The sequence below is a fragment of the Terrabacter sp. 01T434 genome, from assembly GCF_056398545.1.
The window spans coordinates 56260-169544 of record NZ_JBFTPP010000010.1 but is presented as its reverse complement, the minus strand read 5'-3'; the positions used below and the strand labels follow the sequence as shown (position 1 = coordinate 169544).

Here is a 113285-nt window from a genome sequence, read left to right as displayed (position 1 = left end):
ACGGCTGCCCTAGATCGGTCATGCAAGTTCGGCGGGGTCGAGTTCCGGTCTGGCACCGTGCAGCCGCGGCGTGGCGGAGCACTCCTGGCGGCTGAGGCGTCGGCGGACCTCGGCGCCGGGGCCGCCGCGCAGCTGCATCCGCATCGGGGCGAGCGGGCCGAACGCGTCGGCGACCTGCTGGGTGTCTGCTGGATGTTGCGGACATTGTGGTCGAGCACCAGCGAGAGGAGCGGCAGTGGGGTCGACGGAACCGGGCGAAGATGCGCTGGTTCTCGTCCGAGTCGACATAAAGGGCGCCCCTCGTCCTAGCCACGGGGTCGAGGGCCCTGGCATCGAGCCAACGTTGCGTCAGCCGTGCTGACCGCCCGCAGGTCATGGCTGCCCGCTGCGTGAGCCCACCGATGCGCCGGGACACGGCTCCCTCCGCAGGGTCACCCGAGCATGCTGTGGGGGCTGGTCGCTGGGGCGGCGCCGACCAAGCTAGGTCGCCGGGAAGACCGAGGTGGCTATGCCGGTGGTGACCCCAGCCCCGCGGCGGGGTGATGTCCCGTGGCGGGTGACACCGCGGCCCAGGCCGGCTTCACAGCGCACTCGTATGTCCACGACAGCGGCGACGTAGGCACCTCGCCGAGGGTCAAGACATACCAAGCACGACGTTTGGTGCCAGATGACCCAAGGAGCACGAGATGCAGCTGAACACACGACTGGCGAAGGTCGGCTACGCCGCGGCCGGTCTGATCGCCGGCGCCGTACTGGCCACCACGGTCGGCGCCCAGGCCGCCACCATCTTGCCGGGCGGGTCCACCACCGCCTCGAGCTCCGCGACGGCTGACCCGCACCCCGGGGACAACGGCGCCGACGGCGTTCCGGAGGCCAACGAGGTACACGGCGGACACGGCGATCACGGCGGCGCCCTCGACCTGAGCGGCACCGTCACCGCCGTGACCAGCTCAAGCGTCACGATCAAGACCTCGACCGGCACGACCACGTACGCGGTCACAAGCACCAGCGACATCGACAAGAACGGAGAGGCCACCCTGTCCGCCCTCGCGGTCGGGGACCAGGTCACCTTCAGCGTCGACAGCACCAACGCCAAGCAGATCGACAAGCTGCACGCGGGCGATGAGTCCAAGAACATGCCCACCGGACTGACCACCTCAGGACCCTCGCCGGTCACCGGCTGACCGCGGGCCGACCCCGAGGAGGGGCCACGCCCACGGTGCGAGGCCTCTCCTCAAGGGACCCCGATCTGCGGCAAATCCGTGCGTCCAGGAACCGTGGCCGTCTTGAGGCGCGGGGTTGAGGGGTGCTACCTGCGGTTGCGCGGTCGAGCCACACGCTAGCGCGAGGGCTCCTGGGTTTCGGCTGGGGTCGTTGGGGAGAGGCGGGCGGTGGCTTCAGGGTGGGAGGCGGTGTCCACGGCGACCGTGACCCGGGTGAGCAGGACCACGGCGGAGGACATGACGACGAGGCAGACCACGGATAGCAGCATCGGGACAACGCCGTGGCGCAACTGCTCGTCGAAGATCGCGACGCCGAGAGCGACGCTGACGAGCGGGTCGGTCGTCGCCGTCGCTGGCAGGCTGGACGTCAGCGGACCCGCTTGGAAGGCCATCTGGGCAAGGAAAACCCCCAAGGCCCCGGAGGCGAGGAGCGCGTAGAGTGGCCAGCTGCCCACCAGTGCGCCGGGCCCATGTGAGAAGACCTCGGCGCACGTCTTCATCAGCGCGGCCGTCCCGGCGTAGATCGTGCCGACGGCGACGCCGAGCAGGCCTGCGGCCCGCTTGGAGGCGAGCGTGCGTCGCATCGCCCGCCGCGCGGTCAGGACGCAACCGGCGACCACAGCGACCGATGCCGCCGCTGCCATCACCGCCGGCAGCCGGTCGGTCGGGCCGGCGGCAGCAGTCACCGCGCCGGAGGCGAGGAGGAAGCCCGCGACGGAGACCACCAGCACACCGCCGAGGAGGAGCTCGCGCCGACTGATCCTCGTGCCGGCGATGCGGTGCCCGAGGATGAGCGCGAAGAGCACGGCGATGACCAGGACCGGCTGGACGACGCTGAGGGCGCCCAGGTGCAAGGCAGCCACCTGCAGCGCGAGTCCCCCCACGTCGGCGAGGATCCCGAGCAGCCACAAGGGATGCCGGACGGTCTCGACGGCGAAGTCGCGCAGGTCCGCCGCCCGGAAGTGCTGCACGTGGGGCACCTGTCCCGCGCTGCGGTGCTTGAGCGCCGTCGCCAGCGAGAAGAATGCGGCCGACCCGAAGGATAAGGCGAGGATGCCGGGAAGACTCACCGCCCGACCCCCTGGGAGGCGGCCGCGGCCGGCCGCTCGAGCGCCCTGCGGCCGGGGGCCGCCCCCGCCGTCTGCTGAAGGGTGATGGCGGACTCGTAGGCCGTGTCGGTGGCATGTAGGACGCGGCGCCAGGTCACGAGGCAGTCGCTGGTGCGGTTGTGCTCGGCGATGCGCTGCCGAAGTCCGGGTTCCCGGGCGAGGCGGACGATGGCGGCGACCATCTCGTCGTCCGACCCGCAGAGCAGGCCCTCCTGACCGTGCCGGACGAACTCGCGCACCCCGCCGCTCGACTTCGCGACGACGGGCACTCCTGTGCATCGGGCCTCGAGGGCGGCGATGCCGAAGGACTCGAGGTCGGCCGGCGCGAGGAAGACATGGGCCTTGGCGAGGAGGCGGTGCACCTCGTCGCGTTCGAGGCGCCCCAGCAGCGTGACGGTGTCGGTCGTGGCGGTGCGCCGGAGGTGGCTCTCCATCGCCGTCAGCCTGGGACCGTCTCCGGCGACGAGCAGCCGTAGCCGGGTCGGGTCGCCCAGGCGGTCGAGCGCCTGCTGCGCCCCGTGCACGATGCGTAGCAGGGCGAGGGGACGCTTGCGGCGGGCCAGGCGCATGACGGACGCGAGCACGAGCTCGCCGGACGGCTCGGGCGGTGCCGGTGATCGCCACCGGTCCTGGTCGATCCCGTTGGAGAGGATGCGGATCGGACGGTCCGGCGGGAGGTGGCGGCGCACGGTGTCTGCGGCAGCGCCGCTCACCGCGCTCCAGACGATGGGCAGCGAGGACCAGCCGCCGAGTGCATCCATCGCCGTCATGATGGGCGCCACGCCGGCCCACATCGAGTGCACGGTCACGGTCGTCGCGGTCCCGCGCCGGGCCGCGTCCCGGGCGAGGAAGAAGGCCAGCGGCGAGGCGACCCCCAAGTGGGCGTGCACGACGTCGACGTCGAGCTCACGCAGGGTGAGCAGGCCCTCACGCACCGCCAGCGGGTGCAGCGCACGAGGCCGCGGCAGCGCGTCGGTGACCCGATGCACGCGGCGGTTCCCCGCGCTTGCCCGGCCCGGCGTGCTCGTGACGACGTGCACCTCGTGCCCACGGGACCGCTGCAGCTCCGCCAGTTCAGCGACATGCGTCTCTATCCCGCCGAGCCGCGGGAGGTAGAAGTCGCTGACGTGGGCGATTCTCATCGCGGATCGGGTTTGCGAGAGCCGGCGCGGAGCACGGGGAGGGGGCGCGAGGACATAGTGGGACAGCGTAAGCCGTGGGAGACGGCCGACCGCACGGTCACCGTCCAGGGCGTGGTGTCCGCGACGTCACTCAAGGCGAGCAGCACGAGCTACCGCTACGGCGGCCGGCCGACGCTGACCGCCACGATCTCGCCGTCCGACGTCACCGGCACCGTCACCTTCCGTGACGGCACCCGCGTCCTTGGCACGTCCACCGTCTCGAGGGGCAAGGCGACGCTTAACGCGCCCGTCCTCCTTCGCGGGACGCACTCGGTGACAGCGACGTACAACGGGTCGATGCGCTACAACCCGTCGGCCTCTTCGAGGGTGACGCTCCGGGTGAGCTGAGCGATCGCCCGCACCACCCCGACGACGTATGCCGTCCGGCCGCCTTCCGGCCGGACGGCATACGTCTGCCAGTTGCACGGCGAAATCCGACCACTCGAGGCATCACGTTCACCTCGCCGGGGGCATGCCGGTTCTGACGATCCTCCTCGACACGCCACCCGGAGGGGGACCCGGGACTTGGCACCGTCATGGACGTCGACGAGGCCGAGCGGATCCATCACACTCCGCTGATGACACGCTCCGCCCGGGGCCCGTTCAGCACCAATGGATGAGGCAGCGGGCTCGCCCTCGCTCGATCCATTCGCGAGGCTCACGAAGGTCGGCTGACGCTCACCAGCGCTCAACCGGCAAGGTTCACTCTCGGGTTCCCGACCGTGGGTCCGCGGCGAGGGTCTGCTGACAGGGCGAGGGTCTGCTGACGCGCAGTGAGGATGCAGACGAAATCTCCTGAGCGGACGATCCGCAGGGTGCCGAAATCGCACTTCGGGCCGAAACGCCGCATTTTTCTCAGCGTGGGCTCAGCCCCGATCCGTCATCGTCGTGTCGCCGGAAGGCTCCTTCCGGCGGCTCTGATGCACATCCTCGAACGCCGGACGGTGAGCCTCCCCGGAGGATCCGACGAGCTGGAGAGGAAGTGCTTGATGCCCCAACGCCACGACGTGCGGCGTCGGTCGCAGACTCAGGGGCGCCGTGAGCGACACAGCCATCGACTGACCTCTCCCAAAGGAAATCTGCATGCCTGATGCCCAAACATCGACCTCGACCGGGACCCCGCCCGGTGTGGCACGTCATCCTGCCGCCACCCGGCTGCTCAACAAGGTGCCTGCCATCACGGCGACCTTCTGGCTCATCAAGGTCCTCTCCACGACCATCGGCGAGACGTTCGCCGATTACCTTTCCGTTCAGGTCGGGCTAGGGCCGCTCGTCACAGACGGCGCCATGGTGACCTTGCTGGTGATCGCTCTGGTCGCCCAGCTACGCACCCGACGGCTCGTGCCCTGGCTGTACTGGCTGACCGTTGTCCTGGTCAGCATCGTCGGCACCCAGATCACCGACTTCTTCACCGATGTCCTCGGCGTTAGCCTCTACGTCAGCACCGCGGTTTTCGCCGCGGTCCTCGCTGTGGTCTTCACCGTGTGGTGGCGTCAGGAGCGGACCCTCGCGATCACCGCGATCGACACGCCTCGGCGCGAGCGCTTCTACTGGGGCGCGGTCCTCACGACCTTCGCCCTCGGCACCGCTGGTGGCGACCTCGCCACCGAGGCGCTCTCGCTCGGATTCCGCAACGGTGCCCTGATCTTCGGTGGCCTCATCCTCGCGGTCTGGGCCGCCCGTCGCTTCGGGCTCAACGCGGTCCTGGCGTTCTGGATCGCCTACGTCCTGACCCGGCCGCTCGGCGCCTCGCTCGGCGACCTGCTGACCCAGAGTCATGACTTCGGGGGCTTCGGTCTGGGCGCGAGCCTGACGAGCCTCATCTTCCTCGCCGTCATCGTGATCCTCGTGATCCGCGAGCAGGTCAACGTGAACCGTCACGGCATCCGCGCCAAGGGACAGGCTCCTGCGGTCAGCCCGAAGCACGACTACGCCTGGGCGGCCGCGGGTGCCGTCGCCGTCGTCGCTGCTGCGGCGGTCCTGGCGCCGTCACCCACCCCGGCGGCGGCCTCGCCCGTCACGGCGTCGGGAGGTGCCCACGGGAACCCGTTGGAGTCGGATGCCACCTCCCCGATCGGCGACCTGCGACCGATGGCGGTCATCGTCGACGACGTCGCTGCCAAGACGAAGGCAGGTGACCTGCCGGCTGCGACCGCTCGCGTCAAGGACCTCGAGGTGGCCTGGGACGACGGGGAAGCCGCGATGAAACCGGCGTCCCCGGATGACTGGCACACCATGGACTCGGCGATCGACGGCGTACTGACCGCGCTGAGGGCCACACCGCCGTCGAAGTCGGCGAGTGAAGCGGCGTTGACGACGCTTCAGACCACGATCGGCACGCTGGAGAAGAAGAAGTAATGACCCGATCGGGCAGAATCTGAGGCCGCAGCCCACGTTTGTAGCCATCATCGGAAGGAGCCGCATGAAGGCCCGCTTCCGACTGCCCACCGGCGTTCGAGGGCAGGCGACGGCCGCCGCTGCAGCGGTGGTGGCCGTCGCACTGCTCGTCGGCGGAGCCGTCCTGGTCCTCGTGCTTCAGGGTGCGCTGACGCAGACACTGCAGGACAGCGTGACCTCCGTCGTGGACGAGGACGCGAGCGTCCTGTCCGTCCAGGGGACGGTCGGACTGGCCAGGAGCGAACGTAACGAGGGACCCGACAACGTCCTGGTTCAGGTGATCAGCCACGAGGACGGAACGGCGCACGTCGTCTTCTCCTCAAAGGCGTCCCGAACCCAGCCCGTGACGGACGTTCAGCCGGTCATCGGGCAGACGAAGGTCAGCGGTCGGTCGTGGTTCCCCCTTCCGATGGACCTACAGGACCCCCTCGTGGTGGCCCGCGCCGTTGACCACGCCGGGATCACCTACGTGCTGGCCGCGCAGGCATCGCAGGAGGCGCGCGAGCAAGCGGTGCGCACGACCGCGATCCTCCTCGCGGTGGCACTGCCCTTCCTCGTGGCCCTCACGGCGATGATCACGTGGTGGCGCGTCGGCCGAGCACTGGGTTCTGTCGAGGCCGTCCGCAGTCACGTCGAACGCACGAGCGCTGCACGGCTGCAGGACCGGGTACCTGTCCCGGCCACCCATGACGAAATCGCCCACTTGGCGGTCACGATGAACTCCATGCTCGCCCGGCTTGAGGCGTCCCAGCGCGCCCAGCGTCGGTTCATCTCCGACGCCAGCCATGAGCTGAGGTCCCCTCTCGCGACGATCCGGGCCTCGCTCGAGGTGATCAGCCCGGGCGACCCGGAGACCTCGTGGGAGCAGCTCGACCCGATCCTGCGGGCCGAGACCGAACGGATGAGCCAGCTCGTCGACAACCTCCTGCTGCTCTCACAGGCGGACGATCACGCCCTGACGGTCAGTCGCCGCGACGTCGACCTCGACGACCTGGTCGACCGAGAGGCCCGCCGTCTGCGCCGGCTGACGTCGTTGACGGTGCACGTGCGCACCGCTCCTGTCCGGGTCGAGGGTGACGAGCACCAGCTCCAGCGGGTGCTGCGCAACCTGCTCGACAACGCCGCACGGCATGCCGCCGACGCCGTGGTGATCACGCTTGCGCAGTCTGCTGGCCGCGCCGTCGTCCTGGTCGAGGATGACGGAACCGGCATACCGCCGGGGGATCGGGAGCGCGTGTTCGAGCGGTTCGTCCGGCTCGACGCGAGCCGGTCACGCCACGCCGGGGGAGCAGGACTCGGTCTCGCGATCGCCCGCGAGCTGGCCGTGGCGAACGGGGGGCAGCTCGTGGTCCGGGAGTCGAGGTCGGGGGGCGCGTGCTTCGCGCTGAGCCTGCCGTTGCCCGGTCCGGCGGACTAGCGGCTGTTCTGCGGCCACGGTCAGGCCGTCTCGGACTCCAGCATTCGGTAACCCACGCCACGTACCGTCTCGATGCTGACAACGGCGAACGGCGTGTCGATCTTGCGGCGCAGATAGCCCACGTAGACCTCGACGATGTTGACGTCGCCGTCGTAGGCCGGATCCCAAACGGCATCGAGGATGGTGGCCTTCGTGACCACCTCACCCACGTGCATCATCAGGAAGGTCAGCAGTGCGAACTCCTTTGGTGTCAGGGAGATCTCGGACCCGTGGCGCAGCACCCGGCGGCGTACGGGGTCGAGCGACAAGGAGCCGTTCGTCATGACCACGGGACGCTCGGGTGCTCCGCGTCGGATCAGTGCCCGCAACCGGGCGACGAGCACGAGGAAGCTGAACGGCTTCGTGAGGTAGTCGTCGGCGCCGAGGTTGAAGGCTTCAGCCTGGTCATGCTCGCCGTCGACGGCGGTCAGCATCAGCACGGGCGTCCAGACGCCGGCCTCGCGCAGCCGAGCAATCACCTGGTAGCCGTCGAGGTTGGGCAGCATGATGTCGAGGACGATGACGTCGTATGCCGTCTCGCTGGCGGCCCAAAGGCCGTCCGGCCCATCGTGCATCACGTCGACGACGAAGCCCTCGCGGTTCAGCCCGCGACGGACGACCTCGGCGAGGGACACCTCGTCTTCGACCACCAACACGCGCACGTCAGCCCGCTCGTCCTGGCCGAGGGCAGAGCATCGGGGTCTCGGGCGTGGGAGCCATGCTTCGAAGGCTACGGCTCAATGCCTGAGTCTGGGCTGAGCGCGAAACTCAGCGTCCTCTCAGGGAGCAGGCACCACGATGAGGGCCACAGGACGCCGGGAGGAAACACGCATGGGTGGGATTGCTGGCCACTTCGGCCTGAAGATGGACCGTGGGTCGCTTGACCGGGTGTCGGCTGACCGGCCACACCGTCAACCGTGTCGCCAAAGGTCTGCGCATTCGAGCTGGTGCCGCCAGTCCGTGCTGTTTGAAGGAGACCACTCCAAGCATCAGCCGCAGCCTGAACTCCCCGAGGGGCCGCCCGCCGCCGCGTCCGCGCGGGTAGCCGGCACGGTCGAGGGACGCGCATGACGGGCGTACCCACCCGTGAGGCAGGCCGAGACGAGGCCCTTTCGCGCCGGATCGGTAGCGCCTTGGTCGGAATTGCCGTACTGGCCGTCGCTCTCGCCCTCGGTCTCACAGTCACGAAGGTCGGGGCCACGCGGACCGGGGAGCTCGCGCTCGATGAATCCATCGCGCAGCACCGCGACGCCGTCCTGACTGCCGTCGCGCTGGTCATCAATGTGGGATTCGGCACACTCGTCGCACCGCTTCTTCTCCTCGTGACCTGCGGGACACTCTGGTTCCGAAACAGGTTCGCGGCACTGGCCATCGGCGGCCTGACCATCATCGGATGGTTCTCTGTCGAGGTGGGCAAAGTCCTGGTCCACCGGCCCCGGCCCCCAGCCGCGGCGGTCCACGCTCTCGTCAGGGAGACCGCCCCTGACAGCTATCCCAGCGGGCACACGGCGTTCGCGGCCTCTGCGTTGTTCGCCGTCGTCGCGGTTCTCGTGCTCACCCGACGTCCCACGAGAATCGCATGGATCGTCGGTGCGCCCCTCGTGGGAGCCGTGGCTGTCTCGCGGCTCTACCTCGGGGTGCACTACCTCACCGACGTCATGGCGTCTGTCGTCTTCGCCGCGGCATCCGTGCTGCTCGCGACAACCCTCACTCTGCCCTGGCTGACACGCCTCAGGGACAGCGATTTGCGCAGGCCACAGCGCTCCCCAGCCTCAGGGGACATAGGGCTTCGGCGATCGTGATCCCGCACCGTCCGATACGTCTGCTCACCGCGGATGCCAGGCGGCGCCTCATGACGGAGCCGATACTGCGCTCGAAGAAGGCAAGGGACACATCCCAGCGGCGCGTGCCTCTACCCGCTTGATGCCCGACGGCTGTATCCCGTTCCGGGGCTGATGGCCGCGGCAACGGGCCGAATGCCGACCATAACCACACTGCGCGGGAACGGCTACCGCTTGGACGCGCCGCCCGGCATCGAGCGCGAAGCCCACGAAAGACGTGACCCGAAACTGCGGTGAGGCGCCCGACGCCCAAGGGTGGTGCCCGGCACATGACCTGAGCCCTGTGCACGTGTCTTCGCCACACCTGGCTGGTCGGGCAAGGTGCTTCTGCTTCAGCGCTGTCAGATCCGGACCGGCCACGAAGCGCGTGGTGCGGACTCCGGCCAGTCGACGCTGCAGGGCGGCGGCCCGGCCCAGACGGCATTCTCTTAGACGTCACCGTCACGACCTGCCCGATGCAGGGTGTTCGTTCCTCGTCTGTGCTTGGCGCAGGGCCCATGTTGCCGGTCGTGGAGACCTTTGTCGATGCGGACGCAGTCCGTGGTGGACTGCAATCAGGATGATGCGATGAGGCGCAACGACGGCGACATGCGCCGTTGGACGAGAGCTGACGACCCCTAGTCCGCAAATAGTCCGCACGAGGTTCGAAAACGGCCCACCCCTATCGTCCTGACCAACGAGCCAAACGTCGCGTAACCGCAGTTCAGTGGCCTGGGGCAATATCGGCAGCACCACTCGACCGGGTCGTGGCAATACCCGGCCTAGAGTGGAGCGTATGACCCGCCTTCCCGACCCGAGCGTGCGACCGGCTGGGCTGGCCGACCAGTTCGGTCGGGTAGCCCGTGACCTGCGCGTGTCGGTCACCGATCGCTGCAACCTGCGCTGCACCTACTGCATGCCGGCCGAGGGGCTGCCGTGGATGCCCAAGGCCGAGATGCTGACGGACGAGGAGCTGCTGCGGATCATCGGCCTCTTCGTGCGCGACGGCGTCACGCAGGTGCGCCTCACCGGCGGCGAGCCCCTGCTGCGCCGCTCCCTCGTCGACCTCGTCGCCGGCATCGCGGCGCTCGAGCCGCGACCGAAGATCGCGATGACGACGAACGGCGTCGGCCTCGAGCGGGTCGCGATCGGGCTCAAGACGGCCGGACTCGACCGGGTCAACGTCAGCCTCGACACGATCGACTCCGAGACCTTCACGCAGCTGACGCGCCGCGACCGGCTCGGCGACGTCGAGGCGGGGCTCAAGGCCGCGTCCGACGCGGGCCTCACGCCGGTCAAGGTCAACGCCGTCGCGATGCGCGGCATCAACGACGAGTCGGTCGCCGACGTCCTCGCCTGGTGCCTCGAGCGGGGCTACGAGCTCCGGTTCATCGAACAGATGCCGCTCGACGCGCAACACGCCTGGGACCGTGATCAGATGATCTCTGCCGACGAGATCCGCGAGCGGCTGTCGCAGCGCTGGGAGCTGACGCCGCTGCCGGCGGCCGAGCGCGGCAGCGCCCCGGCCGAGCGGTTCCTCATCGACGGCGGCCCCGAGACCGTCGGCATCATCGCCAGTGTCAGCGCCCCGTTCTGCTCCGCCTGCGACCGCACAAGGCTGACCGCCGACGGGCAGGTGCGCAACTGCCTCTTCTCGACCACCGAGACCGACCTGCGCGGGCCTCTGCGCGAGGGCGCGACCGACGACGAGCTGCTCGGTCTCATGCGCGGGGAGATGTGGCGCAAGCGCCGAGGGCACGGCATCGGCGACCCGGACTTCGTCCAGCCCGACCGCCCCATGTCCGCCATCGGCGGCTGACCGCACCCGTCGGCTCCCCTTCCGCCGAAGGTGTCATGACGCACTCGCGGGGTGCCCGGCTGGTTGGATGAGGCAATGGATCCCGTGGTGCGCGTCTCTGGTGGCTTCGTCCGTGGCTCGAGCCGGAACGGGGTGAGCGCCTTCCTCGGCATCCCGTATGCCGCGCCGGCGGTGGGCGCCGACCGTTACCGCGCCCCGCAGCCGGTCGTCCCGTGGGACGGCGAGCGGACGGCGACCGAGCACAGCCCGACCGCGGCGCAGTCGGCCTACCCCGCGCCGATGGACTCCGTGCTCCCGAGCTCGGTCGACCCCGGTGACGACTACCTCAACGTCAGCGTGTGGACTCCGGAAGGCGCGGACTCGCTCCCGGTCATGGTCTGGATCCACGGCGGCGCGTTCGTGCGTGGGGCCAACTCCGTCGTCACCTACGACGGGTCCGCGTTCGCGCGCGACGGCGTCGTGGTCGTGGGCATCAACTACCGGCTCGGTGTGCCGGGTTTCGCGGCGCTCGAGGGAGCCCCCACCAACCTGGGCCTGCGTGACCAGATCGCGGCGCTGGAGTGGGTGCGCGACAACGTGGCCGTCTTCGGTGGCAACCCCGACGACGTGACGGTGTTCGGTGAGTCGGCGGGCGGGATGAGCGTGGCCACGCTCATGGCCTCGCCCGCCGCGCGTGGCCTCTTCCACCGGGCCGTCATCCAGAGCGGCAACGGCGCGGCGGTCTGCTCGCTCGACGACGCTCGCCGGGTGAGCGCGGAGATCGCCGCGCACCTCGGCGTGCCCGCGACCGCCGAGGCCTTCGGAGCCCTCGACCCGGAGGACGTCGTGGCCGCCCAGACCGCCGTGGCGCTGGCGATCCAGGCCGACCCGGACCCGCAGCGGTGGGGCGCGTCCGTGCTGCGCGGCGGCCTCGGCATCATGAGCCTCTTCCCGGTGATCGACGGGGAGATCGTGCCGGGGGTCCCGGAGGAGCTCATCGCCGACGGGGCCGCGGCCGGCATCCCGCTGCTCATCGGCACGACGCGCGATGAGTTCCGCCTCTTCCTCGTGCCCACGGGCATCGCCGGCGCGGTGACCACACCGGCCCTACCGGTGCTGGCGACCCGCTACGGCTGGCCTCACGGCGTCCTCGAGACGTACGCCGTGAACCGGCCGGCCGCTTCGCCGGGCGACGTCGTGTGCGCCATCCTCACCGACGCCGCCTTCCGGGCCCCGACGGCGCGCCTGGCCGCTGCGCACCACGCGTCCGGCGGCGTCGTCCAGGTGTACGAGTTCGACTGGGAGACGCCGGTCGCGGGGCTGGGCGCCTGCCACGCGCTCGAGCTGGCCTTCGTCTTCGACACGCTGGCGACCGGCGCACTCATGGCAGGCGAGGGCGCACCGCAGTCTCTCGCAGAGCAGATGCACCGCGCCTGGGTGGCCTTCGGGCGGGAGGGTGACGCGGGCTGGTCGAGGTGGACACCCGAGCACCCCGCCGTCATGACCTTCGGCGCCGAGTCGGGCGTCGTCGAGGGTCCGCGTGCGGACGAGCTTGCGCTCTGGACGTGACACCCTGCCCCGACGAGACGGGGGTCAGCCGTCGGTGTCGACCAGCTGCTCGACGGGGACGACCTCGATGAGGAAGCCGCGGAGCGCGACGAAGTCCGCCAGTGACTTCTCGTGGTCGTCGCAGGCCAGCCACACCTTGCGACGGTCGCGCGTGTGCAGCTTGGGGTTGTTCCAGATGACGGCGTGAACGGCCTGCGCGCGGCAGCCCTTGGCGCTGCAGACGTGGTCCGTGTGCGTTCCGCCGGTCGGTGTCGGGGAAAGCGGTCCGCTCACTGCTCGAGTCGCTGCGTGTCGTCCTGGGGCACGACCGACTGGATGCTGCCCGGCTCACGGGGGCTCACGGCATTCGCGATGACGACGGCCACGTAGGGGATGAAGACGGCGGCGATGACGGCCGTCCAGCGGAGCCAGCCCGAGGTGACGAAGACGAGCCCGAAGCAGGCGATGCGGATGCCCATCATCGTGAGGTAGCGCTTGATGCGCTTGTCCTGGTCGTCCGTGCTGGACGACGAGGCCGAGGTGACGGAGTACACCACGGGTTCGTTCTTGGCTCTTGACACCCTTCCACCATAAGCCCGTGCCGCCCGCGTGCCGCGGTGCTGTCTACCCTTCGGTAGTCCGTTAGGTTTCGTGGCAGGGCAGCGACCCGCAGCGACCCGGCAGCGACCCCGGCAGCGACCGGACGGATGGAGGAACGCACTGTGTCAACGACCGAGGCGCGCAACGTGCTCGTGACCGGAGGCAACCGCGGCATCGGCCTGGCGATCGCCAGAGCCTTCGCCGACGCGGGCGACAACGTCGTCATCACCCACCGCTCCGGGGAACCGCCGGAGGGGCTGCAGGGCGTCCTGTGCGAGGTCACCGACTCGGCATCGGTCGACGCGGCCTTCACCGCCGCAGAGGAGATCTTCGGTGGCCCCGTCGAGGTGCTCGTCGCCAACGCCGGCATCACCCGCGACACCCTCCTCATGCGGATGAGCGACGAGGAGTTCGACTCCGTCATCGACACGAACCTCGCCGGCGCGTTCCGCTGCGCCCGCCGCGCCGCCACCGGCATGATCCGCAAGCGTCGTGGGCGGATCGTCCTCATCAGCAGCGTCGTCGGCCTCTACGGCTCGCCCGGCCAGACCAACTACGCCGCCTCGAAGGCCGGTCTTGTCGGTCTCGCCCGCTCCATCTCGCGCGAGCTCGGCGGTCGCGGCATCACGGCCAACGTCGTCGCGCCCGGCTTCATCGACACGGAGATGACCGCCGTGCTCCCGGACGACCAGAAGAAGGCCTACCTCGCCAACATCCCCGCGGGCCGCTTCGCGACGCCCGAAGAGGTCGCGTCCGTCGTCCGCTTCGTCGCGAGCGACGAAGCCGCCTACATCACCGGTGCGGTGATCCCCGTCGACGGCGGGCTCGGCATGGGGCACTGAGCCCACACACGGCATACGTGCGTATGCCGTGAAACCCCTTGTGCAGCAAGCGTCCCCACCCACTCGAGAAAGTCGCAGGCATGGGAATCCTCGAAGGCAAGAAGCTCCTCATCACCGGTGTCCTCATGGACAGCTCGATCGCGTTCCACGTCGCGAAGATCGCCCAGCAGGAGGGCGCGACCGTCATCCTCACCTCCTTCGGCCGGACGATGAAGATCACCCAGACCATTGCGAAGCGCCTGCCCGAGACGCCGGTCGTGATCGAGCTCGACGTCGCCGACCAGGAGCACCTCGACACCCTCGCCGACCGCCTTCGCGAGCACGTCGACGGCCTCGACGGCGTGCTGCACTCGATCGGCTTCGCCCCGCAGGGAGCGTTCAACTTCCTCGAGGGCACCTGGGAGGACGTGTCGACGGCACTGCAGATCTCGGCGTACAGCCTCAAGTCGCTCGCCGTCGCGGCCCTGCCCCTGATGTCCGAGGGGGGCAGCGTCGTCGGGCTCACCTTCGACGCGAAGTTCGCGTGGCCGGTCTACGACTGGATGGGTGTGGCCAAGGCGGCCTTCGAGTCGACCAACCGCTACCTCGCCCGTGACCTCGGCCCCAAGAACGTGCGCTGCAACCTCGTCGCGGCCGGCCCGATCCGCACGACGGCGGCGAAGTCGATCCCGGGCTTCGAGCAGTTCGAGAAGGTCTGGGACGACCGCGCGCCGCTCGGCTGGGACGTCAACGACCCGGAGCCCGCGGCCAAGGCCTGCGCGGCGCTGCTGTCGGACTGGTTCCCTGCCACGACCGGCGAGATCGTCCACGTCGACGGTGGCGTGCACGCGATGGGGCAGTGACCGCGCACGCCCCGGGCGGCTCTCGCTAGAGTCCTGCCATGCCTCACGCCGGGACCGAGTCCAGCCCCTTGCCGACGACCGAAGCCGACGGGGCGCCGCAGGTCCGGGTCGACGAGGTGCGGGTGCTCGACGGGCCCAACCTCTACTTCGCGCGGCCCGCGATCAAGGTCATCCTGCACGTGCCCGGCTACCTCTCGCTCAAGCGCACTGACGCCGAGGCGCTGGCCCGGCGGCTCGGCATGCGCTCGGCCCGTCCCGGCAAGCGTGGCACCGCGTTGCGCCAGCGGTTCGTCATGCGCGTGATCCGCACCGTGACCCGCCGGGTCGGTGCAGAGATCGGCGCGGGACGGCTGGGCGTACGCGTGCGCGCGGGTCAGACGGTCGAGGACGTCGTGCTCGCCTTCCCGTGGGTGCACCGCACGCGTGGACGCGTCGCTGGGGAACAGGTCGGCGCCGTCATGGCCGGGCTGCTCGACCCGTCGCGCCGCGCCGACGCGGTCATCGAGGAGGCGGCCGCGGTCATCATGGCCGCCCCCGACGGTCCCGGCCCCAGCGTCATCACTCCTCGCGTCCCCGTCGCATCCGTCACCGGCACCAACGGCAAGACGACGACGACCCGGCTCATGGCCCACATGTGCATGGCCGCCGGCCTCACGACGGCCTGGAGCTCGACCGATGGTGTCGTCGTCATGGGCGAGACGAAGGAGGAGGGCGACTTCTCCGGACCTGCCGGCGCACGCGGCGTCCTCGAGACGCCGGGCCTCGACATCGGCATCCTCGAGACCGCCCGGGGCGGCATGCTCCTCAAGGGCATGGGCGTCACGGCCAACGACGTCAGCGTCGTCACCAACGTCAGTGCCGACCACCTCGGCCTGCAGGGCATCGACACCCTCGACCAGCTCGCCGAGGTCAAGGCGATCGTCACGACGGTCACCAAGCCGCAGGGCTGGGTCGTGCTCAACGGTGACGACCCGCGCGTCTGGGCCATGCGCTTCCGCATCAAGGCCAAGCCGTGGGCGTTCAGCCTCGACCCCGCGTCACCGGCCCTGTGGGAGTCCATCAACTCCGGAGGTCGCGGCATCACCGTCCTCGACGGAGAGATCGTCGTCCTCTCGCCGAACGGCGACCCGGACCGGCTGGTCAAGATCGTCGACGTCCCGATGACGCTGAGCGGCTTGTCGCGCAACAACATCGCCAACGCGCTGGCCGGGGCGGCCGCCGCCCTGGGCCTCGGGGTCCCGCGCTCGGCCGTCGTCGAGGGCCTGCGGACCTTCGCCCCCGACCCGGAGCACAACTGGGGCCGCCTCAACACGTACTCGGTGCCGCTCCCGAGCGGTGGCAAGGCCACGGTCATCATGGACATGGCGCACAACGAGGCCGGCCTCGAGGCCCTGCTCGACGTCGCCCGCGGACTGGCCGCACCCGGAGGCGCCGTGCGTCTCGGACTCGGCTGCGCAGGGGACCGTGCCGATGAGGCCATCATCGCGATGGGGGAGATCGCCGGAAAGGGCGCCGAGGAGGTCGCCCTCAAGGTGGCCCGGCACTACCTGCGGGGTCGCGAGGAGGAGGACCTCCTGGCCCTCTTCCGCGAGGGACTCGCCAAGGTCGGCGTCCTCGATGTGCCTGGTTACGAGACCGAGCTCGAGGCCCTGCAAGCCATCGTCCCGCACGCTCTCGACGGCGACGTCGTCGCGCTCATGTGCCACGCGGAGCGCGCCGAGGTGGACGGCTGGATCCGCGAGCACGGGGGCAAGGTCGACGACGCACGGTCGATCCGGCGCAAGGTCGTCGCCGCGCGGGGCGAGCACGAGCTCGAGAGCGAGATCGCGGCCCTCTGGGAGACCGACGACGAGCAGGCGCGGCTCGTCGCGGCCCAGCAGCTCGTCGACGGTCACCCCGGGGACCCGCGCCTGGTCTTCGAGCTGGCTGGCGCGAAGGACGCGATGGGCGACGAGCACGGCGCCATCGGTCTGTACGAGGAGGCTCTGGCCGGCGGCCTGCGCGAACCGCACCGGCACCGCGCGCAGCTCCAGCTCGCGTCGAGCCTGCGTGTCGTGGGACGCGCGGCCGAGGCGCAGGGCCTCGTCGCCGAGGTGCTCGAGGCCCGTCCGCACAACACGGCGGCCCTCATGCTCCGCGCGCTGGTCCAGGCGGACCTCGGTCAGGAGCGCCAGGCCGTGGCCGACCTCATCCGGGCGACGCTCGAGGCGACGACCGATGTGGACACGCAGGCCTACCGCCGCGCGCTGCGCGCCTACGCCGACGAGCTGGCCCCGGTCGCCCACTGATCCAGTCCACCGCGCTCCCTGCGGCGGTGGCGGGCCTCCACAACTCCGCCCGGGCGGAGTTGTGGAGCCGTGCTCGGGTCTTCGGACCGCACGAAGTCCGCCGGGGCGGAGTTGTGGAGGGGAGGCGGGTGCTTCGACTGCCATAAGTCCGCCCGGGCGGAGTTGTGGAGCCGTGCTCGGGTCTTCGGACCGCGCTAAGTCCGCCGGGGCGGAGTTGTGGCGTGGTGCCGGGGTGTTCCGACTGCCATAAGTCCGCCCGGGCGGAGATGTTGGGCGAGCAGACGCGGGACCAGCCGCCATAAGTCCGCCCGGGCGGAGCTTTGGGATGTTGCGGCGTCGGTCGGGAGGCGTCGACCCCGGCGTCAGATGGCGGTGTCGTCTGCAGGCGTGGGCTGCGCCTCCGTCGGCACGGCTCCGAGCGCCTCGCCCTCGGCCTCCTCGCCCTCGGCCTCGGCCGTCTCGGTCAGGGTGCTGGGGTCGAGGTCGGGGTCGCTCGTGGCCGCCGCCGGCGTGCCGATGCGGGCTCCGGCCTGGGCGTGCTTGGTGCGCTCCTCGAGCTCGGCGACGACGAGCGCATGCTGGTCGACGCACATGACGACGAGGTCGCCGGGGTTGGTGCGCGCGAGGACGTGCCTGGTGGCCTCGAGCTCGTCGAGGACGACCTCGACCTGCCGGCACCGGGCGCCCTCCTTCATCGCGGTCTTCGCGCCCTCCGCCACGAGCGTCGCCGTCGCCCCCGGCTTGCGCCCGCGAAGGCGCTCGTCCTCGCGGACGACGATGACGTCGAAGTGGTGGGCGGCCACGGCTCCGAGCTCGCGAATGTCGTCGTCGCGCCGGTCGCCCGCTGCGCCGATCATGCCGATGCGCGACGTGCGGCCCAGGTCGGACTGCCCCTCCTTCTGCGCGGCGTAGCGGTCGACGAACGCGCCGAGCTCCTTCATGCCGGCGGCGTTGTGGCAGTAGTCCACGAAGACGTCGGCGTTGCCCACCTGGACGAGGTTGAGGCGACCGGGGGAGAGGTAGTACGTCGTGGCGAAGGTGCGCAGGCCCTGGCGGATGTCGTGCAGCGGTGCCCCGGCGGCGAAGGCCGCGCCTGCAGCCGCGAGCGCGTTGGCGACGTTGAAGCGGGCCGCCCCACCGAATGTCGACGGCAGCAGGTGCGTCCAGGCGAGCTGCATGCTCCGCCGGCCGTGCTTGATGACGATCATCTCGCCGCGGTCGCTCGGCTCGAGCACGACGGCACGACCACCGCGACGGCAGTAGTCGTCGACGAACTCGCGCACCTCGCTGCCGGGCTCGGACATCGTGAACCAGACGATGCCGCCCGAGCAGCGGCGTCGCATGTTGCGCACGTGCGGGTCGTCGGCGTTGAGCACGGCGAAACCGTCGCGCGGCACGGCCTCGACGATGACGGCCTTGACGTCGGCCAGCTGGCGGAGGGTGTCGATCCCCTTCATTCCCAAGTGATCCGGCGCGATGTTGGTGACGACGGCGATGTCGTTGCGGTCGTAGCCGAGGCCTTCGCGGAGGATGCCGCCCCGGGCGACCTCCATGACGGCGAAGTCGACGCGCGGGTTCTGCAGCACCATGCGGGCCGAGCGCGGGCCGGACGCGTCGGCCTTGATGACGAGCCGCTCGTCGATGACGACACCGTCGGTCGACGTCATGCCGACCTTGCGGCCGAGGCCCTTGAAGATGTGGGCGATCATGCGCGACGTCGTCGTCTTGCCGTTGGTGCCTGTGACGGCGACGATCGGCACGCGCGACTGGGCTCCCGGCGGGAAGAGCAGGTCGACGACGGGCTTGGCGATGAACTGCGGCTCGCCGATCGTCGGGTGCGTGTGCATCCGGAAGCCCGGGGCGGCGTTGACCTCGCAGATCGCACCGCCCGTCTCGCGGACGGGGTAGGTGATGTCGGGGCAGATGAAGTCGATGCCGGCGACGTCGAGGCCGACGATGCGTGCGGCCTCCTCGGCGATCTCGACGTTGTCGGGGTGCGCGTCGAAGGTGCGGTCGATGGAGATGCCGCCCGTCGACATGTTGCCGGTCAGGGCGAGCTTGACCATCTCGCCCTCGGGCGGCACCGACTCGAGGGTGTGTCCCTGGCCGGCGAGGATGTCGAGCGCGTTGGCGTCGACCTTGATCTTGGTCAGCACCTTCTCGTGACCGACGCCGCGGCGGGGGTCCGCGTTCGTGATGTCGACGAGCTCGCCGACCGTGTGGGTGCCGTCGCCGACGACGTGCGCCGGCACGCGCTCGGCGATCGCCTGCATGCGGCCGCCCACGATGAGGCAGCGGTAGTCCCGGCCGGTCACGAACGACTCGACGATGATCGTGCCGCGCCGCGACTCGGCCTTGGCGATGTCGTATGCCTTCTCGACCTCCGCGTCGCTCTGCAGGTTGAGGCACACACCGCGACCGTGGTTGCCGTCGAGCGGCTTGACGACGACGGGGAACCCGATGCGCCGGGCCGCCTCGACCGTGCCGCGCATCGTGCGCGCGGCCTCCTGCTTGGGCACCGGCAGGCCGGCCGACCCGAGCAGCTTCGTCGTCAGGTCCTTGTCGCTGGCGATGTCGACCGCGAGGGCGCCGGTCTTCGACGTCATCGTGGCGCGGATCCGCTGGGCGTGCACTCCCTGTCCGAGCTGGACCAGGGAGGCCGAGTTGAGGCGGATGTAGGGGATGTCGCGCGAGGCGGCCTCCTCGAGGATGGCCGCGGTCGAGGGGCCGAAGGCCACTCGCTCGGCCTGACGGAGGAAGGCGTTGAACTCCGTCTCGAAGTCGAAGCCGTCCTCCGCGTCGACGAGATGGTTGATGAGGCGCACCGCGAGCTTGCCCGCCGCGACGCCGACGGTCTCGTCGGTGTAGCTGTAGACGACGTTGTAGTGGCCGGGCCGGCCCTTGACGGCGCGGGTCTTGCCGCGGCGGGAGTCGTGGCCGGCCAGGGTCTGCAGCTGGAGCGCCACGTGCTCGGCGACGTGGCCGAGCCAGGTGCCCTCGTGGAGGCGCTCGATGAAGCCGCCACGGCGCCCGAGCGAGCAGGTGTGACGCTCGAGCCCGGGGACGAGCTCGACGAGCTGGTCCGTGAAGCCGGGGAGCGAGACGGTGGGGTAGTCCTCGAGGCTTCCGAGGTCGACGACGAGGTGGACGGCCGGCTGGTAGGACCAGACGTTCGGTCCGCGGTAGATCCGGGTCTCGAGGATCTTCAGGTCCGGACGAGCCGGTCCTGCGGGGGTGGGTACCTCGACGGCCATGGAAATCCTCCTACAGGGGTCGTGCGGGACGTGCGATGCGGCATACGCGCTCGGCCGTTGGTGCGGCGCGGGGTGTGCCGGACGGGCGGACGGAACTCAGTGAGCGGCGCTGCTCGTCGCCGAGCGCGCCGCGCGGACCTTGGCCGGGACGACCGCACCCTCGATGTCGGGGTGACGCTCGACGAAGGCGGTCAGCTCGACGTGGTCCAGGTCGAACGTACTGCCCGTGGGCAGCGAGTGCACGACTGCGCCCGAAACGAGCAGCGGGGCCCCCCGGCGCGCGTCGGCGGCGTCGGTGATGGCGTTGCGGGCGTTGATGACGAAGATCGACCCGGCGCCGATGACCGACATGACCTTGCCGTCCCGGATCTCGGCGGCGGTGTTCTCGTCGATGCCCATGCCGAGGAGGTTCGGGGAGGCGGCGACCATCGACATGAGCCGGCCGTAGCGGCCCCGCTGGTCGAAGTGCTGGTCGATGATGACGTCTTCGACGAGACCGAGCCCGGCGGAGATCTGGCTGGCGCGCTGCTTCGGGGTGAGCCCCTCCTCCCCGAGCGCGATCATGAAGCGGCTCATGATCGAGGCACCGGCCGACGTGCCCGCGACGACGGCGCCGCGCTCGTAGGCACGGATGACGGCGGCCCCCACGGGGGTGCCGACGATGTTCTGGGCCAGCTTGACCTGGCTGCCGCCGGTGATGAAGACGCCGGTCGCCGTGTCGAGCGCCTCGACCATCGTCGGGTCGTTGGAGTCACGGCGGGTCTCGGGGTGGACGACCGAGACGTCACCCCCGCGCAGCCGGGTGAAGACGTCGCGGTAGGCCTCGGACACCTCCCCGGCGTAGGACGACGCCGTGGGGATGACGACGATGTGTGACCGCCGCCCGCCCGCGAGCTTGATGAAGCGCTTGAGCACGACCGACCGCCCGATCCGGTCCTCTGCACCACCGATGATGAGCAACGTGCGGCGAACGCCGCTGGGGTTCAGGGGTTCGGACGATGGAGCGACGGACTGCATCGCGCCAGCCTAGTGACCGGCGTGCGGGACGGGCGGAGCCTGGGTCGGCGTGCCGTCGTCGAGATCGGCCTCCTCGATCTCCTCGCGCGAGATCCCGAGCAGGTAGAGGACCGAGTCGAGGTAGGGCACGTTGACCGCGGTCTGTGCCTGCTCCTGCACCACCGGCTTGGCGTTGAAGGCGACCCCGAGGCCCGCGACGTCGAGCATGTCGAGGTCGTTCGCACCGTCGCCGATGGCGACGGTGCGGCTGAGCGGGAGCCCCTCCTGCTCGGCGAACTCGCGCAGCGCGCGGGCCTTCCCGGCCCGGTCGACGACCTCGCCGACGACGCGTCCGGTGAGGCGGCCGTCCTCGATCTCGAGCCGGTTCGCGCGGGCGTGGTCGATGCCGAGGTCGGCGGCGAGGGCGCCGACGATCTCGATGAAGCCGCCGCTGACGAGCCCGACGGTGAAGCCGAGCCGCTTGAGGGTGCGCACCAGGGTCCGCGCGCCGGGCGTCAGCTCCACGGCCTCCCGGACTTCGTCCAGAACGGAGGCCGGCAGGCCCGCCAGGGTCGCCACGCGGGCGCGCAGCGACTCCTCGAAGTCGAGCTCGCCGGCCATCGCCCGGGCCGTCACCTCCGCGACCTCGGCCTCGCGGCCGCAGTGCGCCGCGAGCAGCTCGATGACCTCCTGCTGGATGAGGGTCGAGTCCACGTCGAGGACGACGAGGCGTCGGCCACGGCGGGCCAGGCCCCCCGGTGCGACCGCGATGTCGATCCCCTCCGACGTGGCGACGAGCGCGAGCTCGGTGCGCAGGGACGGCACGTCGGCGCCGGAGATGTCGAACTCCACGGTCGTCACGGGGTAGCGCGACAGTCGACGGATGCGGTCGATGTTGGCGCCGTGGTCGGCGATCCGGGTCGTGACGAGGGAAACGGCGTCCGCGCTGAGCGGCGCGCCGAGGATGACGACGGCGGCGCGCCCGTGCCGCGAGCGCGCGTTGACGCCGGTGCCCTCGACGACGCTGAGCGTCAGGCCGAGGCGGTGGGCGGCGACCGCGGCTCTGTCACGCAGCTCGTCGACGTGCGCCCCCGGGCGCAGCAGGACGGTGAGCGTCAGGTGGCCGTTGACGACGACCTGCTGGATGTCGAGGACCTCCGCGTCGACCCCGGACAGGGCTCCCAGCAGCGTGCCGGTCACACCGGGCCGGTCGTCTCCCGTCACGGTGACGCTGAGGGTCTGGATGTCCGTTCCGTCCGTGCTGTTCGCTTCGGTCACCGGGTCAGGGTAGTGACGACGGCCGCGCGCCCGCGTCACCTTCCGGCATACGGCCGGTGAGAGTCCGCGGCAGCGGCGCTGGCGAGGGCAGCGGCAGTGGCACTCGGCAGATCACGCCGTGTGGCTCGGCCGGCTCACGCGTGCGGCGTTGACCTCGTCGCGCCACTGCAGCAGGTCACGCACGCGCGCGAGGTCGGGGTCCGCCGCGGCGACGCTGGCCGTGAAGAGACGCGTCCCGATGTCGTGGAGCTGCTGGGCGTTGCTGGCGTAGTCACCCGACTGGTCTGGGTTGCGGCCCGGCACGAACGCGACGCCCGCCGACCGCTCTATCTCCAGCGGGTTCCGTCCGCGGCGCGCGCACCACTCGTCGAGGACCCGGTGCTTGTGCTCGATCTCCGCGCGGTCGCCGAACCCGTGCCAGATGTCCGCGTGCTCGGCGACGATCCGCAGGGTCTTCTTCTCGCCGCCCCCGCCGATGAGGATCGGGATGTCGCGGGTCGGGGCAGGGTTGAGCCGCGTCCACCGGTCGCGGATCACCGGGAGGTCGCGTGCGAGGGCGTCGAGACGTCCGCCGGCCGTGCCGAAGTCGTAGCCGTACTCGTCGTAGTCCAGCTGCTTCCAGCCCGAGCCGAGCCCGAGGATCAGACGGCCCCCGCTCATGTGGTCCACGGTGCGTGCCATGTCGGCGAGCAGGCTGGGGTTGCGGTAGCTGTTGCACGTCACGAGCGCGCCGATCTCGACGGCCTCGGTCGACTCGGCCCACGCCCCCAGCATCGTCCAGCACTCGAAGTGCAGCCCGCCCCGGTCACCGCTCAATGGGAAGAAATGGTCCCAGTTGAGCAGGACGTCGACCCCCATCTCCTCGAGCGTCGCCGCCGTCCGCCGGATCTGGGCCCACGTCGCGTGCTGCGGAGGGATCTGGATGCCGACGCGGGCGGGGCGCGGATCGCCCACGCTCGCAGGGGGATCGAGGTCTGTCGTGGTCCGGACGTGGTCGGACGGGCTCACTTGGTGACGACCTGGCCCTTGCCCACCACGACGATTCCCGTCTCGGTGACGTGGAAGCCACGGGCTCTGTCGTGCTCGTGGTCGATGCCGATCTGGCAGCCCTCCGGGACGATGACGTTCTTGTCGATGATCGCCCGACGGATCTGCGCGTGCCGGTTGACCTCGACGCCGTCGAGCAGCACCGAGCCCTGGATGCTGGCGTACGAGTGGACGTGCACGAGGGGCGAGAGCACGGAGGCGTAGATGTGGGCGCCCGACACGACGACGCCGGGGGAGACCGCCGAGTTGAGGGCCTCGCCGATGCGGTCGCCGCTGCCGTGCACGAACTTCGCGGGCGGGTAGGGGCTGTGCTGGGTGTAGATGGGCCACTCGTAGTTGTAGAGGTTGAAGACCGGGTGGATCGAGATGAGGTCCATGTGCGCGTCGTAGTACGACTCGATGGTGCCGACGTCGCGCCAGTAGCCGCGGTCGCGGTCGGTCGCCCCCGGCACCTCGTTGTCCTTGAAGTCGTAGACGCCCGCCTCGCCGCGCCCGACGAAGTAGGGCACGATGTCGCCGCCCATGTCGTGGTTCGAGTCGGTCTCGCGGTCGGTCGTCACGGCCTCCTCGAGGGCAGCCGCGGTGAAGACGTAGTTGCCCATCGAGGCGAGCACCTCGTCGGGGTTGTCGGGCAGCCCCTTGGGGTCGCTCGGCTTCTCGAGGAAGGCGGCGATCTTCGACGGGTCGGCGTCGTCCACCTCGATGACGCCGAACTGGTTGGCGAGCGAGATCGGCTGGCGGATGGCGGCAACGGTGCAGGCCGCGCCGGACTCGATGTGCTGCTCGACCATCTGGCTGAAGTCCATGCGGTAGACGTGGTCCGCGCCCACCACGACGACGATGTCGGGTCGCTCGTCGTGCATGAGGTTGAGGCTCTGGAAGATCGCGTCGGCGCTGCCGAGGTACCAGTTCTTGTCGACACGCTGCTGGGCCGGCACGGTCGTGACGTAGTTGCCGAGGAGCGTCGACATGCGCCACGTCTTGGTCACGTGCGCGTCGAGGCTGTGCGACTTGTACTGCGTCAGGACGACGACCTTGAGGTAGCCGGAGTTGACGACGTTGGACAGGGCCAGGTCGATGAGCCGGTAGATGCCGGCGAACGGTACGGCGGGTTTGGCCCGGTCGGCGGTGAGCGGCATCAAGCGCTTGCCCTCACCGCCAGCGAGCACGATCGCGAGGACTTTCGGACCAGCTGCTGGGCTTCGTCGGGCCATGCACGCCACCCTAGGGCAGCGATCCGTCGCTCGGCAGGTTCAGCACGCAAGATGGACAGAGCTTTCCGCTCCTCGGGATCGCACCGGCACTAGGGTCGGAACGTGCGCGTCGACATCCTCAGCAAGGAGTACCCGCCGGCCATCTACGGAGGCGCGGGTGTTCACGTGGCAGAGCTCGTCCGGGCGTTGCGCTCGCGTGGCGACATCGACGTGCAGGTGCGCTGCTTCGGCGCCCCCCGCGACGAGGAGGGCACGACGGCGTATGCCGACCTGACCGAGCTCGCAGACGGCAACGCGGCGATGCAGACTCTCGGCGTCGACGTCAGCATGGCTGGCGACTGCGTCGGCGCCGACCTCGTGCACTCGCACACGTGGTACGCCAACATGGCCGGACACCTCGCCTCGCTCCTCGGCGGGATGCCGCACGTCGTGACCGCGCACTCCCTCGAGCCGATGCGGCCGTGGAAGGCGGAGCAGCTCGGCGGCGGCTACCGCGTGTCGTCGTGGGCCGAGCGCACGGCGTACGAGTCCGCTGCTGCCGTCGTCGCGGTCAGTGCCGGTATGCGCGCGGACATCCTCAAGAGCTATCCCTCCCTCGATCCGGCGCGGGTTCACGTGGTGCACAACGGAATCGACTCCCAGCTGTGGTCTGCCGACCGCTCGGCCGAGGCCACCGAGATCGTCCGCCGCCACGGCGTCGACCCCGACAAGCGCTCGGTCGTCTTCGTCGGTCGCATCACCCGCCAGAAGGGGCTGCCGTACCTGCTGCGCGCGTGCGCGCAGCTGCCACCCGACGTCCAGCTCGTGCTCTGCGCCGGCGCCCCCGACACCCCGGAGATCCTCGCCGAGGTCGAGGGACTCATGAACGAGCTGCGCGCCCAGCGCGAGGGCGTCGTCTGGATCCCGGACATGCTGCCCCGCAACGAGGTCGTCGCGCTGCTGAGCCATGGCACGGTCTTCGCGTGCCCGTCGGTCTACGAGCCGCTCGGCATCGTCAACCTCGAGGCCATGGCGTGCGAGCTCGCCGTCGTCGCGACCGCAACGGGTGGCATCCCGGAGGTCGTCGTCGACGGTGAGACCGGGTGGCTCGTGCCGATCGAGCAGGTCCAGGACGGCACGGGGACGCCCGTCGACCCCGACCGTTTCGTGGCCGACCTCGCCGCCGCGCTGACCGAGGCGGTGTCCGACGTCGACCGCGCCCACGCCTTCGGTCGCGCCGGTCGCTCGCGGGCCGTCGACTCGTTCTCGTGGGCCTCCATCGGCGACCGCACGCTCGAGGTCTACCGGGCGGTCCTCGGCCGCTGAGGTCCCGGCTCGGGCGCACCCCAAGGAGATCCGGTCAGCCGAGGAGGCGTCCGGTGAGCGAGTAGGGCACGCCGACGACGTCGGCGGGCCCGCCGAGGATCCTGCCGAGCAGGTCGGTGGGCTCCGGGTAGTCGGGCCCGAGCGCCGCGAGGTACGCCTGGTGGGCCGACAGCGACGCGACGGCGGCGTCGACGTGGTCCGAGACGTCGACGTAGTGCGTCGGCTCGGGATCCATGACGACGAGCACCTGCGCCACCTTCCACGGTTCGTGGCCCTCGTCGACGAGGTCGGGGAAGATCCACCGGTTGCCGGCGTCGGACCTGGCGTCGACGACGGCGAGGCCCACCGCGCGGTGGTCGGCCTGGTTGACGGAACCGCCCGGGAAGCGGTCGGCATACGTCATCGTGACGACCAGGTCAGGTCTGCGGATCCGGATCTCGCGCGCGATGGCGCGACGCAGCGCAACGCCGAACTCGACGACGCCGTCGGCAAATCCGTCGAGGAACTCCACGACGTCGACCCCGACCCGGGCGGCCCCGGCCCGCTCCTCCTGCTCGCGCAGCGGTCCGGCCTCCGCCGGCGGCATGGTGTCGATGCCGGCCTCCCCGCGCGTCACGAGCAGGTACGTCACGGTCTTGCCCGACCGCACCCACTTCTCGACTGCGGCGGCCGTGCCGTACTCGAGGTCGTCTGGGTGCGCAACGACGCAGAGGACGGTCTCGAAGGTGCTCTCGTCCAGTGCTTCCAGCCCGGGGCGCTCGGTCATGGACCAAATCTAGGGTTTCTTGGCGATCTCTCGGGGGGATGTGACCATGGAGGACATGCTGACCATCGAGCTCGCCCGCCGGCTCTCCGACGCGGGACTGCGCTGGGAGCCCGTCTCCGGGGACCGTTTCGTCGTGCCCGTGAGCGGCATGGAGAACGACGTCTTCGTCATCAGTGAGATCACCGTCGACGTGCACCACTTCACGACCGGCGACGTCATCGGCTTCAACGGCACGACCGAGTGGGCCCTCGACAGCGTCGAGCAGGACAAGGTCGTGTGGCTGCCGCGCGAGGACCAGCTGCGCGACCTGCTCGGCGAGTCGTTCGTGTCGCTCGAACAGCTCGAGGGTGGGTATGCCGTGTCGGCCCGAAGGCGTGACGGCGCGGTTGAGCGCCACGCCGACATCGACGCCGAACGCGCCTACGCGCGTGCGCTGCTCGCACGTCTCGAGACGTCCGCCCCCGAGGGCGAGCAGACCGCCTGAGTCACGCCGGACGCCAGCCCGCGATCGACATGACCGCGACGTTCGTCGCGTCGGCGAGGGCCACGTCCGCGTCGGCTGCGAGGTCGCGCAGGAGCCGTGTGCGGGTGGCCGTGGTCCCGGCGTCGAGCCCTCCCGACCCGAGGGAGGTACGGGTGGCGTTGCGGTGGGCGACGCGGGAGAGGTTGGCCGCCAGCGACATCAGGCGCAACGCGCGGCCGGACGTGGCCGGTGGGATGCCCCACAGGCCGGTGTCGAGGTCGGCCTGCGCCTCGGCGCGTGCCTCGTGGCCCCACGGGTGCCCGCCGACCGCGTCGAAGCGCTCGGTGTGCTCGCGCAGGCGCGTCATGAGCTCGCGCTCGATCTCGCGCAGGTCGAGCATCTCCATCCGGTGCCGCGGCATCGGATCCGCCTCGTAGGCGGCCCAGTCCGCGCGCACGCCGACGTCGCCCTCGGGTCCGAACTCCGTGAGCGTCGGGACGAGGATCCCCCCGATGCCGGCCACGAAGACGCACTCACCGGCGTCGGCGGCCGCAGCGGTGGCAGCGGCCGAGCCACGCGGCATACGACTGAGGTCTCCCGGACGGGGGAGGGCCACGAAGAGCGCTCGCTCCCCGAGGTCACGCCAGACGTCCAGTCGGGCGAGGTCGCCGGCCACGTGGTCGAGGTCGGGAAAGGCGCGTCCCAGGGCATCGGCCGTCCCGAGGTCGCCGCGCCACGATGCGGTGATCCACAGCGCCAGGCGCACGGACGCGGGCAGCTCGGACACCACGCCATCCTAGGGTGCGCCGCGTCGGCGCCCCGGTGGTGCTTGCCATAGGGTCGAGCCATGAGCGACGTCCTCGCCTTCGCCGGAGTCACCGTTCGACGCGGTGCCTCGACGCTGCTCGACGACGTCACGTGGGAGGTCGAGGAGGGGGAGCGCTGGGTCGTGCTGGGCGCCAACGGTGCCGGCAAGACGACGCTGCTGCAGATTGCCGCCGCGCGCATGCACCCGTCCTCCGGGGTCGCGGGAGTCCTCGGGGAGGTCCTGGGAGCCGTCGACGTCTTCGAGCTGCGTCCCCGCATCGGCCTGGCGAGCTCGTCGATGGCCGAGCGGATCCCCGCCGGCGAGCTCGTCGGCAACGTCGTCGTCACCGCCTCGTACGGCATCATCGGCCGGTGGCGTGAGACCTACGACCACGTCGACTACGTCCGCGCCATGGAGCTGCTCAAGACGCTCGGCGCCGACCATCTGGCCGACCGTCCCTACGGGACCCTGAGCGAGGGCGAGCGCAAGCGCGTCCAGATCGCGCGTGCCCTGATGACCGACCCCGAGCTCATGCTCCTCGACGAGCCCGCCGCCGGGCTCGACCTCGGTGGCCGGGAGGATCTCGTGCGCCGGCTCGGCGAGCTCGCCGCCGACACGGAGGCTCCGGCCATGGTGCTCGTCACGCACCACGTCGAGGAGATCCCCCCGTCGTTCACCGACGTCCTCATGATCCGCAACGGGCGGGTCGTGGCCGCCGGCCCCATCCCCGTCACGTTGACGGCCGAGAACCTCAGCGCGACGTTCGGGCTGCCGCTCGTGCTCGAGCAGCACGGCGAGCGCTGGTCGGCACGAGCCGAGTCCTGATCGCAACCTGTCCCAGTTGCCCGATCCGTAGGTCGTTGGAGGGAACTGAGGCAGAATCGAGAACGTCACTGGAGTGACGCACGGGACGTCGGCGTCCGTCGCCGGCTCGGATGAAGGCAGGGTGGCTACGTGGTCGAGGGACACGCGTGGATGGTCTGGGTGGCGGTGGCCCTCGTGCTGGTGGCCATCGAGACGGTCACCGCCGACTTCACGTTCCTCATGCTCGCCGGCGGCGCCGTCGGCGCCTCCATCGCGGCGGCCTTCGGGGCCCCTCCCGTCGTCCAGGCGATCGTCGCGGGCCTCGTCGCCGTCGCCCTCCTCGCGATCGTGCGTCCGTGGCTCAAGAAGCGCATCCAGGCCAGCAGCCCACCCCAGCTCATGGGAGCTGCCGCCCACGTCGGCCGTTCGGCCGTCGCCATCGACCGGGTCAACCCGGCCGGGGGCCAGGTCAAGCTCGCGGGCCAGACGTGGTCTGCGCGCACGCTCGGGGACGACATCGAGCCCGGCGAGGAGGTCGTCGTCGACTCCATCGACGGCGCCACCGCCATCGTGAGCCGCGCACGCGTCGTGGGGAGCTGAGCCCCTCACCGGCGTCACTGCTCAACCGACACCACCGAACGAACGAGCGGGTCGATCGGCCCGCCCGCACCAACCGTGCCTCCTCGGGGGAGCACGGACCACACAGGGAGAAGGTCGAGAAGGTCGTGGACCCGGTTTACATCATTCCGATACTCATCGTCGTCGTTGCGTTCGTCATCGTGCTGCGCACCGTGCGCATCGTGCCGCAGCAGACGGCACAGATCGTCGAGCGTCTCGGCGGCTACAACAAGACGTTGACCGCGGGGATCCACTTCCTCATCCCGTTCGTCGACAAGGTGCGCGCCAACATCGACCTCCGCGAGCAGGTCGTCACCTTCCCGCCGCAGCCCGTCATCACGAGCGACAACCTCGTCGTCAACATCGACACGGTCATCTACTACTCGGTCACCGACGCCAAGGCCGCGGTCTACGAGATCGCCAACTTCATCCAGGGCATCGAGCAGCTGACCGTCACCACCTTGCGCAACGTCATCGGCTCGCTCGACCTCGAGCAGGCCCTGACGAGCCGCGACCAGATCAACGGCCAGCTGCGCGGCGTGCTGGACGAGGCCACCGGCAACTGGGGCATCCGCGTCAACCGTGTCGAGCTCAAGGCCATCGACCCCCCGCACTCCGTCCAGGAGACGATGGAGAAGCAGATGCGTGCCGAGCGGGACCGTCGTGCCGCCATCCTCACCGCCGAGGGCTTCAAGCAGTCCGCCATCCTCACGGCCGAGGGTGAGAAGCAGAGCCAGATCCTGCGGGCCGAGGGCTCGGCGCAGGCGCGCATCCTTGAGGCCCAGGGCCAGGCCCGAGCCATCCAGCAGGTGTTCGCGGCCATCCACCGCGGGAAGCCGACCCAGAAGCTGCTCGCCTACCAGTACCTTCAGGTGCTGCCGCAGCTCGCCCGCGGCGACTCCAACAAGATGTGGATCATCCCGTCCGAGCTGACCGACGCCCTCAAGGGCATCGGCAACGCGCTCGGTGGCAGCGAGCAGGGCCCGATGGTCGACGACGACGAGCAGTGGATCGACACCGGAGACGCCGACGACAACGCGTTTGCCGAGACGGTGCTCGAGGACCCGGCCAAGGCCCTCGCCGAGGCCCGGGGCGAGGCGGCTGCACTCAGTGCAGAGTCGACGGAGCACTCCAACCCCGCGGGTCGGGCGCAGCCGCCCATCCCCGCGCCTGGCGCCGAGATGGCTCCGCCCCCGATGACGGCGCCCGCCGTGCCTCCCGTCGATCCTCCGGCCGACCTCGGTGGGGGCGTGCCCGGAGCTATGCCTGATGCACCGCCGGAGCCTCCGTCACAGCACTGACGCAGGACTCCCTCCGGCGACACCCGGTCACCCTCTGTAGGGTGACCGGGTGTCGTTCTGGTCCGCCGTCGCCATCGCGCTGGCCGGGACCGGGGCCGGCGTCATCAACACCATCGTCGGCTCGGGCACGCTGATCACCTTCCCGACGCTGCTCTTCTTCGGCATCAACCCGCTCGTCGCGAACGTGTCGAACAACATCGGTCTCGTCGCCGGTGGCGTGACCGGTGCCTGGGGCTACCGGCACGAGCTCGGCGGCCAGGGGCGCACCCTGCGCCGTCTCATGCCGATGTCGTTTCTCGGCTCGGTGGTCGGGGCGAGTCTGCTGCTCGTCCTGCCGGCTGCGGCCTTCCGGGCCATCGTGCCGGTCCTCATCCTCATCGCGTTGGTCCTCGTCGTCGCCGGTCCGCGCATCCAGGCGCACGTGCACTCCGGCGGTGCCGGGGAGCGCACGCCTCGCTGGCACACTCCGGCCATGGCCGCCGGGGTCTTCCTGGCCGGGGTCTACGGCGGCTACTTCGGCGCTGCCCAGGGCGTGCTGCTCATGGGCCTGCTCAGTGCCCTGAGCCTCGAGCCGCTCCAGCGCCTCAACGGCTACAAGAATGTCCTGTCGCTCGTCGTGAACTTCGTGGCCGCAACGGTGTTCGTCCTCTTCGCGCGTGAGCACATCGACTGGCTCGTCGTCGTCCTCATCGGGGTCGGTGCCTTCGTCGGCGGGATGATCGGTGCGCGGGTCGGGCGCCGCATTCCCCCGAACGCGCTGCGCGCCCTCATCATCGTCATCGGGCTCGTCGCAATCGTGAAGCTCGTCTGGTTCCCCTGACCGTCAGCCCCAGCGCGGCCCCACGATGTCGGGGGAGCGCAGCACGAGCATTAGCCTGACGGCGTGCCGATCGAGATCTCCGACCCCACCGACCCCCGCTTGGCCGACTACGTGTCGCTCACCGACGTCGTGCTGCGCCGACGGACCGAGCCCGAGCGCGGGCTCTACATCGCCGAGAGCCAGAAGGTCATCCGTCGGGCGCTCCGGGCCGGGCACCGGCCCCGGTCCTACCTCATGGCGCGGCGGTGGCTCGAGGACCTCGCCGACATCGTTGCCGACGCCGAGGCGGACGGCATCCCGGTCTACTTCGGGGACCACGACGTCATCGAGAAGCTGACCGGCTTCCACCTGCACCGGGGCGCGCTCGCCGCGATGCAGCGACCGCCGCTTCCGAGCGTGGAGTCACTTCTCGCCGACGCGCGGCGGGTCATCGTGCTCGAGGACGTCGTCGACCACACGAACGTCGGCGCGATCTTCCGCTCGGCCGCCGCGCTCGGCGTCGACGCGGTCCTCATCACCCCGCGCTGCGCGGACCCGCTCTACCGCAGGTCGATCCGCGTCTCCATGGGCACGGTCTTCCAGGTCCCTTGGACCCGGATCGACCCGTGGCCGCAGGGGATGGGCCTGCTGCACGACGCCGGGCTGACCGTCGCCGCCATGGCGCTCTCCGACGACTCGGTGTCGCTCGACGACCTCGAGACGGAGCCGCCGGAGCGGCTTGCCCTCGTCGTCGGCACCGAGGGCGACGGCCTGTCGCACCGGACGGTGGCCGAGGCCGACCTCACGCTGCGGATCCCGATGGCGGGCGGTGTCGACTCGCTCAACGTCGCCGCGGCCAGCGCCGTCGCGATGTGGGCCCTGCGCCCTCGGGGCTGACGGGGTCGAGTCCGACGGGATCGAGTCGGACGTCGGCAGGTCAGGCGTGCGCGGGCCGGACGAGCCGGTCGAGGAGGCGTTCGAGCTCCACTGCGGGGTCGTCGCAGAGGCCCCCGTGGACCGGTCCCGGCTGCACCACGGTCGAGCGTGGCGCGATGATCCACCCGAATCGCTGACCGGCCTTGTCGAGGGTCGGCAGCCCGCGTCCCGTCTCGCCGCGGCACACCGCGCGCACGCGTTCGAGCATCGCCCGCACCCCGTCGAGGTCGCACGTCGGTGACAGGGCGGCCGCGCGACGCTCGTCGAGCTCCCATGCGGCGTCGAGGAACCCGGCGTCCTGTGAGTAGAGCACGACGCCGACGTTGATGAACTCCTCGCGGTCGACCCGGGGGACGAGCCGGAGCAGGACGTACTGGTACGCGTTCACGCCGCGACTCCCGTGGGCACCCACGTCAGTGGTCCCTCGAGACGGGCGCGGAGCATGAGGGCGTATGCCGCCCGCACCGCTGGAGCGTCAGCCAGGTCGGCCGTGGGCTCGATCCACTCGTCGGGCACGTCGGCGATGACCGCCTCCAGGGCCTCCGGGGTGAGCCGGGCAGCGAGCTCGTCGTGGCGCCGACCGACCTCGCCGGCGACGTCGCGCAGGACGTGGCGGCTCGCGTCGAAGGGCTGTGCGGCGAAGCGCTCGGGGGAGGGCGCCCTGCTCGGCCACGAGTGGTGGAAGTAGAGCGCGGCGCCGTGGTCGATCGCCCAGGTGCGGCCGTGCCAGACGAGCAGGTTGGGGTTGGACCACGTGCGGTCGACGTTGGCGGTCAGCGCGTCGAGCCAGATGATCCGCTCCGCGAGGTCGACGTCCGGTGGGCGTGACCCGTCGTAGCCGAGCGAGCCGGGCAGGAAGTCGACGCCGAGGTTGGTCCCCACGGACGCCGTGAGGAGGTCCTGGACCTCCTCGTCGGCCTCGTACTTCGCGATGCGCGGGTCCAGGCGGACGACGGCGAGATCGGGCACGGGCACGTCGAGCAGCCGGGCGATCCCGGCCACGAGCACCTCGGCCACGAGGACCTTGAGCCCCTGTCCGGCGCCGCGGAACTTCAGGACGTACGTCCCGTCGTCGTCGGCCTCGACGAGGCCGGGCAGCGACCCACCCTCCTTGAGCGGCGTCACGTAGCGGGTGGCGGTCAGCTCCGGAAGCACGCCGTCAGCCTAGTGGCCGGGCGTGGTCGAGCTGGGTGGCCCGCGACCAGGCCCGTCCGAGCAGCAGTGCCATGGCGCCGTAGAGGCAGCCGAACGCGACGAGGGGCCACCAGGCGAGCCCGCTCTCGGGCAGCACGAAGGCGCCGAGCGCAGCGGCCGCAACCATCCCCGCGTTGTAGACCACGTCGTACGCCGAGAAGGCCCGGCCGAGCAGGTGGTCGTCGACGTGGGCCTGCATGAGCGAGTCGACGGTGATCTTGACGCACTGCGACGTGAACGAGACGGCGAACGAGACGGCGATGATGCTCCACGGCATGAGGAAGGGGCCCAGCACCGCGCAGACGGCGCCGCCGATCGCGAGCATCCGGGCGGCATACGGCACGGCGGTCAGGCGCGGCGCGAGCCACGGCGTGACGAAGGCGGCAGAGGCGAAACCGACGGCGGAGGCGCCTGCGGCGATGCTGAAGCCGAGGGCGCCGTGACCAGCCTCGAAGGGCCCGCGGAAGAGCAGGAGGGTCTGCAGCAGCAGGAATCCGAAGGGGATCCGGGTGAGGAAGACGAGGACGAGCAGCAGCCAGGCGCGACGTGGCAGGGTCTGGACCGCCTCGACGAGTCCGGTCACGACCGAGCGGGCGATCTGCCCGACCGAGGGGGCCCCGCTCGCGTCGTCGGGGCCGATGAACGGCAGACGTGTGGCGACCCACGCGGCAGCGAGCACGCCCACGGCACCCAGGAGCACGTCCAGCACGTCGCTACCGCCGAGGGCCACCACTCCGGTGCCGACCGCGCCACCGAGCAGATAGGCCAGCGAGCCGCACGTCGGGGCCACGGAGTTGGCGCTGACGAGCAGGTCGCGGGTGACGACGTGGGGCATGGCCGAGGAGAGACCGGCGAGGATGAAGCGGTTGACGGAGAAGACGAGCAGGACGAGGCCGAAGAACGCCGGGCCGGAGTCCGACGTGGTGACGAGCGCCGCGACGCCGAGCATGGCCCCCGCCCGGATGAGCTGGCTCACGACGATGACCCGACGACGCGGCCAGCGGTCGAGCAGGACGCCGACGAAGGGGCCGAGGGCGCTGTAGGGGAGCAGGACGACGGCGAAGGCGATCGCGATGCCCCGGGCGTCGGCGGCCTTCTCGGGATTGAAGAGGATGTGGCTCGCGAGCGCGACCTGGAAGACGCCGTCGCTGAAGGATGAGGTGACCCGGCTGAGGAAGAGACGCCGGAATCCGCGGACGCGCAACAGGGTCCACAGGGCGCGCAGGAAGGTCACGCGGCACAGCGTACGGTCCGGCACGTCGGAGCCGGGGCAGGGCGGCGCGTCCGCGCGTCAGCACGCACCCACGTCGGCGCCGACCGGTCAGCGGGCCAGGCGGCCGATGAGGGCCGCGGCGCAGACGATGCCGGCGACGGCGCTGCCCACAAGGACGCCGAAGTCGACCCAGTAGCTCGTTGGGGTGCCGAGGAGGAGGCCGCGCAGGGCCGACACCTCGTAGGTCAGTGGGTTGACGTGGCTGATGACCTGGAGCCAGCCGGGCATCATCTCGATCGGGTAGAGCGCGTTGGAGGCGAAGAAGAGAGGCATGGTGATGGCCTGCCCGATGCCCATGAGGCGGTCGCGCTTGAGGGCGACCCCGGCGATGCTGAGGGACAGGCACGAGAAGAACGCGGCTCCGAGCATGACGACGACCACCACCCCGAGCAACCGGACCGGGTTCCACGTCATCGCCACGCCCATGACTGCGGCCACGACGACGACGATGACGGCCTGCGCCACGGACCGGACCCCGGCCGCGAAGGCCTTGCCGGCAACGAGCGCCGCACGCGGGGTCGGGGTCACGAGCAGCTTGGTCAGCACGCCCGCGTCGCGCTCCCAGATGATCTGGATGCCGTAGAAGATGGCGATGAAGAGGGCCGACTGCGCGATGACCCCCGGGGCGAGGAAGTCGAGGTAGGGGATGCCGCCCGTGGGGATCGCCCGGATCTGGCTGAAGGTCGTGCCGAAGATGACGAGCCAGAGGATCGGCTGGATCGCACGCGTCACGAGCTCGCTGCGGTCGTGGCGCAGCTTCTGCAGCTCCACGAGACAGAACGTGCTGATGCGCGAGGTGAGCAGCCCCACCCCCGTCAGGCTCTGCCGGTCAGCCCAGACGGCGGGCGGTTCGACGAGTCGCTCGGACACCGCGCAACCCTCCCTTCTCACCCTCCACGTCGTCGAGGGCCTCTCCGGTGTGGTGACGGAACACGTCCTCGAGGCTCGCGCCGGCTCCGGCGGCTGCCTTGAGGTCCTCAGGAGATCCGAGGGCGCGCAGAGCGCCCCGGTGCAGGAGCGCCACCCGGTCGCACAGCGCGTCGGCCTCCTCCATGTAGTGCGTCGTGAGCAGCACGGTCATGCCGTGGTCACGTTGCATCTGCGCGACTCGCTGCCACACGCTGTCGCGCGCCACGGGGTCGAGCCCGACCGTCGGCTCGTCGAGGACGAGCAGCGCCGGCCGGTTGACGAGGGCCTGCGCCAGTTCCAGCCGGCGCACCATGCCACCCGAGTAGGTGGACGCCAGGCGTCGCTCGTCCTCCCGGAGGTCGACCATGTCGAGGACCTCGTCGACGCGCGCCGCGCGTTCGCGTCGTGGCACGTCGAAGAGACGGGCGAACCACTCGACGTTCTCGCGGCCGGTGAGGGCGCCCTCGATCGAGAGCTGCTGCGGCACGTAGCCCAGGAGACGACGCACGAGCATCGCGTCGGTGCGCACCGACCGGCCGAAGATCCTCACGTCGCCTAACTGCAGGGGCAGCAGCGTGTTGAGGAGGCGGATCGTCGTCGTCTTGCCGGCCCCGTTGGGCCCCAGCAGGCCGAAGCACTCACCCGGCTCGACCGCCAACGTCAGGTCGTCGACCGCGACGTGGGTGCCGAAGCTGTAGCTGAGGTCCCGGATGTCGATGGCGGCGGTCACGGACGGCCACCGGACGGAACGGGCGACGCGGGGGCCGCAGAGCTCTCCGGCAGGTCGGCGGCGATCCGGGCGATCGTGGCCAGGGCCTCGGACAGACGGGCACGCTCACCGGCAGGCAGTCGCGCCAGCACCGTCGCCGTCGCCTGGGTCCGCCGGTCGCGCCACTGCTCGAGGCCCTCGCGAGCGGAGGGAGTGAGGTCGAGGCGGGCCACCCTGCGGTCGGTTGCATCGCGCTCGCGGACGAGCACGCCGTGGGGGAGCAGCTGGCTCACGAGGGTCGAGACGGTGTTGGCAGCGAGCCCGAGCAGCTGGGCCGCCTCGGTCACCGTGATGCCCGGGTTGCGCCGCACGACGCGCAGCAGCTCGTGCTGGGCGCCCGAGAGCGCGAGCTCCGGCAGGGGAGCGCCCACGAGTCGTCGTGACCGGCGCCGCAGCAGCCCGATCGCGTCGTAGAGCTCGTCGGCCAGGCCGGCCACGTTCTCGTCGCTCACCATCGAAGATTACGTCTGTCGCAGAGGAGCGGCCAAGGGCCGGGGCAGCACCCGCCGACACGGTCCGTATGACGGCCGGGAGACGAGAAGACCCCCGGGTCCTGAACTGCAGGAACCCGGGGGTCTCATGGTGTCGAGGGGGGGACTTGAACCCCCACGCCCGTTAAGGGCACTAGCACCTCAAGCTAGCGCGTCTGCCATTCCGCCACCCCGACGAGGTGATGCAAGGGGCTCGTGGGATTCCCTTGCGGCGAGGCGAAACGTTACACGGGGCCCGACCAAAAGACCAAACGGGTGGGCGCGAGCGCCAGAAGGACGCGGCATACGCTGATCGGCATGAGCCACGACGACGCCGCGCGCACCGGGACACCCACACCGACAGCCGAGGCGGAGGTGGCGCGGATCTGTGCCGAGCTCATCCGGATCGACTCGTCGAACTACGGTGACGGGTCGGGCCCGGGGGAGCGCAAGGCCGCCGAGTACGTCATGGGTGAGCTCGCCGAGGTCGGCCTCGACGGCACCCTGCTCGAGAGCGAGCCCGGCCGCGCCACCGTCGTGGTCCGCCTCGAGGGCGAGGACTCCTCGCGGCCCGGCCTCGCGGTGCACGGCCACCTCGACGTCGTGCCGGCCAACGCCGCCGACTGGCAGGTCGACCCCTTCGCCGCCGAGGAGCGCGACGGCTGCATCTGGGGCCGCGGGGCGGTCGACATGAAGGACATGGACGCCATGATCCTCGCGAACATCCGGCACTTCGCTCGCACCGGGACCAAACCTGCACGCGACACGACCTTCGTCTTCTTCGCCGACGAGGAGGCCGGCGGCACCCACGGCAGCCACTGGCTCGTCGACCACCACCCCCAGTGGTTCGACGGCGTCACCGAGGCGATCAGCGAGGTCGGCGGCTACAGCGTCACCATGCCGACCCCGCAGGGCGAGAAGCGCGCCTACCTGCTCCAGACGGCCGAGAAGGGCCTCGCCTGGTTGCGCCTGCGGGCGCACGGCCGCGCCGGCCACGGCTCCGTGCCCAACGACGACAACGCCATCGTCCGGCTCGCCGCCGCGATCGGCCGCATCGCCGCCCACGAGTGGCCGCGCGAGTACATCGCCTCGGTCCGCGAGCTGCTCGACACGCTGAGCACGATGACCGGCCTGTCGTCGGCCGACGGCGACCTCGAGCCCCTGCTCGCGACCCTCGGCGGCGCCCAGGGCTTCGTGCGCGGCACCCTGCGCGACACGGCCAACGTCACGATGCTCGAGTCGGGCTACAAGCACAACGTCATCCCGCAGACCGCGTCGGCAGCGGTCGACTGCCGCTTCCTGCCCGGCCACGAGGACGCCTTGATGGCCACGATCCGCGAGCTCGCCGGGGAGCACGTCGAGGTGGAGGTCGTGCACCGGGACGTCGCCATCGAAGCCCCCTTCTCCGGCGACCTCGTCGAGTCCATGAAGCAGGCGCTGCTCCGCGAGGACCCCGAGGCGGCCGTGCTGCCCTACTGCCTCTCCGGCGGCACGGACAACAAGGCGTTGAGCCGGCTTGGCATCAGCGGCTACGGCTTCGCGCCACTGCGGCTGCCCGCCGACCTGGACTTCGCGCCGATGTTCCACGGCATCGACGAGCGCGTGCCCGTCGACTCGCTGCGTTTCGGGGCGCGCGTCCTCGGCGACTTCCTGCGCACCTGCTGAGGTCGGGACGACAGCGTCAGGCTGTGCGCTGCACGCGCATGATCTTGCGTCGCAGCCACATCCGCCGCACGCCGCCCTCGTAGATCACCGTGCGCGAGAGCTCCCAACGGCCGTACTCCGCATGCTCACGGACCGCCTGCCGCGCTTGGGCCTTCGACGTGTGGCGGTCGAACGTGAGGACCCGGTACTCGTAATCCGTCATCGCCATCCATTCTGACACCAACCGTGACCCCACCGAGACCGTATGCGTGGCGTGGCGGACAGGTGCCCGCGATACCGTCGCTGGGTCATTCGACCGCAGACCCGGGACCGAGCGCGACCCCGTGCGGCGCGGCGCAACAGCGGAACCGCCCGGAACCGTCCGGCGTCAACGGCCCAGGAGGTCAACACACATGAAGTGGAACACCCGCCGCATCGCGGCAGCAGTCATCGTTCTCCCTGCCGTTCTCGGCGTCGCTGCCTGCGGCAAGAGCGAGAGCCCGGCCCCCGCGGCGGGGCAGACGCAGGCCAGCTCGGCTGCCGCGACGAGCGACGCTCCGGCCGCCGGTCAGCCGTACAAGGACAAGGCGTCCTTCGTCGCCGCCATGAAGGAGGCCGGCAAGAACGCCACGACCGCGCACGTGAACATGACGATGGATGCCGCCGGCCAGAAGATCGCCATCTCCGGCGACACGAAGGTCGACCCGGGCAACCCGGCCATGAAGATGTCGATGGACATGGGGTCGTCGATGAAGGTCGACATGATCCTCGTCGACAAGAAGGTCTACATGAATGGCTTCCCCGGCCTGCCCGCGGGCAAGTGGGCAGTCATCGACAGCAGCTCGACCATCGGCAAGCAGCTGTCGCAGTCGCTCGACCAGGCCGACCCGACGAAGATGTACGACCAGTTCGGGGCGGCCGTGACCGACGTGAAGTACGTCGGCGAGGACACCGTCGACGGTGACAAGACGTGGAAGTACGACCTGACGCTCGACACCAAGGCCATGCAGGCCCAGCTGCCCACCGACGCCAAGACGCAGCTGCCCAGCACCATCGCGTACACCGCATGGCTCGACGAGAAGAACCAGCTGCGGAAGGTCACCTTCGACCTGTCGGGCGTCAAGGCCGACATGACGATGAGCAAGTACGGTGAGCCGGTCGACGTCACCGCCCCGCCGGCGGCCGACACGGTCAAGGCGCCCATGTGACGCCGCGCGCCGCCGTCGGGTGAACGGCCCGGCAACCGCGCGTGAACGGTCCCGCAGCGAGCACGGCTCGCTGCGGGACCGCCGTGTTTCCAGCCGATCCGGGCACGGATTCGGTTCTCTCGCCTGCGGGGGTCCACTACGGTCGAAGCATGACTGTCGACCCCCGCGCCGCCCTCGAGCAGCTGATCGCCGCCCTCGAACGCCACCTCGAGGCCGCGAACGCGAGCCGAGACCCCGACCACCCCAGGGTGATGGCCGCGGCGCAGGACCTGGCCGAGGCCTTCGACGACTACGACGAGGCCCTCTACGAGGCGACCGAGGTCGCCACGCCCCTCGCCATCTACGGCGACGACTTCGACGGTCACGAGGACGAGGACGGCACCGAGAACCGCGTCTACGCCGGCCTCGACTCGGACGACTACGACGAGGAGGAGGACGACGACGAGGACGACGACGATGACGACGACGAGGACGACGACGACGATGACGACGACGACGACTACGCGGACGACGAGGAAGACGACCTCGACGAGGAAGACGACCTCGACGACGTCGATGACATCGACGACGTCGGTGCGGTTGGCGTGACGGGCAGGACCGAGGGCAAGAGCTCCCGCGCCTGACGCGGGGCCGCGCCGGCTAGGCCGAGACGTCGTCCAGCGCAGCCACGATCTCCGAGGGCAGCGTGAGCTCGAGGCTCGCGAGCGCGGACCGCAGCTGTGCCGGCGTCCGCGCGCCGACGATGGGCGCGGCGACCCCAGGACGGTCACGCACCCAGGCCAGCGCCACCTCGGCCGGCTTGGCCGCCAGGCCTCGCGCAGCCATCGCGACCGCATCGGCCACGCGGGCCGTCTGCTCGTCGAGGAACCGCTCGGCGAAGCCCGGGAAGTCGGTGGACGCGGCCCGGGACCCCGACGGGATGCCGTGGCGGTACTTGCCCGTGAGGACGCCCCGTCCCAGCGGAGACCAGGGCAGCAGGCCGAAGCCGAGCGACGTCGCAGCGGGCGTGACCTCGTGCTCGGGCGTGCGGCATACCAAGGAGTACTCGATCTCGTTGGCCACCATGGGGATTCGCGCTGACTCGAGCACGCTGAAGGCGCGCGCGGACTGCCACCCGGTGTAGTTGGAGACGCCGACATAGCGTGCGCGACCCGAGGCCGCAGCCCACTCGAGGGCCGACAGGGTCTCCGACAGCGGCACGTCGTCGGACCAGGTGTGCACGAGCCAGAGGTCCACGTGGTCGGTGCCGAGACGGCGCAGCGACGTCTCGAGCTGCGACATGAGCCCTCGGCGCGACACGTCGACGCGGCGCTGGCCACCGGAGCGGGAGATGCCCGCCTTGGTGCAGATGACGACGTCGTCGCGGGGCACCGTGCCGTCGAGAAGCCCGCCGAGGATGGTCTCGGCGTCGCCGCCGCCGTAGCCGTATGCCGTGTCGACGAGGTTCCCGCCGGCCTCGACGAACGCACGCAGGTGGTCACCTGCCTCGTGACGGTCGACGGCGTTGCCCCACAGCATGGTGCCGAGGGCCAGGGGGGTGACCGAGAGACCGGACGAGCCGAGACGCCTGCGCATGTCCCGAACGGTAGTGGGCGACACCGCACCCCGAGCGAGCGGCACGATGTGGGCGACGCCGATAGCCTGCCCAGCATGAGGATCGGTGTGAATCTCGGGTACTGGGGGCGCGGCACGACGGGCCACGACCAGGTCGCGATCGCGCAGGCGGCCGACCGGCTCGGCTACGACAGCGTCTGGGTGGCAGAGGCGTACGGCTCGGACAGCCCGTCGATGCTCGCCTGGATCGGGGCCCTGACGGAGCACGTCGCTCTCGGGTCCGCGGTCATGCAGATCCCGGGGCGCACCCCGGCGATGACGGCGATGACCGCGGCGACGATCGACACGATGTCAGGGGGTCGGTTCCGGCTCGGTCTCGGCGTCTCGGGTCCGCAGGTGAGCGAGGGGTGGCACGGCGTGCCGTTCCGCAGCCCGCTCGGCCGCACGCGGGACTACGTCGAGATCGTGCGGGCGGCCTTGCGCCGCGACACGGTCACCCATGCCGGGCCGCACTACCCGTTGCCGCTGCCCGGCGGTCCGGGCAAGCCGCTGAAGCTCTCGGCGCGGCCCGTGCGACCGGACCTGCCCGTCTACCTCGCCGCCGTCGGGCCGAAGAACCTCGAGCTGACCGGGGAGATCGCCGACGGCTGGCTCGCGATCTTCTTCAGCCCCGAGCACGCCGGCGACCAGCTCGCCACGCTCGAGACGGGTCGGCGCCGGGGTGGCCGGGGCCCGGTCGACGCGCCGATGACGGGTTTCGACGTCGTGGCGACCACGCCCGTCGTGCTCGTCGACGACGTCGAGGAGGCGGCCGCCCACGTGCGTGACTACTGCGCCCTCTACATCGGAGGCATGGGCTCGCGCGAGCAGAACTTCTACAACCAGCTCGCGTGCCGGATGGGCTTCGAGGAGGATGCCGCGCGGATCCAGGACCTCTACCTCGCGGGCCTCCACCGGGAGGCCGCGGCGGCCGTGCCCCTGGAGTTCATCGACGAGACGGCCCTGCTCGGCTCGCCGGAGCGGGTGGCCCGACGACTCGGCCGCTACGAGGAGGCCGGCGTCACCACGCTCGCCGTCGCCGTCGGCGGGGGCATGACGCGCCAGCAGGCCGTGGCCAGCCTTGAGGTCGTGGCCGGGATCGCGGGACTCGAGACCCCCAGCCGCCGTTCAGGTGACGTCGCCCCGGACGTTCACTAGGACGTCGCCCACGCGCCTCTTTGACGGTCGCGGCTCCCAGCCCACGTTGCAGGTAGGGTGCGACATTGTGCCCCGCGGCCGATGACCCCGAGCGGGTCAGCGGCCCCCGTCCCGTCCCTCCTGCGCAGAAGGCCCACCTGACCCATGGCTGACCTCAGCTACCTCGACGCCGTCATCCTCGGCGTCGTCGAAGGCCTCACCGAGTACCTCCCGGTCTCCTCGACCGGACACCTGACCATCACCGAGAAGCTGCTCGGCCTCGAGGTGAACGACCCGGCCGTGACGGCCTACACCGCCGTCATCCAGCTCGGCGCCATCGCTGCGACGCTCCTCTACTTCTTCCGCGACATCATCCGCTTCGCCGTCGCGTGGTTCCGGGGCCTGGGCTCGGTCGCCGCTCGCAAGGACCCCGACTACGGCCTCGCGTGGGCCGTCGTCATCGGTTCGATCCCGGTCGGCATCGTCGGCTTCCTCGCTCGTGACCTCATCTCGGGCCCGCTGCGCAGCCTCTGGGTCGTGGCCGTCGCCCTGCTCCTCTGGAGCGTCGCCATGGTGGTGGCGGAGCGCATCTACGCCGGCTACGAGGCCCGCGGGACCCTGCGTGATGAGCACTCGGTGCGGCCGGTCGACGGTTTCGTCATCGGTCTCGTGCAGTGCCTGTCCCTCATCCCCGGCGTCTCCCGCTCGGGTGCGACGATCTCCGCCGGCATCGCCCGCGGCATCGACCGGGTCACGGCGACACGCCTCAGCTTCTTCCTCGCGATCCCCGCCCTCACCGCCGCGGGCCTGTTCCAGGCCGTCCAGGAGAGGCACGGGCTGTCCGCCCTCGGCGTGGGGCCCGTCCTCGTCGGCGTCGTGGTGGCCTTTGTCGTGGCCTACGCCACGATCGCCTGGCTGCTGCGCTTCGTCGCGAACCACACCCTGCTGCCGTTCGTCTGGTACCGCGTCGCCCTGGGCCTCGTGCTGGCCGGTGTCCTCGCGGGCGGGGTCATCAGCGCGACCTGACGACGCCTCTCTGCCGCGAACGGCCGGTCCCACCTCGGTGGGAGCCGGCCGTTCGTCGCCTCGCTACAGCCAGCCCGAGCGCTTGAAGGCCCGGTAGAGGCCCAGACAGGCGCCGGCCATGACGGCGAGGGCGACGAAGTAGCCGTAGTAGAACTCCCCGCCGCCGACGTGGAAGCTCACCTCGAGCTCGGGGATGTGCTGGAAGTTCATCCCGTAGATGCCGGCGATCATCGTGGGCACGGCCGCGATCGCGACCCACGCGGAGATGAGGCGCATGTCCTCGTTCTGCTTGACGGACACGCTGGCGAGGTGCGCGGACAGGACGTCGGTCAGGAGCCGGTCGTAGGACTCGACGTGGTCGTTGACGAGGCGCAGGTGGTCGGCGACGTCGCGGAAGAACGGAAGCAGCACGTCGGACACTCCGTGTCGGCGGGCGGGGTCCATGAAGTGGGTCAGGGTGTCGGCGAGCGGCTGGCTGGCCCGCCGGAACTCGAGGACCTCGCGCTTGAGCCGGTAGATCGTGTTGGCGTCGCCGCCGGTGGCCGAGGCGAAGACCTGCTCCTCGATCTGCTCGAGGTCCTGACGCACCTCCCGGTCGACGACGGTGTAGTTGTCGACGACGGAGTCCATCACGGCGTGCAGCACCGTCATCGACCCATGGCGGAGGCGTTCCGGTGCGGCCTCGAGCCGCTGGCGCACCCCGGCCAGCGGGTTGCCCTCGCCGTGCCGCACCGTGACGACGAAGCGGTCACCGATGAAGAGCATGACCTCACCGGTCTCGATGTCGCTCGTCGCCTCGACGTAGCGCAGGGTCTTGAGCACGACGAACACCGACGACTCGTACTTCTCGATCTTGGCTCGTTGGTGGCCGAGGACGGCGTCCTCGACGGCCAGGGGGTGCAGATGCAGCTCCTCGTTGACGAGTTCGAACTCCTCGTCGGTCGGGTCCTTGAGGCCGATCCAGAGGAAGCCGTCCTGGGTGAGGCGCAGCACGTCCAGCTCGTCGCTGAGGTCGCCGCACCCCTCTCGCCGTCCGTTGCGGTAGATGGCCTTGTCCACGATCACGTCCCCTACTTCACCACGTCCGCAGGTCGGTGGCGCGCACGTGAGGGCGTATGCCGGTGGTGGCGTCCGGCTCGCGGGCTAGGGTGACGACCGTGCCCACCGTCCTCTTCGTGCGCCACGGCCGATCCACCTCCAACACCGCCGGCACGCTGGCCGGCTGGATGCCCGGCGTCTTCCTCGACGAGACCGGCGAGGCGCAGGCCGCTGCCGTCGGACAGCGGCTGGCCGCAGCCGTCCTGCCCGTCGTCGAGATCGTCAGCTCACCTCTGGACCGCTGCGTGCAGACGGCGGACCTGCTGGCCGCGCCGCTGCCGAACCATGTCGCCCGCAGCGTCCACGCAGGGCTGGGCGAGTGCCGCTACGGCGCCTGGACCGGGCGCCCCATCTCGGAGCTCGCCAGGGAGGAGCTCTGGAAGGTCGTGCAGGACCGACCGAGCGAGGCGCGCTTCCCGGACTCCGCGGCATACCCCGGCGAGTCCATGGTGGAGATGCAGGACCGGGCGCTGCGCGCCGTCCGCGAGACCGACGCGCGCATCCTCGAGACGCACGGCAACGACGCGGTGTGGGTCGCGGTGTCGCACGGCGACGTCATCAAGTCCATCCTGTCGCACGCCACGGGCGCGCACCTCGACGACTTCCAGCGGATCAACGTCGACCCGGCGTCGGTGAGCGTCGTGCGCTACACGAGCCGCAAGCCGTTCGTGCTGCGGCTCAACGACGTCGGGGGAGACCTCACGGGCCTGCGGCCACCCCAGAAGCAGGCGGCCGAGGACGGTGACGCCGTGGTGGGCGGCGGCGCCGGCGCGGCCGGTGGCGTCGGATAGGGTCGAACGCATGACGGTCCAGGACTTCGATCCCGCTGACCGGTTCGTCGCCGGGACGGTCGGCCCCGCCGGCCAGCGAGCCTTCTACCTCCAGGCGAGCACCGGACCGCTGGTCGTGACCATCGGTGTCGAGAAGCAGCAGGTCTCGATCCTCGCCGACCGCATCAACGATGTGCTCGACCAGCTCGCACCCGCCACGGCGGCCGAGCCCGGCGAGCCCGGCGGCGTGCCCGAGGACACCGACCCGTTGCAGACGCCGTTCGACGAGGACTGGCGCGTGCAGACGCTGTCCCTGGCGTGGGACGAGGACGCGCAGAAGGTCGTCATCGAGTGTCACGACCACGACCCCGACGAGGTCGACGAGGTCGCCGACGACGCCGTCGACGAGGTGGGACCTCTGGGGCGCAACTCGCTCCGCGTCACCCTGACGCCCGCGCAGGCCCGAGCCTTCGCGCGGCGCAGCAACGCGCTGGTCGCCGCAGGGCGGCCGCCGTGCCCGTTCTGCGGCAACCCGCTCGACCCCACGGGCCACATCTGCCCGCGGGCCAATGGCTACAAGCGCTGACCTGACGCCTTCGCCGGTCGACCTGACCGGCGAGATCGAGGTCCTGGGACGGATCGCCGACTCCTCCAACCTCGCGGTCCTGGCACGCGTGTCGACGCTGCCCGGCGGCCATGTCATCTACAAGCCCATCCGCGGCGAGCGGCCCCTCTGGGACTTCCCCGAAGGCACCCTCGCCGGCCGCGAGGTGGCGGCCCAGGTGGTCTCCGAGCTCGGCGGCTGGGACGTCGTCCCCCCGACGGTGATGCGCGACGGCCCCCTCGGTCCCGGGTCGGTGCAGCTGTGGATCGGCGATCCGTTCGAGTCCGTCGCCGACGACGTCGTCGTCGACCTCGTGCCCGAGGGGCGCACACCTGAGGGTTGGTCTGCCGTCCTCGACGGCGAGACGCCGGGCGGGTCAGCCGTCACGGTCGTGCACTCGCGTGCCGATGACGTGCGGTCGCTGGCGGTGCTCGACGCGGCGCTCAACAACTCGGACCGGAAGGGCTCGCACTGCCTCCGGGACGCAGACGGCCGTCTCTGGGCCATCGACCACGGCGTGACCTTCTCGCCGACGCCGAAGCTGCGCACGGTGCTGTGGGGCTGGGCGGGTGAACGGATCGTGGACGCCGACCTCGCGCGCCTCGAGCGCCTTCGGCGTGCCCTCGAGGCCAGCGACGTGCGCGACCGCCTGCTCGTGCTGCTGCCGGTGGCCGATGTCGACGCCCTCCTGCTGCGGGTGGCGCGCCTCATCGACCGCGGGGTGCACCCGTCCCCCAGGCGCGACTGGCCGTCGGTGCCGTGGCCGCCACTCTGAGTCGGTCCGCGGACCCGGTGCCCGCGACGAGCGCGCCCGCACCGCGGGATAGAGTCTGCGCGTGAGAAGTTGGCCGATGCCGTTCGTTCCCGAGGTTCCCGGCAGTGCCCCCGAGGTGCGAGTCCGCGACACGGCATCCGGCGAGCTGGTTCCCGCTGCGCGTGGCGAGGTCGTCACGCTCTACGTCTGCGGCATCACCCCCTACGACGCCACCCATATGGGCCACGCGGCGACCTACGTGACGTTCGACCTGCTCGGGCGGGCGCTGCGCGCCAGCGGGCACACCGTGCGCTACGTCCAGAACATCACCGACATCGACGACCCGCTCCTCGAACGGGCCGAGCGCGACGGCATCGACTGGCGCGACCTCGCGACGCGCGAGATCGCGCTCTTCCGCGAGGACATGACCGCGCTCGCCGTGATCCCTCCCGACGAGTACCTCGGGGCCGTCGAGAGCATCCCTACCTTCGTGGGCCCCATCGAGAAGCTCGTCGTCGACGGTTGGGCGTATGCCGTGCCCGCGCCGGACGCGTCGCGCCCGGGTGCGCAGGACTTCTACTTCGACGTCGCGAGGGACCCGCGGTTCGGCTCAGTCAGCCACCTCGACGAGGCGGGCATGATGGAGGTCTTCGCCGAGCGCGGGGGAGACCCCGACCGTGCGGGCAAGCGCAACCGGCTCGACGCGCTGCTGTGGCGAGCCCACCGTGAGGGCGAGCCCGAGTGGGACGGCGGGTCGCTCGGCCCGGGCCGGCCGGGCTGGCACATCGAGTGCGCGTGCATCGCGCTCGACCACCTGGGCCTCCCCGTCGACGTCCAGGGCGGCGGCACCGACCTCGTCTTCCCGCACCACGAGATGAGCTCGGCGCACGGCCGCGCGCTCAGCGGATCCCAGTCCTTCGCGGGCGCCTTCGTCCACCAGGGCATGGTGGGTCTCGACGGCGAGAAGATGAGCAAGAGCAAGGGCAACCTCGTCCTCGTCTCGCAGCTGCGTCGTGACGGCATCGACCCGATGGCGATCCGGCTGGCCCTGCTCGCCCGGCACCACGCGCACGACTGGATGTGGACCCACGACCAGCTCGTCGAGGCGCAGCAGCGGCTCGCGACCTGGCGAGAGGCCTTGTCGTGCAACGGCGGTCCCGTCGCCGACCAGACCGTCGACGACATCCGCGCCGCTCTCGCCGACGACCTCGACAGCCCGCGGGCCCTCGAGGCGGTCGACCGGTGGGCCAGCCAGGCACTCAGCCGCGGGGGCGACGACCCGGGTGCCCCCGGCATACTCGGCCGGGCCCTCGACGCCCTGCTCGGCGTCCGCCTCTGACCCCGCACCGGCCACCCCCCTCCCCAATCGAAAGAGCATTCCGTCCGGACCGAACGCTCTTTCGATCGTGATGGGGGAGGGTGGCAGGCCGGGGCGCCAGGCCGTTGAGCAGGGTGCCGGGGGCTCTTCACCCGATCGAGAGAGCGATCCGTCTGCGTTCGGCGGGGCCGCTGGGCGGACGGAATGCTCTTTCGATCGTCAGCGGCCGGTCTGGTCGTCGTCGCGCCCGTGGACGGGCCTTCCACGTCAACTGACCACTTGGGGGCTTGTTGCGGTCCACCTCGCCCACATGACGCGACAAGCGACCAGATGGTCGGCTGATGAACTCACGCTGCTCCGCCGCCGACCCCGAGAGAACTCGGCTCAGCGGCCGGTCTGGTCGTCGTCGCGCCCGCGAAGGTAGCGCTCGAACTCGCGCGCGATCGCGTCACCGCTCGCCTCGGGGAGCTCGGCGGTGTCCTGCGCCTCCTCGAGGGACTGGACGTACTCGGCGACCTCCTCGTCGGACTGGGCCAGCTCGTCGACGCCGCGCTCCCACGCCCGAGCGTTCTCCTCGAGCTCGCCGTGCGGCACGGTCACCCCGAGCAGCGACTCGATGCGGCGCAGCAGGCTCAGGGTCGCCTTCGGCGACGGCGCCCCACCGGCGTAGTGCGGCACGGCAGCCCACGCCGAGACCGTCGGGATGCCGGAGTCGGCGGCGGCGTGGCTCAGCACCCCCACGATGCCCGTCGGGCCTTCGTAGCGCGACGCCTCGACGTCGAAGCGGTGGATCGCCGCCTCGTCCTCGGCGGTGGCGGTGACCGGGATCGGTCGGGTGTGCGGGACGTCCGCGAGGAGCGCGCCGACGGTGACGATCGTCGTGACGCCGAACCGCTCTGCGAGCTCGAGCAGCTCGACCGTGAAGGCCCGCCAGCGCATCGACGGCTCGATGCCCTGCACGAGGACGACGTCACGGTCCAGACCCGTCTCGGTGGCGACGAGGACGCGTGTCGTGGGCCAGGTCAGCACGCGCCGACCGTCCTCGAGCGACACGCGCGGACGGTTGACCTGGAAGTCGTAGTAGTCCTCGGGGTCGAGGGCCGCGACGACCTCGGCGTCCCAGACCTCGGCGAGGTGGCGGACCGCGCTCGTGGCCGCCTCGCCGGCGTCGTTCCAGCCCTCGAAGGCCGCGATGAGCACCGGGTCGACCAGCTCCGGCACGTCCTCGAACTCCAGCACCATGTCTCCTTCACCGTGGTCGCGGTCGCGTCCACCCCTTCAGCCTAGGACCTGCCGGACCGGATGGCCCGGACTCCCGGGCGGGCGCGCCCCGGGCGCTGTGGGCTCCCACGCGGGCTCTGGCGCGGGCTCTGGCGCGGGCTCTGGCGCGGACTCGATCGGGTATGCCGGAGGGTGGCGTCGCGTGACCGCAGTGCGGGCGGCAGCGCAGGAGCCACGGCAGGTCCGTAGAATCGGGCCGGTCCCGTCACACGGCACGCCTTCGTGCCGCCGAGAGGAGCCACGTTGTCCAAGTCGCAGCAGCGACCCGATGCCACCGAGAGCCTCACCGCCACGCTCGGCCGGCGCATCATGATCCTCGACGGCGCCATGGGGACGGCCATCCAGCGTGACCGCCCCGACGAGGCCGGCTACCGCGGCGAGCGCTTTGCCGACTGGCCGAGCGACGTCCAGGGCAACAACGACCTCCTGACGCTCACCGCGCCCGAGATCATCGGCGGCATCCACCGCGAGTACCTCGAGGCCGGCGCCGACATCATCGAGACCAACACCTTCAACGCCAACGCGATCTCGCTGTCGGACTACGGCATGGAGGAGCTCGCCTACGAGCTGAACTTCGAAGCCGCCGCTCTGGCGCGCCGTGAGGCGGACGCCATGACGGAGCGCACGCCCGAGCGACCCCGCTACGTCGCGGGCGCGCTCGGGCCGACGACGCGTACGGCCTCGATCTCTCCCGACGTCAACGACCCCGGGGCGCGCAACGTCTCCTACGACCAGCTCGTCGCCGCCTACCTCGAGTCGGCCCGCGGCCTCGTCGACGGCGGCAGCGACCTCATCTTCATCGAGACGATCTTCGACACCCTCAACGCCAAGGCGGCGATCTTCGCCGTCGAGACCCTCTTCGAGGAGCAGGGCCGGCGCTGGCCGGTCGTCGTCTCCGGCACCATCACCGACGCGTCCGGCCGCACGCTCTCCGGTCAGGTCACGGAGGCATTCTGGGACTCCGTCCGGCACGTCTCACCGCTCGCCGTGGGCCTCAACTGTGCCCTCGGCGCCAAGGAGATGCGGCCCTACATCGCCGAGATGGCGCGCCTGGCCGACTCGTTCGTCTCCTGCTACCCCAACGCCGGGCTGCCCAACGCGTTCGGTGAGTACGACGAGGCGCCCGACGAGACCGCGGGCATCGTCGGTGAGTTCGCCGAGGCGGGGCTCGTCAACCTCGTCGGCGGCTGCTGCGGCACGACGCCCGAGCACATCGCCGCCATTGCCAAGGCAGTCGACGGCAAGCCGGTCCGTGAGCCGGCGTCCCTCGCGCCGGCCATGCGCCTGTCGGGTCTCGAGCCGTTCACCATCACCGACGAGAGCCTCTTCGTCAACGTCGGCGAGCGCACCAACATCACCGGCTCGGCGCGCTTCCGCACGCTCATCAAGGACGGCGACTACGACACCGCACTGTCGGTCGCTGCGCAGCAGGTCGAGAGCGGCGCGCAGGTCATCGACGTCAACATGGACGAGGGGATGATCGACGGGGTGGCGGCGATGGACCGCTTCCTCAAGCTGGTCGCGAGCGAGCCCGACATCAGCCGGGTCCCCGTCATGGTCGACTCCTCGAAGTGGGAGGTGATCGAGGCCGGGCTCAAGTGCGTGCAGGGCAAGGCCATCGTCAACTCGATCTCCCTCAAGGAGGGCGAGGAGCCGTTCCTGCGCCAGGCCCGCCTCGTGCGCAAGTACGGCGCTGCGGCTGTCGTCATGGCCTTCGACGAGGACGGTCAGGCCGACTCGCTCGAGCGCCGCAAGCAGATCTGCTCCCGGGCCTACCGCCTGCTCACCGAGGAGGTCGGCTTCCCCGCCGAGGACATCATCTTCGACCCCAACGTCTTCGCTGTCGCCACGGGCATCGAGGAGCACGCGTCCTACGGGCTCGACTTCATCGAGGCGACGCGCTGGATCAAGGAGAACCTCCCGGGCGCCAAGGTCTCGGGCGGGATCTCCAACGTGTCGTTCAGCTTCCGTGGCAACAACCCCGTGCGTGAGGCGATCCACGCTGTCTTCCTCTACCACGCCATCGCGGCCGGCCTCGACATGGGCATCGTCAATGCCGGCGCCCTGGCCGTCTACGACGAGGTCGACCCCGAGCTGCGCGAGCGGATCGAGGACGTCGTGCTCAACCGCCGACCCGACGCCGCCGAGCGGCTCCTCGAGATCGCGGAGGAGTACAACAAGGTCGGCCAGGCCGCCGAGGTCAGCGAGGAGGAGTGGCGCGCCCTGCCGCTCGGCGAGCGCATCACGCACTCCCTCGTCAAGGGCGTCGACGCACACATCCAGGCGGACACCGAGCTGCTCCGCGCGGAGATCGCCGACCGCGGAGGCCACCCGATCGAGGTCATCGAGGGTCCGCTCATGGACGGCATGAACGTCGTCGGCGACCTCTTCGGCGCGGGCAAGATGTTCCTGCCCCAGGTGGTCAAGAGCGCCCGCGTCATGAAGAAGGCGGTCGCCTACCTCATCCCGTTCATCGAGGAGGAGAAGGCCAAGGACCCCGAGCTCGCCACCGCCAAGGACACCAACGGCACGATCGTCATGGCGACGGTCAAGGGCGACGTCCACGACATCGGCAAGAACATCGTCGGCGTCGTCCTCCAGTGCAACAACTACGAGGTCATCGACCTGGGCGTCATGGTGCCGGCCCAGAAGATCCTCGACGCCGCCAAGGAGCACGACGCCGACATCATCGGGCTCTCGGGCCTCATCACCCCCTCGCTCGACGAGATGGTCGGCTTCGCCGCCGAGATGCAGCGCCAGGGCCTGACCATCCCGCTCCTCATCGGGGGGGCGACGACCTCTCGCGCGCACACGGCCGTCAAGGTCGACCAGCGCTACGACGGGCCCGTCGTCTGGGTCAAGGACGCCTCCCGATCGGTCCCGACCGCGGCCGCCCTCCTCAGCGACGAGCTTCGTCCGAAGCTGCTGGCCCAGGTCAAGGAGGACTACGACTCGCTGCGGACCCGCCACGCGGCCAAGCACGACCGGCCTCTGCTCGGCCTCGAGCAGGCACGGGAGCGGCGCACCCCGGTGGACTGGTCCGGCTACCGACCGCCGCACCCGCACCTGTTGCTCCAGCAGGACCACGACGTCTCGACGATCACCCGATCGCACCGGATCTCCCAGCACGTCAAGGCCTTCCACCACTACTCGCTCGGCGAGCTGCGCCGCTACATCGACTGGCAGCCGTTCTTCAACACCTGGGAGATGAAGGGGAGCTTCCCCGACATCCTCAACAACCCGGCCAGTGGTCCGGCCGCGCGCAAGCTCTACGACGATGCGCAGGCGATGCTCGACCGCATCGTCGACGAGCGCTGGCTCACGGCCAACGGCGTCATCGGCTTCTTCCCGGCGAACTCCGTGGGCGACGACATCGAGGTCTACCTCGATGACGCGCGCTCCGAGCGGCTGACGGTCCTGCACCACCTGCGCCAGCAGGGGGAGCACCGCGCAGGCGTGCCGAACCGGTCGCTTGCCGACTACGTCGCACCCAAGGGGACCGACGACTGGATCGGCGGCTTCGCCGTGACCGCCGGTCTCGGTGGGGGAGAGCGGGTCGCCGCGTTCAGGGCGGACCTCGACGACTACAACGCGATCCTGCTCGAGTCGCTCGCCGACCGCCTGGCCGAGGCCTTCGCCGAGCGGATGCACGAGCGGGTCCGCAAGGAGTTCTGGGGCTACGCGCCCGACGAGCACCTCGACAACGTCGCGCTCATCAAGGAGCAGTACGCCGGCATCCGTCCGGCTCCCGGCTACCCGGCCTGCCCCGAGCACACCGAGAAGGCGACGCTCTGGCGCCTGCTCGACGTGGAGGCCAACACCGGCATCACGCTCACGGAGAGCATGGCGATGGCCCCGGGCGCGTCGGTGAGCGGCTGGTACTTCTCGCACCCGCAGTCGCAGTACTTCGTCGTCGGCCGTCTGGGTCGCGACCAGGTGCAGGACTACGCCGACCGCAAGGGCTGGACGCTCGCCGAGGCCGAACGCTGGCTGTCCTCCAACCTCGCGTACGACCCGGAGGACTGAGCCGGTGCCACTCTCACCCGCCACCGAGCCCGACGTCGTGGTGCCGGCCCTCCCGGCCGCGGTCCTGTGGGACATGGACGGCACGCTCGTCGACACCGAGCCGTACTGGATTCAGGCCGAGCACGAGCTCGTCGCGGCACACGGAGGCGAGTGGAACGACGAGTTCGCGCACCAGCTCGTCGGCAACGCGCTCGAGGTGTCGGCCCAGCTGATCATCGAGAAGTCGGGGATCTCGCTGTCCGTGCCGGAGATCGTCGACGCCCTCCTCGGACGCGTCATCGCCCAGGTCGAGCGCCGCGTGCCGTGGCGTCCCGGCGCCCGCGAGCTGCTGCTCGAGCTCGGCGCCCTCGGCGTGCCGTCGCTGCTCGTCACGATGTCGTGGCGCTCGCTCGCCGACATGGTCGTTCGGCGCCTGCCGGAGGGGGCCTTCGACCATCTCGTCACGGGCGACGAGGTGAGCCACGGGAAGCCGCACCCGGAGCCCTACCTCGAAGCCGCGCGCCTCGTCGGGGTCGACCCCGCCGACTGCATCGCCATCGAGGACTCCCCGGCGGGCGTGCGCTCCGCGACGGCGGCCGGTGTGCCGACGATCGCGATCCCGCACGTCGTCCCCGTGCCGCCCATCGCCGGGGCGGTGCACATCGACACCCTCGCAGGAGTCGACGCGGCCGACCTCACGAGGATCGTGTCGAGCGTGCGGTCCCCTCGCTGAGGCGGGCCAGCGTCTGCAGCTGGCGCCGCATCATCACGAGGTCGCCCCAGGCGAGCGCGGTGGAACGCGCTCGGGCCGGCGCCGATCGCGCCCGGGGGAGCGCGATGTCGCCTCGGAGCGTCGTGCGCGGACCGTCGCTCTCGATGGGACCGTCCGTGAGCGGCACGGTCTGGTAGACGAGCGGCAGCCGACCGAAGAGGCGTATGCCGGCCGGCTCCGTGATCTCGAGGGCGACCATCTCGTCGGGCACCCAGTCGACGAGCGTGAAGATCGACGCGAAGCGCTGTCCGCGCTCGAGCCTCTCCAGGCCCGGCGTCAGGGAGCGTGGGCTACGGCGGCCCAGGTTGTCGACGAGGTCGTAGCTGTACGGCGCCACCCTCAACTGGCACAGCCACCGGAAGACGACCTGGGGCTCGGCACGCGCGGTGACCGCCCGGCTCACGACCGGCCCGTCGTGGCCGACCAGACGTGCCGGCATACGTGATTGTCCGAAATCGCCCCAGCGCCAGGGCAGTTCGGCGCGCGGCGCCAGTGCACCGGGTGGGGGGTCACTCACCGGCGACCCTTGCGTCGGGAGGCACCCCCGCGAGGCGCGCCCTTGCGACCGGCCGGCTGGCCACGGCGGGCAGTGGAGTGTTGCGAGCGCCCCGGTGACGTCTCGCGTCGACCCCCCTTCCCGGCGGGATCAGCCTTCGGGGACGCGTCCGCGCCGCCGCGGGTGCTGCGTTCGGTGCGGCCGCGGACGATACCGATGAAGTCCTCGATGCGGGGATCCTCGTCGTCGGCGCGCCACGCGAGGCCGACGCGCGACGGGGCCACCCCGGTCACGGGACGGTGCACGACGTCCTTGCGGTGGTGCAGTCGCGCGACCGACATCGGCACGACGACGATGCCGGAACCGGACGCCACGACCGAGACGGCCTGCTTCGTCGTCATGCGCGGCATCGCCGTCGCCCGCTCGAGCGCCTCCGGACCGGCGACGGCCGTCCACTCCGGCACGGAGCCAGGGTCCTGCATGAGGACCTCGTCCGCGAGGTCGGCGACGTCGACCTCGTCGACGGCCGAGACGACGTGGTCCTTCGACACGACGACGACCGGGACCTCCTCGTAGAGGGGGATGACGTGCAGGCCGTCGCGGTCGACCGGTAGCCGGAGCAGGACCATCGACGAGGCACCCTCACGCAGGTGGTCGAGCGCGTCGGTGTCCTCGACGGGAACCGCCTCGAGAGGGGACTCCGGGAGGCGCTGGGCCCACACCCGCAGCCACTTGTCGGGCGTCACGCCGGGGACGAACTCGACGCGGAACGGTTGCGTCATGGTGGGCCTTCGCTGTCGGGACAGGTCGGTCCGAGGCTAGTCCACCCGGGCGTCGCTGCCCGACCACGTGACGGCCGTGGGGGCTGTGCCGGGACGCTCGCGCTCGACGGCTGCCAGAGGCCCCGGCGCGTGCGCAGTGACGGTCCCGGGACGCCCTAGGCTTGACCCATGCCCACGCCGAAGCCGCAGACCATGAAGCCCCAGACGGCCGCGAAGAAGCTCGGCGTCCTGCTGTCCGAGACCCCGGCCGACTTCCAGGAGGGCGTCGTCAGCCGCACCGAGCTCAACGCGCTGCAGGCCGACCCGCCTGAGTGGCTCTCGACCTTGCGCCGCAACGGTCCCCACACGCGCCAGGAGACGGCCCGACGCCTGGGCATCTCGAACTCGGGTCTGGCCCGCGGCGGTGTCGGCGAGCACCTGACGACCGAGCAGATCAAGGCCGTCCTCGAGGAGATGCCGGCCTGGCTCGTGGCCGAACGCGACATCCACGCCCAGGTCCGCGCCGAAGAGGCGCGGCTCAAGGCCCGGGACGCCGAGCGCGCCTGAGCGCCTGAGCCCGCGCGTCCGCGACTGCTCCCGATAAATCCGCTGGCACGCCCGCCGTCGTGACGACGACACTCGTCGGGTGGACGTCGAGGTCACCGGTGGGGTCGTGCGTGGCAGCAGCGAGGACGGACTCGCCGTCTTCCGCGGGATCCCGTATGCCGCGCCACCCGTCCCGTTCTCGGCGCCTCAGCCCGTCCGCGCCTGGGACGGGGTGCGGGACGCCACGGCCTTCGGGCCGCCGCCACCGCAGTCCGGCTCGTTCGGGATGGACGCCCTCGGCGGTGCCGGCGACGACTGGCTGACCGTCAACGTGTGGTCGGCCGACCTCGCAGGACGGCTCCCCGTCATGGTGTGGGTGCAGGGCGGCGCCTATGCGTTCGGCATGTCCGGCCTCCCCGAGTACGACGGCAGCACGCTCGCCCGCGCCGGGGTCGTCCTCGTGACCTTCAACTACCGCGTCGGTCTCGAGGGCTTCGGCCACGTCGAGGGGATGCCCGCCAACCGCGGCCTGCTCGACCAGGTCGCCGTCCTCGAGTGGGTCCGTGACAACATCCGCGCCTTCGGCGGTGACCCCGCGCGGGTCACCGTCTTCGGCCAGTCCGCGGGTGGCGGGTCGGTGGCAGCCCTGCTCGCCATGCCCCGAGCAGCCGGTCTGTTCCAGCGGGCCGTCGCGCAGAGCGTGCCGGGCACCTTCTTCACCCCGGCGCTCGCCGCCGACATCGCCAGGGAGTGCGCCGCGGAGCTGGGCGTCGAGCCCGCCGACCTGCCGTCGGTGGACCCGCGACTGCTTCCCGCGGCCGGCGATGCGGTCGCGGCGCGCCTGGGAGAGCTGACCCGTCGCTGGGGGCCGGCGGCCCACGCGCAGGTGCTCTTCGCTCCGGTCGTCGACGGGGACGTGCTGCCGACGACGCCGTGGCAGGGCCTCACCGGCCGGGTGGAGCTCATGGTCGGGCACACCCGCGACGAGCAACGCCTGCTCACGGCCCTCACCGGGATGCTGGGCGAGGTCACGCAGGCGCAGGCCACCCTGACCGCCGAGGTCTTCGGACCGGACCCGGAGCGCTACCGCGACGCCTTCCCGGACCCCGGGGAGCTGTACGAGGTCGTGCGCTCGGACTGGCTCTTCCGGATGCCGTCGCTCAAGCTCGCCGAGGCGCAGCTCGCGGCCGGCGGTCGCGTGCACCTCTACGAGCTGACCTGGCCGGCGCCGGGCATGGGTGGCATGCTCGGCGCCTGCCACGGTCTCGACGTGCCCCTCGTGTTCGGCAACCTCGCCGTCGGACAGCCCGCCCTGCTGATCGGCGAGCCCGGCCCGGAGGCCGAGGAGCTGTCGAGGCAGATGCGCGACGCCTGGACCTCGTTCGCCATCGACGGCGACCCCGGGTGGCCCGGCTTCGAGACCGGCGCCACCCGGTTGTTCGGCGAGGAGCCCGCGGTCGGTGAGTACCCCGAGAAGATCTCGCGCGAGATCTGGACCCACGCGCCCGAGGTGCTGGACCTGCCCTAGGCGACCGGGACGGCCCGGAGCCGGGGCTGTCAGCGGTGCTGCGCGGTCCACGCCCCCGCGGCTGCGGCGTCGGCGATGAGATCGGCCACCTCCGCGTGGTTCTCGCGGATCAGGCCCGTGGTGACACGGACGTGGCCGGCGGGGCCAGCCGGGTGCTCGACGGAGAACGGCGACCCCGGCGTCACGGCGATCCCCTGGCTCGCCAGGCGCAGCACCGCGGCTGCCTCGTCACGCACGGGGACCCAGATGTTGAGGCCGTCGCTGCCCGGTACGTCGATGCCGTACGTCGCGAGGCGCTCCACGACGAGCTCACGCCGTCGGGCGTACTCCGCACGGGCCGCTGCCGTGCGTCGGGCGCACTCGTCGTCACGCAGGAGCCCGGCGAGCACCCGTTGCAGCAGTCGGCTCGTCCAGCCCTGCCCGATCGCCCGGGCGTGGCGGACGGGCCCGAGCAGTGCCGCCGGCCCGCTGATCGCCGCGATGCGCAGGTCGGGACCGTGGGACTTGCTGAAGCTGCGGATGTGCAGCACCTGGTCCGGGATCCACGCCCCGAGACTGATCGCGCCGGACGTCGAGATGGGCCCGCTCGAGTCGTCCTCGACGACGATGCAGTCGTGCCCGCGCAACACGGCGGCCAGGCGGCGCGCGCGCGTGGGCGACATCGACACCCCGGTCGGGTTCTGGCCGCGAGGTTGGAGGACGACCGCTGCGGGTCGCCTCGGCAGGAGCTCCTCGACACGGTCGAGGTCGAGGCCGGTCTCGTCGAGCGGAACCCCGACGACAGCGACCCCTCGGTCCTCGAGCAGGTCGAGCAACGGTGGGAAGCCGGGGTTCTCGACGAGGACGAGGTCGCCGGGGCGCAGCAAGGTTCGGGTGACCAGGTCCAGCGCGTCCATGGCGCCGTCGACGACGAGGAGCTCCTCGGCGGCATACGGCCAGTCCTCGGCCAGCACGGCCCGCAGCTCGTCGAGCACGGGGTCGTCGAGGTAGCTGCTCGGGGTCGCCGGCTCGGCCAGGCCCGAGAGCACCGGTACGAGGGGCGGCAGGAGGGCGCCGTCGGGGATGCCGGTCGAGAGGTCGAGGTGCACGGGGGACTCGTGGCGCAGCGCCCGGGTGTAGCGCTCGCCACCGCGCGCGGTGGGGGCGACCGTCGTGCCGCGCCGACCGTCAGAGCGGATCGTTCCCGACCTCGCGAGCAGCTGCCACGCCGCGCTCACCGTGGTCGGCGACATCATCAGCTCCTCGGCCACGCGGCGGATGGGGGGCAGCTGGTCGCCAGGCCGCAGGGCGGCGTCGCGGATGGCCCGGGACACTGCCTGGGCGAGACCCTTGGCGGTCGGGGCGTCGAGACGCTCCTCGAGGGCCGAGATGACGGCGCGCATCTTCGTAACATAGCAATCGATGCTTTGTGTGGGGTAGTGGTGGCACGTAGCGTGGAGCGCATGACGACCCAGGCTGTGACCATCGACCACTGGATCTCGGGCACGCGCGTCCCTGGTGCCTCAGGCCGGACCGCGCCGGTGCACGACCCCGCGACAGGGCGCGTGACGGGGGAGGTGCCGCTGGCGTCGACCGCCGAGGTCGACGCGGCCGTCAAGACCGCGGCCGCGGCGGCGCGGGAGTGGCGCACGAGCTCGCTCTCGAAGCGGGCGGCGGTGCTCTTCGCCTTCCGCGAGCTGCTCCACAGGGGCACCGACGAGCTCGCCGCGATCGTGACGGCAGAGCACGGCAAGGTCCTGTCCGACGCGGTCGGCGAGATCGCCCGCGGCCTGGAGAACGTCGAGTTCGCCACGGGCGTGCCGCAGCTGCTCAAGGGCGGCTTCTCCGAGCAGGCCGCGAGCGGGGTCGACGTCTACAGCATCCGTCAGCCGCTCGGCGTCGTGGCGGGCATCACGCCCTTCAACTTCCCCGTCATGGTGCCGCTCTGGATGTGCGCCAACGCCATCGCCTGCGGCAACGCGTTCGTCCTCAAGCCGAGCGAGAAGGACCCGTCCGCCTCGCTCTTCCTTGCCGAGCTGTGGAAGGAGGCCGGCCTGCCCGACGGCGTCTTCACCGTCGTGCACGGCGACAAGGAGGCGGTCGACGCGCTCCTGGACCACCAGGAGATCGCCGCCGTCAGCTTCGTCGGTTCGACGCCGATCGCCAAGTACATCTACGAGCGTGGCACGGCCAACGGCAAGCGCGTCCAGGCGCTCGGGGGCGCGAAGAACCACGCTCTGGTCCTGCCCGACGCGGACATCGACATGGCCGCAGACGCCATCGTGTCCGCGGCGTACGGAGCGGCCGGTGAGCGGTGCATGGCGCTCTCGGTCGCGGTGGCCGTCGGCGGGGTCGGCGACGACCTCGTGTCGGCCATCTCCTCCCGGCTGCCCAGGCTCACTGTCGGCCCGGGTGCCGAGGCGGGCACGGACATGGGCCCGCTCATCACGCGCGAGCACCGCGACAAGGTCGCGGGCTACGTCGCAGCGGGGGCCGAGGCGGGCGCGACCGTCGTCGTCGACGGCCGCGAACAGGACGTCCCGGAGGACGGCTTCTTCCTCGGCATGACGCTCCTCGACGACGTCACGCCCGACATGACCGTCTACCGCGACGAGATCTTCGGCCCGGTGCTCTCGGTCGTCCGGGTCGCGACCTACGACGAGGGCCTGGCCCTCATCAACCGCAATCCGTATGCCAACGGCACCGCGATCTTCACCCGTGACGGCGGCGCCGCCCGCCGGTTCCAGAACGAGGTCGAGGTGGGCATGGTCGGCATCAACGTGCCCATCCCCGTGCCCGTCGCGTACTACTCCTTCGGCGGGTGGAAGGACTCGCTCTTCGGCGACACCCACATGTACGGCCCTGAGGGCATCAACTTCTACACGCGCGGCAAGGTCGTGACGCAGCGGTGGCCCGACCCGGCCACCTCGACGGTCGACCTCGGCTTCCCGCGCACCCGATGAGAGAGGACGCCACCATGACCGAGCTCGGCCAGCGCACCGTGGTCAAGGACCTGCTCGACCAGATGGGCGTCGACGAGGTGCGTGCCCTCGACCGCGCCCACGTCTTCCACTCCTGGTCCGCCCAGGGCCTCATCGACCCGCTGCCCATCGCCCGGGCCCAGGGTTCGTACTTCTGGGACTACGAGGACAAGCGCTACCTCGACTTCAGCAGCCAGCTCGTCAACGTCAACATCGGCTACAACCACCCGAAGGTCGTCGCGGCGATCCAGGAGCAGGCGGCCCGGCTCGCGACGATCCAGCCGTCCTTCGCCAACGACGCCCGCAGCGAGGCCGCCCGGCTCATCACGGAGGTGGCGCCCGAGGGTCTCTCGGCCGTCTTCTTCACCAACGGCGGCGCGGAGGCCAACGAGAACGCCATCCGGATGGCGCGCCTGCACACCGGCCGTCACAAGGTCCTCGCGACCTACCGCAGCTACCACGGCGCGACGGCCGCGGCGATCACCCTGACCGGCGACCCACGGCGATGGCCGTCCGAGCCGGGCCAGTCCGGCATCGTCCACTTCTGGGGTCCCTACACGTACCGCTCCGCCTTCTTCTCCGAGAGCGAGGAGCAGGAGCGCGACCGTGCCCTGCAGCACCTGCGCGACACGATCATGGTCGAGGGCGCGCACACCGTGGCCGCGATCATCCTCGAGACCGTGGTGGGGACGAACGGCATCCTCGTCCCGCCGGACGGCTACCTCCAGGGGGTCCGCGACCTCTGCGACGAGCACGGCATCATCCTCATCGCCGACGAGGTCATGGCGGGCTTCGGGCGCTGTGGCGAGTGGTTCGCCGTCGACCACTGGGGCGTCCGACCGGACCTCATCACCTTCGCCAAGGGGGTCAACTCCGGCTACGTGCCGCTCGGCGGGGTCATCATCTCCGACGAGATTCGCGCGACGTTCGACCAGCGCGCCTTCCCGGGCGGCCTGACCTACTCCGGCCACCCGCTCGCCTGCGCGTCGGCCGTGGCCTCGATCAACGCCTTCCGTGAGGAGGGCATCATCGAGAACGCCAGGATGCTCGGCACCGACGTCATCGGTCCCCGGCTGCAGGAGATCGCGGCGAGGCACCCGAGCGTCGGCGACGTGCGTGGTCTCGGGGTCTTCTGGGCGGTCGAGCTGGTTCGTGACCGTGAGACGCGCGAGCCGCTGGTGCCCTACAACGCCGGGGGCGAGTCGGCCGCGCCCATGACGGCCTTCGCGGCGGCGTGCAAGGAGCGCGGGCTGTGGCCCTTCACCCACTTCAACAGGACCCACGTCGTGCCGCCCTGCACCACCACGCCCGAGGAGGTCGAGGAGGGACTCGCGGTGCTCGACGAGGCGCTCTCCGTGGCGGACACCTTCACGGTCTGACTCGCACTGGCGCACATGCCGTGGGGGCCGCCGTGACCGTGGCGCTGCCGTATGCCGTGGGCTGCCGTATGCCGTGGGGCCGAGTCGCGGACTCGGCCCCACGGCTGCGCCCCGGCTCGGGGCGGCGCGCCGCGTGGTTGGCCTTCGCAGTACGACCGCTCTAACCTTGTCCGGAGGGGAACGTCCCTCCAGGACTTTGTCCGGCGCGTTCGCGACCGACCTTCCGGGTCGGTGAGCGAGATCGGCAGCGCCGGCCTGAGCCGGCGCGCCGCAGGCGCCACCCAGTTCCGCTGCGTTCGCGAGGACGCGCGTGGGGCAGCTCCGATCCTGGGGCGCGCCAACGCCGCGCCAGCCCGGGCCGGCCCCGAACTTGCTCTCAGGCTGGTCACGCAGACTGGGGGACTGCGCTGTCCAGACCGACGACCAGGAGACTGAGTGCACCGACCACCTCACCGTCACCGACGGAGGACCACGACCGGACGACCCTCACGCGGGCGCCTTCGGGACCGGCTCGTCCTCGGCGTCGCGACCCTCGTGGCGGTGCTCGTCGGGGCCGCGCCTGCCGTCGGCCAGTCGCTCAGTGACGGGACGCCCGTGACCGTCATGGGGCCGCCGGCCACGGTGCTGAGTGCCGATGCACACGGCCAGGGCCGTCTCGTCGAGGCGTTCGGGGACGTGCGCCGAGCACGCAATGTCGCCGTCATCGTGCCGGGTGTCGGCTGGACGGCTCCTCTGCTCAGTGACGAGCGCGGGGCTGGGCGCAGACATCCGGCGGTGCAGGCGCGCAGCCTCCTCGCCGCGATGGAGCGGCAGGCCCCTGGAACGCCGGCGGCGGTGGTGGTCTGGCTCGACTACGACCCACCGGCTGGGCTCAACGCGGACGCCGCTCGCTCCGAACGTGCCGTCGACGGGGCTCCCCGGCTGGCCGCCTTCGTCGACAGCCTCTCGCGCTCGGCCACGGTGAGCGTCGTGTGCCACAGCTACGGCTCGGTGGTGTGTGCCCACGCGGCCCCCCACCTTCGCATCTCTTCCCTCGTGGTCGTCGGCTCTCCGGGGATGGACGTGTGGAACCGTGCCGCCCTGCACACGACGGCGACCGTGTGGGCAGGCCTCGCCCCCGACGACCCGATCGGTGTCGTCCCCCACACGCGGGTGGAGGGGTTCGGCCACGCTGCCGACCCGACTGCAACCGCCTTCGGTGCCCGGGCGCTCCCGGTCGACGGCGCACACGGACACAACGGCTACCTCGTCGCGGGCACGGGATCCCTGCGCGCGATCGCTCAGATCGCGACAGGCCACGGCGCGACCGTGGCTGCACCGGCCCCGTAGCTCGGCGGCAGTACCCCCGGGCTCATTCGTCGTCGGGCTCGGCCTCCCCGGTCACCTGGGGGTCGACGGCGCGCGTCGCGGCGTCCTCGGGCAGCGGCGGGGGAGTGCCGCCCCACGCCGGGCACAGGGCCCGGTGGTCGCACCAGTCGCACAGCCGGCTCGGGCTCGGCCGCCAGTCACCGGTCGTCGCAGCTCGCTCGATCGCCTGCCACAGTGCCTTGACCTTGCGCTCGGTGCCGAGGAGGTCCTGCTCGTCAGGCTCGTAGGCGACGATCTCGCTGTTTCCGAGGTAGACCAGCTGCAGGCGCTTGGGCATGACACCGCGCTGTCGCCAGAGCACGAGTGCATAGAACTTCATCTGGAAGAGAGCCTTGGCCTCGAAGTGCTCGGAGGGCGAGCGCCCGGTCTTGTAGTCGACGACACGCATCGCGCCCCCCGGCGCCACGTCCAGGCGGTCGACGTAGCCGCGCAGGACGAGCCCGTCGATCTCGGTCTCGACGTAGAGCTCGCGCTCGGCAGGCTCGAGGCGGGTCGGGTCCTCGAGGCCGAACCACGTCTGCAGCAGCGTCGCGGCTCCGGCGAACCATTCGTCGGTGCGCCCGTCGTGCTCGGCGAGCAGGTCGAGCATGGCCGGCTCCTCGTCGGCCAGGCGCGCCCACTCCTGCGGCACGAGGCCCACCGCAGCCTCGATGGTGCGCTCGGTCGCGGGCAGGTCGAAGAGCCGCTCGAGGACGGCGTGCACGAGCGTGCCCCGGGCCGTCGCCTGCGTCGGCGGCGACGGGAGCTTGTCGATGACCCGGAAGCGGTAGAGCATCGGGCACGACATGAAGTCGGAGGCCCGACTCGGGGACAGCGCTGCAACCATGGGGCGACTGTATGCCGCAGCGGCGACACCGCCCGCCTGCGCCCACAGGCCACAGGCCACAGGCCGCGGACAGGTCCGGCACAGGGCGCCCCGCCACGCAGGGCATAGGGTCGGGTCCATGAGCACTCCCGTCCGCCCGGCCGCGGCCCACGGGTGGCGGATCGGCAGCCTCGCCGGGATCCCGGTGTATCTCGGCCGGTCCTGGCCGATCATCGCCGTGCTCATCGTCGTCGTCTTCGGGCCCAACCTCTCGCGGCCCGACCGCGGTGCCTCGTACGGCTACCTGCTGGCCGTAGGTTACGCCGTGCTCCTTCTCGTCTCGGTGCTCGTGCACGAGGCGTCCCACGCCCTTGCCGCTCTGTGGCGGGGTCATCCGGTCAGCCGGATCGTGATCGACGTCTGGGGCGGGCACACCGTCTACGACGCGACCCGCAGCTCGCCGACCACGACCGCACTCGTCGCCGTCGTGGGTCCGCTCTCCAACCTCGTCCTCGCCGGCGCGGTCTGGGGCGTCCGCGCCCTGACGACGAACGAGACGGCCCTGACCTTGCTCGGCATCGTCGCCTTCGCCAACCTCCTCGTCGGCCTCTTCAACCTGCTCCCCGGACTGCCGCTGGACGGCGGCCAGATCGTCAGCGCCCTGGTCTGGTGGGCCACCGGCAGCAAGGGCCGCGGTCTCGTCGCGGCCGGCTGGCTCGGCCGCGTCGTCGCAGTGCTGACCGTCGCGTGGTTCGCCCTGCGTCCCCTCGCCGAGGGGCGCTCACCCGAGATCTTCGACCTCGTCTGGCCCATGGCGATCGCCTTCTTCCTGTGGCAAGGCGCTTCGGGCGCCGTCCGCTCCGGGCACATCCACGAGGCGACCGCCGGCCTCGCGACCGACGTGCTCGAACCGCTGTCGCTCGTCGCGGGCACGACGTCGCTGGTGCAGGTCGAGGCGGAGCTGGCCGCTGGCGCCTGGGTGGCGGCGGCCGACCCCACCGGGTGGCCCCTCGGCGTCGTCGACGCGGACTCCGCCGCCGCCGTGCCGACCGAGGGACGCGATCGCACCGCCATCGCCTCCGTCACCGTGGCCCAGCCCGCGGCATGGGTCGTCGCCCTGCCCGCCGACGCCGTGCTGACGGATCTCATCCAGGTCATGAGCGCGCGGGAGCTGTCGCTCGCCGTCGTCGTCGACGAGGCGACGCGCGACATCCGCGGCCTGGCGAGCGCCGAGCGGATCAATGCCGTCGTGGGGGCCGGGCTGTCCCGCCGCGGTCGCCGCTGACCCCGCACGCCTCCGGTCACGACGACCTGGGGACCCACTCGATGACGTATGCCGTGTCGCGCGGAGCCGTCTGGCCCGCCAGGGGCGTGTGCGGCGTCCACATCCCCGCCGCGGTCCCGGACGTTGTCCACAGGACGGCGGCGCCGGCAGCGCGTCGTGCCGGTCACCCCTCACCGTTGGGCACAGGGCCCGACACGCGGGCCGGAGGGAGGCATCATGGCGACGAGACAGCCCACGACGAGCCGAACCGCGACGAGCGCCAGCCCTGACAGCCCCGCCGCGGGACGCAACGAGGTGGCCCTGACCGGGCGCCTGGCCGCCGAGGCCGAGGAGCGTGAGCTGCCGAGCGGTGACCGCATCGCCACGCTGCGCGTCGTCGTCCCACGCGAGCCGGCGGCCAGCAGACGCCGCGCCGCTGCCGACAGCCCCAAGCGGGCGACGGTCGACACCATCGACGTCGTGTGCTGGACGGCAGGGACGCGCCGCACCGCCATGCGCCTGCGCAGCGGTGACCTGGTCGAGGTCGAGGGCGCACTTCGCCGCCGGTTCTTCGGCGGACCTGCCGGCCGTCAGAGCCGCTACGAGGTCGAGGCGGTGGCGCTCCGGAGGGCGTCCGGAGGAGGTCTCGGCGCCACCTAGACTGTGCTCCCATGACCGACGCCGAGCAGCCCGCATCCGCGCAGTCCCACGTCACGGGTGCGCACGACCGCCGCGGCGTCTTCGAGGTCGGGGAGCGCATCCAGCTGACCGACCCCAAGGGGCGACTGCACACCATCACGCTCGAGCCCGGTCGCGAGTTCCACACCCATCGCGGCTTCCTCCGGCACGACGACCTCATCGGGTCCCACGACGGGTCCGTGGTGACGAACACCGCCGGCGTCGAGTACCTCGCACTGCGACCGTTGCTCAGCGACTACGTCATGTCGATGCCGCGCGGCGCGGCCGTCGTCTACCCCAAGGACTCGGGCCAGATCGTCCAGATGGCCGACATCTTCCCGGGCGCGACGGTCGTCGAGGCCGGTGTCGGCAGCGGTGCTCTGTCCATGTCACTCTTGCGTGCCATCGGGGAGCGTGGCCGGCTGCTGTCGTTCGAGCGTCGCGAGGACTTCGCCGACATCGCCCGTGGCAACGGTCGGGCGTTCTTCGGTGGGGACCACCCGGCCTGGACCGTCACGGTCGGCGACCTCGTCGAGTCCCTGCCGACCGTTGCCCCCGCCGGCACGGTCGACCGCGTCGTCCTCGACATGCTGGCCCCGTGGGAGTGCCTCGACGCCGTCTCCGAGGCCCTGATCCCGGGCGGCGTGCTCATCTGCTACGTCGCCACGACGACCCAGCTGAGCCGGGTCGCCGAGGGCATCCGTGCCCATGGCGGCTTCACCGAACCGTCCGCCTGGGAGTCCCTCGTGCGCGGGTGGCACCTCGAGGGCCTCGCGGTCCGTCCGCAGCACCGGATGCACGGACACACCGGCTTCCTCATCACGACGCGTCGCCTCGCCCCCGGCGTCGTCCCGCCCGAGCGCAAGCGCCGTCCCGCCAAGGGCGCCTACGCCGACGCGACCGAGTCAGGCGTGACCGGCGACACCGGGGTCGGCGCCGCTTCCGACGCCGGCGGAGAGCCCACGGTCGTCCCGGGATCGACCGCGTCGACCGACATCCCGGCGGACGCCTGGACGCCCGAGGCGCTCGGCGAGCGGGTCAAGAGCGACAAGACGATCCGACGCGTGCGCCGATCACTGGCTGAAACGTCCGACGACATCGGCTGACCCGGGGTTAGGGTCGAATCGTCACTATGTGCGAGTGACGAATCGAGGAGGCCGACATGTCGGATGACGTCCGCAACCCAGACCCCGAGCGTGCCGACGGCGCAGGAGTCCCCGGAGACCGCGAGCTCGCAGCCCTGCGCGCCGAGGTCGAGTCCTTGCGTGAGGTGGCGCGTCACTCGCCGCAGCGCACGCGTGAGCTCGAGGCACGGCTGGCCCACGTCCAGACGAGCCTGTCGACGCTGTCGTCGCAGAACGAGCGGCTGGTGCGCACGCTGAGGGACGCGCGCGAGCAGATCGTCACCTTGAAGCAGGAGGTCGACCGCCTCGCGCAGCCGCCGAGCACCTACGGCCTCGTCATCGACCCGCCCGACGACGGCGCGATCGACATCATCACCGGCGGACGCAAGATGCGTGTCGCGATCAGCCCGTCCGTCGACCAGCAGGACCTCGGGCTGGGCCGCGAGGTCATGCTCAACGAGGCCCTCAACGTCGTGTCCGTCCATGGCTACGAGCGGGTCGGCGAGGTCGTCACCGTCAAGGAGCGCATCGACCACGAGCGGGTGGTCGTGATCACCCACGGCGACGAGGAGCGCGTCTGCCGCATCGCGACCCCTCTTCTGGGGGAGCACATCCGTGTCGGGGACTCCCTCACGCTGGACCCACGGTCGAACTTCGTCCACGAGGTCATCCCGAAGCTCGAGGTCGAGGAGCTCGTCCTCGAGGAGGTCCCCGATGTCGACTACGAGGACATCGGTGGCCTCTCGGGACAGATCGAGCAGATCCGCGACGCCGTGGAGCTGCCCTTCCTGCACCCCGAGCTCTACAAGGAGCACGCCCTCAAGCCGCCGAAGGGTGTCCTGCTCTACGGCCCTCCCGGCTGCGGCAAGACCCTCATCGCCAAGGCCGTCGCCGCATCCCTCGCCCGTCAGGTCGCGGCGCGCACCGGCAAGGCGACCGAGAAGAGCTACTTCCTCAACATCAAGGGCCCAGAGCTGCTCAACAAGTACGTCGGCGAGACCGAGCGCCACATCCGGCTCATCTTCCAGCGCGCCCGTGAGAAGGCCTCGGACGGAACGCCGGTCGTCGTCTTCTTCGACGAGATGGACTCGCTGTTCCGCACGCGTGGCTCGGGCGTCTCGAGCGACGTCGAGACCACCATCGTGCCGCAGCTGCTCGCCGAGATCGACGGCGTCGAGCGCCTCGACAACGTCATCGTCATCGGGGCCTCCAACCGCGAGGACATGATCGATCCCGCCATCCTGCGGCCGGGGCGACTCGACGCCAAGATCAAGATCGAGCGGCCCGACGCCGAGAGCGCGCGCGACATCTTCAGCAAGTACCTCGTCGAGACGCTGCCGCTCCACGAGCACGACCTCGCCGTCAACGGGGGTGACCGCGAGGCCACCGTCGGGGCCATGATCACGGCCGCGGTCGAGCGGATGTACTCCGAGATGGAGGAGAACCGTTTCCTCGAGGTGACCTACCAGGGCGGTGACAAGGAGATCCTCTACTTCAAGGACTTCAACTCGGGCGCGATGATCCAGAACATCGTCGACCGGGCCAAGAAGCTGGCGATCAAGGACTTCCTCACGACCGGCCAGAAGGGCATCCGCGTCGAGCACCTCCTCGCGAGCTGCGTCGACGAGTTCAAGGAGAACGAGGACCTGCCCAACACGACCAACCCCGACGACTGGGCGCGGATCAGCGGCAAGAAGGGTGAGCGGATCGTCTACATCCGCACCCTCCTCAAGGGCAAGGACGGCACCGAGCCCGGCCGGTCCATCGCGACGGCCAACACGGGCCAGTACCTCTGAGACCGTGCGTATGCCGTGTGGCCCGGGTCTCCGGGCCACACGTGGCCTCTCGACGGGGTGGGAGCGGCCACACGTGGCCTCTCGACGGGGTGGGAGCGGCCACACGTGGCCTCTCGACGGTTGAGGAGGGGGCGGGGTGGCTAGCCGTGGTGTGGCGCGCGTGCTGGGCGGGGCGCGCGGGCTCGGCGGACGGCATACGCCCCCAGGGCGCGCCAGCCCAGCAGGAAGAGGGCGAGCACGACCGAGGCCACCACGACGAAGCTCAGGGCCGTGCCCGAGCCGACCGCGTGGCGCAGCAGCATGCCGACGAGGACGGTCGCGAACCAGACCGTGACCCCGGGCGCCACGTCGATCGGCCAGACGCCACGGACGACCCGGACGACGAGCCAACCGATGGCGGTCCCGACGAGGAAGGGCCACGCCGTCACCAGCGCGCCGAACACGGGACCCGACTCGTCGTGGCTGGCCCGCCCCACGCCTGCGAAGACGAGGACGAGCAGGACGTCGAGCAGGAGCGCGACCGCCGGGCGGCGCCACCAGGGGGATCGGCTCATGGCTGCGGGTCGAACGGGAGCTTTGCCTGCGGCGGCGCGTGGGTCGGGTCCACACCCTCGAAGAGCGAGCTGACCGAACGGCCGTGGTGGATGCGGCTGATCGTCTCGGCGAAGAGGGCCGAGACCGACCGCACCTTCAGCTCGGGCCAGCCGTGCGGCGGTGGGACCGTGTCGGTCGTGACGACCTCGGTCACGAACGGGTGGTCGCGGAGCCGTTCGACGGCCTTGCCGGCGAAGAGGCCGTGGGTGCAGACGATCGCGGCCTCGGTGGCGCCGGCGTCCTTGAGCCGGTCCATCAGCTCGAGCATCGAGCCACCGGTCGCGATCTCGTCGTCGAGGATGATGGCGCGCCGTCCGGACACGTCGCCCACGATCGAGTCGATGACGACCCGGTCGTCGGCCACGCGGCGCTTGGACCCGGCCGCCACGGGCAGCCCGAGCAGCCGGGCGAACTGGGTCGCGACCTTGGCGTTGCCGAGGTCAGGGCTGACGACGATCGAGTTGGTCAGGTCGTTGTCGCGGAAGTGGTCGGCCAGGACGCCGATGGCAGTGAGGTGGTCGACGGGCGTGGAGAAGAAGCCATGCACCTGCGGGGCGTGCAGCGCCATGGTCAGGACCCGGTGGCAGCCGGCCGTGGAGATCATGTCGGCGACGAGCCGGCCGCCCAGGGAGATGCGCGAGGCGTCCTTCTTGTCCGAACGTGCGTAGGCGTAGTGGGGCATCACGGCCGTGATCTGCGCCGCCGATGCACCACGCGCCGCGTCGATCATGAGGAGCAGCTCCATCAGGTGCTCCTGCGTCGGCGGCACGAGCGGCTGCACGATGTAGACGTCGCGCTGGCGGCAGTTCGCGAGCAGCTGTGCCTGGAGGCAGTCGTTGCTGAACCGTTTGATGTCGACGGGGGAGCGGGTCACCCCCAGGTAGGAGCAGATCCGGTCGGCCAGGGCGGGGTGCGCCGAGCCGCTGAAGACGACGACGTCGTTCACTTCGAGACCATCCCTCACGAGACTCGCGTGCGTTCGCAGACTAGCCGACCGTTCCGGGTCGCGCGTGGCGGGCGACCCACTGGGCGAGCTCGGCGCGGGCGGCACCGCCGACCCGGGTGGCTCCCGGGAAGCTCATGAAGCCGTGCGGGACGCGAGGGTAGTTCGTGTGTCGCACCTCGACGCCGGACGCCTGCAAGGCCTCGGCGTAGGCCGTGCCCTCGTCGCGCAGGGGGTCGAGGTCTGCCGTCTGGACGAGCGCGGGCGGCAGACCGCCCAGGTCCGGGGCGTGCAGGGGGGAGACGAGCGGGTCGACCGGGGCGAGCGCGTCGTCCGCGTCCCCGAGGTAGTGCGCGAGGAACAGGTCCATGTCGCTGCGGGTGAGGATCGGCGCCTGGGCGTGCTGGGCCACGGACGGCGAGCTCATCGTCGCATCGACGGCGGGATAGACGAGCGCCTGGTACCCCACGTGGGCGCCGCCGTCGGCGCGAAGCACCTGCGCGGTCACGGCCGCGAGGTTGCCGCCCGCGGAGTCGCCCGCGAGGCCGAGGCCCGAGTGCCGGATTCCGGCGCCCGAGGCGTCCGATGCGGCCCATCGGGCTGCGTCGACGCAGTCGTGCGCGGCCCGGGGCGCCCGGTGCTCGGGTGCGAGACGGTAGTCGACGTTGAGCACGGCCACCCGCGCCCGGTCGGCGACCCAGGCGCACAGTGGGTCGTAGCCCCGGGTGTTGCCGAGCACCCACCCGCCGCCGTGGAACCACAGCATCGCGGGCAGCACCTCGCTCCCGGTGTGTCGCGGTCGGTAGGTGCGGACCGCGACCTCGTGGCCGTCACGCGCCCGGAAGCTCGTGCCGCCGATCTCGACGCCGGCCGGAACCGATCCGGTGACCCAGGTGAAGGGGGCTCTGGCCGGAGCGAACCAGGCTCTGCTGCGGGCGATCGCGTCCGCCGACTGCATCCGTTCGACGCTGCGCGACCGGCTCAGGGCACGGGCGAGGAGCTTGGTGCGCAGGGGCATGTCCCACGAGTCGCTGACCGTCACGGCGTCAGTCTCGCACCGCTCGCGGGGGTCTCCCGTACCGGGCCACAGGCCCCGGACGGCGACGCTGCGACGAATCGAGCCTGACCTCGGGCAGGATTGGCCCATGCCCGGCGACTCGGAGAGGACGCAGCCCCCCACGGACGGGGACGGCTCGCGACCTGTCCAGCAGCCGGACGACACCACGGGGGAGACCATGCGCCGAACGGCGGAGCACGTGCACGACCAGCTCGACGGGCCCGACGAGCAGGGTCTGACTGCCCGAGAGCCCGTCGACGAGGGCGGTCCGGCTCCCGTCCCCGACGTGGAGGTCATCGAGCCGTCCATCCCCGAACGGGTCCGCCGTCCAGCCGACGGAGTGCGTCTGGCCGCCGCGGTCCTGCTGCTCGTGCTGGGGCTGCTCGTGGCCGACCTCGCTGCCGGCACCCGCGGCGCGGTGGAGCAGGACCTCACCGATGCCACGAGTGGGCTCCCGCGACTGCTGCTGACGCTCCTGGGCTGGATGAGTGGCATCGGCGTGCTGCTCCTGCCGATCGGCGTGGGTGCCGACCTGCTGGTGCGACGCCGGCCGATGCAGCTGATCCAGGCCCTGGGCGCCGCGGTCGTCGGCGGCGTCCTCGTCATCGTCCTGGCCATCCTCGTCCAGTCCGGCAACGGTGGATTCGTCACGGACGTGCTGACGCGGCCGACGTCGTCGGGGCGGACCGGCCCGCTCGACATCGTCATCGTCTCGATGCTCGCGCTGCTCACGGTCGCGGACATCTCCGGCCGCAAGTGGATCTCGCCCATCGCGACCACGGTCGTCATCGCGACGCTCGTCACCACCTTGCTCTCGGGCGCCCTGACACTCGCCGCCCTCGCCTGCTCGCTCGTCGTGGGCTGGATGGTCGGCCTCGCCTTCCGGCTGATCTTCGGGGTGACGTCCACCCGGCCGCCGGCCACCGAGGTGGCCGCGGTTCTCGTCGCGGGCGGCCTTCCCCTGACGCGGCTCGAGCTGATCGACGCGAACGACGCGGGTGACCGGCGCTACCTCGGTGCCGTCCCGGACGGCCAGCTCGACGTCCACGTCATCGACCGCGACACCTTCGGGCTCGCGTCCGGTCGCCGCCTGCTTCGCGTGCTGCGGCTGCGCAGCGGCTTCACGCGACCGCCGGCGCTCACGCTGCGTTCCGAGGTCGAGCACCGCACGCTGATGGGCCTGGCGTTCCACGACGCCGGCATCCGCGCCCCCAAGCCGGTCGCCGTCTCCGAGGTGGGGCCGTTCTCGGCCGTCATCGCCTACGACGAGCCGCAGGGCACGCCGCTCAGTGAGGTCGATGGTCAGCTCGACGACGCCCGGCTCGCCGCGATCTGGCGTCTCGCCGGCACACTGCACCGTCGACGTCTGGTCCATCGCCAGCTCGGGCCCTCGACGATCCTCGTCGACGACCGTGGCGGGGTCGCCCTCGCGAGCCTCGGCAGCGGTGACGTCGCCGCCGACGACCTCAGCCTGCGCATCGACCTGGCGCAGCTGCTCACCACGGTGGCACTCACCGTGGGGCCCGAACGCACCGTGGACTCCGCTGTCGCCGCGCTGGGCGAGGATGCCGTCCTCCGGGCGGTCCCCGTCCTGCAGCCCGTCGCGCTGAGCGCCGACGCCCGCGTCGCGCTCAAGGCGTCGAAGTCGGTCATGGGCGAGCTGCGTGAGCGCCTCGTCGCGCTCCGGCCGCAGGCCGAGGCTGTCGAGCCGGTGCAGCTGCGGCGGATCTCGGCCCGCGGTGTGGTCACACTCGTCGGCGGGGGTGTCGCCGGCTACGTCGTCCTGACCCAGCTCGCCCAGGTGAACCTCCGCCAGGTCGTGAGCACGGCCGACTGGCGCTGGGCGGCGCTCCTGCTCGTCTTCGCCGCTGCCACCTTCGCCGGTGCCTCGCTCGCCCTCGGCGGTGCGGTCCAGATCCGCCTGCGCTTCATCCGGACGTACATGACGCAGCTCGCCGTCGCCTTCAGCGGTCTCGTCGCACCGGCGGCCGTCGGAAACATCGCGCTCAACACGCGCTACCTCCAGACCTCCGGGCTGTCCCCGACGATCGCGGGGGCCAGCGTCGGAGTGGCCCAGGTGGCGCAGTTCTGCTCCTACTTCGTGCTGCTCGTCATCTCGGGAGTGCTAGCCGGCACCGGTCCCGCGGTCTCGTTCAGCCCGTCGCCGGTCCTCGTCGCCGGCATCCTCGTCGTGGTCATCCTCCTGCTCGGCGTGCTGGCCCTGCCGAAGGTCCGTGCGCTGCTCACCGACCGGGTCCTGCCGCAGGTCAAGTCGGCGGTGCCGCAGGTGCTCGCGGTGCTCCAGCACCCGGCCAAGCTCACCCAGCTGCTCGGTGGTGCCCTGCTGCTCGACATGTCCTTCGTCGCGGCCCTCGTCTGTGCGACGAGGGCCTTCGGAGCACAGGCACCCGTCGCCTCCATCGCCGTGGTCTACTTCGCCGGCGCGATCGTCGGATCGGCGGTCCCGACGCCGGGCGGGCTCGGCGGCATCGAGGCGGCGATGTCGTTCGGCCTGATCTCCATCGGCGTCGACAGCGGCACCGCCGTCTCGTCGGTCCTGCTCTACCGGCTTGCGACCTACTGGCTGCCCATCCCGTTCGGCTGGTTCTCGCTCAACCGGCTGCAGAAGGTGGGGGCCATCTAGCGGCCACCCCACGGCATACGCCCTCGGCTGGTGACGGACCGCGCGCGGCAGCGACGGCCCAGACGGTTATCGTCGCCCCATGACGGTGCGGCGGATCATGGGGCTGGAGACCGAGTACGGCATCTCGGTGCCGGGCGACCCGATGGCCAACCCGATGTTCCTCTCGGGCCAGGTCGTCAGCGTGTATGCCGCGGCCCAGGGGATCCGCTCCAACCAGTCGAGCTGGGACTACGCGTTCGAGGACCCGCTGCGTGACGCGCGTGGCTGGCAGCTCGACCGGCAGACCGCCGACCCGAGCCAGCTCACCGACATCGAGGACCCGACCCTCGCCAACGTCGTGCTCACCAACGGGGCCCGCTACTACGTCGACCACGCCCATCCGGAGTACAGCTCGCCCGAGGTGACCCTGCCGCGCGACGCCGTCACGTGGGACCGCGCCGGTGACGCCATCGCGCTCGAGTCGGTCCGCCTGATCGCCGCGCGCCCCGGGCAGCCGCCGGTGAACCTCTACAAGAACAACGCCGACGGCAAGGGCCAGTCCTACGGCACCCACGAGAACTACCTCATGCCCCGGCGCACGCCCTTCCCCGAGATCGTCCGCGGCCTCATCCCGTTCTTCGTGACGCGCCAGGTCGTCTGCGGCGCCGGCCGGGTCGGGCTGGGGGTCGACAGCCGGGGGGCGGGTTACCAGATCGCCCAGCGCGCCGACTTCTTCGAGACCGAGGTCGGGCTCGAGACCACGCTCAAGCGCCCGATCATCAACACCCGCGACGAGCCCCACGCCGTGGCGGACCGCTACCGGCGCCTGCACGTCATCATCGGCGACGCCAACCACCTCGATGTCGCGTCACTGCTCAAGACCGGAACGACCTCGCTCGTGCTCGGCATGATCGAGGACGGACACCTCACCGAGGACTGGTCCGTCCGGCGCCCCGTGGCCGCTCTCCAGACCATCTCGCACGACCCGTCGCTCGCGGCCACCGTCGAGCTCGTCGACGGCCGCACCGTGACCGCCCTCGACGTGCAGTGGATGTACCTCGAGGCCGCCCGCACCTGGTTGGACCGGCGCGGCGACGACCCCGAGCCCGAGGCGACGGCGGAGGTCATGGGGCTCTGGGAGGAGGTCCTCAGCGGCCTCGGGCGGGACGTCATGTCGTGCGCCCCGCTGCTCGACTGGGTGGCCAAGCTGAAGCTCCTCGAGGGCTACCGCGCCCGCGACGGCCTGTCCTGGGACGACCACCGGCTCGCCGCCATCGACATCCAGTGGGCCGACGTGCGGCCGGAGAAGGGCCTCGTCCACCGGCTGCGGGACCGCGGCATGCTCCGCGACCTCGTGGCACCGGAGGCGGTCAAGGAGGCCCAGACCACGCCCCCCGAGGACACCCGCGCCTGGTTCCGCGGTGAGTGCGTGCGGCGTTTCACCTCACAGGTGTTCTCGGCCAGCTGGGACTCCGTGGTCTTCGACGTGCCGGGCCACGCCAGCCTGCAGCGCGTGCCGATCCTCGAACCCGAGCGCGGCACCCGGGCGCAGGTGGGCGCCCTGCTCGAGCAGAGCGCCGACGTCGGTGAGCTGCTCCGCGGGCTGGCCACGCCGGAGTAGCCGCCGTCGTTGCAGCTGGGTGCTCGGACGGCGGGGTCTGCACGGGTTAGGGTCGGGTCACGAGGTCCAACACGTCTGGGAGGTAGCCATGCCGGGTCAGGAGCACGTCAAGCCGCAGCGTCGTGACGAGGAGCCGCCGGAGACACCGGAGGCGCCCCCGACCGCGCCCGCCGGAGCTGCCGTCAAGGAGGGCCTGTCCGACGACATCGACAGCGTCCTCGACGAGATCGACGGCGTCCTGGAGTCCAACGCCGAGGAGTTCGTCCGGGGCTTCGTGCAGAAGGGCGGCCAGTGACCCAGCCGTCCACGGGACGATCGCGGCAGATCGACGACGCCTTCCTCCGGGCAGGCTCCTCGTCGTTCACCGAGTTCGTCTCCGCCTACCGTCCCGAGCTGCTGCCGGCGGGCCGGCGCCTGCCGTCCGGTGCGAGCATCGAGGCACCGCACGGCACGACGATCGTGTCCCTCCTCTTCGACGGTGGGGTCGTCATGGCCGGCGACCGCCGAGCCACCATGGGCAACGTCATCGCCAACCGTGACATGGAGAAGGTCTTCGCGGCCGACGACTACAGCGTGGTGGGCATCGCCGGCACCGCCGGCATCGCCATCGAGCTCGTCCGGCTCTACCAGGTCGAGCTCGAGCACTACGAGAAGATCGAGGGCGCCATCATGTCGCTTGAGGGCAAGGCCAACCGCCTCGCCTCGATGATCCGGGGCAACCTCGGGCTCGCGATGCAGGGACTGACGGTCGTGCCCACGTATGCCGGCTTCGACCTCGAGTCGGCCACCGGGCGCATCTACTCCTACGACGTCACGGGCGGGTGCTACGTCGAGGGCGGCCACCACTCGACGGGTTCGGGTTCGATGTTCGCCAGAGGTGCCCTCAAGAAGCTGTGGCGTCCGGGCCTCGAGGAGCAGCAGGCCATCTCGGTCGCCCTCGAGGCGCTCTACGACGCCGCCGACGACGACTCGGCCACCGGCGGTCCCGACCTCGGCCGCCAGATCTGGCCCACCGTGGCCATCGTCGACCACTCGGGCGCCCGCTTCGTCGGGCAGGACGTGCTCGAGGCACATGTCGAGCGCATCGTCTCCGCCCGCCGTGACAACCCGGGGGGTGCGCGATGAGCATGCCGTTCTACGTGCCGCCCGAGCAGGTCATGAAGGACCGGGCGGACTTCGCGCGCAAGGGAATCGCGCGCGGCCGCTCTGTCATCGTCCTCGGCTACGACCGCGGCATCGCGTTCGTCGCCGAGAACCCCTCGCGCGCCCTGCACAAGGTGTCCGAGATCTACGACCGCATCGCCTTCGCGGCCGTCGGGCGCTACAACGAGTTCGAGAGCCTGCGGGTCGCGGGCATCCGCTACGCCGACCTGCGCGGCTACTCGTACGACCGCACCGACGTCACGGCTCGGGCGCTGGCCAACACGTACGCCCAGACGCTCGGGGCCGTCTTCACCCAGGAGTCCAAGCCGTTCGAGATCGAGATCGTCGTGGCCGAGGTCGGCGTCGACGCCGACAGCGACCAGATCTTCCGGCTGACCTACGACGGGTCGGTCGCCGACGAGCAGGGCTTCGTGGCCATGGGGGGCGCGAGCGACGCGGCCGAGGAGCGGCTCGGCACAGGATGGCGACCGGGCATGACCCTGAGCGAGGTCCTGCGGCTCGCCGTCGATGTGCTCGGCGCCGGCGAGAACGGCGAGCGCCGGGCCCTGGACGAGGCCCAGCTCGAGGTGGCCGTGCTCGACCGCGACCGCCCGCGACGCTCGTTCCGGCGCATCGTCGGTCCGGTGCTCACCCGACTGCTCGGCGAGCCACGCGAGACGACCGATGCGCCGGCCGGCCTGCTGGGCTCGGGCGCGACTTCGTCACCTGAAGATCCCACGCCGACAGGGGAGCCGCCCGAAGGTCGGGGCCCCGGGACGCCCACGGCCTGAGTCTCACCTGCTCCGTCTCGAGAGGGGTGGACACGACGAAGGCCGCCCCCCAGCGGTGGGCGGCCTTCGTCGTGCTCGGGCTGCGCATCCAGGCGGCGGCCTGCGTCGTCAGCGGCGCGTGGCGCCGACCTCGTCGCCGGTGTCCTGGAGCTGCTCGTCGTCCTGCTCGTGGTCCTGCTCGTGGTCCTGGTCGTCGAGCTCGGCCGGCTCAGCCGCGGTGTCCACGCCCTCGGACCCGGCGACCTCGGACCCGGGGCCCTCGTCCACGTCGGCCGCAGGTTCCGCGGACTCGTGCACCGGGGCGGGAACAGACTGCTCGGCGTCGGCGACCTCGGAGGGCTGGGCGGCCTTGGTCGGAGCGCCCAGGCCCTGCACCAAGGTCCCGGCACCCAGGGTGGCGAGCATCTGACGGACGTTGCTCAGCTGCGCGCTGATGCTGTCGCGCTGGGCCGAGGCCGCGGCCAGCTCGCGGTCGGACTCCTCACGCACCCGCGACGCGTGGTCGCGGGCCTCGGACACGATCTGGTCGGCCTGCGCCTCGGCGTTCTGGAGCAGCTGCTCGGCCCTCGCGCGCATCTCCTGCGCGTCGTGCTCGGCCCGCTCGGTGAGCTGGCGCAGCCGGGACTCGCTCTCGGTCAGGGCTGCCTCCTGCTGCCGGCGGCGCGCCTCGAACTCCGCGTCGGCCGACTCGCGGCGGGCGGCGAGCGTGACCTCGAGCTCCGCCGACGCCGTGGAGGCCTTGAGGCGGTGGGCCTCGAACTCCGCAGCGAGCTCCTGGCGCTGTGCGGCCGTGACGCTCTGGGCCTCGGCGACGACGGCCTGGGCCTCCCGGTTGGCCTGGGCGATGATGCGCACGGCTTCCTCGTCCGCGCGGGCGCGAGCCTGCTCGGCATACGACGTCGTGGTCGCCTTGAGCTCGGCGGCTGCACGCGTGGCGCGCTCGCGGATCTCGTCGGCCTCCGCACCGGCGCGGGTGCGCATCTCGGCTGCCTCCTGGTCGGCGAGCGACAGGATCTGGGCGATGCGCTCACCGAGGTCGGTGAACGCCTGACCCGGCGCCGGAGCGCTCTTCTTCAGGTCGGCCATGACCCGCGACTGCTGGCCGAGCTGGCCTCGCAGGTCGGCCAGGGCAGCGTTGAGCTTGGTCAGCTCCACGCTGCGCTCTGCAGCGTCCTTCTTGGCTGCCTGGAGCGTGCGGTTCTGCGACTCGATGAAGGAGTCGACCTCTTCGGGCTCGTAGCCGCGGCGGGAGAACTTGAAGTGTGGTCTGTCGATCATGACCGTCCAATGCAGGGGCAGGGGCTGGGGAGGGGTGGACCTCGCCATCTTGGCAGGCATCGGAACAAAAGGCCCAGCGCAGCCACGCCCGCAAGGGAGACTGGTCAGTGCAGGCGGACGCGCGGGTCGAGGACGGCATAGAACATGTCGACGACGATGTTGGCCACGACGACCGCGAACGAGGCGAAGAGCACGATCCCGATGATGACCGGGAGGTCCTGCTGGTTGATGGCGTCGATCGACGTCTTGCCGAGGCCGGGCAGGCTGAACACCGTCTCGGTGACGACGACGCCGCCGACGAGGGCCCCCACGTCGATGCCGAACTGGGTGACCACCGGGGTCATGGCCGAGCGGAGCGCGTGCCGGGTGATGACGCGGCTCTCACGGATGCCCTTGGAGCGCGCCGTGCGGACGTAGTCCTCGCCGAGGACCTCGAGCATCGAGGCCCGGGTGAGGCGGGTGTACGTGGCAGCCGAGACGAGCGCGAGGGTGAACCACGGCAGGATGAGGTGCTGCACCCATGGCCCCAGGCCCTCGCTGAGCGGGGCGTAGCCGCCCGCCGGGAAGATCGGGTAGCCCGCCACGGTGAGCTGGTAGTAGAGGAAGAAGAGCAGCAGCAGTCCGAGGAAGAACGTCGGCATCGAGTAGAAGAAGAGCGAGAAGACCGTCAACGACCGGTCGGTGAACGACCGGGGCCGGATCGCGGAGACCACGCCGTTGAAGACCCCCATGACGAGCCAGATGATGGCTCCGCCGACGACGAGGCTCAACGTGATCGGCAGGGCCTGCGCCATGATCGTCGTGACGGGCACCTGGTGGTAGTAGTCGTAGCCGAGGTCCCCGCGCAGCGCCTTGCCGAGGAAGTCGAGGTACTGCTTCCAGATCGGCTGGTCCAGGCCCAGCCGGGCCGAGATCAGCGCCACCGTCTCAGGGGTGGCCTGACGTCCGGCGAGCGTCCGGGCCACGTCGTTCGGCGCGACGAAGAAGAGGGCGAACACGGCCAGCGAGATGAGCCACATGATGAGCAGCCCGAGAGCCAGCCTGCGGACGAGGAAGCGCAACATGGGTCAGCCCCTCACTCGAAGATCCGGTCGCTGCGCGGGTCGAAGGCGTCGCGCACGCCGTCACCGAACAGGTTGAAGGCCAGGGTGGTCAGCAGCAGGGCCGCGCCGGGGAAGACCATGAACCACCACGACGTCGTGTAGTAGTTCTGGGCGTCGCTGATCATCCCGCCCCAGTCGGCGGTGGGCGGAGCCAGGCCCAGACCGAGGTAGGACAGGGTCGCCTCCACGACGATGACGACGGGGATGAGCAGCGACGCGTAGACGATGATCGGGGCGAGGATGTTGGGCAGGATGTCGACGAACATGATCCGGCGGTCCGAGGCGCCGAGCGACCGCGCCGCCTCGACGAACTCCCTCTCGCGCAGGGACAGGACCTGACCTCGGACGATGCGGGCCACGGACGCCCAGCTGAAGAACCCGATGACGAGCACGGTCACGAGCAGGCTCGGGCCGGTGATCGACACGAGGGCGATGGCCACCAGCAGGAACGGGATGGACAGCACGATGTCGATGAGCCGCGCGAGCAGGGTGTCGACCACGCCGCCGAGGTAGCCGGCCGCCAGCCCGACGACGACGCCGATGATCACGGTCAGGAGCGTTGCGGCAACTCCGACGAGCAGCGAGATCCTCGCGCCGTAGGCGATGCGGACGAAGATATCGCGGCCGAGGTCGTCGGTGCCCAGCCAGAACGTCGAGTTCGGGGGAAGGGGGAGCCCGTCGGCTGAGAGTCCAATCTCGCGGTACTGCTCGTTCGGCGGGTGCCCGGTGACGGCGGTGGTCAACGGTGCGAAGACGGCGAGCAGGATGATCAGTCCGATGATGACGAGGGAGACCATCGCAACCCGGTCGCGACGCAGTCGCTGCCACGCGAGCACCCACGGGCTTCGCCCCTCGATGTGACGGGACGCGACGGGACGCTCATCGGCTGCTTCTGGGCTGAGGAACGGAGGGGCCTCCGCTTCCGGTTCCAGGTCGGTCAGCCGGGGGGCCGTGGGGTCCATGGGGTCGTGCGGGGGGACGATGCTCATCGTGACTCACCTCCGGACTCGGGCGCCGGGCTGCCGGCGTCGTGCGACAAGGTGGCGTCACCGACCATCTCCGAAGCGTCGATGTCGGGGCGGGCCAGCGAGAGGTCCTCACCGATGCTCAGCGGGTGGTGGCAGGCAGTGGAATGGTCGAGCTCGTCGCCGAGCACCGGCACCAGTGGCGGCTCCGACGTGACGCAGTCCTGACGTGCCTTGGGGCACCGGGTGTGGAAGCGGCACCCCGACGGCGGGTCCGTCGGTGTCGGGAGGTCCCCGACGAGGACGATCTGCTCTCGGCTGTCGGCCAGGTCCGGGTCGGGCACCGGGAGGGCCGACAGCAGCGATCGCGTGTACGGGTGCCTCGTCGTGCTGAACAGCTCGGGCGTGGGGGCGGTCTCGACGACCTTGGCGAGATACATGACCGCGATGCGGTCGCTGACGTGGCGCACGACCGACAGGTCGTGGGTGATGAAGAGGTAGGTCAGGGCGAACTCGTCCTGCAGGTCGATGAGCAGGTTGATGATCTGGGCCTGGATCGAGACGTCGAGCGCCGACACGGGCTCGTCGCAGATGACGAGCTTGGGACGCAGGGCCAGGGCCCGCGCCACGCCGATGCGTTGCCGCTGGCCGCCGGAGAACTCCGCGGGGAAGCGGTTGTAGTGCTCGGGGTTGAGCCCGACGGTAGCCATGAGGTCCTGCACCTTGGCCTTGAGGTCGCGACGGGTCGCCGTGCCGTGGATGACGAAGGGGTCCCCGATGATGGCGCCGACCCGACGGCGCGGGTTCAGCGACCCGTAGGGGTCCTGGAAGATCATCTGGACGTCTCTGCGGACGGTCCTCATGTCGCGACGGTCGAGATGCGTGATGTCGCGCCCGTCGAACCAGACGGAGCCGCTGGTGATCTCGTACAACCGGGCCATGCAGCGCGCCAGGGTCGACTTGCCGCAGCCGGTCTCCCCGACCAGGCCGAGGGTCTCCCCGGGCTGGATCTCGAGCGTCACGTCGTCGACGGCGTGCACCTGTGCCACGTCTCGACGCCAGAGGCCACCGGAGCGAACCGGAAAGGACTTCGTCAGCCTGTCGACGCGCAGGAGTGGTTCGGTCATGGCGACACCTCATCGGCCGTCATGGAGGCACCTTCCGTCGTGGGTCGGCTCAGCGGCTCTGCGGCGCCCGCCTGAATTCGCTCGAGATCGCCTTGCGCGCGCGCCGACCGCAGCGCCTCACGCTCGGACAGGACGGTGGGGAGCCAGCAGGCGGAGTCGTGGTCGGGGTCGTCGAACACCCGACGCAGTGGCGGCGTCTCACTCCGGCACCGGTCGAACGCATACGGGCACCGCGGCGCGAAGGGGCACCCCTGGGGGAGGTCGATGAGCGACGGCGGCACGCCGAGGATGGGGGTGAGCCGCGCCCGCACGCCGCCCTGCGCGGGAAGCGAACCGAGCAGGCCCTCGGTGTAGGGGTGGTGGTTGGCGTAGAAGAGCGTGCGCCGGGGCGCCCGCTCCATCGCCGCCCCGGCGTACATGACCACCACCTCGTCGGACATCTCCGCGACGACGCCGAGGTCGTGGGTGATGAGGATGATGGCGGTGCCGAACTCCTCCTGGAGGCGGCGCATCACCGAGAGGACCTGGGCCTGCACGGTGACGTCGAGGGCCGTGGTCGGCTCGTCGGCGATGAGCAGGACCGGGTTGAGTGCCATCGCCATGGCGATCATGACCCGCTGACGCATCCCACCGGAGAACTGGTGAGGGTAGTCGTCGATCCGGCTCTGGGCGTGTGGGATCCCGACCACGGCGAGCAGCTCGGCAGCGCGTCGACGCGCAGCGTCCGTCGACACTCCCCGGTCGTGGGCGCGGATCATCTCGACGATCTGCCAGCCGACCTTGTAGTAGGGGTGCAGGCTCGAGAGCGGGTCCTGGAAGATCATGCCGATGCGCGCCCCCCGGATCCCGCGAAGGACCTCTGGGGAGGCACCGATGAGCTCGGTCCCGTCGAAGCGCGCCGACCCGGTCACCCGGGCGCCGGTCGTCAGGCCGGTGATGGTCTGCGTGGCCACGCTCTTGCCCGAGCCGGACTCGCCGACGATGGCGAGGGTGGACCCGCGGTCGACGTCGAAGGAGAGCCCGCGCACCGCCTCCAACACCCCGTCCGGGGTGTTGAAGGCGACGCGCAGGTCACGGACCTCGAGGAGGGACATGGTGGCTTCGCCCCGGTTCCGCTCAGCCGCCCTGCTTGTCGGCGCTCAACCACACGTTGGCCGGGTCGAAGTTCTGGAGCGACGGCACGTAGACCGCGCCCTGCACCTGGGACGCCCGGTAGCTGGCCTGGACCGGGTTGGTGATCGGGAAGAACGGGGCGTCCTTCATCACCTGTTGGTCGGCCTGCGCCCACATGGTCGCCGCCTCGTCAGTCGTCTTCGCCGAGTTCGCCTGCTCGATGAGGGTGTTGGCGGCGGGGCTGTCGTAGAGACCGTAGTTGCTGCCGCTGGGCGGGAAGGACACCTTCCCGGAGAAGAGCGGGTTGAAGAACGACACGGCCGCGTTGCCGTACCAGTCGGAGCCCCATCCGGCCGTAGCCAGGTCCCACACGCCCCGCTGGGCGACGGTGGGCACCTGCAGGTACTTCGTGTAGAAGTCGGCGTTCGGCGAGGGCACACCGACGACGGTGACGCCGATCTTCGACAGGTCCTGCTGGAGGGTCTGGAAGGTCTTGCTGCTGCCCTGCGATGCGTTGCGGTAGAGCATCTTGAGACTGAGCCCGTTGGGGTAGCCCGCCGCGGCCAGGTCGGCCTTGGCCTTGGTCGCGTCGTAGGGGTAGAGGTCGAAGTTCTTCTCACCACCGACGATGACCGGCGGGAGGACGTGGCTGAGGGCCTGGTTGACCTTCGGGCCACCCAGCACCTGGATGATGTTCGTGCGGCTGATCGCCTCGGAGAGGGCCTGACGGACCTTGACCTTGCCGAGCGCCCCGTTGGTGTTCGGTGACACGGTGTTGAAGACGACGTAGGGGTTGGACGAAGAGCTCGGACCGAGGTTGAGGTTGGGGTCCTTCTTGGCGATGAGCGCGGGAACCTGCGAGGGCGGCGTGGCGACGTCCCATTCCATGTCAGCACTGGGCGTGCCGGTCTGCAGCTGCTGCTGCACGGAGTCCTGGGTGACGGTCTCGTTGATGAGGACCTTGTCGACGTACGCCTTGCGGATCGGGTCGGTCGAGGCGGTCCAGGCGGGGTTGCGGACCAAGGAGATGCTCTTCGTCGGCGCATACGACTCGATCATGTAGGGGCCGTCGGAGATCGTGTGCTGCCCGAGCTCGGCGCTCGCCGGGACGTACGCGTCGTACTCCTTCGGGGCGGCCGAGAACGCAGTCAGGGTGAGCATGTCGGGGAAGAAGCTGGCCGGGTGGGTCAGCTTGAACACGACCGTGAGGTCGTCCTTGGCGACCACACCCGGCAGGTTGGTCCCCTCGAGGTAGGACGAGATGGCGGCGGCGGTGTGGCCCACCTTCCCGAACCCGTCGCAGAAGCTCTTGAACCCCACGATGAGGTCGAGGTAGTCCGGCAGGCCGCCGAACGGCTGCGCGGGGTTGCACGTGCGCTTCACGCCACGGACCACGTCGGCTGCCGTCACCTGGCGTGCCGGCGAGGTGCTCCACTTGGCGCCCGGTCGGATCGCGATGGTGTAGGTCAGCCCGTCGCTGCTCACGCCCTTGCCGGCGGTCGGCATCTCGGTGGCGAGGTCGGGGACGGCCTGGGTCACCTGACCGCTCTGCGCGGGGTAGGTGAACAGCTGCCGGCTCCACAGCCGCAGGCCGAGGTAGCCGACGCTGTAGTAGCTGATGTTGGGGTCCATGTAGTCGACGTCGCCGGCGCCGAGCATGTTGAGGGTCCCGCCCCTGACGGCGGCCGCTGCAGACCCCGAGCCACCTGGCACTGTGGTGCCGCCGCCGGTCGACCCGCTGCACGCCGCCAGCCCGAGGCCGATGGCGCCGACGGCCGCCACCCACGGGAGCGCCCTGGTGTTCCGTGTCATGAGGTCCCACTTCCGTGACGGGCACGAGTGCCGCTTCGGCGGTCGCTACAGGCGGCGCCGTTTCCACGCTAGGCACGCCTCCCGGACCGCAACGGCCACTTCCGGGAGCCGACACGGGAGTGCAACCTGACCGTCATGGGGTCCGGCCGTGGGTGACGGTTTGGTGACAGACGTCATGGACGGCGTGGGGCCGGGCGATACTTGGCCCATGACGCGGCGCGTGCTGCTGGTCGAGGACGATGCACGAGTCCGGCGCGTCCTGCGGCTCGCGCTGGAGGACGAGGGCTTCTCCGTCACCGAGGCCGCGGACGGGGGCCAGTGCCTGACCGACCTGGCCGAGGTCGACCCCGACGTCGTGCTGCTCGACCTCATGCTCCCCGACACCGACGGCTTCTCCGTATGCCGTGAGATCCGGCGCTCGAGCAGCGTGCCCGTCATCATGGTGACCGCTCGAACCGACAGCCACGACGTCGTCGCGGGACTGGAGTCCGGCGCCGACGACTACGTCACCAAGCCGCTCGTCGCGCGGGAGCTGACGGCGCGCATCCGAGCCATGCTCCGCCGGGTCGAACCGGCCGTGGACCACCGTCCGCGCCGCGTGGTGGTCGGAGATCTGGCGATCGGCCTCGACGACGGGGTGGTCACCCGCGACGAAGAGCGAATCCCCTTGACCCGCACCGAGTTCCGGCTTCTCGTGGAACTTGCCGTCGCCGACGGGAGGATCCGCAGCCGCGAGGAGCTCCTCGACCGGGTCTGGGGCTACGGCTACTTCGGTGACAGCCGCATCGTCGACGTGCACATCCGCAGGCTCCGGACCCGGATCGAGCCCGATCCCGCCAACCCGAGGTATGTCGTGACGGCACGCGGTCTGGGCTATCGGCTGGCGATCTGAGTGCACGGTCTGCGCTCGCGGGTGACCCTGGCCTTCGGGCTCGTGTCGCTCGCCGTGTCGGCCCTGCTCGCCCTGCTCGTCTGGACCGTCGTCTCGACCTACCTGGTCGACCAGCGCGAGACGGTGGCCGTGGCCGAGGGCGAGCTCGGTCGGACCGTGGTCGAGGACGGCCTCGTCGCCCGGGCAGGGCTGGTCACGGCCCCGCTCGACGGCCTGCCGACCGCCGAGTCGACTGCGTCGATGTGTCTCGTCGGGGGGGAGTGGTACTCGACCTCCCCCCGGGTCGGGGCGTCGGACCTCCCGGTCGGCCTCGTCGACGCCGTGACCAGTGGCCAGGAGTCGACGCAACGGATCCAGGTCGGCGGCCAGCTCCTCCTGGCGGTGGGGGTGCCGCTGTCCCCGGCCCACGCGGGCTTCTTCGCGGTGTTCCCGTTGAGCGACCTCGACCAGGCCCTGCGGACGTTGTCGACCGCACTCGTGCTAGGTGCAGCGCTCACAGCCGTCCTCGGCGCCTGGATCGGTCGCAGCGCGTCCCGACTCGCCCTGCGACCGCTGGCGGAGCTGGGCAGCGTCGCGGCGGCCGTCGCGGAGGGACGCCTCGACGCGCGCCTGCAGACCGGTGACGACCCTGACCTCGGTCCCCTCGGTGCGTCGTTCAACCGGGCCGTGGCCGAGCTCGAGCACCGGGTGGCGGCGGACTCGCGCTTCGCGGTCGACGTGAGCCACGAGCTGCGAACCCCTCTGACGACCATGCTCAACTCGATGCAGATCATCAAGAACCGAGAGGCATCCCTGCCGGTCTCGGTGCGTGAGCCGTTCGACCTGCTCGCGGAGGAGCTCGAACGCTTCCGCGTGCTCGTCGTCGACCTGCTCGAGATGGCCCGGCACGATGCCGGCCAGGGTCTCCTGCTCGAGGAGGTGAACCTGGCCGAGCTCGTGCGGACGGCCGCCGACCATGCAGCGGGCCGACCGGTGACCGAACCCGCCGGGCCACTGACGACGAGCGTGGACAAACGTCGCCTCGAACGCGTCGTCGCCAACCTCGTCCACAACGCCGAGTCCCACGGCGGCGGCGTCACGGCAGTCCGGCTGCTCCGACGGGGAGGGACCGCGCGGATCGAGGTGGACGACACCGGCCACGGAGTCCCACCCGACCAGCGCGGCCGGATCTTCGACCGGTTCGCCCGGGGCCCGGGCCCGGCCGGCAGCGGGGGGCTCGGGCTCGGCCTGGCCATCGTCCAGCGCCACGTCGCGCTGCACGGCGGCTCGGTCGGCGTAGAGGACCGTCCGGGAGGAGGCGCGCGGTTTGTCGTCGAGCTGCCGATCACCGATGGCTGAGGGACGACGTGGGCGACGAGGACGCCGGGCCCCGGGCGTCGTCGTCGCCACCTGCCTCGTCGTGCTCGGGCTCGGGTCCGCCTGCACCCTCGGCCCACAGGACGCGCCGGTCGCGGTCCCCGGGCGAGGCGCGGTGACGGCGTCGGCCGCCGGGCCGCCGACCGCGGTGCCGCTGACGATGCAGGCCTACCTGCTGCGTGGCGAACTGCTCTCGCGGGTCGAGCGGCAGGTACCCGAGGGATCGGGCATCGGACCGGCACTCGCGGCGCTCGCCATGCCGCTGTCACGGGACGAGGTCGCCCAGGGCCTTCGGACCGCGCTACCGCCCGCGACCGTGTCGCTCGTGGGCCGGTTGAACGGCACGCAGGTGGCGCTCGTCGACGTGCCCCAGGGCTTTGACCGCCTGTCCGCGCGCGACCAGGTGGCCGCCCTGGCTCAGATCGTGTTCACGGTTACGGCAGACACGGTCGCCACGGGGGTGCAGCTCGTGCAGGGTGGGCGGGTCATGCCGATGCCCGACGCGAGCGGGCAGCTCCGCTCCCGCCCACTCAGCCGGGCCGACTTCGCCGCCCTCGCGCCGACGTCGTGACCCCGGGAGGATGCGTGCACCCGCAAGGAGGGTCGCCGCATACGTCCTCCCCGTCGATGGGGAGCGAGCCGCCTACAGTTGGTCCATGGAGCGGCGGATCTTCGGGATCGAGAACGAGTACGGCGTGACCTGCACGACGCAGGGCCAGCGGCGCCTGACTCCGGACGAGGTCGCGCGCTACCTCTTCCGCAGGGTCGTCGCGTGGGGGCGTTCGAGCAACGTCTTCCTCGGCAACGGCGCGCGCCTCTACCTCGACGTGGGCTCCCACCCGGAGTACGCCACGGCCGAGTGCGACTCCGTGCGTGAGCTCGTCGTCCAGGACAAGGCGGGCGAGCGGATCCTCGAGGGTCTCGTCGAGGACGCCCAGGGCCGCCTGCGCGACGACGGTGTGGAGGGCGAGATCTTCGTCTTCAAGAACAACACCGACTCCGCCGGCAACTCCTACGGCTGTCACGAGAACTACCTCTACGGGCGGTCCGGCGACTTCCAGCGGGTCTCCGACATGTTCATCCCGTTCCTCATCAGCCGGCAGATCATCTGCGGAGCCGGCAAGGTCGTCGCGACGGCCCACGGCGCGAGCTTCGCCGTCAGCCAGCGGGCCGACCACATCTGGGAGGGCGTGTCGTCCGCGACGACTCGCAGCCGACCCATCATCAACACCCGCGACGAGCCGCATGCCGACGCCGAGAAGTACCGCCGCCTGCACGTCATCGTCGGTGACTCCAACATGTCCGAGACGACCAACCTGCTCAAGGTGGGCAGCGCCGACCTCGTGTTGCGGATGATCGAGGCGGGCATCGTCATGCGTGACCTGTCGATGGAGAACCCCATCCGCGCCATCCGCACCATGAGTCACGACCCGAGCGGTCGTGCCACCGTGCGGCTCGCCAACGGACGCGAGCTGTCGGCCCTGGACATGCAGCGTGAGTACCTCGACAAGGCCGTCGAGTTCATCGACCGCGAGGGCATGGACAGCCCGGACACGAAACAGGTCATCGACCTCTGGGGCCGGGCCCTCGACGCCATCGGGTCGGGTGACCTCGACGCCATCGACACCGAGATCGACTGGGTCATCAAGCACCGCCTCATCGAGCGCTACCGGGCCAAGCACGGACTTTCCCTCTCGGACGCCCGGATCCAGCAGATAGACCTCGCGTACCACGACATCAACCGTCGGCGCGGGCTCTTCTACCTGCTCCAGCGACACGGTCGAACGGCGCGCGTCGCCTCCGACGTCGAGATCTTCGAGGCGAAGGTCCGCCCGCCCCAGACGACGCGAGCCAAGCTGCGCGGCGACTTCATCCGGGCCGCCCAGGCCCACGGCCGCGACTTCACCGTGGACTGGGTGCACCTCAAGCTCAACGACCAGGCCCAGCGCACCGTGCTGTGCAAGGACCCGTTCCGTTCCGTGGACGAGCGGGTCGAGCGGCTGATGGAGACGATCGACCGGTCCCCGACCATCCAGCGCCCGCTCTGACACCACCCCCACGAGCACCCCCCCACGAGCACCCCCGCGGGCGACCGAGCACCCCTGGTGCCGGGTCACGGCAGGCCGTTCCCACCTGTCAACGCGCTGTGCATCACGCACAAGGGTGGGGGTTACAGTGGCTGGGATTTGCCCAGCGGGACCTCCACGCCCGCCCGCCCCGACCGAAAGTCTTCCCCTGTGCGTCCCAACCGCCCAGCCGCTAGCGCGGCCGTTGTCCTGATCGCTGCCCTCGGGCTCACGACCGTCGCCGCCTGCGGGTCGAGCTCGTCCGGGTCCACGAGCACCTCGACCTCGAGCGTCGCCGCTTCGACCGCCCTCAAGGGCGTGTCCGCGACCGGCGCCGTCGACCTCAAGACGGCGCCGAAGGTGACGATCGGCACCACGCCGATCAGCTCCAAGGCCGTCGAGCACAAGGTGCTGACCCCGGGCACCGGCACGGCGGCGACCAAGGCCGACACGGTGCGCCTGCGCGCGCAGATCTTCAACGGCACGAGCGGCAAGCTCATCGACGACGGCTTCTCCGCAGGCCGCTCGGTGGAGGGCTACCGTCTCGGCCGCTCCGACATCGTGGCCGGCTTCCTCGAGGGCCTGGTCGGCGCCACGAAGGGCAGCCGCATCGCCTTCACGATCCCGCCCGAGAAGGGCTTCGGCTCCGCCGGCAACGAGCAGCTCGGCGTGAAGGGCACCGACACGATCGTGGTCGTCGCGGACATCGCCGACGTGCACACGCCCCTGACCAAGGTCGACGGCACCCAGACGGCGGCGCCGGCGGGCCTGCCCACGGTGGAGTTCAAGAACGGACCGACCAAGGAGCCCACGGTCACGGTGCCCAAGACCGCTGCCCCGACGACGACGCAGCAGGCGACCCTGATCCAGGGCACCGGGGCGACCGTCGAGAAGGGCCAGACGATCAGCGCCCAGTACCACGGCGTCCTCTGGAAGGACGGCAGCGTCTTCGACTCCTCGTGGAAGCGTGGCGCGGCGGCCGACTTCCCGATCGGTGTCGGCCAGGTCATCCCCGGTTGGGACAAGACCCTGGTGGGCAAGAAGGTGGGCAGCCGCGTGCTGCTCGTCATCCCGCCGGCCGACGGCTACGGCAAGGCCGGCAGCCCGCCGAAGATCTCCGGCACCGACACCCTCGTGTTCGTCGTGGACATCCTCGACGCCTACTGAGCAGCAGCGGGACCGGCGACCCGGTCGCCACCTGAGTCTTCTGAGTCACCAAACGAAAGGGAAACGCAGCATGGCACTCGACCCCAACCGCACCAAGCCCGAGATCGACTTCCCGGAGGGCGACGCGCCTGCCGACCTCGTCGTCGAGGACCTCATCGTGGGTGACGGTCGTGAGGCGAAGGCGGGCGACACGGTCAGCGCCCACTACGTCGGCGTCGCGCACTCCACCGGTGAGGAGTTCGACTCGTCCTGGAACCGCGGCAGTGCGCTCGACTTCCGTCTCGGCGTGGGCATGGTCATCGCCGGCTGGGACAAGGGCATCGAGGGCATGAAGGTCGGTGGCCGGCGCAAGCTGACGATCCCTTCGCACCTCGCCTACGGCGAGCGCGGCGCAGGCTCGGCCATCGCGCCGGGCGAGGCGCTGATCTTCGTCGTCGACCTCGACGACGTGCGCTGAGCGCACCCGACGTCCGGCCCTGAGGGGTCAGCGACCAGCGAGCAGCATCCGGGCGGCATACCGCCCCGCGACGGCCGCGCCGAGGAATCCGGCGCGGTCGTCGTCGTATCCGCGGCCCATCGTGCGCAGCGGGACCGGCACCTCGCGCAGGGCCAGGTCGAGACCGTCGGTCTCCACCTCGTGGAGCGTGAGGCGACCGGCGCTCGTGGCCGCCAGTGCACGCGCCTGGTCGAGCACCAGTGCCCCGACGCTCCCCGGCAGGAGGGGGACCGGCACGTCGGCGGGCACGAGCGACACCCGTCCGTATGCCGTGAGGCTGTGGTGCGAGACCCCGCGGTGCCGCTCGCGCGGGTCGGCCTCGGAGATCCGCAGCGAGCAGACGGGCCGGCCCCCCAGCGTCCCCGCCGCGTTGACGGCCTCGCCGGCCGAGGTGCCCGAGAAGCCCCAGCGCGTGCCCGTGCCGAGGTTGCCCGGTCCCTGCGACACGACGACGACGTCGGCGCCGACGACGTGGTGCGCGGCCAGCAGGCCGGTGTGGACGTTGACGGCCTCGAGGTCACCGCCGAAGGCCTGCCCGACCGTGATGGACGCCTCGAGCCAGCCGGACGACCGCAGGCCGGCCACCGTGCGGGAGAAGTCGAGGGGGAGCGCGCCGCCGTCGGTCATGACGTAGGCCACCCGTACCGACGGCACGGCCGCTCGCAGAGCCGCCAGCACCGCCGGGAGGGCCGAGTGGAGGTCCGCGACGACGACCGGCAGGCCGGCGAGGTCGTCGGCGTCGGCGAGGACGGCGTGGTGCTCGCTGTCCTGCTCGTCGACGCCGAGCACCATCGTCTGCGAGGGCGTGTAGCGCGCCTTGACGACGTGCCCACGCACCGCGGCGACGTCGTCGACGGGCCGGGGGAGCGCGTCCGGGGCCGCGACGACGATGGCGAGACCGCCCGTGCCGAGACCGCGCTCGAGGGCCGTCGTGTTGAGCAGCACCGCGGTGCCCGGACCGAGGCTGCCGACGACCTCGACGTAGCCGAGCGCACGGACCACGTCACCGGAAGCGAGGCGGACGGCATACTCGACCGCCCCCGCCCAGCGGGAGCGGACCTCGACGACGACACCCCGGCGCCACTGGATCATGGGGTGACCCTATTCGATCGCATGTTCGGGTAGCGTCGGACTGCCCCCACGCGCCGCTGCCCCTTCAGGAAGGTCTCGATGAGCCCTGCGTCTGCCTCGGCCGACAAGACCGAACGGCTGCTCAACCTCATCCTCGCGCTGAAGTCCGCGCGGCGACCGGTGTCGAAGCAGAAGATCCGCGAGTCGCTGCCGGCCTATGCCGCCGCGACCTCCGACGAGGCCTTCGACCGGATGTTCGAGCGCGACAAGGACGAGCTGCGCGAGATGGGGATCCCCATCACGACGACCGTCCTCGACGTCCTCTTCGACGACGAGGTCGGCTACCGCATCGACGCGAGCGAGACCACGCTGCCGGCCATCAGCTTCGAGCCCGACGAGGTCGCTGCCCTGGCCCTGGCCGCGCGGGCGTGGTCCACGGCCAGCATCTCCGGCGCCGCGTCGGCGGGCCTGCGCAAGCTGCGCCTCTCCGGGGTCGAGATCGACGAGTCGGTCGCCGCCGGCGCCGAGCCGCGCATCCGCACCAAGGAGCCGGCGTTCGAGGCCGTGCACGCGGCCGTGACGGCCCTGCAGCCGATCACCTTCGACTACCGCAAGAACGACGGGGAGCTGACGACGCGCCACGTGCAGCCGTGGGCGCTGAAGAACTGGCACGGCCGCTGGTACCTCACCGGTTTCGACGTCGACCGCGGCGACGAGCGCGCGTTCCGGCTCAGCCGCTTCGAGGGCACCGTCCGTCGCAAGGGCAGGGCGGGGTCGTATGCCGTCCCGTCCGACCACGTGCCCGAGGTGGCCCTCGAGGCGCAGCCGCCCGAGCCCGAGGGCACCGCCGTCGTGCGCGTGCGCCACGGGCGCGGACACACGCTGCGCCGCTCCGCCCAGCGCACCACCGAGGTCGACGAGCAGTGGGCCGAGATCGAGGTGCCCTACCGCCGCGGCACGACCGAGCGCGACGTCGTGGCCCTGGGCACGCACGCCATGGCCGTGTCGCCGCCCGAGCTCGTCGAGGCCGTCCGCTCGGCGCTGCGGGCAGTGGCCCGGGCACACCACGCGTCAGCACGGGCAGGCGCAGCCTCCGTGCTCGAGACGTCACGATCGGAGGCACCGGCATGAGCGGTTCGAGACGGCCGGCAGCACGTCGACCGGCCGAGACGGCGACGCAGCGCCTGGGGCGCCTGCTCGACATGGTGCCGTGGCTGCTCCAGCACCGCGGGGTGCCGATCTCCGAGGCCGCGCGCGAGTTCGGTGTCGACGAGGACCAGGTCGTGGAGGACCTCGAGCTGCTGTTCGTCTGCGGCACGCCGGGCTACGGCCACGCCGAGCTCATCGACGCCCAGTGGGACAGCGGCCACATCTACCTCGACAACGCCGACGACATCGCCGCTCCCATGCGTCTGACCCGTGACGAGGCGGTCACCCTGACGGCCGGTCTGCAGGCCCTGGGCTCGACGCTGGTGGGGTCCGACGTCGCCGAGCGCACGCTCGACAAGATCCGGGTGGCGGCGGCGACGGGCGTCGGCGAACCGACGGGTCGCATCGACCTCGACCTCGACGACGGCAGCCAGCACCCGGCCATGGAGACGCTCAAGGACGCCTTCGCGCGCGGCCGGCGGGTGCACCTGGGCTACTACGTCGCGACGCGCGACGAGTCGACCGAGCGCGACGTCGACATCATGCGCATCCTCAACCTCGACGCGCAGTGGTACGTCGAGGGCTACTGCCACCGCGCCGAGGACGTCCGGCTCTTCCGGCTCGACCGCATCGAGGACGTCTCCGTGCTCGATGTCGACGGCACGCCACCGCGGCAGGCGCGCCCCCGGGACCTCGACGACGTGTTCGTCCCCGGTGAGAACGACCTCACGGTCGTCATCGAGGCAAGTCGCTGGGCGGCCTGGATCGCTGACTACTACCCCAACGAGGGGGTCGAGCGTGGGCCCGACGGTTCGCTGCGGGTGACCCTCAAGGTCGCCGACCCGGCTCTCGTCCGGCGCCTCGTGCTGCGCCTCGGGGGAGAGGCCCGGGTCGTCGAGCCACCGGAGCTCGTCGACGCGGTGGCCGACGAGGCACGGTCCGCGCTGGCGGCCTACGGCGAGCCCGGCTGAGCGCCGTCCTCCCGCACGGCCCACAGGTCAGGTTCACCGGGCGCACGTATGCTGGTCACCTGCAGCACCGAGGCTGCACCATGACCGTTCCGATCCGGACCGGACTTCGACGAGGAGACGTAACCATGCCCAACCTGGGTGCCCCCGAACTGATCATCATCGCGGTCGTGCTCATCGCCTTGTTCGGCTGGAAGAAGCTCCCCGACATGGCTCGCAGCCTCGGCCGTTCCGCCCGGGTCTTCAAGTCCGAGGTGGACGAGCTGAAGAAGGACGGCAAGCCGGTCCCCAGTGACGCGGCGCGGACCACCGTGCCCGGCGACGTCGTCGACGCCGACGCCGAGCGGCGTGCCGCGGAGGCCCGCCTTGCCGATGCAGAGCGCCGCGCCGCAGAGGCCCGCGCGGAGGCTGACCGCCTGCGTGCCGCCACCCCGGCCGCGACGACGACCCCCACGCCGACTCCCACGCCGACCCCGACGCCGACGAGCAGCACGGACGACGTCCGTCGCGACTCGACGTTCTGAGTGGGTCGGGTCCCGGACCTGTCACACGGACTCACCTGAATGCCGTCACTGCGACGCCAGCGCGACCCCGAGGGGCGGATGTCGCTCGGCGACCACCTCCGTGAGCTGCGCAACCGCATCACCATCAGCGCCATCGCCATCGTCATCGGTGGCGTCGTCGGCTGGATCTACTACGACCGCATCATCAGTGCCCTGACCAAGCCCCTGCGGGACCTGCAGGTCGGGCGTGGCGGCGTCGTCAACATCAACTTCGCGGGGATGACCGACGCCTTCGCGCTCCAGCTGACGACGTCGCTCTCCGTCGGCCTCATCATCGCCTCGCCGATCTGGCTCTTCCAGATCTGGGGCTTCATCGTCCCCGGGCTGACGAAGAAGGAGAAGCTCGTCGCGCGGCTGTTCGTCGTCGCCGCGGTGCCGCTCTTCCTCGCCGGCTGCCTCTTCGCGTTCATCATGGTGCCCAAGGCCGTCGCGGTCCTGCTCGGTTTCACACCCCCCGGGGCCTACAACCTCCAGGACGGGTCGCAGTACCTCAACTTCGTGCTGAAGTTCATCGTCGCCTTCGGCTGCGCCTTCCTGCTGCCGGTCTTCCTCGTCGCGCTCAACCTCGTCGGCGTGCTGCCGGCGAGGGCGATGCTCAAGGGCTGGCGTCCGGCCGTCATGGTGATCCTCGTCTTCGCGGCGGTCATGACCCCGACGCCCGACGCGTACACCATGCTCTTCCTGGCCACGCCCATGGTGGCGCTCTACTTCGCCTCGGTCGGCGTCGCCTTCCTGCTCGACCGCCGCAAGGAGGAGCACAAGCCCGACTGGTTGGACGTCCCCGACGACGAGGCGTCCTCCCTGTAGCGTGCGGGTGTGTCCCACCGTGTCGCCCTGGTCGTCAACCCCACGTCCGGGAAGGGCCTGGGACAGGTGCTGGGCGCGCAGACGCGGCAGCTGCTCCTCGAGGCCGGGCACGAGGTCGTCGACGTGTCGGGCAGCGACTACCACGAGGCGCGGGACCGGGGACGAGGTGCCGTGGACTCCGGCGCCGACACGGTGGTCGTGGTCGGCGGCGACGGCATGGTGCACCTCGGGGTCAACCTCTGCGCCGGCACGTCCACCCGGCTCGCCGTCGTGGCGGCCGGCACCGGCAACGACTTCGCGCGCAACCTCGGCCTGCCCGTCCGCGATGCGCGGTCGGCGGTCGCGCTCCTCACCGACGGGCGCACCCGCCGGATCGACCTCGGGCGCGTCAGCAACGGCGTCGGGGGGGAGACGTGGTTCGGCGGGGTGCTCGGTGCCGGTTTCGATGCCGTCGTCAATGCGCGGGCCCAGCGGATGAGGTGGCCGCACGGACAGATGCGCTACAACCTCGCGGTGCTGCGCGAGCTGCCCGTCTTCCGGCCCATCCCGTATGCCATCGAGCTCGACGGGCGCCGCATCGAGACGCGCGCGATGCTCGTGGCGGTCGCCAACACGACGTCGTTCGGGGGCGGCATGCGCGTCTGTCCGGACGCCGACGTCACGGACGGGCTCTTCGACGTCATGATCGTGCACGCGCTGTCTATCGCGGCGTTCCTCCGGGTCTTCCCCAAGGTCTACTCCGGGACGCACATCACCCATCCGGCCGTCGAGATCCAACGCGCCCGGCGAGTTCGCTTGGAGGCGAGCGGTATCCACTCACAGGCCGACGGCGAGATGTTCGCCGACCTTCCCATCGACGCCGAGGTCGTGCCCGGTGCCCTGCGCGTCGTGACCCCCAAGGAAGTGCTCTCATGATCGCCACGTGGCCGAGGCTCGCGGAGTTCGCCGCCCGACTCGAGTTCCCGCTCGACGACTTCCAGACGGAGGCGTGTCGCGCCGTCGAGGAGGGTCGCGGTGTCCTCGTGGCGGCGCCGACGGGTGCGGGCAAGACGATCGTCGGCGAGTTCGCCGTGCACCTGGCCCTCGCGACCGGGCGCAAGGCGTTCTACACGACGCCGATCAAGGCACTGTCGAACCAGAAGTACACGGACCTCGTCCGCGTCCACGGCGCCGACAAGGTCGGCCTGCTCACCGGTGACGCGTCGATCAACGGCGAGGCGCCCATCGTCGTCATGACGACCGAGGTCCTGCGCAACATGATGTATGCCGGGTCGACCACCCTGCTCGGGCTCGGCTGGGTCGTCATGGACGAGGTCCACTACCTCGCCGACCGGTTCCGTGGGGCGGTGTGGGAGGAGGTCATCATCCACCTGCCGCCCGACGTCAGCGTCGTGTCCCTGTCGGCCACCGTGAGCAACGCCGAGGAGTTCGGCGCCTGGCTCGGTGAGGTGCGGGGCGACACCGAGGTCATCGTCTCGGAGCACCGGCCCGTGCCGTTGTGGCAGCACATGATGGTCGGTCAGACGCTCTTCGACCTCTTCGTCGAGGAGCGCGACGCCCGTGAGGACGACGAGCACTTCGTCGCCGCGCCCGGTCGCTACTCGGTGGCCGTGAACCCCGACCTCGTCCACGCCATCCGCGGCTCCGAGGGGCGCGGCGCGTGGGACTCCCACTGGGTCAGCTCCCGCGGGGGCCGGGACAAGGGCCGTCCGCGCGGCAAGGGCGGCGCCCGTGGCGGTTCCGGGGGAGCGGGGCGCGGCGGTCGTGACGACTGGTCCGGGCGCGGCCGCCGGGGCAACGACGCACCGTCTGGTCGTGGTGGCGACGCCGGGCGCGGATTCTCGCGCGGCGGACGTCCCGGTGGCGGTGCGACCCGTGCCGAGGTCATCGAGCGCCTCGAGCGCGAGGGCCTGCTGCCCGCCATCACCTTCATCTTCAGCCGGGCCGGCTGCGACGGTGCCGTGGGCCAGCTCCTGTCGAGCGGCATGCGCCTCATCCCCGAGTCCGAGGGAGAGGCCAACCGGCGCCTCGTCGAGGAGCGCATCCAGGGCCTGGCCGAGGAGGACCTCACGGTGCTCGGCTACTGGGACTTCGTCGACGGCATCTCTCGTGGCTTCGCCGCGCACCACGCCGGCATGCTGCCGACGTTCCGCGAGATCGTCGAGGAGCTCTTCACCGCCGGTCGGGTTCGGGCTGTCTTCGCCACCGAGACGCTGGCGCTCGGCATCAACATGCCGGCGCGCACCGTCGTGCTCGAGAAGCTGGTCAAGTTCAACGGTGAGAACCACGTGGACATCTCACCGGCTGAGTACACCCAGCTGACCGGGCGGGCCGGCCGGCGCGGCATCGACATCGAAGGTCACGCCGTGGTGCTCTGGAACCGTGGTCTCGACCCTGCGGGGGTCGCCGGCCTCGCCTCGACGCGCACCTACCCGCTGCGCTCGAGCTTCCGGCCGACCTACAACATGGCGGTCAACCTCGTGCGGGAGTTCGGTCGCGAGAGCGCCCGCAAGATCCTCGAGACGTCCTTCGCCCAGTTCCAGGCCGACCGAGCCGTGGTCGGCTTCGTCCGAACGGTCCGGCGCAACGAGGAGGCTCTCGCCGGCTACGCCGAGCAGATGACCTGTCATCTCGGCGACTTCACCGAGTACGCCGCGATCCGCAACGAGATCCGCGACGTCGAGAAGGAGGGCGCCAAGGCCCGGTCCGCATCGATGCGGACAGCGGCGGCGATCTCCCTGGAGGAGCTGAAGATCGGCGACATCGTGCGCATCCCGGCAGGACGGCACAGCGGTCTGGCCGTCGTCGTCATGCCGAACCGCGGTGGCAGGGGAGAGTCGGCGTCGCCGGCCGTCGTCACCGAGGACCACCAGCTGCGCCGCCTGACCCTGCACGACGCCCCCACCCCGCTCGAGCCGCTCGGCTCGATGCGGGTGCCCAAGCAGTTCAACGCCCGCAACCCCAAGGCCCGCCGCGACCTCGCCGCGACGCTGCGGGCGACGATGCCGCACGACCCGCCGCCCCGTCGGCGCCAGGCCGACGTCGACCCGACGGACGACCGGGTCGACGTGCTGCGCCGGCAGCTGAGGGCGCACCCGTGCCACCGCTGCCCCGACCGCGAGAACCACGCCCGTTGGGCGGAGCGCTGGTGGCGCCTGCGGCGCGAGACCGACGGCATCCAGCGCAAGATCGACGGCCGCACGAACTCCGTTGCCAAGACCTTCGACCGCATCTGCGAGCTGCTCGTCGAGATGGGCTACCTCGGCGACGGCGGACAGACGATCACCGCCAACGGCGACCGGCTACGCCAGCTCTACACCGAGAAGGACCTGCTCGCGGCCGAGTCGCTCCGCGAGGGAGTGTGGCGCCGCCTCGACCCGCCGTCGCTGGCGGCTGTGGTCTCCACGCTCGTGCACGAGCCGCGTCGCGAGGAGGGCGGCCTCACCCCACGGTGGCCCAACGACGACGTCCGCGAGGCGTACGACCGGATGATCCGGATCTGGTCCGACCTCGAGGACGCCGAGGGCGCCCTGGCGCTGCCCCGGACGGGTATGCCGGACGGTGGCCTCGCCTGGGCGATGCACCGGTGGGCGAGCGGGCAGCGGCTCGAGGACGTCCTGCGCGGGACCGACCTGGCCGCGGGCGACTTCGTGCGCCGGTGCAAGCAGGTCATCGACCTGCTGGGACAGCTCACCGACGCCGCGGACCCGGACCTGGCGACCACGGCCCGGCGGGCGAGCGACAGCGTGCTGCGCGGTGTCGTCGCGGCTGACCGGCTGGACTGACGGCGGCGGTTCCCGGTGGCGCCGCGATTGTCGCCGCGGCAGTGGAGTCGGTTATGGTTGCGTCACCGGTCGGCGTTTTTGGTGCTCGTGTATTCGCACGCTCGCAAGGAACGCATTGCGAGCGCAACTGTTTCTTCAGGGTTTCTGGAGTGGTCGCGTCTCTGCCGGCCGCGGGTCGCTGACAAGCAACGGCTCACTTCCACCCAAAGGAGAAAACATGGCACAGGGAACCGTCAAGTGGTTCAACTCGGAGAAGGGCTTCGGCTTCATCGCCCCGACCGAGGGTCCCGACGTCTTCGTCCACTACTCGGAGATCACGGGCAACGGCTACCGCAGCCTCGAGGAGAACCAGGCCGTCGAGTTCGACGTCGAGCAGGGCCCCAAGGGTCCGCAGGCGATGCGCGTCCGCGCTCTCTGATCACTCGCTGATCTCGGCGGACCCACAGTCCGCACAAACGAAGGCCGGTCCCCTCAGGGGGACCGGCCTTTCGTCTTGTCCGGGCGGAGGCGCTTCAGCCGGTCAGAGCCGCGTCAGCCGGTCGAACGGGCTGTTGACGCGGACCACGCCGGACTCGAAGCGCAGGGTGACGGTCTCGGGACTGCAGGCGACCACGACACCGAGGCCGTGGCGCAGGTGGGAGACCCGGTCACCTACCGAGAACTGTTCGATGTCGCGAGCCGGAGCCGGCCTGAACGGGCTGCTGGAGAGATGGCGACGGCGGTCTGGAGTTCCGTGGTTGGGCACCCTTCAGTATGCGCCATTTGACGGCCAGGTGGTGACCCGCGAGTGGCTGTGAGACGCTCGGCCCTCACGGGGGCGGTCGAGACGTGACCGTACCGTGACCGCTCCGGAGGCCCTCTGGGACGTTCCTCTCAGTCGATGCCGAGGGCGGAGATGACCCGGTCGAAGGACGACGTCAGCCCGTGCTCGACGGCCAGTCGGGACATCAGGGTGGGGTCTGCCACGGCCGACGGCGCGGAGAGATCGACGTCCGGCACGGCAGCGTCCTTGGCGACGGCGACGACCCGGGGGGCTGCGTCGAGGTAGTCGGCAGCGGCCTCCAGGCGGGCGCGCTGGGCGCCCTTGAGGGCAGGGTCTCCCTCGTCGATGGCGGCACGGATCGCCTCGAGGGTGCCGTAGGTCGTGATGAGCTTGGCGGCCGTCTTCTCACCGATTCCGGCCACGCCCGGCAGCCCGTCACTGGTGTCGCCACGCAGCACCGCCATGTCCGCGTAGGCGGCTCCGGTGCCGACGCCGTACTTCTCGGCCAGGAAGGCCTGGTCGACGAGGTCCGGTGAGCGGACCCCGCCGCGTGCGGTGTAGATGACCCGCACCTGGTTGGTGTCGTCGACGAGCTGGAAGAGGTCACGGTCGCCCGTGACGATGTCGACCGGCATACGGCCGCTGAACTGTGTCGCGAGCGTCCCGATGACGTCGTCGGCCTCGTAGCCGTCCACGCCGATACGGGCGATGCCGAGTGCGGTGAGCGCGTCGATGATGATCGGCACCTGGACGCCGAGGGCTTCGGGCACCTGCTCCCCGGCGAGGTCGTCCGGCCCGGGCTCGGCCACCCGGTGCGCCTTGTACGACGGGATCGCCTCGACCCGGAAGGCGGGGCGCCAGTCGTTGTCCCAGCAGGCCACGAGGTGGGTGGGTCGCCCGCGGTCGACGAGCGAGGCGATCATGTCGAGCAGACCGCGCACGGCGTTGGTCGGGACCCCGCTGGGGCCGATGACCTCGGGCACCCCGAAGAAGGCGCGGAAGTACAGCGAGGCGGAGTCGAGCAGGAGCATCCGGGGAGCGGGGGACGGCATACGCGAGAGGGTACCGGTGCCGTAGCGTCGCTTCATGGGTCGAACGCGCGCCCGTGCCCTCCTGGCCGTCATGGCCAGTGTGGGCATGTTGCTCGCGGCGTGCTCTCCGTCCGACACCTCACCCGCGGCCAGCCAGTCCAGCCGCGCACCCGCGACCTCCACCGCGACCGCCTCGGCCGCTCCGACGCCGACCCATGTCGGCGACTGGCGGATTGTCGCCCTGGGCGACTCGGTGCCCTACGGCACCGCCTGTGGATGCACGCCCTACCCGACGCTGACCGGCGCCGAGCTGAAGGACGTCTCAGGTCGACCAACGGTCACCACGAACGATGCGAGCCCCGGCTACACGACGTCGGACGTGCTCGGGCAGCTGCAGTCGGACCAGGCGGTCAAGTCGCACGTCGGCGCGGCCGACGTCCTGCTGGTCGAGGTCGGCGCGAACGACGTCCAGTACAGCTCGACCTGCGGCTACGAGCCACACTGCTACGACGCCGGGGTCACCGCGATGAGCGGGCGGCTGCAGCAGATCGTCACCAGCATCCAGCAGCTGACCGCCGGCCGGCGCGTGCTCGTCGTCATGCTCGACTACTGGAGCGTGTGGCTCGGGGGGCAGTACGCGGCTGCCGAGGGGACCGCCTACGTCGACACGGCAGCCCACGTCACGCAGCAGGTCAATGCGGCGGTCGAGACTCGCGCAGCAGCATCGGGAGCCCAGTACGTCGACCTCCGGGCGGCGTTCAAGGGCCCCACCTACTCCTACGACGAGACGCACTTCCTCGCCTCGGACGGTGACCATCCGAACGCCGCCGGCCACCAGCAGATCGCGGATGCCACGGTCGCCGTGATCCGGGCGTTCCTCCACCCCTAAGGACGTCCCGCGTGCTGGCGTCCGGCCGGCGACGTGAGACCGCCGAGTGCGACGGACCGCGATGGAACGGCGCGCCCCGCCCGGGACCACTGGTCTACCCTTCGGCCATGGAAGATCTCGACCGTCGTCTCGTCGGCCTGCTGCTCGCGGATGGTCGGATGAGCTACACCGACCTCGGCAAGGCGACCGGTCTGTCGACCTCTGCAGTCCACCAGCGCGTCCGTCGGCTCGAGGAGCGCGGCGTCGTCACCGGCTATGCGGCGCAGGTCTCCCCGGATGCACTCGGACTGCCGTTGACGGCCCTCATCTCCGTGACACCGTTCGACCCGAGCGCCCCCGACGACGTGCCCGATCGCCTGCGCCACATCACCGAGATCGAGGACTGCCACTCGGTGGCGGGGGAGGAGAGCTACATCCTCAAGGTGCGCGTCGGGACGCCCGGCGACCTCGAGGACCTGCTCGCCCGGATCCGCACCGCCGCCAACGTGTCGACCCGCACGACGGTCGTGCTCTCGACGCCGTGGGAGGGGCGCAGCGCCTCCGCCACGACCCGAGAGGTCAGCTGACCCCCCGGCCGATGCTGGCCCGGAGGGCCCGGGTGACGGTCGCGAGGTCGGCCGGCGACAGGCCGATGTCGAAGCCGCGCCGTCCGCCCGAGACGTAGACGACCTCGAGGGCGTATGCCGTGTCGTCGAGCACCGTGGGCAGTGCCCGCTTCTGCCCCACCGGGGAGATCCCGCCCACGACGTAGCCGGTGCTGCGTTCGGCCGCGGCCGGGTCGGCCATCGTCACCGCCTTGGTGCCCAGCGCCGACGCGACAGCCTTGAGGTCGAGCTGTCCGTCGACCGGGACGACGCCGACGGCGAGCCCCTTGCCCGTGTCGACGAGGAGGGTCTTGAAGACGTGTGCCGGCGGGACGCCGAGGGCCTCGGCGGCCTCGAGGCCGTAGCTCTGCGCGGACGGGTCGTGCTCGTAGGGGTGGCGGGTGTAGGTGACCCCGGCGCGGTCGAGCGCGACGGTCGCGGGCGTCGACGGTCCGTCAGCGGGGCGATGCTTCGCCATCAGGCCTCGGCGACGGATGCGAGCCCGTCCCAGATCGTCGTCACGACGTGGTCGGTCGCCTCGTGGGCGCTCGTGCCGGGGTGGGTGCTGCGCCAGACGGCCAGCCGCTCGCAGCCGCCGATGAGGATCTCGGCCATGACGGTGACCCGGTGCGGCTCGAGGGACTCGAACGCCGGCAGGGTGCGCAGGCCCTCGGCGAAGGCCTTGGCGGTCTGCTGGCGGATGCGCTCGACCGAGGCGGACGCCTCACCGATGAGCGCGCCCTCGGTGCGCAGCAGCGAGAACGCCTGCTCGTGATCGTCGATGAAGGAGAAGAACGCCAGGACGACCCCGCCGACCCGGTCGCGGGCCGGGGCCGTGGGGTTGGCGACCCAGGAGTCGATGAGGGCGGTGAGCAGCTGGCCCCGAGCGCGCTCGATCGTCGCCGCGAGCAGCCCCTCCTTCGAGCCGAAGTAGTCGTAGATGAGGGGCTTGGTGACGCCCACGAGCTCCGCGACCTCGTCCATCGTCGTCGCCTGGATGCCGCGCGTCGCGAAGACCTGCTCGGCCACCGCGAGCATCTGCGCCTCCCGCTCGGCACGAGGCACGCGGGTGCGGGTGCTGGGGGAGCGAGGAGTCACCGCGGCAGTCTACGGGGACCCGTCCACGACTCTGCCGGCGTCCGCGGCCTCGTCGGCATCGTCTGCGTCGTCCGGGAGCAGGCAGAACTCGTTGCCGTCCGGGTCGGCCATCAGCACCCCGTCAGGGACATCGGAGCCGGACGGCAGCCGGGTGGCTCCGAGCGAGACGAGACGGTCGAGCTCGGCGTGCCGCCCGCCCCGGACCGAGGGTGCCAGGTGGAAGTGCATCCGGTTCCGCCGGGTCTTCGGCCGGACCGGAGGACCGCCCCAGGCGATCTTCGTGCCACCGGCAGGCGACTGGATCGCGGTCTCCTCGTCCTGGTCCCAGACCAGCGGCCAACCGAGGGCCGCGCTCCAGAAGTACCCGACCTCCCGCGTCCCGTCGCAGGCCAGCTCACCGAGGAAGCCGCACCCGGCGAGGTAGGAGTTGCCCGGCTCGATGACGCAGAGCTCGTTGCCTTCGGTGTCGGCGAGCACGATGTGCCCCTCTTCGGGAGTCTGGCCCACGTCGAGGTGATGACCGCCCAGCTCGAGCGCGCGAGCCACGATCGCCTGCTGGTCCCCGGGCGAGGTGCTGGTCAGGTGCAGGTGGATCTGGTTGGGGCCGGTCTTCCCCTCGTGCGTGAGCAGGAACCGGATGGGGAACTCGGGCTGCTGGCGTGGCAGGACCGTCACGCCGTCAGCGGCCGTCTCGCGCCCCAGCAGGCGGGCCCAGAAGCGCGCGAGCGCCGGCGGATCGTGGGCGTCGAAGCAGAGCTCGTGGAGCTGACTGGTCATCGTGCGCTCATCTCCGGTCGGCGGACGCTGGGGTCCTCGACACGCTAGGACGGTGATCGGCTGCGGGACAAGCCAATTGCCTGACGGCCGCGATCGATCACATAAGTACCCTTGCGGTTACATAACAAGTTCGGTATGGTCATGACATGGACATGGTGCTGCAGGCGTTGGCCGATCCGAGCCGACGCACGGTGCTGGAGATCCTGCGGGACCATCCGGCGACTGCCGGCGAGCTGGCCGACGCACTCCCCATCGCCCGACCGGGCGTGTCCCGCCATCTGCGGGTGCTCCGGGAGGCCGGGCTGGTCGACGTGCGGGCGGAGGCCCAGCGCAGGATCTACACCCTGCGCCCGGAGGCCCTCGTCGAGGTCGACGAGTGGCTCGAGAGCTATCGCGCCCTCTGGCGCAACCGGCTCGATGCCCTGCACACGGAGATCACACGAGGAAAGAAGGCGCGGAAGTGAAGATCATCGGCACCATGCGAGCGGTCGACGACACCCGAGGCGCCGTGCGCGTCGAGGATGTCTACGACACCGACATCGACGACCTGTGGGGCGCGTGCACGACGCCGGAGCGGCTGGCGCGCTGGATCGCCCAGGTGTCCGGAGACCTGAGCGTGGGTGCCACGGTCCGGGCCGTCTTCACCAGCACGTGGTCCGGGGCGGTGCGCATCGAGGCGTGCGACGCCCCGCACCACCTGCTCGTCACGAACGAGCCGGGGACCGACGACGAGACGCAGCTCGAGGCGTGGCTCACCACCGAGGGCGCGCGCACGCGACTCGTCGTCGAGGAGCGCGGACTGCCGGTCGGTCAGCTCCACTTCTACGGAGCCGGCTGGCAGGTCCACCTCGAGGACCTCGGGCGCTCGCTGCTCAGCGGGGGCCCGGCGCACGCCGAGGGATGGTCGGAGGAGGCGGCAGCGCCCGCCTGGCGGCAGCGGTGGACCGAGCTCACCCCGGTCTACGAGGAGACCACGGTCAGCTGAGGCCCGGAGTCGTCAGGGGACGAGCTGCGACTCGGCGGCCGCCCGGCTCGTGGCGGCCCGCTGGCTCGCCTCTGCCAGGACCGACTCGTGGTCCACCGACGCGTGCCACCAATGCTGCCCCGACGCGGGCAGCGTGTAGATCGGGTCGTAGTAGACGTACTCGCGCGACAAGGCCTCGGTGTCGTCGCCCTCGATGGACGTGCGGTAGTTCTTGCGCCAGTAGGAGATCCCGCGCTCGGTGTCGTACTCCTCCACCTGGTGCACCCAGCGCTTGCCGACGAACGGCACGTCGCAGACGATGCGCGGTGTGGAGAAGCCGGGCAGGTAGCCCATGATCGAGTGCTGGAGGTGCTGGGCCTCGGCGAGCGAGAGCCGCCAGTGCTCCGCGAACGGGATCATGTCGCACATGTAGAAGTAGTAGGGCGTGATCGAGGCCCCGTCGGCGAGCGCGAAGCAGAGGTCGAGCAGCGCCTCGGTGGAGTCGTTGACGCCGCGCATCAGGACGCCCTGGTTGCGCACGTCGCGGACCCCGGCGTCGAGCATCGCCTTGGCGGCCCGGGCGACGGAGGGCGTGACGGACTGGGCGCTGTTGACGTGCGTGTGGATCGCGAGCGAGACACCGCGCGAGCGGGCCTTGGCCGACACGCGCCCGACGCCCTCGACGACGTCGTCGGCGAACCAGTGCTGCGGCAGTCCCATGAGGGCCTTCGTCGCGAGCCGGATGTCGCGGATGTTCTCGATGTCCAGGAGCTCGTCGAGGAACGCCTCGAGGTTCTTCCACGGCATGTTGGCGACGTCACCGCCGGAGACGACGACGTCGCGCACGACCGGGGTGGAGCGCAGGTAGTCGAGCATCGCGGCGTACCGGGCGACCGGCTTGAGGTCGAACTTCAGCTTGGCGACCTGCGGCGTGGAGTTGCCGACGAGGTCCATGCCCGGGCAGTGGCCGCAGTACTGCGGGCACGTCGACAGGAGCTCTGCCAGCACCTTGGTGGGGTAGCGGTGCGTCAAGCCCTCGGCCACCCACATGTCGTGCTCGTGGAGGGAGTCGCGGGAGGCGTGGGGGTGCGACGGCCAGTCGGTGCGTCGGTCGGAGAAGACCGGGAGCATGTAGTGGCGGACCGGGTCGGCGTAGAAGGCCTCGGTGAAGTCGTGGCCGGCCGCGGGCATCGCCGAGTCGGTCGAGGGCACCATCGTGTTGAGCATCTGCGGCGGGACGAGCATCGACATCGTCGCGCGCTCGGCCTGGTCCTTGGCGAGATCGTCGTAGAAGCGGTCGTCGAGCAGGTTGCCCATGAGGGTCCGCAGCTGTGTGATGTTCTTGACGCAGTTGACCCGCTGCCACTGGGCGCTGTCCCAGTCGGCCTGGGTGACGTGGGCCCAGCCCGGCAGCCGGGTCCAGTCAGGCTCCACGAGCTGGCGACGGGCGTAGACGTAGGGCTGCGACACCAGTGTCATGTCCTGACGATAGCCGAAGGTTCGCCCCCGAGTCTCCTATGATGCAGAAGGATTTGTCGTTCGTATCCTCTGCGACAGAAGGATCTGCGCCGTGACCGCACCGCCCCCACCCGACGACCACCGGGTCTCATCGCCGGTCGGCCTGCACCGCGTGCTCGAGCCCACGGGGGAGGCGATCACCCTTCCGCAGGCGGCCCAGCGCCTCGACGCGCGGCCGGAGCTCTGGCCCGACGAGGTGCGCATCGCCGTCGAGACGCTCAACCTCGACGCCGCGTCGTACCGCCAGCTCGCCGAGAAGCACACGCGCGACGGCGCGGTGGACGGCAGCGCCGTCCGTCACGAGGTGCTCGACATCGTCGCGACCCGCGGCAAGATGCAGAACCCCGTCACGGGCTCGGGGGGCATGCTCATCGGCACCGTCGAGGAGGTCGGCCCCGAGAGCCCCCTCGGGCTGCGGGTGGGGGACCGCGTCGCCACGCTCGTCTCGCTCTCGCTGACGCCCCTCGCGATCACCGACGGCCTCGAGCGCTGGGACGGCCGGTCGGAGCAGGTCCCCGCCGCCGGGCACGCCATCCTGTTCGGCCGCAGCATCGCCGCGACGCTGCCCACCGACCTCGACCCGCACCTCGCGCTCATGGTCATGGACGTGTGCGGTGCACCCGCGCTCGTCGAGCGGGTCGTGGGGGAGTATGCCGCCCGCGGCGTCGCGCCGACCGTGGCCGTCCTCGGCGGGGCGGGCAAGTCGGGCTCGCTCTCGCTGGCCGCCGCCCGATCCGCCGGCGCGGGTCGCACCATCGGCGTCGTCCCGGTCGAGCGCGAGCGCACGGTGCTCGAGGCCAGCGGCCTCGCCGACGCGGTCGTGCTGGCCGATGCCCGGTCGCCGCTGGGTCTCGCGGCGGCCGTCGAGTCCGCCGGCGGCCCGGCCGACGTCACGGTCGTGTGCGTCGACGTGCCCGGCTGCGAGCAGCCCGCCATCCTCGCCACCGCCCAGGGCGGCACCATCATCTTCTTCAGCATGGCGACGAACTTCGCCGCCGCGGCGCTCGGCGCCGAGGGCCTCGCCGCCGACGTGCGGATGATCGTCGGCAACGGCTACGTGCCCGGGCACGCCGAGACGGCGCTGCGACTCGTGCGGGAGGTCCCCGCGGTCAGGGTGCTGTTCGAGGGGCGGCTGGCCGCCGAGACGGCAGGATCTGAGGCATGAGCCGCACCCACCCCCTGCTCGACCTCGACCCGGCCGTCGTGCGCCGAGCCCGATCGCTCGCCCGGAAGGCTGCCGCGCCCGTCGTCGAGATCGCCAAGAGCCACACGACCGTCTCGGTCGAGCGGGCGACGCTGCGTCTCGCTGGTCTGTCGGGAGCCGACCACGAGCGCGTGCCGTGGGTCAACCACCTCGTCACCGCCGTCCGTGACGAGGTGGGCCTCGAGCACGGCGTCACGACCCCGGTCTTCGACGCCCTCCTCCGTGGCGAGGCGCCCGACCTCGTGACCCTCGCCCAGAAGGCCGCCAGCGGCAACGTGTCGTTCCGACTGCCTGCCGGCCGCGAGGCGTCGGCGGCGCGTCGGGCGGCGACGAAGGGCGTCGGGGCAGGGTTGCGCACGATCGACCGTTCCCGGGCGACGCGTGACCGCCTCGTCAAGCGCCACGGCGACCCGAGGACGAAGCCGTGGATCTACCTCATCGTCGCGACCGGCGACATCTACGAGGACATCCCGCAGGCGCAGGCCGCGGCCCGCGAGGGCGCCGACGTCATCGCCGTCATCCGCTCGACGGGGCAGTCGCTGCTCGACTACGTCCCCGAGGGGGCCACGCGCGAGGGCTTCGCCGGCACCTATGCCACGCAGGAGAACTTCCGGCTGATGCGTGCAGCGCTCGACGACGTGAGCAGGGAGCTCGGTCGCTACGTGCGCCTGACCAACTACGCCTCCGGCCTCTGCATGCCCGAGATCGCGGCGCTCGCCGGCATGGAACGTCTCGACATGATGCTCAACGACTCGATGTACGGCATCCTCTTCCGCGACATCAACCCGATCCGCACCTTCGTCGACCAGCGCTTCTCGCGCCAGGTCCACGCCCGCGCCGGGATCATCATCAACACCGGCGAGGACAACTACCTCACCACGGCCGACGCCGTCGAGGCCGCCCACACCGTCACGGTGAGCCAGCTGCTCAACGAGCGCTTCGCCAAGGAGGCCGGGCTCGAGGACTGGCAGCTCGGCCTCGGTCACGCCTTCGAGATCAACCCCGAGATCCACGACAGCTTCCGGATGGAGCTCGCGCACGCGCTGCTCGCGCGCCAGCTCTTCCCGGACGCGCCGCTCAAGTGGATGCCGCCGACGAAGCACATGTCGGGCGACGTCTTCCGCGGCTACCTGCTCGACGGCTTCTTCAACCTCGTCGGCGCCATGACCGGTCAGGGCATCCTGCTCGTCGGCATGATGACCGAGGCGGTCGTCACCCCGTTCCTCTCCGACCGTGACCTGGCGCTGCAGAACGTCCGCTACGTCATGAACGCGGCGAGCGGGCTCACCGAGGACTTCCACCCGCCGCGAGACGGCTACATCCAGACCCGTGCCCGCCAGGTGCTCTCCGAGGCCGTCGACCTGCTCGACCGCATCGTGCACGACGGCGACGCCGCAGGCGACGCGCCCCTGCTCGCAGCCATCGCCGACGGCACCTTCGGGCTCATGAAGAGGCCGGCCACCGGGGGCAAGGGGCTCGACGGCGTCTGCGAGCGCGCGCCGGGCTACGACAACCCGGCCATCACCGCCCTCGACGCCGGGACGCCGCCCACGGCCACCCGGCATACGTCCACGGAGAGGGCCACCTCATGAGCGCCGCCGTCATCCGACCCTACGGAGACACGACGGGCGACGGGATGGTGCAGATGTCGTTCACCCTCCCCCTGCCGCACGACAAGCTGGCCGAGGGCGCGGCACTGCAGCTCGCGCGCAAGATGGGCCTGGACCCCGCCCTCCTCGTGCATGCCAAGGCCATGGGCCCGGACTTCACCTTCTTCGTCGTCTACGGCAGCGTCACCCACCTCGTGAACCTCGACGACGTCCACGTCATCGAGCGCGAGTACCCCCTGCTGTCGGCCAAGGACGTCAACCTCGCGATCAAGAAGCAGCTGCGCCGCAAGCTCGTCGTCGTCGGCGCCTGCATCGGCACCGACGCCCACACGGTCGGGATCGACGCGATCCTCAACATCAAGGGCTTCGCGGGGGAGAAGGGCCTGGAGTACTACCGCGAGATCAAGGTCGTGAACCTCGGCGCGCAGGTGCTCGTGCCCGACCTCGTCGCCAGGGCCCACGCCGAGCGGGCGGACGCCGTCCTCGTCAGCCAGGTCGTCACGCAGAAGGACGCCCACATCCACAACACGACGCAGATGTCCGCAGCCTTCCGCGAGGCCTATCCCGCGGGGCAGGTGCCCATCCTCATCGCCGGTGGACCCCGCTTCGAGGACGGCTCCGAAAAGGTGCTCGGCGTCGACCGCATCTTCGGCCGCGGGACGACCCCCGGCGAGGTCGCGAGCTACCTCGTCCACGAGATGACCCAGCGAAAGGCGAAGAAGTCATGAGCGAGCGGCCCACCACGGCGAGCGTCGGGCAGCGGGTCACGCACCGCCGCTACGTGCCCTACAGCCACGCGCACTACGCCGGCAATCTCGTCGACGGCGCGTACTCCCTGGCCGCCTTCGGTGACGTCGCCACGGAGATGTGCATCGTCACGGACGGCGACGAGGGGCTCTTCGCCTCCTACAGCGACGTGCAGTTCAAGGCCCCGGTGCGTGCCGGGGACGTCATCGAGATCTCGGCCGAGATCATCCGCGTCGGCACGCGCTCGCGGGCGATGGACTTCGAGGTGCGCGTCGTCGCCCGCGGCACCCCGGCGCGCGGGGCGTCCGCGGCCGAGACGCTCGACCCGCCGGTCGTCGCCACGACCGCCCGCGGAGTCGTCGTCGTGCCCTGACCGGGCTCGCAGGGCCAACCCGGCCAAGCGCGCTTGTGGGGGGACCCGGGGGGCGAAGCCCCCCGGGGGTGGCGCACGGATTACGGTGAACCCCGTGCGGCGCCTCCTCCTGTCCCTGATCGCCGGCGGGCTGCTGTGTCTCGCGTTCCCGACGTTCGACGTGTGGGTCGCAGCCCCGGTCGCGCTCGCCCTGTGGGCCTGGGCCTGGGCCGGCGCGGGTGCTCGCCGCGGCTTGCTGCTCGGACTGGCGGGGGGTCTCGTCTTCTTCGTCCCGACGCTGAGCTGGTCGGGGATCTACGTCGGCTCACTGCCCTGGATCGCCCTCGCGACCCTGCAGGCCCTCTTCCTCGGCGCGGCCGGCGCGCTCTACGGCTGGCTGAGCCGCCGGGGGAGTGTCCGACCGCTCGCGTTCGCGCTCGTCTGGGTCGTGGCCGAGGGCCTGCGCGCCCGCGTGCCCTATGGCGGCTTCCCGTGGCTCAAGCTGGCCTTCGGCCAGGCGGACTCACCGTTCGGGCGCCTCGTCGCGCTCGGCGGAGCGCCCTTCGTCGGGTTCGTCATCGCGCTGAGCGGGGCCCTGCTCGCCCTGGCGGCCCAGCACGCGCTGACGGCGGTCGGTGCGCACCGGCGGAGCAGCGCCGCCGCCGGGGCCTCCGTGCGTATGCCGTGGGGTCGACCGGCGTCCCTCGTGGCCGCAGCGCTCGTGCTGGGCGTCGCGGGGCTCGCGGTGCCGCTGCCCACCGACGGGCCGAGCGCCCAGTTCCTCGGGGTCCAGGGCAACGTGGCCCGGCCGGGGCTGGACTTCAACGCGGAGCGCCGGCAGGTCCTCGACAACCACATCGCGGCGACCCTCACGGCCCAGCAGGATGTCGACGCCGGTCGGGCGCCGGCCCCCGACCTCGTCGTCTGGCCCGAGAACGCCTCCGACATCGACCCCCTGCGCAACGCCGACGCCAAGGCGCTCATCCTCGAGACCGTCGACGCGTTGCGGCGCCCCCTCATCGTCGGTGGCCTCCTCGAGGAGCCCGCCGGCTTCGTGTCCAACGTGTCCCTGCTCTTCGAGCCCGGCAAGGGCAACACCGACCGCTACGTCAAGCGGCACCCGGTGCCCTTCGCCGAGTACATCCCCAACCGGCCGTTCTGGCGGATCTTCAGCAAGGAGGTCGACCTCGTCCGGCAGGACTTCGTCGCGGGCCCGGCGCCCGGCGTCTTCCGCGTGACCACGTCGTCCGGGCAGCAGATCCGGGCCGGGCTGGCCATCTGCTTCGAGGTCGCCTACGACGACATCATGCGTGACGCCGTGCAGGCGGGCGCCAACGTCCTGGTGGTCCAGACGAACAACGCGACCTTCGGCTACACCGCCGAGTCGCCCCAGCAGCTGGCCATCAGCCGTCTGCGCGCCATGGAGTTCGGCCGCTCGGTCGTCCACGTGTCGACCGTCGGTCAGAGCGCCCTCATCACGCCCGACGGAACCGCGCACCAGGTGACGTCGTTGTTCACACAGGCGGTGGTCCGAGGGGCACTACCCTTGCGGGACGCCACGACGCTGGCGACCCGGGTGGGCGAGGCCCCGGAATGGGTCGCCGCCGCTGCACTGCTGACGATGCTCGCCCTGGGCCTCCGCGGCGGTGCCAGGGTTCGCGTAGGTCGCGTACGTCGCGGCGGTGGCGCGGACGAGCCAGACACGACGAAGGACGAGGATGACGATGACGCAGCGTGAGCCGGTGACCCGGGTGGCCGTGCTCATCCCGACGTACAACGAGCGGGACAACCTGCCCGGCATCGTCGCGCGGGTGCGCGCCAACGTGCCTTCCGCCGACGTCTTCGTGCTCGACGACGGCTCGCCCGACGGCACCGGCGAGATCGCCGACGCCATCGCCGCCACGGACCCCCAGGTGCGCGTGGTCCACCGTGCCGCGAAGGAGGGCCTCGGCAAGGCCTATCTCGCCGGCTTCGCGATCGCTCTCGACGAGGGTTACCACGCAGCCGTCGAGATGGACGCAGACGGCTCGCACCT

Annotated in this window: 107 protein-coding genes and 1 tRNA gene (1 of these 108 running past the window's edge); 65 read left to right on the top strand and 43 right to left on the bottom strand. The window is 71.0% G+C overall.

What is annotated here, in order from left to right:
* The first annotated feature begins 686 nt into the window (after window positions 1-686).
* The gene (locus AC1DIW_RS19340; protein ID WP_478110223.1) at window positions 687-1184 is read left to right on the top strand and encodes a hypothetical protein; all 498 of its coding nucleotides are present in this window, start codon (window positions 687-689) and stop codon (window positions 1182-1184) included.
* Window positions 1185-1339: 155 nt separating this feature from the next.
* Here AC1DIW_RS19340 and AC1DIW_RS19335 read toward each other — a convergent pair whose 3' ends face one another.
* Window positions 1340-2293: a DMT family transporter gene (locus AC1DIW_RS19335; RefSeq protein WP_478110222.1), complete on the bottom strand. Its 954-nt coding sequence runs from the start codon at window positions 2291-2293 to the stop codon at window positions 1340-1342.
* Window positions 2290-3474 carry a glycosyltransferase family 4 protein gene (locus tag AC1DIW_RS19330; protein ID WP_478110220.1) on the bottom strand — a complete coding sequence of 395 codons (1185 nt, stop codon included), beginning with the start codon at window positions 3472-3474 and terminating at the stop codon, window positions 2290-2292. Before AC1DIW_RS19330 ends, AC1DIW_RS19335 begins: the two co-directional genes overlap by 4 nt.
* A 57-nt stretch (window positions 3475-3531) precedes the next feature.
* Here AC1DIW_RS19330 and AC1DIW_RS19325 point away from each other — a divergent pair, with 57 nt between their 5' ends.
* The 3 genes from AC1DIW_RS19325 (at window position 3532) to AC1DIW_RS19315 (ending at window position 7327) form a co-directional block, all read left to right on the top strand.
* Window positions 3532-3861 carry an Ig-like domain-containing protein gene (locus AC1DIW_RS19325; protein WP_478110219.1) on the top strand — a complete coding sequence of 110 codons (330 nt, stop codon included), beginning with the start codon at window positions 3532-3534 and terminating at the stop codon, window positions 3859-3861.
* Window positions 3862-4596: 735 nt separating this feature from the next.
* A complete protein-coding gene (locus tag AC1DIW_RS19320; RefSeq protein ID WP_478110217.1) occupies window positions 4597-5871 on the top strand; it encodes a COG4705 family protein in 1275 nt (424 codons plus the stop codon).
* A 64-nt stretch (window positions 5872-5935) separates the two neighbouring features.
* Complete coding sequence (locus AC1DIW_RS19315) at window positions 5936-7327, top strand: sensor histidine kinase (RefSeq protein ID WP_478110216.1); 1392 nt, start codon at window positions 5936-5938, stop codon at window positions 7325-7327.
* A 20-nt stretch (window positions 7328-7347) separates the two neighbouring features.
* On the opposite strand, the gene AC1DIW_RS19310 is transcribed toward AC1DIW_RS19315, so the two are convergent.
* The gene (locus tag AC1DIW_RS19310) at window positions 7348-8028 is read right to left on the bottom strand and encodes a response regulator transcription factor (RefSeq protein ID WP_478110214.1); all 681 of its coding nucleotides are present in this window, start codon (window positions 8026-8028) and stop codon (window positions 7348-7350) included.
* Window positions 8029-8433: 405 nt separating this feature from the next.
* Here AC1DIW_RS19310 and AC1DIW_RS19305 point away from each other — a divergent pair, with 405 nt between their 5' ends.
* The 3 genes from AC1DIW_RS19305 (at window position 8434) to AC1DIW_RS19295 (ending at window position 12553) form a co-directional block, all read left to right on the top strand.
* Window positions 8434-9168: a phosphatase PAP2 family protein gene (locus AC1DIW_RS19305; protein WP_478110213.1), complete on the top strand. Its 735-nt coding sequence runs from the start codon at window positions 8434-8436 to the stop codon at window positions 9166-9168.
* A gap of 814 nt (window positions 9169-9982) precedes the next feature.
* A complete protein-coding gene (gene moaA, locus AC1DIW_RS19300; protein WP_442279475.1) occupies window positions 9983-11005 on the top strand; it encodes a GTP 3',8-cyclase MoaA in 1023 nt (340 codons plus the stop codon).
* A gap of 75 nt (window positions 11006-11080) precedes the next feature.
* On the top strand, window positions 11081-12553 hold the full coding sequence (locus AC1DIW_RS19295) for a carboxylesterase/lipase family protein (RefSeq protein WP_478110211.1): 1473 nt from the start codon (window positions 11081-11083) through the stop codon (window positions 12551-12553).
* Window positions 12554-12577: 24 nt separating this feature from the next.
* Here the strand turns inward: AC1DIW_RS19295 and AC1DIW_RS19290 are convergent, their stop codons facing one another.
* Both AC1DIW_RS19290 and AC1DIW_RS19285 read right to left on the bottom strand, forming a co-directional pair.
* A complete protein-coding gene (locus AC1DIW_RS19290; RefSeq protein WP_478110210.1) occupies window positions 12578-12826 on the bottom strand; it encodes a hypothetical protein in 249 nt (82 codons plus the stop codon).
* Window positions 12823-13113 carry a DUF3099 domain-containing protein gene (locus tag AC1DIW_RS19285; protein WP_478110208.1) on the bottom strand — a complete coding sequence of 97 codons (291 nt, stop codon included), beginning with the start codon at window positions 13111-13113 and terminating at the stop codon, window positions 12823-12825. Before AC1DIW_RS19285 ends, AC1DIW_RS19290 begins: the two co-directional genes overlap by 4 nt.
* Window positions 13114-13239: 126 nt before the next feature.
* Between AC1DIW_RS19285 and fabG the strand changes: the two genes are divergently transcribed.
* From fabG to AC1DIW_RS19270, 3 genes are all read left to right on the top strand, one after another.
* Complete coding sequence (gene fabG, locus AC1DIW_RS19280; protein WP_478110206.1) at window positions 13240-13974, top strand: 3-oxoacyl-[acyl-carrier-protein] reductase; 735 nt, start codon at window positions 13240-13242, stop codon at window positions 13972-13974.
* Between the two features lie 80 nt (window positions 13975-14054).
* Window positions 14055-14816: an enoyl-ACP reductase FabI gene (gene fabI, locus AC1DIW_RS19275; protein ID WP_478110205.1), complete on the top strand. Its 762-nt coding sequence runs from the start codon at window positions 14055-14057 to the stop codon at window positions 14814-14816.
* Window positions 14817-14854: 38 nt separating this feature from the next.
* Window positions 14855-17104, top strand: a complete 2250-nt coding sequence (locus AC1DIW_RS19270) for a tetratricopeptide repeat protein (RefSeq protein ID WP_478110204.1) — start codon at window positions 14855-14857, stop codon at window positions 17102-17104.
* A 362-nt stretch (window positions 17105-17466) separates the two neighbouring features.
* Here the strand turns inward: AC1DIW_RS19270 and cphA are convergent, their stop codons facing one another.
* The 5 genes from cphA to glgC form a co-directional block, all read right to left on the bottom strand.
* On the bottom strand, window positions 17467-20358 hold the full coding sequence (gene cphA, locus AC1DIW_RS19265; RefSeq protein ID WP_478110202.1) for a cyanophycin synthetase: 2892 nt from the start codon (window positions 20356-20358) through the stop codon (window positions 17467-17469).
* Between the two features lie 96 nt (window positions 20359-20454).
* A complete protein-coding gene (locus tag AC1DIW_RS19260; RefSeq protein WP_478110200.1) occupies window positions 20455-21375 on the bottom strand; it encodes a cyanophycinase in 921 nt (306 codons plus the stop codon).
* Window positions 21376-21384: 9 nt separating this feature from the next.
* Window positions 21385-22632 carry a phosphoserine phosphatase SerB gene (serB, locus tag AC1DIW_RS19255; protein WP_442279484.1) on the bottom strand — a complete coding sequence of 416 codons (1248 nt, stop codon included), beginning with the start codon at window positions 22630-22632 and terminating at the stop codon, window positions 21385-21387.
* A gap of 111 nt (window positions 22633-22743) precedes the next feature.
* Window positions 22744-23586, bottom strand: a complete 843-nt coding sequence (locus AC1DIW_RS19250) for an LLM class F420-dependent oxidoreductase (RefSeq protein WP_442279485.1) — start codon at window positions 23584-23586, stop codon at window positions 22744-22746.
* A gap of 50 nt (window positions 23587-23636) precedes the next feature.
* The gene (gene glgC, locus AC1DIW_RS19245; RefSeq protein ID WP_442279486.1) at window positions 23637-24893 is read right to left on the bottom strand and encodes a glucose-1-phosphate adenylyltransferase; all 1257 of its coding nucleotides are present in this window, start codon (window positions 24891-24893) and stop codon (window positions 23637-23639) included.
* Window positions 24894-24995: 102 nt separating this feature from the next.
* Between glgC and glgA the strand changes: the two genes are divergently transcribed.
* Window positions 24996-26198: a glycogen synthase gene (glgA, locus tag AC1DIW_RS19240; RefSeq protein WP_478110198.1), complete on the top strand. Its 1203-nt coding sequence runs from the start codon at window positions 24996-24998 to the stop codon at window positions 26196-26198.
* A gap of 34 nt (window positions 26199-26232) precedes the next feature.
* On the opposite strand, the gene AC1DIW_RS19235 is transcribed toward glgA, so the two are convergent.
* On the bottom strand, window positions 26233-26964 hold the full coding sequence (locus AC1DIW_RS19235; protein ID WP_478110196.1) for a PIG-L deacetylase family protein: 732 nt from the start codon (window positions 26962-26964) through the stop codon (window positions 26233-26235).
* Between the two features lie 46 nt (window positions 26965-27010).
* On the opposite strand from AC1DIW_RS19235, the gene AC1DIW_RS19230 reads away from it, so the two are divergent.
* Window positions 27011-27448 (top strand): pilus assembly protein CpaE, encoded by a 438-nt coding sequence (locus AC1DIW_RS19230; protein WP_442279489.1) that lies wholly within the window; start codon window positions 27011-27013, stop codon window positions 27446-27448.
* 1 nt (window position 27449) lies between these two features.
* Here the strand turns inward: AC1DIW_RS19230 and AC1DIW_RS19225 are convergent, their stop codons facing one another.
* Window positions 27450-28214: a hypothetical protein gene (locus AC1DIW_RS19225; RefSeq protein ID WP_478110194.1), complete on the bottom strand. Its 765-nt coding sequence runs from the start codon at window positions 28212-28214 to the stop codon at window positions 27450-27452.
* A gap of 60 nt (window positions 28215-28274) precedes the next feature.
* Here AC1DIW_RS19225 and AC1DIW_RS19220 point away from each other — a divergent pair, with 60 nt between their 5' ends.
* The 5 genes from AC1DIW_RS19220 to AC1DIW_RS19200 all read left to right on the top strand — a co-directional run bounded on the left by AC1DIW_RS19220 (window position 28275) and on the right by AC1DIW_RS19200 (window position 32654).
* The gene (locus AC1DIW_RS19220) at window positions 28275-29060 is read left to right on the top strand and encodes an ABC transporter ATP-binding protein (protein WP_442279491.1); all 786 of its coding nucleotides are present in this window, start codon (window positions 28275-28277) and stop codon (window positions 29058-29060) included.
* 129 nt (window positions 29061-29189) lie between these two features.
* Window positions 29190-29639, top strand: a complete 450-nt coding sequence (locus AC1DIW_RS19215) for an NfeD family protein (RefSeq protein WP_442279492.1) — start codon at window positions 29190-29192, stop codon at window positions 29637-29639.
* A 125-nt stretch (window positions 29640-29764) separates the two neighbouring features.
* Window positions 29765-30958, top strand: a complete 1194-nt coding sequence (locus AC1DIW_RS19210) for an SPFH domain-containing protein (RefSeq protein ID WP_478110192.1) — start codon at window positions 29765-29767, stop codon at window positions 30956-30958.
* A gap of 49 nt (window positions 30959-31007) precedes the next feature.
* Window positions 31008-31778 (top strand): sulfite exporter TauE/SafE family protein, encoded by a 771-nt coding sequence (locus tag AC1DIW_RS19205; RefSeq protein WP_478110191.1) that lies wholly within the window; start codon window positions 31008-31010, stop codon window positions 31776-31778.
* Between the two features lie 63 nt (window positions 31779-31841).
* A complete protein-coding gene (locus AC1DIW_RS19200; protein ID WP_478110189.1) occupies window positions 31842-32654 on the top strand; it encodes a TrmH family RNA methyltransferase in 813 nt (270 codons plus the stop codon).
* A gap of 40 nt (window positions 32655-32694) precedes the next feature.
* On the opposite strand, the gene AC1DIW_RS19195 is transcribed toward AC1DIW_RS19200, so the two are convergent.
* The 7 genes from AC1DIW_RS19195 to AC1DIW_RS19165 form a co-directional block, all read right to left on the bottom strand.
* On the bottom strand, window positions 32695-33081 hold the full coding sequence (locus AC1DIW_RS19195) for a DUF3037 domain-containing protein (protein ID WP_442279496.1): 387 nt from the start codon (window positions 33079-33081) through the stop codon (window positions 32695-32697).
* The gene (locus AC1DIW_RS19190; RefSeq protein ID WP_478110187.1) at window positions 33078-33848 is read right to left on the bottom strand and encodes a HipA family kinase; all 771 of its coding nucleotides are present in this window, start codon (window positions 33846-33848) and stop codon (window positions 33078-33080) included. The genes AC1DIW_RS19195 and AC1DIW_RS19190 overlap by 4 nt, the downstream gene beginning before the upstream one ends.
* 4 nt (window positions 33849-33852) lie before the next feature.
* Window positions 33853-35121, bottom strand: coding sequence for an MFS transporter (locus tag AC1DIW_RS19185; RefSeq protein WP_442279498.1), 1269 nt, complete (start codon window positions 35119-35121; stop codon window positions 33853-33855).
* An 87-nt stretch (window positions 35122-35208) separates the two neighbouring features.
* Window positions 35209-36030: an ABC transporter permease gene (locus tag AC1DIW_RS19180; RefSeq protein ID WP_478110185.1), complete on the bottom strand. Its 822-nt coding sequence runs from the start codon at window positions 36028-36030 to the stop codon at window positions 35209-35211.
* Window positions 35990-36799, bottom strand: a complete 810-nt coding sequence (locus AC1DIW_RS19175; protein ID WP_478110184.1) for an ABC transporter ATP-binding protein — start codon at window positions 36797-36799, stop codon at window positions 35990-35992. The genes AC1DIW_RS19180 and AC1DIW_RS19175 overlap by 41 nt, the downstream gene beginning before the upstream one ends.
* Complete coding sequence (locus AC1DIW_RS19170) at window positions 36796-37290, bottom strand: MarR family winged helix-turn-helix transcriptional regulator (protein WP_478110183.1); 495 nt, start codon at window positions 37288-37290, stop codon at window positions 36796-36798. The genes AC1DIW_RS19175 and AC1DIW_RS19170 overlap by 4 nt, the downstream gene beginning before the upstream one ends.
* Before the next feature lie 128 nt (window positions 37291-37418).
* A tRNA-Leu gene (locus AC1DIW_RS19165) sits at window positions 37419-37505 on the bottom strand.
* 121 nt (window positions 37506-37626) lie between these two features.
* Here AC1DIW_RS19165 and AC1DIW_RS19160 point away from each other — a divergent pair.
* Window positions 37627-38973: a M20/M25/M40 family metallo-hydrolase gene (locus AC1DIW_RS19160; protein WP_478110182.1), complete on the top strand. Its 1347-nt coding sequence runs from the start codon at window positions 37627-37629 to the stop codon at window positions 38971-38973.
* A gap of 16 nt (window positions 38974-38989) precedes the next feature.
* Here AC1DIW_RS19160 and AC1DIW_RS19155 read toward each other — a convergent pair whose 3' ends face one another.
* Entirely contained in the window at window positions 38990-39175 is a 186-nt protein-coding gene (locus AC1DIW_RS19155) for a DUF5703 family protein (protein ID WP_030146024.1), read from the bottom strand.
* Window positions 39176-39365: 190 nt separating this feature from the next.
* Between AC1DIW_RS19155 and AC1DIW_RS19150 the strand changes: the two genes are divergently transcribed.
* Complete coding sequence (locus tag AC1DIW_RS19150) at window positions 39366-40160, top strand: SCO4651 family lipoprotein (protein WP_478110180.1); 795 nt, start codon at window positions 39366-39368, stop codon at window positions 40158-40160.
* A gap of 149 nt (window positions 40161-40309) precedes the next feature.
* On the top strand, window positions 40310-40783 hold the full coding sequence (locus AC1DIW_RS19145) for a hypothetical protein (protein WP_478110179.1): 474 nt from the start codon (window positions 40310-40312) through the stop codon (window positions 40781-40783).
* 16 nt (window positions 40784-40799) lie between these two features.
* Here AC1DIW_RS19145 and AC1DIW_RS19140 read toward each other — a convergent pair whose 3' ends face one another.
* Window positions 40800-41735: an aldo/keto reductase gene (locus tag AC1DIW_RS19140; protein WP_442279505.1), complete on the bottom strand. Its 936-nt coding sequence runs from the start codon at window positions 41733-41735 to the stop codon at window positions 40800-40802.
* 75 nt (window positions 41736-41810) lie between these two features.
* Here AC1DIW_RS19140 and AC1DIW_RS19135 point away from each other — a divergent pair, with 75 nt between their 5' ends.
* Together AC1DIW_RS19135 and AC1DIW_RS19130 are read left to right on the top strand one after the other, a co-directional pair.
* A complete protein-coding gene (locus AC1DIW_RS19135; protein ID WP_478110177.1) occupies window positions 41811-42911 on the top strand; it encodes an LLM class F420-dependent oxidoreductase in 1101 nt (366 codons plus the stop codon).
* Window positions 42912-43055: 144 nt separating this feature from the next.
* Entirely contained in the window at window positions 43056-43916 is an 861-nt protein-coding gene (locus tag AC1DIW_RS19130; protein WP_478110175.1) for an undecaprenyl-diphosphate phosphatase, read from the top strand.
* A 63-nt stretch (window positions 43917-43979) separates the two neighbouring features.
* Here the strand turns inward: AC1DIW_RS19130 and corA are convergent, their stop codons facing one another.
* Entirely contained in the window at window positions 43980-44981 is a 1002-nt protein-coding gene (gene corA / locus AC1DIW_RS19125; protein ID WP_442279508.1) for a magnesium/cobalt transporter CorA, read from the bottom strand.
* Window positions 44982-45073: 92 nt separating this feature from the next.
* On the opposite strand from corA, the gene AC1DIW_RS19120 reads away from it, so the two are divergent.
* The 4 genes from AC1DIW_RS19120 (at window position 45074) to mshC (ending at window position 48481) form a co-directional block, all read left to right on the top strand.
* Window positions 45074-45805, top strand: a complete 732-nt coding sequence (locus AC1DIW_RS19120) for an MSMEG_4193 family putative phosphomutase (protein ID WP_478110174.1) — start codon at window positions 45074-45076, stop codon at window positions 45803-45805.
* A gap of 10 nt (window positions 45806-45815) precedes the next feature.
* On the top strand, window positions 45816-46370 hold the full coding sequence (locus tag AC1DIW_RS19115) for a DUF3090 domain-containing protein (RefSeq protein WP_478110173.1): 555 nt from the start codon (window positions 45816-45818) through the stop codon (window positions 46368-46370).
* Window positions 46354-47163 carry an SCO1664 family protein gene (locus AC1DIW_RS19110; protein ID WP_478110172.1) on the top strand — a complete coding sequence of 270 codons (810 nt, stop codon included), beginning with the start codon at window positions 46354-46356 and terminating at the stop codon, window positions 47161-47163. The genes AC1DIW_RS19115 and AC1DIW_RS19110 overlap by 17 nt, the downstream gene beginning before the upstream one ends.
* A gap of 61 nt (window positions 47164-47224) precedes the next feature.
* The gene (gene mshC, locus AC1DIW_RS19105; protein WP_478110170.1) at window positions 47225-48481 is read left to right on the top strand and encodes a cysteine--1-D-myo-inosityl 2-amino-2-deoxy-alpha-D-glucopyranoside ligase; all 1257 of its coding nucleotides are present in this window, start codon (window positions 47225-47227) and stop codon (window positions 48479-48481) included.
* A gap of 363 nt (window positions 48482-48844) precedes the next feature.
* Here the strand turns inward: mshC and AC1DIW_RS19100 are convergent, their stop codons facing one another.
* Window positions 48845-49699 (bottom strand): PAC2 family protein, encoded by an 855-nt coding sequence (locus AC1DIW_RS19100; protein WP_442279590.1) that lies wholly within the window; start codon window positions 49697-49699, stop codon window positions 48845-48847.
* A gap of 285 nt (window positions 49700-49984) precedes the next feature.
* On the opposite strand from AC1DIW_RS19100, the gene metH reads away from it, so the two are divergent.
* Window positions 49985-53767, top strand: coding sequence for a methionine synthase (metH, locus tag AC1DIW_RS19095; protein WP_478110168.1), 3783 nt, complete (start codon window positions 49985-49987; stop codon window positions 53765-53767).
* Between the two features lie 4 nt (window positions 53768-53771).
* Entirely contained in the window at window positions 53772-54479 is a 708-nt protein-coding gene (locus AC1DIW_RS19090) for an HAD family hydrolase (RefSeq protein ID WP_478110166.1), read from the top strand.
* On the opposite strand, the gene AC1DIW_RS19085 is transcribed toward AC1DIW_RS19090, so the two are convergent.
* Both AC1DIW_RS19085 and AC1DIW_RS19080 read right to left on the bottom strand, forming a co-directional pair.
* Window positions 54442-54957 (bottom strand): SRPBCC family protein, encoded by a 516-nt coding sequence (locus AC1DIW_RS19085; protein WP_442279515.1) that lies wholly within the window; start codon window positions 54955-54957, stop codon window positions 54442-54444. The genes AC1DIW_RS19090 and AC1DIW_RS19085 overlap by 38 nt on opposite strands.
* A 74-nt stretch (window positions 54958-55031) precedes the next feature.
* The gene (locus AC1DIW_RS19080) at window positions 55032-55796 is read right to left on the bottom strand and encodes a LysR substrate-binding domain-containing protein (protein ID WP_478110165.1); all 765 of its coding nucleotides are present in this window, start codon (window positions 55794-55796) and stop codon (window positions 55032-55034) included.
* Window positions 55797-55964: 168 nt separating this feature from the next.
* On the opposite strand from AC1DIW_RS19080, the gene AC1DIW_RS19075 reads away from it, so the two are divergent.
* Both AC1DIW_RS19075 and AC1DIW_RS19070 read left to right on the top strand, forming a co-directional pair.
* Window positions 55965-56342 (top strand): DUF5997 family protein, encoded by a 378-nt coding sequence (locus AC1DIW_RS19075; RefSeq protein WP_442279517.1) that lies wholly within the window; start codon window positions 55965-55967, stop codon window positions 56340-56342.
* A gap of 79 nt (window positions 56343-56421) precedes the next feature.
* Window positions 56422-57849 carry a carboxylesterase/lipase family protein gene (locus AC1DIW_RS19070; protein WP_478110164.1) on the top strand — a complete coding sequence of 476 codons (1428 nt, stop codon included), beginning with the start codon at window positions 56422-56424 and terminating at the stop codon, window positions 57847-57849.
* Between the two features lie 29 nt (window positions 57850-57878).
* Here the strand turns inward: AC1DIW_RS19070 and AC1DIW_RS19065 are convergent, their stop codons facing one another.
* Window positions 57879-59231, bottom strand: coding sequence for an aminotransferase-like domain-containing protein (locus AC1DIW_RS19065; protein WP_478110162.1), 1353 nt, complete (start codon window positions 59229-59231; stop codon window positions 57879-57881).
* A 60-nt stretch (window positions 59232-59291) separates the two neighbouring features.
* Here AC1DIW_RS19065 and AC1DIW_RS19060 point away from each other — a divergent pair, with 60 nt between their 5' ends.
* The 3 genes from AC1DIW_RS19060 (at window position 59292) to AC1DIW_RS19050 (ending at window position 63517) form a co-directional block, all read left to right on the top strand.
* Window positions 59292-60791 (top strand): CoA-acylating methylmalonate-semialdehyde dehydrogenase, encoded by a 1500-nt coding sequence (locus AC1DIW_RS19060; protein WP_478110160.1) that lies wholly within the window; start codon window positions 59292-59294, stop codon window positions 60789-60791.
* A gap of 14 nt (window positions 60792-60805) precedes the next feature.
* Window positions 60806-62188, top strand: coding sequence for an aminotransferase class III-fold pyridoxal phosphate-dependent enzyme (locus tag AC1DIW_RS19055; protein ID WP_478110158.1), 1383 nt, complete (start codon window positions 60806-60808; stop codon window positions 62186-62188).
* A gap of 435 nt (window positions 62189-62623) precedes the next feature.
* Window positions 62624-63517 (top strand): alpha/beta hydrolase, encoded by an 894-nt coding sequence (locus tag AC1DIW_RS19050; RefSeq protein WP_478110157.1) that lies wholly within the window; start codon window positions 62624-62626, stop codon window positions 63515-63517.
* Window positions 63518-63539: 22 nt separating this feature from the next.
* Here AC1DIW_RS19050 and AC1DIW_RS19045 read toward each other — a convergent pair whose 3' ends face one another.
* The gene (locus tag AC1DIW_RS19045) at window positions 63540-64382 is read right to left on the bottom strand and encodes a RecB family exonuclease (protein WP_442279523.1); all 843 of its coding nucleotides are present in this window, start codon (window positions 64380-64382) and stop codon (window positions 63540-63542) included.
* Between the two features lie 118 nt (window positions 64383-64500).
* Here AC1DIW_RS19045 and AC1DIW_RS19040 point away from each other — a divergent pair, with 118 nt between their 5' ends.
* The 4 genes from AC1DIW_RS19040 to arc all read left to right on the top strand — a co-directional run bounded on the left by AC1DIW_RS19040 (window position 64501) and on the right by arc (window position 69223).
* Window positions 64501-65646 carry a M50 family metallopeptidase gene (locus AC1DIW_RS19040; RefSeq protein WP_478110155.1) on the top strand — a complete coding sequence of 382 codons (1146 nt, stop codon included), beginning with the start codon at window positions 64501-64503 and terminating at the stop codon, window positions 65644-65646.
* 216 nt (window positions 65647-65862) lie between these two features.
* Window positions 65863-66285: a single-stranded DNA-binding protein gene (locus AC1DIW_RS19035; RefSeq protein ID WP_442279525.1), complete on the top strand. Its 423-nt coding sequence runs from the start codon at window positions 65863-65865 to the stop codon at window positions 66283-66285.
* An 11-nt stretch (window positions 66286-66296) separates the two neighbouring features.
* Window positions 66297-67409 carry a tRNA (adenine-N1)-methyltransferase gene (locus tag AC1DIW_RS19030; RefSeq protein WP_442279526.1) on the top strand — a complete coding sequence of 371 codons (1113 nt, stop codon included), beginning with the start codon at window positions 66297-66299 and terminating at the stop codon, window positions 67407-67409.
* 56 nt (window positions 67410-67465) lie between these two features.
* Window positions 67466-69223 carry a proteasome ATPase gene (gene arc, locus AC1DIW_RS19025; RefSeq protein WP_442279527.1) on the top strand — a complete coding sequence of 586 codons (1758 nt, stop codon included), beginning with the start codon at window positions 67466-67468 and terminating at the stop codon, window positions 69221-69223.
* Between the two features lie 140 nt (window positions 69224-69363).
* Here arc and AC1DIW_RS19020 read toward each other — a convergent pair whose 3' ends face one another.
* The 3 genes from AC1DIW_RS19020 to AC1DIW_RS19010 are packed head-to-tail and all read right to left on the bottom strand — an operon-like array spanning window position 69364 to window position 71802.
* Window positions 69364-69777 carry a DUF3054 domain-containing protein gene (locus AC1DIW_RS19020; RefSeq protein WP_478110153.1) on the bottom strand — a complete coding sequence of 138 codons (414 nt, stop codon included), beginning with the start codon at window positions 69775-69777 and terminating at the stop codon, window positions 69364-69366.
* Window positions 69774-70763: a ribose-phosphate diphosphokinase gene (locus tag AC1DIW_RS19015; RefSeq protein ID WP_442279529.1), complete on the bottom strand. Its 990-nt coding sequence runs from the start codon at window positions 70761-70763 to the stop codon at window positions 69774-69776. The genes AC1DIW_RS19020 and AC1DIW_RS19015 overlap by 4 nt, the downstream gene beginning before the upstream one ends.
* Before the next feature lie 40 nt (window positions 70764-70803).
* The gene (locus AC1DIW_RS19010) at window positions 70804-71802 is read right to left on the bottom strand and encodes an alpha/beta hydrolase (RefSeq protein WP_478110151.1); all 999 of its coding nucleotides are present in this window, start codon (window positions 71800-71802) and stop codon (window positions 70804-70806) included.
* 103 nt (window positions 71803-71905) lie between these two features.
* Here AC1DIW_RS19010 and AC1DIW_RS19005 point away from each other — a divergent pair, with 103 nt between their 5' ends.
* The 5 genes from AC1DIW_RS19005 (at window position 71906) to prcA (ending at window position 77995) form a co-directional block, all read left to right on the top strand.
* Complete coding sequence (locus AC1DIW_RS19005; protein WP_478110149.1) at window positions 71906-74461, top strand: lysylphosphatidylglycerol synthase domain-containing protein; 2556 nt, start codon at window positions 71906-71908, stop codon at window positions 74459-74461.
* A gap of 79 nt (window positions 74462-74540) precedes the next feature.
* Window positions 74541-76061, top strand: a complete 1521-nt coding sequence (gene dop / locus AC1DIW_RS19000; RefSeq protein ID WP_442279532.1) for a depupylase/deamidase Dop — start codon at window positions 74541-74543, stop codon at window positions 76059-76061.
* An 88-nt stretch (window positions 76062-76149) separates the two neighbouring features.
* Window positions 76150-76356: a ubiquitin-like protein Pup gene (locus tag AC1DIW_RS18995; RefSeq protein WP_056756869.1), complete on the top strand. Its 207-nt coding sequence runs from the start codon at window positions 76150-76152 to the stop codon at window positions 76354-76356.
* Window positions 76353-77186 (top strand): proteasome subunit beta, encoded by an 834-nt coding sequence (gene prcB / locus AC1DIW_RS18990; RefSeq protein ID WP_478110147.1) that lies wholly within the window; start codon window positions 76353-76355, stop codon window positions 77184-77186. The genes AC1DIW_RS18995 and prcB overlap by 4 nt, the downstream gene beginning before the upstream one ends.
* Window positions 77183-77995 carry a proteasome subunit alpha gene (gene prcA, locus AC1DIW_RS18985; RefSeq protein ID WP_478110145.1) on the top strand — a complete coding sequence of 271 codons (813 nt, stop codon included), beginning with the start codon at window positions 77183-77185 and terminating at the stop codon, window positions 77993-77995. Before prcB ends, prcA begins: the two co-directional genes overlap by 4 nt.
* Before the next feature lie 108 nt (window positions 77996-78103).
* On the opposite strand, the gene AC1DIW_RS18980 is transcribed toward prcA, so the two are convergent.
* The 6 genes from AC1DIW_RS18980 to AC1DIW_RS18955 all read right to left on the bottom strand — a co-directional run bounded on the left by AC1DIW_RS18980 (window position 78104) and on the right by AC1DIW_RS18955 (window position 85393).
* Window positions 78104-79273 carry a hypothetical protein gene (locus AC1DIW_RS18980; RefSeq protein ID WP_478110143.1) on the bottom strand — a complete coding sequence of 390 codons (1170 nt, stop codon included), beginning with the start codon at window positions 79271-79273 and terminating at the stop codon, window positions 78104-78106.
* A gap of 104 nt (window positions 79274-79377) precedes the next feature.
* Window positions 79378-80337: an ABC transporter permease gene (locus AC1DIW_RS18975; RefSeq protein ID WP_478110141.1), complete on the bottom strand. Its 960-nt coding sequence runs from the start codon at window positions 80335-80337 to the stop codon at window positions 79378-79380.
* An 11-nt stretch (window positions 80338-80348) separates the two neighbouring features.
* Window positions 80349-81365, bottom strand: a complete 1017-nt coding sequence (locus AC1DIW_RS18970) for an ABC transporter permease (RefSeq protein WP_478110139.1) — start codon at window positions 81363-81365, stop codon at window positions 80349-80351.
* Complete coding sequence (locus tag AC1DIW_RS18965) at window positions 81362-82468, bottom strand: ABC transporter ATP-binding protein (RefSeq protein WP_478110138.1); 1107 nt, start codon at window positions 82466-82468, stop codon at window positions 81362-81364. Before AC1DIW_RS18965 ends, AC1DIW_RS18970 begins: the two co-directional genes overlap by 4 nt.
* Window positions 82465-83562, bottom strand: a complete 1098-nt coding sequence (locus AC1DIW_RS18960) for an ABC transporter ATP-binding protein (RefSeq protein ID WP_478110136.1) — start codon at window positions 83560-83562, stop codon at window positions 82465-82467. The genes AC1DIW_RS18965 and AC1DIW_RS18960 overlap by 4 nt, the downstream gene beginning before the upstream one ends.
* A 22-nt stretch (window positions 83563-83584) precedes the next feature.
* Window positions 83585-85393: an ABC transporter substrate-binding protein gene (locus AC1DIW_RS18955; protein WP_478110134.1), complete on the bottom strand. Its 1809-nt coding sequence runs from the start codon at window positions 85391-85393 to the stop codon at window positions 83585-83587.
* A 208-nt stretch (window positions 85394-85601) separates the two neighbouring features.
* Here AC1DIW_RS18955 and AC1DIW_RS18950 point away from each other — a divergent pair, with 208 nt between their 5' ends.
* From AC1DIW_RS18950 to AC1DIW_RS18925, 6 genes are all read left to right on the top strand, one after another.
* On the top strand, window positions 85602-86285 hold the full coding sequence (locus tag AC1DIW_RS18950) for a response regulator (protein WP_442279541.1): 684 nt from the start codon (window positions 85602-85604) through the stop codon (window positions 86283-86285).
* Window positions 86286-86306: 21 nt separating this feature from the next.
* A complete protein-coding gene (locus AC1DIW_RS18945) occupies window positions 86307-87623 on the top strand; it encodes a HAMP domain-containing sensor histidine kinase (protein WP_478110132.1) in 1317 nt (438 codons plus the stop codon).
* Entirely contained in the window at window positions 87616-88212 is a 597-nt protein-coding gene (locus tag AC1DIW_RS18940; RefSeq protein ID WP_478110131.1) for a GerMN domain-containing protein, read from the top strand. Before AC1DIW_RS18945 ends, AC1DIW_RS18940 begins: the two co-directional genes overlap by 8 nt.
* 85 nt (window positions 88213-88297) lie before the next feature.
* Window positions 88298-89689, top strand: coding sequence for a Pup--protein ligase (gene pafA, locus AC1DIW_RS18935; protein WP_478110129.1), 1392 nt, complete (start codon window positions 88298-88300; stop codon window positions 89687-89689).
* 189 nt (window positions 89690-89878) lie between these two features.
* The gene (locus tag AC1DIW_RS18930; protein WP_442279545.1) at window positions 89879-90874 is read left to right on the top strand and encodes an FKBP-type peptidyl-prolyl cis-trans isomerase; all 996 of its coding nucleotides are present in this window, start codon (window positions 89879-89881) and stop codon (window positions 90872-90874) included.
* A 70-nt stretch (window positions 90875-90944) separates the two neighbouring features.
* Complete coding sequence (locus AC1DIW_RS18925) at window positions 90945-91331, top strand: FKBP-type peptidyl-prolyl cis-trans isomerase (RefSeq protein WP_478110127.1); 387 nt, start codon at window positions 90945-90947, stop codon at window positions 91329-91331.
* A gap of 27 nt (window positions 91332-91358) precedes the next feature.
* On the opposite strand, the gene AC1DIW_RS18920 is transcribed toward AC1DIW_RS18925, so the two are convergent.
* Complete coding sequence (locus AC1DIW_RS18920; protein WP_478110125.1) at window positions 91359-92462, bottom strand: DUF3866 family protein; 1104 nt, start codon at window positions 92460-92462, stop codon at window positions 91359-91361.
* Between the two features lie 78 nt (window positions 92463-92540).
* Between AC1DIW_RS18920 and AC1DIW_RS18915 the strand changes: the two genes are divergently transcribed.
* The 7 genes from AC1DIW_RS18915 (at window position 92541) to AC1DIW_RS18885 (ending at window position 100131) form a co-directional block, all read left to right on the top strand.
* On the top strand, window positions 92541-93572 hold the full coding sequence (locus AC1DIW_RS18915; protein WP_442279548.1) for a helix-turn-helix transcriptional regulator: 1032 nt from the start codon (window positions 92541-92543) through the stop codon (window positions 93570-93572).
* Window positions 93569-94561 carry a helix-turn-helix transcriptional regulator gene (locus AC1DIW_RS18910; RefSeq protein WP_478110123.1) on the top strand — a complete coding sequence of 331 codons (993 nt, stop codon included), beginning with the start codon at window positions 93569-93571 and terminating at the stop codon, window positions 94559-94561. Before AC1DIW_RS18915 ends, AC1DIW_RS18910 begins: the two co-directional genes overlap by 4 nt.
* A gap of 125 nt (window positions 94562-94686) precedes the next feature.
* The gene (gene tatA, locus AC1DIW_RS18905) at window positions 94687-95082 is read left to right on the top strand and encodes a Sec-independent protein translocase subunit TatA (RefSeq protein WP_478110121.1); all 396 of its coding nucleotides are present in this window, start codon (window positions 94687-94689) and stop codon (window positions 95080-95082) included.
* 39 nt (window positions 95083-95121) lie between these two features.
* Window positions 95122-95928: a twin-arginine translocase subunit TatC gene (gene tatC, locus AC1DIW_RS18900; RefSeq protein WP_442279551.1), complete on the top strand. Its 807-nt coding sequence runs from the start codon at window positions 95122-95124 to the stop codon at window positions 95926-95928.
* 9 nt (window positions 95929-95937) lie between these two features.
* Window positions 95938-96843, top strand: coding sequence for a diacylglycerol kinase (locus tag AC1DIW_RS18895; protein WP_442279552.1), 906 nt, complete (start codon window positions 95938-95940; stop codon window positions 96841-96843).
* Window positions 96840-99713, top strand: coding sequence for a DEAD/DEAH box helicase (locus tag AC1DIW_RS18890; protein WP_478110119.1), 2874 nt, complete (start codon window positions 96840-96842; stop codon window positions 99711-99713). Before AC1DIW_RS18895 ends, AC1DIW_RS18890 begins: the two co-directional genes overlap by 4 nt.
* 217 nt (window positions 99714-99930) lie before the next feature.
* Entirely contained in the window at window positions 99931-100131 is a 201-nt protein-coding gene (locus AC1DIW_RS18885; protein ID WP_020144233.1) for a cold-shock protein, read from the top strand.
* Between the two features lie 102 nt (window positions 100132-100233).
* Here the strand turns inward: AC1DIW_RS18885 and AC1DIW_RS18880 are convergent, their stop codons facing one another.
* Together AC1DIW_RS18880 and AC1DIW_RS18875 are read right to left on the bottom strand one after the other, a co-directional pair.
* Complete coding sequence (locus AC1DIW_RS18880; protein WP_442279554.1) at window positions 100234-100458, bottom strand: hypothetical protein; 225 nt, start codon at window positions 100456-100458, stop codon at window positions 100234-100236.
* A 128-nt stretch (window positions 100459-100586) separates the two neighbouring features.
* On the bottom strand, window positions 100587-101564 hold the full coding sequence (locus AC1DIW_RS18875) for a 5'-3' exonuclease (RefSeq protein ID WP_478110118.1): 978 nt from the start codon (window positions 101562-101564) through the stop codon (window positions 100587-100589).
* Here AC1DIW_RS18875 and AC1DIW_RS18870 point away from each other — a divergent pair.
* Together AC1DIW_RS18870 and AC1DIW_RS18865 are read left to right on the top strand one after the other, a co-directional pair.
* Window positions 101563-102396: an SGNH/GDSL hydrolase family protein gene (locus AC1DIW_RS18870; protein ID WP_442279556.1), complete on the top strand. Its 834-nt coding sequence runs from the start codon at window positions 101563-101565 to the stop codon at window positions 102394-102396. The genes AC1DIW_RS18875 and AC1DIW_RS18870 overlap by 2 nt on opposite strands.
* A gap of 107 nt (window positions 102397-102503) precedes the next feature.
* Window positions 102504-102962, top strand: coding sequence for an Lrp/AsnC family transcriptional regulator (locus tag AC1DIW_RS18865; RefSeq protein WP_442279557.1), 459 nt, complete (start codon window positions 102504-102506; stop codon window positions 102960-102962).
* Here the strand turns inward: AC1DIW_RS18865 and ybaK are convergent.
* The 3 genes from ybaK to AC1DIW_RS18850 are packed head-to-tail and all read right to left on the bottom strand — an operon-like array spanning window position 102955 to window position 104855.
* The gene (ybaK, locus tag AC1DIW_RS18860) at window positions 102955-103458 is read right to left on the bottom strand and encodes a Cys-tRNA(Pro) deacylase (RefSeq protein WP_478110116.1); all 504 of its coding nucleotides are present in this window, start codon (window positions 103456-103458) and stop codon (window positions 102955-102957) included. The two genes, AC1DIW_RS18865 and ybaK, sit on opposite strands and share 8 nt — an antisense overlap.
* Window positions 103458-104078 (bottom strand): TetR/AcrR family transcriptional regulator, encoded by a 621-nt coding sequence (locus tag AC1DIW_RS18855; protein WP_478110114.1) that lies wholly within the window; start codon window positions 104076-104078, stop codon window positions 103458-103460. The genes ybaK and AC1DIW_RS18855 overlap by 1 nt, the downstream gene beginning before the upstream one ends.
* 9 nt (window positions 104079-104087) lie before the next feature.
* Entirely contained in the window at window positions 104088-104855 is a 768-nt protein-coding gene (locus AC1DIW_RS18850; RefSeq protein ID WP_478110112.1) for a VOC family protein, read from the bottom strand.
* 146 nt (window positions 104856-105001) lie between these two features.
* On the opposite strand from AC1DIW_RS18850, the gene AC1DIW_RS18845 reads away from it, so the two are divergent.
* Window positions 105002-105319: an ArsR/SmtB family transcription factor gene (locus AC1DIW_RS18845; protein WP_478110110.1), complete on the top strand. Its 318-nt coding sequence runs from the start codon at window positions 105002-105004 to the stop codon at window positions 105317-105319.
* Window positions 105320-105333: 14 nt separating this feature from the next.
* The gene (locus tag AC1DIW_RS18840) at window positions 105334-105840 is read left to right on the top strand and encodes an SRPBCC domain-containing protein (protein WP_478110108.1); all 507 of its coding nucleotides are present in this window, start codon (window positions 105334-105336) and stop codon (window positions 105838-105840) included.
* 12 nt (window positions 105841-105852) lie between these two features.
* On the opposite strand, the gene AC1DIW_RS18835 is transcribed toward AC1DIW_RS18840, so the two are convergent.
* A complete protein-coding gene (locus tag AC1DIW_RS18835; RefSeq protein WP_478110106.1) occupies window positions 105853-107298 on the bottom strand; it encodes a KamA family radical SAM protein in 1446 nt (481 codons plus the stop codon).
* Window positions 107299-107389: 91 nt separating this feature from the next.
* On the opposite strand from AC1DIW_RS18835, the gene kdd reads away from it, so the two are divergent.
* The 6 genes from kdd to AC1DIW_RS18805 all read left to right on the top strand — a co-directional run.
* Window positions 107390-108502, top strand: a complete 1113-nt coding sequence (gene kdd, locus AC1DIW_RS18830; protein ID WP_442279564.1) for an L-erythro-3,5-diaminohexanoate dehydrogenase — start codon at window positions 107390-107392, stop codon at window positions 108500-108502.
* Complete coding sequence (kamD, locus tag AC1DIW_RS18825) at window positions 108499-110133, top strand: lysine 5,6-aminomutase subunit alpha (RefSeq protein ID WP_478110104.1); 1635 nt, start codon at window positions 108499-108501, stop codon at window positions 110131-110133. The genes kdd and kamD overlap by 4 nt, the downstream gene beginning before the upstream one ends.
* Window positions 110130-110879 carry a lysine 5,6-aminomutase subunit beta gene (gene kamE / locus AC1DIW_RS18820; RefSeq protein WP_442279566.1) on the top strand — a complete coding sequence of 250 codons (750 nt, stop codon included), beginning with the start codon at window positions 110130-110132 and terminating at the stop codon, window positions 110877-110879. The genes kamD and kamE overlap by 4 nt, the downstream gene beginning before the upstream one ends.
* Window positions 110876-111271: a 3-aminobutyryl-CoA ammonia lyase gene (gene kal, locus AC1DIW_RS18815; RefSeq protein ID WP_478110102.1), complete on the top strand. Its 396-nt coding sequence runs from the start codon at window positions 110876-110878 to the stop codon at window positions 111269-111271. Before kamE ends, kal begins: the two co-directional genes overlap by 4 nt.
* Before the next feature lie 94 nt (window positions 111272-111365).
* Entirely contained in the window at window positions 111366-112988 is a 1623-nt protein-coding gene (gene lnt, locus AC1DIW_RS18810; RefSeq protein WP_478110101.1) for an apolipoprotein N-acyltransferase, read from the top strand.
* Window positions 112969-113285, top strand: partial view of a polyprenol monophosphomannose synthase gene (locus AC1DIW_RS18805; RefSeq protein WP_478110099.1) — the 5' portion only. It continues 475 nt past the right edge of the window; only the first 317 of its 792 coding nucleotides appear in the window; the start codon lies at window positions 112969-112971; its stop codon lies off the right edge, out of view. Before lnt ends, AC1DIW_RS18805 begins: the two co-directional genes overlap by 20 nt.

Coding starts and splice junctions, on each gene's coding strand:
- AC1DIW_RS19320 (WP_478110217.1), top strand. CDS start 4,597: ATGCCTGATGCCCAAACATCGACCTCGACCGGGACCCCGCCCGGTGTG.
- AC1DIW_RS18920 (WP_478110125.1), bottom strand. CDS start 92,462: ATGATCCAGTGGCGCCGGGGTGTCGTCGTCGAGGTCCGCTCCCGCTGG.
- AC1DIW_RS19145 (WP_478110179.1), top strand. CDS start 40,310: ATGACTGTCGACCCCCGCGCCGCCCTCGAGCAGCTGATCGCCGCCCTC.
- AC1DIW_RS18955 (WP_478110134.1), bottom strand. CDS start 85,393: ATGACACGGAACACCAGGGCGCTCCCGTGGGTGGCGGCCGTCGGCGCC.
- AC1DIW_RS19160 (WP_478110182.1), top strand. CDS start 37,627: ATGAGCCACGACGACGCCGCGCGCACCGGGACACCCACACCGACAGCC.
- AC1DIW_RS19040 (WP_478110155.1), top strand. CDS start 64,501: ATGAGCACTCCCGTCCGCCCGGCCGCGGCCCACGGGTGGCGGATCGGC.
- AC1DIW_RS19055 (WP_478110158.1), top strand. CDS start 60,806: ATGACCGAGCTCGGCCAGCGCACCGTGGTCAAGGACCTGCTCGACCAG.
- AC1DIW_RS18835 (WP_478110106.1), bottom strand. CDS start 107,298: ATGACACTGGTGTCGCAGCCCTACGTCTACGCCCGTCGCCAGCTCGTG.
- AC1DIW_RS19085 (WP_442279515.1), bottom strand. CDS start 54,957: ATGCCGGCACGTCTGGTCGGCCACGACGGGCCGGTCGTGAGCCGGGCG.
- kamE (WP_442279566.1), top strand. CDS start 110,130: ATGAGCGCCGCCGTCATCCGACCCTACGGAGACACGACGGGCGACGGG.
- AC1DIW_RS19315 (WP_478110216.1), top strand. CDS start 5,936: ATGAAGGCCCGCTTCCGACTGCCCACCGGCGTTCGAGGGCAGGCGACG.
- AC1DIW_RS19035 (WP_442279525.1), top strand. CDS start 65,863: ATGGCGACGAGACAGCCCACGACGAGCCGAACCGCGACGAGCGCCAGC.
- AC1DIW_RS18980 (WP_478110143.1), bottom strand. CDS start 79,273: ATGATCGACAGACCACACTTCAAGTTCTCCCGCCGCGGCTACGAGCCC.
- cphA (WP_478110202.1), bottom strand. CDS start 20,358: ATGGCCGTCGAGGTACCCACCCCCGCAGGACCGGCTCGTCCGGACCTG.
- AC1DIW_RS19155 (WP_030146024.1), bottom strand. CDS start 39,175: ATGACGGATTACGAGTACCGGGTCCTCACGTTCGACCGCCACACGTCG.
- AC1DIW_RS18925 (WP_478110127.1), top strand. CDS start 90,945: ATGGCACTCGACCCCAACCGCACCAAGCCCGAGATCGACTTCCCGGAG.
- AC1DIW_RS19080 (WP_478110165.1), bottom strand. CDS start 55,796: ATGACGCAACCGTTCCGCGTCGAGTTCGTCCCCGGCGTGACGCCCGAC.
- AC1DIW_RS19260 (WP_478110200.1), bottom strand. CDS start 21,375: ATGCAGTCCGTCGCTCCATCGTCCGAACCCCTGAACCCCAGCGGCGTT.
- AC1DIW_RS19150 (WP_478110180.1), top strand. CDS start 39,366: ATGAAGTGGAACACCCGCCGCATCGCGGCAGCAGTCATCGTTCTCCCT.
- AC1DIW_RS19020 (WP_478110153.1), bottom strand. CDS start 69,777: ATGAGCCGATCCCCCTGGTGGCGCCGCCCGGCGGTCGCGCTCCTGCTC.
- AC1DIW_RS19220 (WP_442279491.1), top strand. CDS start 28,275: ATGAGCGACGTCCTCGCCTTCGCCGGAGTCACCGTTCGACGCGGTGCC.
- AC1DIW_RS18845 (WP_478110110.1), top strand. CDS start 105,002: ATGGACATGGTGCTGCAGGCGTTGGCCGATCCGAGCCGACGCACGGTG.
- AC1DIW_RS19130 (WP_478110175.1), top strand. CDS start 43,056: ATGGCTGACCTCAGCTACCTCGACGCCGTCATCCTCGGCGTCGTCGAA.
- AC1DIW_RS19330 (WP_478110220.1), bottom strand. CDS start 3,474: ATGAGAATCGCCCACGTCAGCGACTTCTACCTCCCGCGGCTCGGCGGG.
- AC1DIW_RS19075 (WP_442279517.1), top strand. CDS start 55,965: ATGCCCACGCCGAAGCCGCAGACCATGAAGCCCCAGACGGCCGCGAAG.
- AC1DIW_RS18950 (WP_442279541.1), top strand. CDS start 85,602: ATGACGCGGCGCGTGCTGCTGGTCGAGGACGATGCACGAGTCCGGCGC.
- tatC (WP_442279551.1), top strand. CDS start 95,122: ATGCCGTCACTGCGACGCCAGCGCGACCCCGAGGGGCGGATGTCGCTC.
- AC1DIW_RS18865 (WP_442279557.1), top strand. CDS start 102,504: ATGGAAGATCTCGACCGTCGTCTCGTCGGCCTGCTGCTCGCGGATGGT.
- AC1DIW_RS19065 (WP_478110162.1), bottom strand. CDS start 59,231: ATGCGCGCCGTCATCTCGGCCCTCGAGGAGCGTCTCGACGCCCCGACC.
- AC1DIW_RS19230 (WP_442279489.1), top strand. CDS start 27,011: ATGGAGGACATGCTGACCATCGAGCTCGCCCGCCGGCTCTCCGACGCG.
- AC1DIW_RS18970 (WP_478110139.1), bottom strand. CDS start 81,365: ATGAGCATCGTCCCCCCGCACGACCCCATGGACCCCACGGCCCCCCGG.
- AC1DIW_RS19110 (WP_478110172.1), top strand. CDS start 46,354: ATGGCTACAAGCGCTGACCTGACGCCTTCGCCGGTCGACCTGACCGGC.
- AC1DIW_RS19270 (WP_478110204.1), top strand. CDS start 14,855: ATGCCTCACGCCGGGACCGAGTCCAGCCCCTTGCCGACGACCGAAGCC.
- AC1DIW_RS18965 (WP_478110138.1), bottom strand. CDS start 82,468: ATGACCGAACCACTCCTGCGCGTCGACAGGCTGACGAAGTCCTTTCCG.
- tatA (WP_478110121.1), top strand. CDS start 94,687: ATGCCCAACCTGGGTGCCCCCGAACTGATCATCATCGCGGTCGTGCTC.
- AC1DIW_RS18840 (WP_478110108.1), top strand. CDS start 105,334: ATGCGAGCGGTCGACGACACCCGAGGCGCCGTGCGCGTCGAGGATGTC.
- pafA (WP_478110129.1), top strand. CDS start 88,298: ATGGAGCGGCGGATCTTCGGGATCGAGAACGAGTACGGCGTGACCTGC.
- AC1DIW_RS19115 (WP_478110173.1), top strand. CDS start 45,816: ATGACGGTCCAGGACTTCGATCCCGCTGACCGGTTCGTCGCCGGGACG.
- kal (WP_478110102.1), top strand. CDS start 110,876: ATGAGCGAGCGGCCCACCACGGCGAGCGTCGGGCAGCGGGTCACGCAC.
- AC1DIW_RS18960 (WP_478110136.1), bottom strand. CDS start 83,562: ATGTCCCTCCTCGAGGTCCGTGACCTGCGCGTCGCCTTCAACACCCCG.
- AC1DIW_RS18850 (WP_478110112.1), bottom strand. CDS start 104,855: ATGACCAGTCAGCTCCACGAGCTCTGCTTCGACGCCCACGATCCGCCG.
- AC1DIW_RS18875 (WP_478110118.1), bottom strand. CDS start 101,564: ATGAAGCGACGCTACGGCACCGGTACCCTCTCGCGTATGCCGTCCCCC.
- AC1DIW_RS19060 (WP_478110160.1), top strand. CDS start 59,292: ATGACGACCCAGGCTGTGACCATCGACCACTGGATCTCGGGCACGCGC.
- AC1DIW_RS19305 (WP_478110213.1), top strand. CDS start 8,434: ATGACGGGCGTACCCACCCGTGAGGCAGGCCGAGACGAGGCCCTTTCG.
- AC1DIW_RS18885 (WP_020144233.1), top strand. CDS start 99,931: ATGGCACAGGGAACCGTCAAGTGGTTCAACTCGGAGAAGGGCTTCGGC.
- AC1DIW_RS19005 (WP_478110149.1), top strand. CDS start 71,906: ATGCCCGGCGACTCGGAGAGGACGCAGCCCCCCACGGACGGGGACGGC.
- AC1DIW_RS18995 (WP_056756869.1), top strand. CDS start 76,150: ATGCCGGGTCAGGAGCACGTCAAGCCGCAGCGTCGTGACGAGGAGCCG.
- AC1DIW_RS18910 (WP_478110123.1), top strand. CDS start 93,569: ATGAGCGGTTCGAGACGGCCGGCAGCACGTCGACCGGCCGAGACGGCG.
- dop (WP_442279532.1), top strand. CDS start 74,541: ATGACGGTGCGGCGGATCATGGGGCTGGAGACCGAGTACGGCATCTCG.
- AC1DIW_RS18940 (WP_478110131.1), top strand. CDS start 87,616: ATGGCTGAGGGACGACGTGGGCGACGAGGACGCCGGGCCCCGGGCGTC.
- AC1DIW_RS19235 (WP_478110196.1), bottom strand. CDS start 26,964: ATGACCGAGCGCCCCGGGCTGGAAGCACTGGACGAGAGCACCTTCGAG.
- AC1DIW_RS18975 (WP_478110141.1), bottom strand. CDS start 80,337: ATGTTGCGCTTCCTCGTCCGCAGGCTGGCTCTCGGGCTGCTCATCATG.
- AC1DIW_RS18890 (WP_478110119.1), top strand. CDS start 96,840: ATGATCGCCACGTGGCCGAGGCTCGCGGAGTTCGCCGCCCGACTCGAG.
- arc (WP_442279527.1), top strand. CDS start 67,466: ATGTCGGATGACGTCCGCAACCCAGACCCCGAGCGTGCCGACGGCGCA.
- AC1DIW_RS19140 (WP_442279505.1), bottom strand. CDS start 41,735: ATGCGCAGGCGTCTCGGCTCGTCCGGTCTCTCGGTCACCCCCCTGGCC.
- fabG (WP_478110206.1), top strand. CDS start 13,240: ATGGAGGAACGCACTGTGTCAACGACCGAGGCGCGCAACGTGCTCGTG.
- AC1DIW_RS19295 (WP_478110211.1), top strand. CDS start 11,081: ATGGATCCCGTGGTGCGCGTCTCTGGTGGCTTCGTCCGTGGCTCGAGC.
- AC1DIW_RS18870 (WP_442279556.1), top strand. CDS start 101,563: ATGGGTCGAACGCGCGCCCGTGCCCTCCTGGCCGTCATGGCCAGTGTG.
- AC1DIW_RS18915 (WP_442279548.1), top strand. CDS start 92,541: ATGAGCCCTGCGTCTGCCTCGGCCGACAAGACCGAACGGCTGCTCAAC.
- kamD (WP_478110104.1), top strand. CDS start 108,499: ATGAGCCGCACCCACCCCCTGCTCGACCTCGACCCGGCCGTCGTGCGC.
- AC1DIW_RS19045 (WP_442279523.1), bottom strand. CDS start 64,382: ATGGTTGCAGCGCTGTCCCCGAGTCGGGCCTCCGACTTCATGTCGTGC.
- moaA (WP_442279475.1), top strand. CDS start 9,983: ATGACCCGCCTTCCCGACCCGAGCGTGCGACCGGCTGGGCTGGCCGAC.
- prcA (WP_478110145.1), top strand. CDS start 77,183: ATGAGCATGCCGTTCTACGTGCCGCCCGAGCAGGTCATGAAGGACCGG.
- AC1DIW_RS19135 (WP_478110177.1), top strand. CDS start 41,811: ATGAGGATCGGTGTGAATCTCGGGTACTGGGGGCGCGGCACGACGGGC.
- ybaK (WP_478110116.1), bottom strand. CDS start 103,458: ATGGCGAAGCATCGCCCCGCTGACGGACCGTCGACGCCCGCGACCGTC.
- fabI (WP_478110205.1), top strand. CDS start 14,055: ATGGGAATCCTCGAAGGCAAGAAGCTCCTCATCACCGGTGTCCTCATG.
- AC1DIW_RS19030 (WP_442279526.1), top strand. CDS start 66,297: ATGACCGACGCCGAGCAGCCCGCATCCGCGCAGTCCCACGTCACGGGT.
- glgC (WP_442279486.1), bottom strand. CDS start 24,893: ATGGCCCGACGAAGCCCAGCAGCTGGTCCGAAAGTCCTCGCGATCGTG.
- AC1DIW_RS19340 (WP_478110223.1), top strand. CDS start 687: ATGCAGCTGAACACACGACTGGCGAAGGTCGGCTACGCCGCGGCCGGT.